We start from the raw sequence: 115,343 nt of genomic DNA, 5'->3' as shown, positions 1-115,343 counted from the left end.
TTGTCGAACACCGGTCCCATAATAAAGAAGGTGAGAAACAGTGCGAGGCCGAGCAGTACCTGGTTTGGCGGCGCTGACGGCGTACCCAGGGCATTTCGCAGCAGGCCAAAAACGATAATGATGCGCGTAAAGCTGGTCATCATCAGCAAAATAGCGGGCAGGAAGGTCAGTGAGGTAATAAAGACCAGCGTCTGAACCGGCAGTGACCAGCTCTGGCCGCCGTTAGCCAGCGGATGGCTCATCAGACCGGGCAGCTGGGCATGGACCTCGGGTGCCAGCAGCAAAAGCAGGGCGGGCAGGATAAAAGAACGTTTCATTGTGGCTTTCCGGGGCGTTTGATCAGCGTCTGTAAAACCTGACGAAAATCTGCCGTCACGGCCGACGGCGCCGGATGTTCCTGCGGCGGTTTCGGCGGTAAAGTATGTAAATGGGTGATCTGCTGCGCCGTCACCCCCAGCACCAGGCGGGCATCTTCCACATCAACAATCACCACGCGTTCGCGCTGACCCATCTTGCAGCTTGCGCTGATGGTCAGATCGTTCAGCCCGCGAACCTGCCCTTTTTGTACAAAACCAAGACGCTTAGCCAGCCAGGCACAGGCCAGAATCAACAGGATAATGCCCGCCAGTACGCTGCTAACCTGCGTCAGCACTGAGCCGGTTGATAACGCAGGCTGACCCACCGGCTGATGCTGAACCTGACCGGCTGAAGGCCGCAGTTCCTGACTCACCGCCGGAGATACCACCTGACCATTCTGCTGGATCGTTGATGGATGCTGTTTCTGATCGGCTGACGGAGGCAGTGCCTGACCAGTCTGTTGACTGGCTGACGGAGGCTGTTCCTGACCAGTCTGTTGACCGGGTGACGGAGGCAGCGCCTGGTCAGATTGCTGACCGGCAGCCGGTGTCGGATCCTGGCGGGTAGGCTGGTTCATTTAGCGACTCAGACGACGCATACGTTCGTTAGGGGTAATGATGTCGGTGATGCGAACGCCATACTTATCGGCTACTACCACCACTTCACCCTGCGCAATCAGGTAACCGTTGATCAGAATATCCAGCGGCTCACCGGCCAGCCCCTCCAGTGCCACGACGGAGCCCTGCGTCAGGCGCAGCAGCTCTTTAATAGTCATTTTGGTACGGCCCAGCTCGACGGTCAGCTTGACGGGGATATCCATAATCAGCTCGATATCCTGCAGGGACCCGGCCACGTCGTTGCCTTCCAGCGATTTGAATACCCCTTCGGTGGTGGCAGCGGCGGTGGTGGCCTGCTCGTTCATGGCGTCAGCCCACAGGTCGTCCGCAGAGATGTCGTCTTCGGACGGCTTATTCGTGTCACTCATCGGGCTGTTCCTCGTTCATCGAATTCAAAATCGGGTTAATCAGATGTTCCACGCGCAGTGCGTACTGCCCGTTAAGGGTCCCGTACTGGCTGGTCAGCACCGGCACGCCATCCACATGGGCGATAATGCGGTCCGGTTTATCAATCGGTAAGACATCGCCGGGCTTCAGGGCCAGCAGGCGCGAAATGCGCATCGAAACGTCGGCAAAGCTGGCCACCAGCTCCAGCTCAGAGTGCTGCACCTGCTTCACCAGCGTTTCCCGCCAGTTGTGATCTTCCTGCCGCGAGTTTTCCAGCGGCGGATTGACCAGCGTCTCGCGCAGCGGTTCAAGCATGCTGAACGGAATACAGATGGTGAACTCACCCACCAGATTGCCAATTTCCACCTGGAATGGCGTGGTAATAACGATGTCGTTGGGTGAGGTGGTGATGTTGGTAAACTTCACCTGCATTTCTGAACGCACGTACTCGACGTCCAGCGGGTAAATCGGTTTCCAGGCATCGCTGTAGCCTTCCAGCGCCAGCTTCAGCATGCGGCGGATCACCCGCTGTTCTGTGGCGGTAAACTCACGACCTTCAACCTTGGTCGGAAAGCGACCGTCGCCGCCGAACAGGTTATCCACGGCGATAAACACCAGGCTGGGCGAAAAGACCACCAGGGCCGTGCCGCGCAGGGGCTTAAGGTGGATCAGGTTCAGGTTCGTCGGTACCGGCAGGTTGCGCGCAAATTCATGATAGGGCTGAATTTTTATCGCACCTACGGTAATGTCCGGGCTGCGCCTGAGCAGGTTAAACAGCGCCATACGATAGGAACGTGCGAATCGCTCATTGATAATCTCCAGTGCCTGGAGACGTTCACGCACCATGCGACGCTGGGTATTCGGATCGTAGGGGCGAATGTCACCTTCGCCCACTTTGCTGACGTTCTCTTCTGCCGCGCTGTCGCTGTCTCCATTGAGTAGCGCGTCAATTTCTGCCTGTGAAAGAATGCTGTCGGCCATACCTCTACCTCAGGATAAAGGCGGTAAACAGAACATCATTCACCACCTGCTGAGGTTGTCCGGGTACCAGCGGAGGCGCCAGTACGGTTTTGATCTGCGCAACCAGTGCCTGTTTGCCCTGTTCACTGCTCAGCGCGGTGGCACTCTGGTTAGAAAGCAGCATCAGCAAACGGCTGCGGACTTCCGGCAGATAATCATTCATACGACGGCGCGTCTCTTCGTCGGGCAGGCGCAGGGTAAAGCCGATGTACAGTACGCGATCGGGATCGTTATCCGGGTTAATCAGGTTAACCGTAAAGGTGTCCATGGCAAAAAAGACCGGCGCGGGTGGCGGCTCGGGTTTGGCGGCCTGAGTCGCATCAGCGGGGGACTTCATCATGCGCCAGACCGTATAGCCCGCCGCGCTGCAAGCAAGCAGCACTGCGACCACAATGATCGGTATCAGCAGCTTACGTTTTCCGCTTTTGGCTTTTTTATCAGTCATAAGAGCTATAACTTCCTGTGATTATTTTCGGGTTGCGGTAACGCTCTGTTCGCTGCCCCATGGTGTTATGAGCAGATTATCCCGCGTCTTGCGTCAAACAATAGGGTGATAAGACGCGGGTTTTGCCTCTAGCTTATGCGTTTGTTCCCATCAGGCGAAAATATCGACCGCGCTGGAACCGGCTGCACGCGCCTGTAGCGCGGCAGGAACGGCAATCGGCGTCACCTCACCGTCGCTGTCACCCGACAGGCTAAAGGTGCTGCCGCCGCTATTATTTCTCTCCTGCTGTTGCTGGCTGCCGGAGCTTTGGCTCTGCTGGAACGCATCGCTGCTCACATTGCTTTGTCCCAGGCTGATGCCGCTTTCTGCCAGCGCAGTGCGCAACTGCGGCATGGCCGCTTCCAGCGCCGCGCGAACCTGGCTATGTCCGGACACCATATTCAACTGTGCCTGGTCGTTATCCAGCTTCAGGCTTATCTGAATACTGCCCAGATCCTGCGGATGCAGATGCAGCTCGGCGGTTTGCTGCCCGTTACGGCTGAACATAATGATTTGCTGCCCCAGAGCCTGCTGCCACTCCTGGCTGCCCAGCTGCGCATTCAGCGCAGGCGTGGACGGTGCCGTCACCAGCGACGTGGTCGTTGGGGTGGCGGCGGAAGAGAGCGCGGCGATGGCATTACTGTTTATCGTCGTGCCGCTGGCAGAACTTGAATTATCTTTTTCCCCCTCCTTACCGGCGTGGCTCAGAACCTGCTGGAAAGCGGCATTGAGGCTGGTATCGGCGGGACTGTTCTGGGTAGCTGTGACTGCGCTCGCCGTGGATGCAGCGACGGTTTTACCTGATTTATCCACGCCCTTATCGGCGTCACCGGTGGTCGTGCCGCTGGCTGCCAGCAGCGAGCCGAGCGTGGCCTGCGTACCTTTACCGCTGGCATCAGCCGACAGCGCCTCGCTACCTTTGGCCGCTGCCGCTGTGGCAGGTTGGTTAACGGCAGGCGGCAGCATGGCAAACAGCGCCTGTAGCGTTTGCATATCGCTGGCATTAAGCGCGGTTGCCGGGTTTTGCGTCTCTTCTTTATCCGTGTCCGTGCTGGTGGCCCCGGTTTTAGCGGTTTGCGGCTGGAGCAGCGCGTTCAGCGTTTCGGGCTTATCCAGTGCAGCCAGCAGGGCATTAAGCTTCGCCTTTGCCGGCGTGGTTGAGTCGGTGGCATCCGTGGCAGCCGTCGTCTGAGCTGAGGTAGCGTTCTGTTTAACCAGCGATTGCAGTTTGCTGCCCAGAACGGCCAGGAAACCCTGCGTGCCTTTCGCCTGGCCGCTCTCTTTTACATCAGTACCGGCGGCCGTGATGTCGCTGTCGGTATCGGTCGCCTGCGTGCCGGAGGCCGTGGCGGTGCTGCTGACTTTGGTCCCGGACGTTACAACTGGCAACGTAATCATTCGCCTTTCCTCAGTGATGCCCGCTGGGCAAATTCATCCATCCGTTTCTGATCGAGACGGTTTTCTTGTAATAATTCTGTCGCCAGCGCGCGCGCATGCAGCGTTTCATAGGCGTGCAGCCGCTGCTGTTTGTCACGCCAGAAACGCAGGGCGTTTTCCACGCGGCTGTTCCAGTGGGTGAGCTGCTGGCGATGCTGGTCAATGGCCTTTTCAAGCGTTTCAATAAACTGGTGATAGTTGCGCCAGCGCAGGCTGGTGATGCCTTCTGACAGGGTGTTATTCAGCGAGCGACGGTACTCATCCTGGTAGTCCATCAGCATCGTCAGCTGTTCGTCGGCCTGCTTCTGCGCGCGACGCATATCACCCAGCTGGATGGCGGCTTTTTCCAACTCCTTCTGTGCCAGCGAGCAGAGCGTCTCTATGGGTGATGCTTGTTTTGCCATACTTCCCCCGTCAGGAACCGACCGATGCGCGGATGCCCGTTAGCCAAAAATGGCCTGCAGATGCAGGCAGGCGTCGTCAAAAGTGCTGCGTTCAAACATGCCCTGTTGCAGGAACAGCTCAAGTTCTGGATAGAGCTTAATGGCTTTATCCAGCGTCGGATCGCTGCCAGCGGCATAGGCGCCCACGCTGACCAGATCGCGGTTGCGCTGATAGCTGGAGAGCAGCTGTTTAAACTGGCGCACGCGAGCATAGTGCGTCTCATCAATCAGGTGAGCCATTACGCGGCTGATCGAGGCTTCAATATCAATGGCCGGATAGTGGCCCGCTTCGGCCAGACGGCGCGACAGGACAATGTGTCCGTCGAGAATGGCGCGCGCCGAATCGGCAATCGGATCCTGCTGATCGTCACCCTCGGTCAGGACGGTATAAAACGCGGTGATGGAGCCGCCGCCGTCGATGCCGTTACCGGCACGTTCAACCAGCGCGGGCAGCTTGGCAAACACCGAAGGCGGATAGCCTTTAGTCGCAGGTGGCTCACCAATAGCCAGGGCGATTTCACGCTGTGCCATGGCATAGCGGGTCAGGGAGTCCATAATCAGCAGCACATGCTTGCCGCGATCGCGGAAATCTTCAGCGATGCGGGTGGCATAGGAGGCTCCCTGCATGCGCAGCAGGGGGGAAACGTCGGCCGGTGCGGCGATCACCACCGAGCGGGCGCGACCTTCGGTGCCAAGAATATTCTCGATAAAGTCTTTTACTTCGCGACCGCGTTCGCCAATCAGGCCAACCACGATCACATCCGCTTTGGTATAGCGCGCCATCATGCCCAGCAGCACGCTTTTACCCACGCCGGAACCCGCGAACAGCCCCATACGCTGGCCGCGCCCGACGGTGAGCAGGGCGTTAATCGCGCGTACGCCGGTATCCAGCACCTCGGTTATCGGCGTACGCTGGAGCGGGTTAAAGGGGGGCGTGATCAGCGGGGCGCGGTAGCCCGTTTCCGGGGCGGGCAGGCCGTCCAGCGGTCGCCCACTGCCGTCCAGCACGCGGCCTAACAGCTCCGGGCCGAGCATCAGCTGCTTACCGCTGTGCTGGGAATCTCCGGCCACGCGGGCATAAACCCGTGCGCCAGGCAAAATACCCTCAACCTCTTCCAGCGGCATCAGAAACAGTCGCTGGCCGTTAAAGCCAACCACTTCGCTCTCGACTTCCGCGACGTGCTGTCCGTCGGTGCGTTCAATCACGCAGGTTGCGCCCAGCGGTAGCTGAAGGCCGGTCGCTTCCAGCACCAGACCGGTGGCGCGCACCAGACGCCCATAGCGACGGACTTCGGGCAGTTTAGTCAGACGCTCTTCAAAAGCGTCAAGGGCCCCCAGCCAGCGTGAAAGACGGGTCGACATCAGAGCTCTCCCGGCGCGGCAAGGCGGCACAGTTCATGCCAGCGGGTAGCAATGCTGGCATCAAGATCGCCATCGTCGGCGCTGAGCTTGCAGCCGCCGGGATGAATGCTGGTATCGGCCATCAGCCGCCAGCCGTGCAGGCTGAGCGTGGCCCCGAGCGTCTGCTCGACGCGCTGCAAATCATCGGGGTGCACGCGCAGGGTTGGCTTGCCGCTAAACAGCGGCTCCTGCTGGATCATGCTCTGGATCTGACGCAGCAGGGCGGTACCGTCAACGTGCGGTGCCTGACCGATGACCTGTCGTGCGGCTTCCAGCGCCAGCTGCATCAGCCTTGCTGCGATCACGCTGTCCAGCGCTTCGAGAGTATGGTGAAATTCGGAGACCAGCTGCTGCATCCGCGCCTGAAGAGGTGCCTGCTGCTGCTGGGCTTCTGCCAGACCCTGCTGGAAACCGGCGTCATAGCCCGTTTTCTGTCCTTCATTAAAGCCTTTCTGGTGACCTTCGGCGTAGCCGACGCCCTGTGCCTCACTGCGCACCTGCGTCTGCAGCTGCTCCAGCGCAAACTGCTGCTGGTCCTGCGGGTCTTCCGTCTGCGGAGCCGGTTCGGGCAGGGGGGCCACCACCGGCTTGTTCAGATCCGCCAGGTCGTTGGGCTGCCAGCGCTGCCAGGCGAGGGACGCGTTATCAGACATACTGTTCCTCGCCGCCGCCAATCACCATCTCGCCGCTTTCGGCCAGACGTCGAACGATAAGCAGAATCGCTTTCTGCTCGTTCTCCACCGCCGACATGCGCATTGGGCCGCGGTTGGACAGGTCGTCGCGCAGGATATCGGCTGCACGCTGGGACATATTGCGCAGGAATTTCTCGCGCAGCGGCTGTTCGGAGCCTTTCAGTGCCACCAGCAGAGACTCGGATTCCACCTCCTGCAACAGGCGCTGGATGCTGCGGTCGTCCACTTCCACCAGATTTTCGAACAGGAACATCTCGTCGATAATTTTTTGCGCCAGCTCGCCGTCGAATTCGCGAACCGCTTCGATAACCGCTTCTTCCTGCTGAGTTTTCATCAGGTTGATAATTTCCGCTGCGGTTCTTACGCCGCCCATCTTCGCCCGCTTGAGGTTCTGACCATCCAGCAGGCCGTTAAGCACTTCGGTAAGCTCGGCCAGCGCGGCAGGCTGTACGCCGCCAAAGGTGGCAATACGCAGCATGACATCGTGACGCAGACGTTCGTCGAACTGAGCAACAATGTCGGCTGCCTGTCCGCGCTTCAGATGCACCAGAATAGTGGCGATGATCTGCGGGTGTTCGTCGCGGATCAGATCGGCTGCGGCCTGCGGCTCCATAAAGTTGAGCGTATCCATGCCGCTGGTGGTATCCCGCGTTTCGAGGATATCTTCCAGCAGGCTTGACGCACGCTCTTCACCCAGCGCCTTAACCAGCACCGAGCGCAGATAATCATTGGAGTTCAGGCTCAGCGCGGCAAACTGCTCCGCGTCCGTCTCAAACTCGCGCAGGACTTCAATAAGCTGCTTGTGTGAAACCTGGCGCATATTGGAAATCGCCATACTCAGATGCTGTACCTCGCGGGTATCGAGGTGTTTAAACACCTCTGCCGCGCGGTCTTCGCCAATCGTCATCATCATGATGGCGCTTTTTTCGGTACCGGTGAGACTCATAGTTCGTCCTTCATCCACTGGCGAATGACCAGAGCCACTACGCGAGGATCGTTTTCTGACATTTCGCGAATTCGCTGGCTCATGACCTCAGCACTCACGCGGTGCTGAGATTTACGTTCCTGATCCATTTCATCTTTAGACAGTTTGACGGAAACGGCTTCGTCTTCACCTTCGTCACGCTTCTGGCTATTAAAGGCCACGGCGTCGGCTGCGGCTTTATCCTGTTCGGCCCGGCGGCGCAGCTGTGGACGAACCAGCTTGCGGTAGAGGATCCAGGCGACAATCAGTACCAGCAACCAGCGTCCGGCTTCCATCATCTGGTCAATAAAGGACTGCTGCTGCCAGAAGGGCAGGTCGCCACCGGTTTCAGCGCTTTCGGTAAACGGTGAGTTCACCACGTTCAGGCTGTCGCCACGCTTGTCCGAATAGCCCATCGCTTCACGCGTCAGGTTTTCAATCTGTTTCAGCTGCGCGTCGGTCAGTGCAATCGGTTTGCCTGCCGCATCGGCCCGGTAGTTCACGACCACCGCAACAGAAAGACGCTGCACTTCACCCACGTTCATTTTGGTGTGAAGAATAGTGCGGTCGACTTCATAGTTGGTGGTGTCGTCACGACGGGTATTTGACGGCGTGCTGCTGGCCGTGCTGGCTGATGTACCCTGTTTTGCCGCGCCGTTATTGGCGGCATTGGCCGCGTTTTGACCGTTCGCACTGTTATTCGGCGTGGTAATGGGGGCCGTATTGGCCGGGGCAGGCTGGTTGGAAAGTGCGCCCGGTACGCCGCCTGGATACTGGCCGCCAATCTGTTCGCTGTCGCTTGACTGCCTTGAGCGAACCGCCTGATTTTTAGCATCGCTGTTGGGCTTAAACTGCTCGTCGGTCTGCTCACGCGAGTTGAAGTCGATCTGCGCGGTGACCTGAGCGTGGACGTTGCCGTTGCCCACAATCGGGTTCAGGATCGCTTCGATACGCTGCTGGAAGCGGTTTTCCACGTCGGTGGCATACTTAAGCTGCGCATCGTTCAGATCGCGCCCGGCATTATCAGACTGGCTCAGCAGATGACCAGCCTGGTCAACCACGGTCACGTTACCCGGCGGCAGGCCAGCAACGCTGCTGGAGACCATATGGGTAATGGCGTTAATCTGCCCCTGGTCCAGCGCCCGGCCCGGCTGAAGCATCAGGGTTACGGAGGCAGTAGGAGATTTCTGCTCGCGCACAAACAGAGAGGGTTTTGGCATTGCCAGATGAACGCGCACATTTTTCACCGGACCCAGCGTTTCGATGGTGCGGGAAAGCTCACCCTCCAGCGCACGCTGATAGTTCACCTGCTCGCTGAACTGGCTGATGCCGAATTTCTCTTTATCCAGCAGCTCAAAGCCGACGGCACCGCCCTTCGGCAGACCCTGTTCGGCCAGTCGCAGGCGCAGCTCATAAACTTTATCGGCAGGAACCATCAGTGCGCCGCCCTTATCATCGAACTGATAGGGGACGTTCATCTGAGTCAGTTGCGTAATGATGGCGCCGCCATCTTCGTCGCTCAGGTTATTGAACAGCACGCGGTAATCAGGCTGTTTGGCCCACAGCACCATGGCGATAACAATGGCGATAGCCGCCGCAGCCGCAATGGCCAGAGGGATACGAGGATTAGCCCGCAGGCGAGCGAAAAGGTCACTCAGCCCCTTTTTCTCAGATTGATCCTGCGTAACAGTGGCATTCATGACTCGTTCCTGCGTGACAGTTGAACGGACTGTATCGTGTAGTGTCGTAACAAAACTGACTCCCGGATGCGCTGGCAAAAATTTTTCTACCTTTAATAGCTGTCATTATTTTCTCTTACGCGAAATTCGATGGCTGGATAAGCTGCGTTTTATGCGCTTATTTAGGGGCTTTGTCTTATTGACACTGTGGTAAGTTTTCACACAGCAAAATCACCGTTGAACATTTACCGGGGCACGAGATGGCAATTCAGGGTATTGAAAGCGTAATGCAGCAGCTGCAAACCGCAGCAATTCAGGCCAGTGGCAAGAGTACCGACGCATCCAGCCATGCGGATTTCGCCGGTGAGCTTAAGGCTGCCCTTAACAAGATCAGCGATACGCAGAATGACGCGCGCACCCAGGCGCAGGATTTCGAAATGGGTAAGCCGGGGATCAATCTGAATGATGTGATGGTCGATCTACAGAAATCGTCGGTTTCCATGCAGATGGGGATTCAGGTGCGTAACAAACTGGTCAGCGCCTACACCGACATCATGAATATGCAGGTGTAGTGAGCTGCTTTTGCGCATACAGAATGCGCATACAGAATTAGTGCGATCCCGGCCTTACTACAGCGTCGGGAGAGCTGACTCCGGCGCTGGAAAGAGGCATACGGAACAGGTTAAGTTCGTCAGACAGGCAAACCGTACGCAGATGGCGATTACAGATAAACCAGATCTCATCGCGGTCATTGGAAAGGATATAGTAGGCGTCTGACGTCTCGGAAGGGTTAAAGCAACCCAGTGCCCGATAGGCCGTATCAGATGAGAAACCACTCTGTAGCGGCAACGGTCGCGGACCGTTTTCCATCTCTTTTACTCTCAGGTAAAGCCCGGACTCTAACCACAGCATAAATCACCTTTTCCATCGCATTGTTTCAGTGAGTATAACCAGCGAAAGAGTGCCACTTAGGAAGCATAGTGATTTTGCAATGGCGATCACAAAGCCGACGGGTTAATGCCCATAAAGCGAAGGGTTTTTGAGTAAAATTTAGCCAGAGGTGGTATGATTAGCATCATTCACCGAAAAGGTCGATCACCATGTCTTACTTCAACCGCGTAATGGCGCAAATAGGCAAAATTAACTCTGATACCACCTGTCCTGTCTGTGGAAAAAAATCCAAACATTCATTATCTAAAGTCTCCAAAGACCAGACGCTTCTTTGCCCACACTGCAAATCGCTGTTTATCGCCCACCACTAAGCCGCAGTGCATAATCTCCACTACACTTACATTTTATCAAACAGATGGAGAGCATGATGTCTGACAAAAATCGCAAAGATGAAGGAGACGTGCATAAAGGTCTGCCGGAAGTGGCGCCGAATGCAGGTAATGCCTATGAGGAAGACGATCACCCGGCCAAAGATAACCCCAACGAGCATGGTGAAGTTCCTCGTACGCGGGACGACAGTGAGGATCATAAAAAGGATCCTTATAAGCAAAGCTAAACCTTCTTTCTCCGCTTTTCAGGCCATTAAACCGTCGCGACCCGGTAAATCTTCGTCCGATGCGTAATAATGGCCTCTATTTTTTTCTGTTCCTGCCGATAACTCTTATGAGTGATTTCAACCCAGCGGATAGCCGGGACGCGTAACCATGCGACACCCTGTGCCTTACCGGCAATACATTGAACTCGCCACTGACGTACGCCAATGAAAATAATATTGAGGGTTTCACGTGGATAATTTTCAGAAAGACATTGATGAGCGCGCCAATCTCGCATTATCCAACAAGTTCGAGCTGCTGCTGTTTCGGCTGGGTTCCGACACGCTGGAGAACAAGTCCGAACTGTATGGCATCAATGTGTTTAAGCTACGTGAAATCGTACCTATGCCGACCATTACCAAAGCTGCCGGCATGAAGTCCCCGCTGCTGGGCATGGCAAACATCCGTGGGCAGCTTATTCCCGTTATCGATCTGCCCGCGGTGGCTGGCTGTACGCCCGCCACCGGGCTTAATCTGCTGCTGGTCACCGAATATGCCCGGAGTACTCAGGCTTTTGCCGTTGAGTCCGTTGAGGATATCGTCCGACTGAACTGGAGTCAGGTTCACACCGCCGAATCGGGCGTAGCCAGCCGGAATATCACCAGTATCGCGATGCTGGATGGCACCCAGCATGAAAAAGCCATGGCGCTGGTACTGGACGTGGAGCAGATCCTTCATGACATCATCCCTTCCGTGCGGGAAGTGAAAGAGGGTGATATCAGCCTGACAAATTTCAAAATGAAGCCCGGTGCGGTCGCGATTGTGGCCGAAGACTCGAAGGTAGCCCGGCTGATGCTGGAACAGGGGCTGAAAGCGATGGGGATCCCGGCGCTAATGTATATCACCGGCAAGGAAGCCTGGGATCAGATAAAGATCATGGCACGCCAGGCGGCGGAAGAGGGGCTGCCGATTAGCGATAAAATCGGGCTGGTGCTGACCGATCTGGAAATGCCTGAAATGGATGGGTTTACCCTGACGCGCAATATTAAAACCGATCAGAATCTGAAGGCTATCCCGGTAGTGATCCACTCATCGCTTTCGGGGAACGCCAACGAAGACCACGTGCATAAGGTGGGGGCAAATGGCTACGTGGCCAAGTTTGAAATTAATCAGCTCTCGGCGGTGATTCACAAAGTGCTGGAGGACGCGGCTGTCTGAAGCGGATCGCGCCAGGAGGCAGATAACCGGGCCACACTGCGCTGACCCGGTTACTGTCGATCACACTAAATCGTCAGGCGTTTGCTGGACAATATATTCCAGCGCGTGACGATAGATATCGAGCTGAATGATATCGGTTTCCTGCTCCAGTTTTTCCAACAGCTTCAGGATGATGGCTTTGTTAGAGACAAAGCCATGACTGGCTGAAAGTTCGGCAATAATCGTGCCGATAACCTCAGATTCACTGCTTAACAAACCGCCAGAAGACTGGAAAATATGCGCCAGCGCTGGCCCGGTAGATGAATTTTGCTGCAAGTGTGAATCTCCAAAAATGGCAGATGCCAGTTAACGCGGCTCGTTAGGATGCACGTAACTGACGGGCCGGATGGTTTTTTTTAAAGTTGTACAACATAAACGCTGCAACAAAGGAACCTCTCCTGTCCATCAGACGCCATACGATGCGGCATGGGTGGGCTGGATGGGATCCCGCGGCAGTAAACTTATATGCAATAACCAAACTTGTACAATTCCACGCTGATCAATTCGTGCTATCACGCAGGAAGTTACTGACTTTTCAGCGCCATAGTGCGACAGTAGCGTCTCTTAAAACAGATAATGAAGGTTCTTATTCCAAATATAAAATTCAAGTGTCCCACATGCCAGGGATGCCAGTTCCGCTTTTCTACCCACAACGTTTCGCCAAAAAATCCCCACGGCGCCAACTGTATTTTTTGCAAATCCTCAATGTCCGTCAGCTACCGGGTTTACGCTGGCTAGCCCTGAGGCGTAACGACGCCGACCTCAATTTGCAGTAGCTTTACAGCGATCCTCTGAGTATGTCAGAGATTAAGCGGATCGCTGACCTCCCATCTTCTCCCATCTTTTCCTAACGCGCCCGAACCGGATGCAGGTCACTTATGCCGGTTCTGAATGCGTTCATCTTTAAGGCTCTCTGTACTGAGTTTAAATTGTCTGATGCTACAGCGACCTGACCCTCTTTCTACTAATACCCCTTGATCGCATCCCATAAACTAAATACTGTATATAAACCCAGTTATTATTACAGGATTTTAGCGCGTGACGACTCCCGCACTGCACTCTGGACACGCTGGCTGCAACCGGAAAGGAGACAGGCAACCTTTCTTGCCAGCCGCTCTTCCTCTCTCTGCAGGGCCAGTTTGGCCGCGCGACGTGATTTATAACGGCTCAGAGATGTTCCCACGGTTTGGGTTTTTTTCCAGATAATGATGGTCATAAATCCCCCAGAAGACAGGTAGTGATAAGGACGGAGGAGACTCTTAAGCGCTCTGCGGAAGAACCGTTTAGCGGCAGTAAAGTATCCCTGTTAAAAACGATAGCTATAGTTATTATTAATATCAATGGTTATCGCGCTAATAATTTTAGTTATTGCATTAAGCGTATGATTTAGTTGGATTTAAAACTTTAATGGCGCTTTTTTTTGCTTTTTTATAGCGAAATTAGTAAAAGCTTTACTAATCTATTCAAATGAATCATTACGCCAAAGCCCCTCTGTAGCTTATGAGTCACATTGGGCAGGTATTTGTGAGGTTAAATGATGATATCTGTGCTGCATAGAGTGGCCGGGGGCCGGTATAAGGAAACTATCCTGCAGGGGCAGGATATCAGTACTTACCGCCTTAAATCACGGATGAGAAAGATTGCGACGCCAATCAGTGCGGATCCTTCAGATAGCTCCACAGCGGGTAGTCTGGGGTCATCAACGGTTAAAAAACCATTAGAGGGGCCTTCAAGATAACGGTAAACGGATACGCGTGAATTGACCTGGGCCATGACCAGGTCTCCAGATTCAGGTGGTACGTCGGTGTCCACGATGACGATACTGCCTGCGGTTGCCTCTGCACAGCCGCTATTTCGGTCAAGAATATAGGCGCGCCAGGTCTTCTTCGCCTTCGCACCATTGGGAGTGGAGACGGCCTCTGACGTCTTTCCCTCGGGGCCCCATACCGCCACGGTAGTGCCACTTTTCACTTTATCAATTGCGGTCAGGCCATTGGCTCCGCGCATCTCCCCCTCGCCGCTCGCCAGCCATTCGACGTTAATATCCAGCGCGCGAGCAATATCGACCAGCTTGCGGGAGCCCTCAGCCTCGCCTTTGGTCAGCCGCCAGATTGTAGGTTGTGATACGCCCGATGCTTTAGCTAACGCACCCTGTGTAATTCCCATCATGGTCATAGCCATGTTAAGCCGGTAGGCAAGTGTATTCGGTTTCATATACCAGAATTTATAGCGATGCGTATTTTTCGTCAAACACGCTTTGCTATTGCGTGTTTTAATACTCTATGCTATAACTTATCTCAGTTGATACTTAAACGGTTTAAAAGGGGAGGCCGGAAGCCGGCTCTCCAGTACGCTGCTCTTTAACAATCAGGCTGCCCAGCCTAATCGCTGGCATACCTTAAAAAGGTAATTTTCGACCCTTACGCTCCTGCGCGTCAGAAAAGGCAAATCAGGTCCATTCTAAATTAGCATTTCCGGCCGCGGAGCACAGGATAATTGTTTGCAAACAGTGCCAAACCCATTTTGCAGGAGGTAACGATGCGAAACATAAAACGGTTACTCGAGATGTGGGGAGGCTGGGCGGCCACCGAAAGCAGCGGCGTGAGTTATCCTCATGTTGCCGCTGGCTTCCGGGGATTGATTACCTCAGTACCACCGGGTCGACCACGCTGTGGCGATCGGGATGGGATGATTCTCGACAGCTGCATCAGCCGCCTTATGATAAACCATTCCGATGAACATATGCTGCTGGTTGCGCACTATCTCTACCGTATTTCACTTCGATCAATTGCCCGACGACGTCGCTGTGCTGATGGCACCATCCGAAAAAATGTCCAAACAGCCGAAGGGTTCGTTGAAGGCGCACTGAGTGCCATGGATGTCGTTCTTGAGTGTGAAAAAATAAATTAAAGAAATTTTTATGCGTACGCATTTTACATTCTAAGGTATTAAAAAGGCATTCTGATTCAGAGATTCCTTTCTGCAAAAAGGAAGGTATTCATTCTGCGATAGCTTATTTCTGTTAATTTATTCTTTTCCATCCCGAAGATAACAAGGGCAGGAAAGGTTATTAACCAGGGCTTTTTTTCGGGGTGTTACCCAGTGCGCAAAACTCTTTTCCGCACCGCTATTATAATAAGCCCCTGCTATTTTAATGCGATTTTCCTTTATCAGCAAGCTGTCCATATAACAATGCCGCAGCAGCGGTTATTTAATTTGGGAGATGAAAGATGAGTAAAATAGTACAAATTTTGGCTTATGAGGAAGGCTATAAGGAGAAGCCTTATATCGACACGGAAGGTTATCCAACGGTGGCAAGCGGAATTGTTATTGGGCCAAAGGATGCACCACTGGCGCATTATCAGTTTAGCGTACCTCACAGCGTGGGAGATATCTGGATGCAGAAACTACTGGATGACAAAATAAGCGACATGAATGCCAGGCCCTCACTGGCTGTTGCATTGCGGCAGTGTAATCCTGCCCGGGCAGATGTGCTTTATTGCATGGCCTACCAGCTGGGGGTGGATGGATTAAGCGCCTTTAAAAACACGCTGGTGTTAATTTCAAACGGAAATTTTGAGGCGGCAGCAGATGGCATGCTGGCCAGCCTGTGGGCCAGGCAAACGCCCGCCCGCGCGAAACGGCTTGCACAGGTAATGCGCAGCGGGGTCTATGATGCATATCAGGGGGTTATATGAAATTTCTTATGTTTTTAGTGGCGGTCATCGTCGTTATAGCCTTACTTCACTGGGTAGTGAGACATGGCAAGGTCGAATTTGTGCTGCATGCCAAACTGCTTTTTAAAACCTGGTCGGTCTGGCTGGCCTCTATCGGATCGGTCGCGGGTGCCTGGGTGCAATCCTTTCCAGACTCGGCGATCAGCGCCTGGAACGGCCTGCCGGAAGACGTGAAGTCCATTCTTCCGCAGCACTACCTGGGGTTTATTGCCTCTTTTATGGTGGCAATGGCGGTGGTATCACAATTTATTCGTCAAAAACCCCTGCTGGTAATGAAAAATGTAATGACAGGAGATAAATCATGAGCAGTTTCCTCGCGTTGTTTAACAGCGGTAGCCATCTTTTGACCGGGGCAGGCGTAGTTATCGTTGCGCTTATTGTCAGCTGGTTTGGTGGTAAGAAAATTGGCAAGGTGCAGGAGAAAGGGCGGGCTGATGTTGCCGCCGCAAAAGTAGAAGCCGATCGCGTGGCAGTGGTCGCGAATAAACAGGCAAAAACAATAGAGGAGGTGAAAGATGTACAGGCAGCTAATAATGCTCTCGCTGATGATGATGCTCGTCGCAAGCTGCACGAGTCGTCCATCAACGGTGACAGCTAGTCCACAAGTTATTATCGACTCTTCATGTACCTATTTTTCTCCCTTACGGACCTATGGAAATGACTGGCAGGTCATGGATATTCGGACGGTAAAAGAAATTAATTTGCATAATGATATCTGGGCGAAGCTATGCAAAGTTAAAAACTAAAATTAATGACTGCGACAGGGAAGAAGTAGCAAATAATAAAGTCTGGCGTAATTAATCATTCCCGTATTTATTCCCTAAATAAACATATCAATGAAGGCGATTCGCAATGGCCAATCGCCCCGGAGGTTATTATGATCGAAGTCAATTCATTTGCCGAACTGCGTACGACTGCACCAACCAAATCGGGCGATCTGGCCGTGTTACGCCGCTATACGGATAAAGACTCGTCTTTTCGCGGCGGCGGTGATTTTGTCGGGTTTACCGGCACCTCTCCACAAGCGGATGATTCAGGGACCTATGCCGTCGGCAGTGGCTTTTACTGGAAACGCGTTATCAGCGACCCGGCGGGTTTAAATATTTTCCATTTTGGCGGGAAGGGCGATGGCGTAACGGATGACAGCGGGCCGTTTAAGTTGATGATGAACTGGGCGCAAAATTTCAACAGCGTAGCGAAAGACCTGGGCGTCCGGTTCCCGTCAGGCAAGTTCCTGATCAACCCCATCGACTATTCTGCAACTGCGATGGCGTTTTTCTATGTGACGGGTGATGATAATCCACACGGCGCATTGCCCAGAACGACCATCATTTCCAATAAATCCACCTCGCCCGTTTTCAAAGTTCAGGCCAGGCGCGTAGCGATTGAAGGGATCTCCTGGGATGGGCAGGCGTCAGCGGATACGACCACCAATAAAGTGGCGATTACGGCAGCAATGTGCAGTAACCAGCAGCCGTTCTTTCAAAACACTATTGTGGCCGGTCAGTCAGTCATTGTCTCACGCTTCCGCGCGCAGAATAACGGCGGTACGGTGATCAAGCTGCTGGATACGCTGGATACCAAGTTTGACCAGATTTACACTCTTAACACTTACGGAAGGGTGTTTGATGTGACCTGGTCAGATACGGCGGCAGGGGCCTGGGACCACTCAACGGCTATCGAACTGACCAACGCCAATTTCCAGACCGGCTACGGCGATGCGACGCTATATATGCCGCGAGTTACCCAGGGTTTGCTTCATAACGTCTGGATTGAGCATACGCGCTTTCCCGGCAACCTCAGCGACGGTAACTGGATTGTGGATGCGCTGAGCATCGAGTCCTGTGACAATGCGCTGAACATGAACAACACCCGTCTGCAGCTTAAACAGCTTAACCTTCAGTCTGGCGGTAACATCACGACCGATACCGACTCCACCCGCTGGCTGTCAGGCTATGAATACGGCTGGCGTCGCGACGAGCACTTCGGCACGATAATGACCGGTTCGATGAAGGCAGGCTGGTACAGCGGCTTTAAGGTCACTAACACCACCGCCACCGATAACTGGTACAAGCTGGGTAAAGTTAACCTGCCGAAGGATAACCAGCAGTGGCTTATCGAGATGATCAGTAAGGTGACGAATGATGTGCTGGTTGCAACGGCCACCAGTCCGGTAACCTCGGTAGCGTCCGGCTTTACCTGGCTGAGTATTTCCCGCTGCTCAACGGCGATTTATGCCGATATCCAGCATAAAGGTTCGCCTGCGGTGCTGGACGTTAAGCTTAACCGAATCGGCCTGACCTATGCCGAAATCTGGGTGAAGCTGAAAGCCGCCAGTGGTGACATGGTATTTAACCTGACCTCAACCGGGCCAACCCGTTTTGAATCAGGGGAGTGTAACCTGTTCGCGCCTGATTTAACGCAGGTCACGGACACCAGTACCATCGGGACTACGTCGCCAAATGCCCGTATGAGCATGCATAACGGTCTGGCGGGCGTCGGGGCTAATGAGAAGGGCGTGCTCACGCTGGCTACCCTTAGCGCAACGGCTCCAACCACCACCACGGCGGCAGGCTATGTCACGGTTAACATTAATGGCACGGATCGCAAAATTGCCTACTTCTAAGTATTTTTTCTCTTCAGGCCGCCTGCGCTGGCGGCCTTTTTTTTGCCGCAAGGTTTGGTTAAAAAAGTGTTAATGAACTTCTCACTTTCATAAGAGTCAGAATTTATGAACGCTTTTTTAACCAGATAAGGATAAATGCATGAGCGATAATCAGGAACGCAAATCACCGACCGAACATTTACGTGACGTGACCTCGCAGCTGAAAGAGATGCGCCACTATGCACAAACCAATACGGAAACGCTGTCAACCCACTGGCTGGCCTTTGATCAGGGCGAATTTAAGCACCCGGAGTTTGCTGCAAGAGTGAACGAACTGCTGACGAAGCAGGGTACGTTACTTGATGAGCTGGATAGCACCATTCAGGACATTGAAATCGAAGCTAACCGCATCGATAACGAAGCCTGAATGGCTTCGATTACAACCCGCCACGGCGGGTTGTGTCATTTCAGAGGGTAAACTCCGGACTCACGCGATTTCGGCCGCTACTTTTAGCAATATAGAGCTGTTCATCGGCCGTTCTGATTGACGCCTCCAGGCTGTCAGAGTCGATAATGTCCAGCGCACTCACACCAATGCTCACCGTAATATTGAGGATTTGCCCGTCGTGAATAATGGTATGTTGCTCAATACTGCGGCGCAGCCGATCGGCCAGGATACTGGCTCGCGGTGGTGAAACGCCTTCAATCAGTACCAGAAATTCCTCACCGCCCATGCGGCTGACAACAGCCGTTGGCGGTAGCGACTGACGGATACACTCAACCGTTTTAACCAGCACGTGATCTCCCGTAGCATGGCCCCAGGTATCGTTGATACTTTTGAAGCGATCAATGTCGATGATGAACGCCGCGCCATAAAAATGGCCCTGCTTATGTTTTCCAGCGGCCAGGGCATTCAACCGTGACGACAGCCCGCTGCGCGTGAGCGCGCCGGTAAGAAAATCGTAGTCAGCCCGTTTAGTCATGCGCGCAACCAGCTTTTTCTGCGTGGTGGTGCTGAGAGCAACAATCAGTGGGCTAATGGTCATCGCCGCGACGCCAAGTCGCGCCGAAGCCAGGCTGTCGATAAGGAAAAAGTCGTCTGCACCCTGAATATTCAGTACATGGCCTGCCACCAGGATGATTTCAGCAATTCCGGTCACCACCGTCAGCACACAGGTAAAGAAGATCGGGTAGCTAATGGCGCACCACATCAGCGCGGGCAGGGGGAACATCAGGCTGCCGCCGCCGCCGACGTAAATCCCCGTGACGGTAGTGATAACCAGGGACAATAGCGGCAACAAAGTACTTTGCTTTATCTCACTTAACAGGGCGCTAAGCTCTCCGCGGCGGGGCAGGGTGATGGCCAGCGGCAGCAGCAGGATAGAGGTTGATACCTGCTCACAAAACCAGGAAATCCAGCCTTTGAGCAGATCGTCATGAAAATAGTGTTGGCTGGCTAACGACCCCACTGCCGCACAGACGCCCGCCCCGAGAATGGAAGCGGGAAATACCCTCATCAACGCCTGCAGACGTCGTGGCCGGGGATGCTGCAGGGAATCTGCAAGCAGCACCGCCTTACCCACGGTGATAAAGGCGAGGTTGGCAATATTCAAAGTCAGCGACATGACGAATGGCGTACCGGAAAACAGATCGGCCAGTACCATGCCACTATAAATAGCAGGTAAGCTGAGTGACGTTTCAATCTTTGGAAAGCGTACCATTATACCCAAAAGAAGGGCGTTACACGGCCAGAAAAGAGAAAGCGCCTGAACGGTGCGGCAATTTATACCCAGCGTGGCTAAACAGAATGAGAAAAAAAATAAGAATATGGCTGAATCGAGTTTATATTTAATTATTGGCATTGTTCTGGCTCAAAGTTCTTACAGGCCCTGGCGCTGCGGGAGGTCGCAATATGACAGGGTTACAGAGCCTGTGCAGACCTCACAACAGGCTTAACGCCGCATTTCTTACGGTAAAACTCTGCCCGGTTAACATACGCGACCCGGTTCTCTAACGCAATAACACCGGACCTATCGCATTAATTATACTTATACGGATGAATATTCTGGTGGAGGTTTTATTACGTCCCCATGCGATTATTAATCATCCTAAAAAGTTTATTATCTCCAGGTCACAGGCTGTAAGCATATATAGCGCAATCAGTTGCCGTTATCGAACGATAATCTGCTGTGACATCTGCTTTGGGAGCATTCTTAGCAGCTGTTTAGGCAGCAAAAAAGCATTTTTCCGGGGTAAATTTAAAAAAAAGGATGGCACTGTTTAGGAGGGATAGCACATCAGCAAGTTGAAGGGGCCGCGTGAGCAGGCCCCGAGCGCTTAAAGTTCGTTCTTAATACAAAATTCTTCCCAGCTCATCCCCAGCGCTTCAGCATGCTGGCGCAGATAGGTTTCGATAGCGGCAGCCGCCACGTCTTTATCTGGCTCTGCCAGCTGGATGGCAAAGAGCATACCATCAAGTTTTTTCTCGCGGGTAAAGGCGGCCCAGGCGCGGTCGGATTGCATCGACTGTAACTGTTCCAGCGACATGCCCAGCGCCTGCGCATCCTCTTCCTGGAGGTTGTCGATTCCCTGCTTTATTTCAGGGTAGGCCTCAAGAAACAGGCTTCTGGCGGTGGTGTAGTACTCTTCAATTGTTTTCATCATTTGTCCTGCACGTAATAATGCGCGTCAGTTTACACCGGGGCGCGGTTTGGTGAAATGCCAGTGGGTGCAGATGTTGCTGCTGCATGCGTGAATGGGCGGTTGAAGCGAATATTGTTATGGCTGAAGGGGACAACGGTATGAAGCTGCTTGCGGTGGTTAATCAGAAATTATAACGTAGCGCCTGGTCGAGGAGTCAGGAACTGAAAATGAAAAAGTGGATTGTAATGACCGCAGCAGCCGTCGCGCTGTCAGGCTGCGCACAGATACCTAATTACCACAATGTGGTTAAAACGCCTCCACCTGCCGATCTGGTGGGAAACTGGCAGACGATGGGGCCGCAAAAAGGTCTGGTTAGTAAAGAGGCGGTGGCAAGCCTGATTGTGACCGCCGCGGGCGATACGCTTGACTGCCGTCAGTGGCAGCGGGTCATTGCCAAACCCGGTAAGGTGACTCGCCTCGATGATCGTTGGGTTAACGTGAATAATGAAGCCCGCGTGATGCCGCTGGAGCGGGAAGGGATGACGCTCCATTATGACAAGCTGGTACTGCAAAAAGTGCAGCAGCCGACGGCAGAGTGTCAGAATGCGCTGGCACACGTGAATGATGCCCCACCACCGAAGCCGAAAGCGACTGTTTCCAGCAGCGGTAAGGCACACCATAAGCCTATGCTGAGAAATCAGAAGTCCTGACGGGCGGGTGAGGGGCATTCCGGCGGACAATTCTCGCATTTGCCGGTGAGTTGTCCGGGCTGCAACATCTGCTGTGTCGGTGGACAATCCCAGCGTTTGCCGGGCGTCCTCGCGCCAGGCTTTGCCTGGTGCCTTTGGCTCCGACGCCAGGCCGGACGGCCCGGTTGCGAGCGGGCATCCCTGCCCGCCGCTCCCTGAGTGCAGCATCCCTGCTGCCCTCGCCTGGCCTTCCGTCTTCGCCGCAGCGCTGCGGAATGCCCGTCACCCGCAGGGATTGTCCACCTCTCAGGCTTTTGAGTGGCTTTTACCCGCAGCCAGCACAATGTTAAAGGAGCAGGCGGGTGGGGCCCGGTGACAGGCAATCCGACACCCTGCCTGATGGCATTCCGACACCCTGCCTGTTGGCAGGCCGGTCATGCAGGCTGTAATACCTGCGATGCCGGTGGACAATCCCAGCGTTCGCCGGGCGTCCTCACGCCACGCTGCGCGTGGTGCCTTTGGCTCCGGGCCGGACGGCCCGGTCGCGAGCGGGCATCCCTGCCCGCCGCTCCCTGAGTGCAGCATCCCTGCTGCCCTCGCCTGGCCTTCCGTCTTCGCCGCAGCGCTGCGGATTGCCCATCAACCGCAGGGATTGTCCACCTCTCAGGCTTTTGAGTTGCTTCAGGTAAAACCCATTTGTCGTTCCGTAATTATCTGAGCGGCTCAGGCTAAGCCCTGTTTGCACGCGGACATTTGAACCCCTTTCAATGGCATTTGTTTTACTGAACTGCATAATTCATTTTGCATTAAACCCGGCGAAACTTTCCTGTACTCCCTGGAACTGCGTATAGCCGCAGCCAGCACAATGTAGATGGATCGGGTGTGTGGTTACCGGTGTCAGGGTTTCCGGCACTCTGCTGGTTGGCTGGTTAGCTGCAATGCCTGCTCTCCCGGTGGATAATCCCAGCGTTTGCCGGGCGTCCTCACGCCACGCTCCGCGTGGTGCCTTTGGCTCCGGCTCCAGGCCGGACGGCCCGGTCGCGAGCGGGCATCCCTGCCCGCCGCTCCCTGAGAGCAGCATCCCTGCTGCCCTCGCCTGGCCCTCCGTCTTCGCCGCAGCGCTGCGGATTGCCCATCAACCGCAGGGATTGTCCACCTCTCAGGCTTTTGAGTTGCTTCAGGTAAAACCCATTTGTCGTTCCGTAATTACCTGAGCGACTTCAGGCTAAGCCCTGTTCACATGCGGACATTTGAACCCCTTTCAATGACACTTGTTTTCCTGAATTGCATAATTCATTTTGCATTAAACCCGGTGAAACTTTCCTGTACTCCCTGGAACTGCTTATAGCCGCAGCCAGCACAATGCAAAAGGATCGGGTGTGTGGTTACCGGTGTCAGGATTTCCGGCACTCTGCTGGTTGGCTGGTTGGCTGGTTGGCTGGTTGGCTGGTTAGCTGCGATGCCTGCTCTCCCGGTGGATAATCCCAGCGTTTGCCGGGCGTCCTCACGCCACGCTCGGCGTGGTGCCTTTGGCTCCGGCTCCAGGCCGGACGGCCCGGTCGCGAGCGGGCATCCCTGCCCGCCGCTCCCTGAGAGCAGCATCCCTGCTGCCCTCGCCTGGCCTTCCGTCTTCGCCGCAGCGCTGCGGATTGCCCATCAACCGCAGGGATTGTCCACCTCTCAGGCTTTTGAGTGGCTTTTACCCGCAACCAGCACAATGCAAAAGGAGCAGGTGGGCGGGTACCGGTGACTGGCAATCCGCAGCGCTGAGGGCAGGGAGGAAGACCCGGATGGGCCAGCAGGCGACGGTAGCTACTCTTTAGCGAAAAGGTTTTCTTATTTGCAGGTTTTTTTCCGCAATAAAATCGGATAAAGAGTTTCCTGAAACCCCGGAACCGTTGTTACCCGCAGTCAGCACAATGCAAAAGGAGCAGACGGGTGGGGCCCGGTGACAGGCATTCCGCAGCGCTGAGTGCAGTAAGGAAGACCCGGATGGGCCAGCAGGGATGCTGGAACAAGGGCATGCCGGGACAGGGATGTCCCGTCATGCCCGGTCCGAAAGGTCGACGAGCGGAGCGAAGGGACCGCGCCACGCGCGGCGCGAGGACCGCCAGGCACCGGGCCCCACCCGTAGGCGACACCCCATGTGCAGCACCGGGCCCCACCCCCAGGCGACACCCCAGGCCTGTACAGCACGGGGCCCCACTCGGAACTTACTCCTGAATCACCCAGACGCTCAGACTACCCGCATTACAGCGGAAAACTGCGCTTCCCCCCTCATCCGCGGTGACCCCCTCTTCGCGGTGCCCCAGAAAATCGTACCAGTGCGTGCCCGCAAAGCCCTCACCCAGTGACAGCGTCTTCTCCCCCTCATCACCGTTGGACATCACCACCACGCAGCCGGGATGATCCTCCGTGCCGCTGCGGGCAAAGGCCACGCAGTTAGGGTGATCGAACCACTCGGTCTGCACGCCGTGCGCGTAAAGCTGACGGGCACGAATCAGCGCTTCTAACTCCGGGATAACCGGCATCTCAATCTTGTAAATCTCACCGTCTGACCCTTCATCTTCATACTGCGCACCAAAAAGGTCAGGATAGAAAACCGCAGGCACACCCTCTTCGCGCAGCAAAATCAGCGCATAGGCCAGCGGTTTAAACCAGGGCTCGACGGGCGCTTCCAGCGACTGAAGCGGTTGGGTATCATGGTTAGCGACAATCGTCACCGCGTGCCACGGATCGTGGGCGACCAGCGTATCGCTGAAAAGCTGGCTGAGATCGAAACCGGCACCCTCGCGTGAGGCGTTGTGAAACTTCATCTGCAGCGGGGCATCAAACAGCATGGTCTTGCCTTCGACCTGGTGTATATAGTGCTGGAGCTTATCCACCTCATGCGACCAGTACTCGGCCACGATAAACATCGGCCGATCCGCCACCTCCTGAATATGATCGATCCACTCCCTGTAAAACCAGGCCGGAATATGTTTTACCGCGTCGAGGCGAAACCCGCTGCACGGCAGCGTCTCCATCATCCAGCGCGCCCAGTATTTTAACTCCTCGGTCACCGCCCGGTTGCGGAAATCGATATTCGCACCCATCAGATAATCAAAATTACCCAGCTCATCATCAACCTGGCTGTTCCAGCCTTCACCGGTATAGTCGTTAACGATTTTATACACGCCGTTCTCATCGGGGTTCTCAATGTGGTCGACGCCGCTAAAGCACTTATAATCCCAGACAAACTTTGAATACTGCCCCGCGCGCGGCGGGAAGGTGAAACGCGTCCACGCCTCAGCCCCGATAACCTCACTGTCGATCTCATCCCGATTATCCGGATTCACCCGGTTAACCTGCACCTGCTCCTTTTCATCCGCGCCCATCTTATGGTTCAGCACGACGTCCATAATCACGCCAACCTGATGGTCACGAAGCGCAGTGACCGCTGCAATAAGCTGATCTTTATCGCCATATTTCGTGGCGCGGGAACCCTTTTGCTCAAACTCACCCAGGTCGAAGAGATCGTAAGTGTCATAGCCTACCGAAAAGCCACCGGACTCGCCTTTTGACGCGGGCGGCAGCCAGACGTCGGTAATGCCGATTTCAGCCAGCCACGGCGCACGGTCGGCGGCCTCTGGCCAGAGCTTACTGCCTGTGGGGTAATACCAGTGAAAGAATTGCAACAGCGTGGGATTGCGCATGTCCTTGCTCCAGTTTCAACAGCGATGAGTCTGAAGTATGGAGCAGGCTGCGGAAAAAGCGCGGGTTACGGCGTAATATTCTGGTGCACGCTGACCCGCTGGCAAGTATGGGGAAAAGTCATAGGCAAATATTATTATTTCAGGTGGATTGATGCGGGAAAAGCACGACTCCAGACAGTTTACCGTACGCTGAATTAACCGACTTCTGACGGGTATTTTGCCCAATCAGATCGGCGAGTTCGCCCATCCGATGCTGAAGCATACGTTTTACTTCGGCTTCGTTGTCCAGAATATGACGCAATACGGGACGCAGCTGATCCAGCGTTTGCGCCGGAATGGCTACATCGCGGGTTGTTTCCGCCAGTTTTTCAACGGTACTGACGTAATTGACCTCCGTATCGATCAGCTCATCCCATTTACCTTCTGAAGCCAGACGCAGCATAGACTGGCTGATCACTAACAGCTGCTGATAAATTCCGAACATGTGCGGGGCGATATTCATTTAGACGGCGTCCTGAACCAGTGCAGGTGAACCTGAAACTTCTTTCCAGGCGTCGGCGATATTGCGCAGCAGCGCTTCAACTTCTTCAATCACACTCACATCATTATCAAGATTCGCCCGCAGCAGACGGTGTACCATATAACGATACAGACCAATCAGATTCTGCGTCAGTTCGTCCGTACTGCTTTCATCCAGCCCCACTTTCAAGCCGTTATCAATGATGTTAATGGCTTTAGACAGGGACTCCCCCTTTTTCACAATGTTGCCATCCTGCAAAAATAGCCGTGCGCGAACCAGGGCGCTTAGCGCCCCGTCGAACAGCAGGGTGATCAGCTGGTCTGAGCTGGCGCTCATGACCGCGCTTTCCACACCAATTTTTGCATAGGCTTTGGTACCGCTTGCGCTATACATTACGACTCCTTACGTCTTAAGAACTGCTTGAAGAACTGCTGGTAGTGAACTGAGAAGTCAGGTATGAGCTGGTGCTGTTTAGCTTGCTCATCATTACGTCCAGCGCGGTAAACTGTGTTTTATAGCGCGCAATCGTATTATCAATGCGGGTGCTTTCAGCATTGTACTGGGTGGTCAGATTGTTCAGCGTCTTACTCACGCCATCCGTTGCCGCCTGTAAGATACCGGTGGTTGATAACCAGCTGGTGAGATTGGTCGCGATACTGGTCGTGATGCCGGTGGTCTTGCCATCGCCGACGATCATCTGCTTCACACCATCCGAATCTTTCGTGAGCGCGGCGGTCAGCGCGGTGCTGTCCAGCTTCAGGTCACCGCTGGTTGGGTCCGTCGTCACGCCAATCTGCGCCAGCGTTTTATAGGTTGATGAGCTGGCGGCGTTAGTCAGCATGCTTTTTAACTGCGACTGGATGGTGCGCAGGGTACTGTCGCCCAGCAGGGCGCCATTGCTGCTGTCCTGAGAGGTGGCCTGCGTCGTGACGGCGGTATATTTGGTCAGGCTGGCAAAGCTATCCTGCAGGCTGTTATAGGCGTTAACCCAGTCGCTGATAGCGCTGGAGGCGCTGGTGGTATCCTGAGTCACCGTCAGCGTCTGATTACCGCTGGTGGTGTCGGTCAGGTTAAGGGTAATCCCTTCCAGCGCATCGCTGATGGTGTTACTGCTGTTTTCAATCGCAACGTTGTTTACCGTCAGTTTGGCATTTTGCGCCGCAACGCTCTGGGTCATATTGCTGCTGGAGGTACCGTCGTAGTTGAGGATCCCCTGTAGCGTACTGTCGCCGCTTACGCTTATCGTCGCAGCATTGTCGGTGCCGGTTGCGTTCGAGGTCATCGACAGGCGATAGCTGCCATCGCCCACTTTAATAATGCTGGCGGTAACGCCCGCATCCGCTTTATTGATTGCATCGCGAATGCCAGTCAGCGAAGAGTTCGCTGCGCTAACGGAGACCGCGACGGCTTTATTGCCGTTCGCCTGCTGGATGGTAATGGTGCTGTCCGAGGTGCCCAGCGCGGTGGTGTTGCTACTCTGCACCGCCGAGGTCAGCGTCTGCGCCGTGGCCAGCTGAGATACGCTAACGGTATATTTACCGGCTACCGCACCTGTCGTGGTGGTGGCGCTAAATGCGCTGGAGGTGCTGGTCGCCTTGGTTGAGGCAAACAGGGCGGCGCTGTTCAGTGCGGTATTCGCAGTCTGAAAAGAGGTCAGTGAACTCTTCAGCGTACCGTAGGCGCTCAGCTTTGCCGTATAGGATGACTGCTGCGTTGAAATCGGCGTCAGTGAGGCCTTTTCAGCGGTTTGCAGACTACTCAGAATGGTGCTCAAATCAAGGCCGGAACCGATACCCAGTGTAGAGATGGTAGCCATAATAATTCCTTTATGTCGTCAACACGGAGAGTGAATAGCGTAGTTATCGGCCAGCTATGGGTAAAGTTTACGACTATTTGCATCGGGTTAATAAAGCGAATAGCGCTAATAGAGAAGGGTATTTCGGAGAGTAGACAGGTCTGGAAAAATAATCTGCCTGGGATAAAAAAAATTCTAAAGGTTAGGGGAGGGCAGACGATAACAACCTTGACGGCGATGAAGCCGGGGGGCAAACAGCCCAACCAACTTAACCCGAAATGATTTAACAGGAAACTTTATCATGGCACAAGTAATCAATACTAACAGCCTCTCGCTGATCACCCAGAACAACATCAACAAGAACCAGTCTGCTCTGTCTACTTCTATTGAGCGTCTGTCTTCTGGTCTGCGTATCAACAGCGCGAAAGATGACGCCGCTGGCCAGGCAATTGCTAACCGTTTCACCTCTAACATTAACGGCCTGACTCAGGCATCACGTAATGCTAACGACGGTATCTCTGCTGCACAGACCACTGAAGGCGCACTGTCAGAAATAAACAACAACTTACAGCGCGTTCGTGAACTGACCGTACAGTCTCAGAACGGCACCAACTCCGATTCCGACCTGTCTTCAATCCAGGACGAAATCAAATCACGTCTGGACGAAATCGACCGCGTATCCGGTCAGACTTCATTCAACGGCGTGAACGTACTGGCGAAAGACGGTACCATGAAAATCCAGGTTGGCTCAAACGATGGCGAAACCATCTCTATTGACCTGCAGAAAATCGACTCCTCTACTCTGGGCCTGAAAGGTTTTGCAGTAGACAAAAATGCCCTGAGCCTGAGCGACGATGTGACTACCGTTGGCGACGCGTCTACCGGTGCGGTTTCTACCGTTGACCTGAGCGCAGTAGCCTCTGGCCTGGGCGTTGCAGCAAGCGGCCTGTCTCTGCACAGCGTGCTGGATGCATCGGGTAAAGCGACCAACAACTACGTGGTTTCTTCCGGCAGCGACAACTACTCTGTTTCTGTAGGTACTGGCGGCGCGGTTAAACTGAACACCACTACCGTTAACTACACCGACTCCACCAACGGCGTGACCGGCGGCGTGATGACCGGTCAGGCAATCAAAGTTGGCGCAGACGCCAGCGGCAATGCAGTTGGCTTCGTTAGCGTGCAGGGCAAAAACTACAGCGTGGCAGCGGCTGACATCGTTAACGGCGGCGACACGGCTACCACCGCGACGACCAGCGCCGTGGGCGATATCTCTTCCAGCGCTAACACCAACGTTTACTCTGGTTCCGCGACTAAGGATCCTCTGGCGCTGCTGGACAAAGCCATCGCGTCTGTTGATAAATTCCGTTCAAGCCTGGGTGCGGTACAGAACCGTCTGGATTCTGCCATCACCAACCTGAACAACACCACCACTAACCTGTCAGAAGCACAGTCTCGTATTCAGGATGCTGACTACGCAACAGAAGTTTCTAACATGTCTAAAGCGCAGATCATTCAGCAGGCAGGTAACTCTGTGTTGGCAAAAGCTAACCAGGTTCCACAGCAGGTTCTGTCTCTGCTGCAGGGCTAATCGCTCTATAAAAATCTCTGATAAGGCCCCGCAACTGCGGGGCTTTTTTTTTGCCTGAAAAAGAGGGGGCTGATATCCGGGAATAGCCCCACTTTGCCCGCCTTCTTGAGCGATTGATTTCTCATCAGCTGACTATGATGGGATAAATCATTTTCCCCTGCGCCCCGAGTGGTCCGGGCAGCCGGGGATCTCGGGAGAATCACCACTCATGACCCAGCCTCTTGTCAGTATTATACTCAGTGCCCAGATCCCTACCTGGTTTGAAGAGGCGCTCAAAAGCGCGCTTAATCAGGACTATCCGCACTGCGAAATTTTGATTGCCGACAGCAGCGGAGATAAATTTATTCCCGCCCTGTTGCAGCCCTGGCTCGAACAGCCAGCTCATCCGATTCGCCACCTGATTTACGATAAAAATCACCCCGGCATTTACGAGGCGGCGATCAAAGAGGCGAAGGGCGACTATCTGAAGTTTCTGACCGATGCCGAACTGCTGGCAACCGACTGCGTCAGCACGCTGGTGTCGGCGATGGAGCAGTTTCCTGACTGTCAGGTCGTGGCCTCTAAGCGCAGGCGCATTGGGCCGGAGTATGAAGAACTCCCCGATCTGATTGCCACCGCGGCATTTCTTAGCGAGAACAGCCTGCTTAATGGCCAGGATTTTTTACGTTACCAAACAACCCTGCACTTTAGCCTGATTGGCGAGCTGACCGCCGCGCTGGTGCGCCGTGAAGATATTCTGGCGATGATGCCCGATGATGCGCCGCTGTTTCAGGTGGGGGAGGAAAAACTCGAGCACGTCGAAGGACTGCTGATTTTTTGCCGCCTGCTGGTGAAGGGAACGCTGGCCTACTTCCCAGCCCCGCTCTGCTCCATTCGCGTCTCTGACATCTATTCGCAGCCGCAGCAGCATGAAGGCTGGCCGATTGTGCAAAAAAACCGCGAAATCGTGTTCGATACGCTGCGCTTTGAGCCGTGGTATGTTGCCGACACTGGCGCGATCAATATGGTACGGGTGGCGCCGATGTCGCAGCCTGACGCCTTTACCCGCATCAATCTCAGCGGCCTGCAATATCAAAACCTTAATCTGAATGCGTTAGGCGGCTGGCTGAGCGAGCGCAGGCTTAAGCCTTTCCAGCAGGCGCTTCTCACCGCTCGTGCGGTGGAACATCCTGAACCTGTCCGCGTAGCGGTGGTGATCACCGTTACCGATGAAAATCGTCAACATTTGCCGCAGACGCTGAACTCGCTGGCGCATCAGAACAGTGCGACTCTTCAGCTTTCGCCGATGCTGGTGGGAGCTACGGATGACAATATCGCCGGGGTGCTTAGCTACCCGGCGACGGCAGAGACCCGGCTGGCCACCATTAATGCCCTGATAGAAGAACATCAGTGCGGCTGGTTCCTCTTTGTTGACGCGGGCAGCGAGTTTCACCCGTCAGGCCTGATTGCGCTCTCCACCAGCCTGCCGGAGGCGGACAGCGTGCTGGCGCTCTACGCCGACGAGTTTTTCTATATTGACGATCTGCCAACCGGCATGGCTTTTCGCCCGGACTTCACGCTCGACCTGCTGCTCAGTTCGCCGAAAATTATGGCGCAGCACTGGCTGTTCCGGCGCGAACTGCTGGTAGCGGCAGAAGGGTTTGACCTCAGCTATCCCGCCTCCGCAGAATTCGATCTGATTATCAAACTGATTGAGTCGCAGGGCCTGAACGTGGTGGGGCATCTGGCCGAACCGCTGCTGACCGCACGGCTAAAAAATCGCGTGATAACCGAAGATGCGGCGATCGTTGAGCGCCATCTGCATAATCGCGGCTATCCTGACGCGCAGATCGCGCTGGACAGCTACTACAACTATCGGCTGCGCTACCAGCATGGCACACAGCCGAAGGTATCCATCGTTATTCTGGTCAACTGGCACCTGCCGTCCCTGATTAGCTGCGTCACCACGCTGCTGGAGAAAACCCGCTATCTGAATTATGAAGTGCTGATCGTGGCAGACAACCAGAGCAGTCCGGAGCGGGATGCGTGGCTGACGCGCATCGGCGAGGTGGATCCACACCGGATACGGGTGGTGAACTATGCCCAGCGCTATCAGCGCGCCGCGATGGTGAATCTGGCGGCGCAAAGCGCACAGGGTGACTATCTGCTATTGATGCACAGCGAGCTGGCGGTCACCGACGGCGAGTGGCTGGATAACCTGCTTAACCACGGACAGCGCCCGGAAGTGGCGGTGGTGGGCGGTAAACAGCTGACCTCGCAGAACAAGATCCGCCACGCCGGGTATATTCTTGGCGTCAATGGCGCGGCGGGCGAGGCCTTTCGCGGTCAGGATGATACCCATCCAAGCTACCTGGGACGTCTGCATCTCGACCAAAACTACAGTGCGGTGTCCGGCGACTTTATGCTGGTGCGCAAAGAGGTTTTTGTCGCGCTCGGCGGCTTTGACGACACCCATCTGCTGTATGATGACGTCGATTTCTGCCTGCGGGCGCGTAGCCAGGGCTACATGACCGTCTGGACGCCTTATGCGCGCATCCTGCGTCCTGCCGCTCGTCAGAACCCGTTCCCTGGCGAAACGGTGCATACATCAGGCAAACTGAAACAGCAGGAAGAGGACAAACTCTTCAGCGGCTGGATGCCGATCATCGCTAACGATCCGGCCTTTAACGCTAACCTGTCGCTGAAAAGCCGCCATTTCGATGTGAACAGCGACAGTTCGCTTAGCTGGAACCCGGTTCAGCGGGAAAAGTTACCGGTCTTTATGGCGCACAATGCCGACTTGTCCGGCTGCGGCTATTATCGCATCACCACGCCGTTTGAAGCGATGCAGAGAGAAGGCTATGCCGAGGGTAAAGCCAGTTATACCCTGCTGAGCATCAGCGAAATGGGCAGGATCAAGCCGGACAGCCTGATCATACAGCGTCGCTACGCGCCTGCTTTCCACCAGTGGATAGATCGTACCCGTAAGCTGACCGACGTCTTTAAGGTATTCGAGCTGGATGACTACATCCTTAACGTGCCGATGAAGCATTATCAGCGCAGCCACTTTAAGCAGGAAATCGCCGCGCAGCTGCGTAAAAGCCTCACCTATTTTGACCGCTTTATCGTTTCCACACCGCCGCTTGCCGAGGCGCTGAGCGATATGCACAGCGATATTCAGGTGGTGTTAAACCGCCTGCCGGTTAACCGCTGGGGTGGGCTGCAAAGCCTGCGTCAGCAGGGGCGCAAGCCGCGCATCGGCTGGGCGGGTGGGGCGAGCCATACCGGCGATCTGGAGATGATCGTTGACGTGGTGAAAGAGTTTGCCGGTGAGGTGGAGTGGGTGTTCTTCGGCATGTGCCCGCCGAAGCTGCGCCCGTGGATTTATGAGTTCCACCATGGGGTCGACCTTAGCCTCTATCCGGCGAAGCTGGCCTCGCTAAATCTGGATCTGGCGCTGGCGCCGGTGGAAGATAACCTGTTTAACAGCTGTAAAAGCAACCTTCGCCTGCTGGAATATGGTGCCTGCGGCATTCCGGTGATTTGCAGCGACGTAGAGTGCTATCGCGGGCATAACCTCCCGGTTACCCGTGTGCGTAACCGCTTTCTTGACTGGCGGGATGCGATTCGGATGCACCTGGACGATGAACAGGCCAGCGCGCGGATGGGTGAGCAGCTGCAAACCCTCGTCCGGCGTGACTGGATGCTGACCGGGGACAACGTCAGGCTCTGGTCCCAGGCCTGGCAGGGGAACTGATAGCGTCAGAAGGGGCGGCACTGTCGCCCCTTTTTTCTCCCGTTTGCTCCTCCTGCACCTGAACCCTACAGAAACGCCCGCCGCTGCCGATAACAGAGCATTGATATCCCCTTTTACGCTTCAGACATGTTGAAAAGGCATGGTGAAGCCTTTTCTCTGGAGTGACCTATGCGCTTCAACGTCGATCTGATCCCCGGGGATCTGCTGAGCTTCGAGGAGATCGCCCGACGCTATGCGATCAGGTTTCCCGACGAGAAGGAGCTGACGGCGCGGGCGCTGCTCAGCCCGTCAACCAGCTACCGCAACTTAGTAATCCGCGCCGTCTTTGCCAATGATGAAACCAACAGCCCGCTGGAAGATTTGCTGTTTATCTCTAACGATAACGAACGCAAAAATTACCTGCGACGGCTGGAGTACTACCTCAAACAGCAGCTGCCCTTTTTCTATTTTCGACGCACCGAACAGGCGAAACAGGCCCACTGCTGGAAGGTGATGGGGGAAAGCCGCGTCTATGCCATGGTCGATCCCGCTTCGGCGGCCGCCCAGAACCTGATTGGCAGCCGGGGATACAAGCTCTCGATGATGCGCCAGGAGGGGGAGGATGAATACTGGCAGCTGTATGACACCCAGGCGCATCCCTGCTTTAGCGTCTCCCGGCGCATTCAGTTTATTGCGGTACTGACCAGCGTACTGATCGGCCCACCCGCAGGGGTGATCGCCGGTACGCAGGTAGGCAGAAAGGTGCGTATGAAAGTGTGGCAGCGCGCCAGCCAGGCCGAGTTTAGCGCCGCCGTACAGGCACGCTACGGCGCCTGTGTAATAACCGGCACGCGGCTGCTCAGCAGCGCCAGCTACCCCTGGGTCGAGCCGTGCCATATCATCATGCGTGATAACGAAGACGGCCTGCTTCAGGACAATGGCGTCGATAATGGCCTCTATTTGCGCAGCGATCTCCAGCGGCTTTTTACCAGTCGTCTGCTAACCATAGACGCCGCGAGCGGCATCGTTCATCTGCGCCGCGCCGCCATGGGCGAAACCGACCTGAGTACCGCCTACCATGACATTGACGGCAGAGTGTGCGCACTGTGGCACCTGGTACCCGAGGCCACGCGCGACAAACTTCGTCTGCCTGCCTGACTTCCTGAATGGCGGTTGCGCAACGCGCCGCTTTCTTAAACAAAATTGAAATAAACCGCCTTTATTAGCGCTATTCCACCAATCAATCTTCCCTACAGAAACAGATAATCGTGCCGATAACTTAACTAACGCAGGGTAGTCAGAGTGAACGATCTCTATACCGCCGATGGGGTGATGGACAAAAACTCGCTGTGGCAGCGTTACGTACCGCTGGTACGTCACGAAGCGCTGCGTCTGCAGGTCAGATTACCTGCCAGCGTTGAACTGGATGACCTGCTACAGGCAGGGGGAATAGGGCTGCTTAACGCCGTGGAGCGCTACGACGCGCTACAGGGAACGGCCTTCACCACCTACGCCGTACAGCGCATCCGTGGGGCCATGCTTGACGAACTGCGCAGCCGCGACTGGGCACCGCGCAGCGTGCGACGTAACGCACGTGACGTTGCGGGCGCTATGCACCGCGTTGAACAGTCACTTGGCCGCTCGGCAACCGAGCAGGAAGTTGCGGCACAGCTGGACGTGTCGTTAGAGGATTACCGGCAGATCCTGCTGGATACCAATAACAGCCAGCTGTTCTCCTACGACGAATTTCGGGAAGAACACGGCGACAGCGCCGAGCTGGTGACGGAAGGCCATGAAGAGGCTAATCCGCTTCACCAGCTGCTGGAAGGGAACCTTCGCGAACGCGTCATTGAAGCGATCGAGGCGTTGCCCGACCGCGAAAAAATGGTGCTGACGCTTTACTACCAGGAAGAGCTGAATCTGAAAGAGATTGGCGCAGTGCTTGAGGTCGGGGAGTCCCGGGTCAGTCAGCTGCACAGTCAGGCGATAAAACGCCTGCGCGCCCGGTTAGCGGGAGCGCGCTGACGGAGTCAGCTTTGCACTCTCAACACCAACCGGGGACTCAAAATGAGATCCAGTACAAAAATGAGGCCGCTGAGCCGTTATTTGAAAGACTACAAACACAGCCAGAGTAACTGTTCGCACTGTGGCAAGGTGCTGGATCGTATGGCGCTGGTGTTTCGCGGTCAGATAATAAACAAGGAGGCTATAGCCCGGATGGATCAGCTGATCGACGATCAGGTGTGGCTGAAACTGCAAAATGAACTGACGGCGCTGTGCCGCTTTTGCAGTGATATTTATTGCAATACGCATCCAAATTATTTCGACATCATGGCATTCAAACAGTATCTGTTTGAGCAGACCGAGATGAGTCATAGCACGATCCGTGAATACGTTGTGCGCCTGCGTCGCCTTGACGATATGCTGTCGGCGCGCAATTTCCCTGCTGAAAAGCTCAGCGGGAACAGCTGGCACGAATGCCTGGAAAATGACCTTCCTGACGCCGGGAACAATAATTACCGCATCGCCCTGCGCAAATATGACCAATTTTTAGGCTGGCAGCGTAATTAGGTTCGCGCTGAACGCCTCTTTTACGTTACCTTTTGGCTCTCTTCTGTAAAACTGTAAGGATAACCGTTTGCGCTTTCCACGGAGGCTGCGTTGTCCTTACATCTTTTATCTTCCTTTCCTAAATTAGAGCTGCTGGGTGCGCCCACGCCGCTTGAGTATCTTCCCCGTCTCTCCGACCACCTTGGCCGCGATATCTTCATTAAACGTGACGATGTCACGCCTGTTGCGCTGGGCGGCAATAAGCTGAGAAAGCTGGAGTATCTGGCCGCTGACGCGCTGCGGCAGGGCGCAGATGTTCTGTTAACCGCCGGGGCCATCCAGTCTAACCACGTCCGTCAGACGGCCGCCGTTGCCGCTAAGCTGGGGCTGAAATGCGTCGCGCTGCTGGAAAATCCGATCGATACCGCGTCAGAGAATTATCTGAGCAACGGCAACCGTCTGCTGCTGGAGCTGATGGAGACCGAGGTGATCATGGTCGATGCGCTACATGACCCGGATGCCCAGCTTGCGGAGCAGGCCACCCGGCTGGAGGCACAGGGCTTTCGTCCCTATGTGGTGCCGGTGGGCGGCTCGAACGCGCTGGGTGCGCTGGGCTACGTTGAATGCGCACAGGAGCTGGCACACCAGTCGGAAGGCGTGGTTGATTTTGCCGCAGTGGTGGTGGCTTCCGGTAGCGCAGGTACCCATGCGGGGCTGGCGGTGGGGCTGGAGCTGCTGCTGCCGGAAACCGAACTGATTGGGGTCACCGTCTCACGCCGGGCAGCGGAGCAGCGGCCAAAAGTTGAGGCGATCCGCCAGCAGCTCTCCGCTTCGCTGGCGCTGACCTCCTCAGCGCCGGTTACCCTGTGGGATGACTATTTCGCGCCGCAGTACGGTATGCCAAACGAAGAAGGGCTGGAGGCCATCAGGCTGCTGGCACGGCTTGAGGGCATCTTCCTTGACCCGGTTTATACCGGTAAAGCGATGGCCGGTCTGATAGATGGTATCAGCCAGCAGCGCTTCACGCGTGAAGGCCCCATCGCCTTTATTCATACCGGCGGTGCGCCTGCGTTATTTGCTTATCACCATATGGTCTAAGCTGTATCGGGTAATTTATCGCTGCCATCTGGTATAAACGCGCCGGGCTGGGTAAATTTTGCCGGTTAGCCCGGGTTGCAGGCAGCGAGATTGACAATAAGCGGGAAGCCGGGCGGCTTCCCTGAACTAATAATAGCGTGGAGTGACTATGAATTTTTCTCTGGTGCGTCGCCGGGTGGTAATGGGTGTGATGTCTCTGGCGCTGGTGGCGGGCTTCTCTACGGCCAGCTATGCGGCACAAGAAAATCTGCTGGCCAAAGTGAAGGAGCGTGGATCCCTGCTGGTGGGCCTGGAAGGGACGTATCCCCCGTTCAGCTTCCAGGATGAAAATGGCAAGCTGGCGGGCTTTGAAGTCGATTTTGCTACTGCCCTGGCGCAGCATCTGGGCGTGAAGGCCAGCCTGAAGCCGACCAAATGGGATGGGATGCTTGCCGCGCTCGACTCTAAACGCATCGACGTGGTAATCAATCAGGTGACGCTCTCACCCGATCGTGAGAAGAAGTATGACTTTTCCACCCCCTATACCATTTCTGGTATTCAGGCGCTGACCAAAAAAGCCAACGCGGACAGCATCAAACGTCCTGAAGATCTGAGCGGCAAAAAGGTCGGCGTGGGCCTGGGTTCAAACTATGAGCAGTGGCTGCGTCAGAACGTGAAGGGCGTGGATATTCGCACCTATGATGATGACCCGACTAAATATCAGGATCTGCGCGTTGGCCGCATTGACGCTATCCTGGTTGATCGCCTTGCCGCGCTGGATCTGGTGAAGAAAACTGGTAACACCCTGGCCGCAGCGGGTCCGGCTTTCTCCCGTCAGGAATCGGGTGTGGCACTGCGCAAAGGCAACACCGATCTGCGTGACGCTATCAATAAAGCCATTGCGGACATGCAGAAGGACGGCACGATGGGTAAACTCTCTGATAAATGGTTTGGCGTGGACGTAACTAAATAATGCAGGAAAGTATTCAACTGGTGCTGGATTCAGCACCTTTTTTATTGAAGGGGGCGGTATTCACCCTTCAGCTCAGCATCGGTGGCATGTTCTTTGGGCTGGTGCTGGGTTTTGTGCTGGCGATGATGCGCCTGTCGCATTTCTGGCCGCTGTCATGGTTGTCGCGTTTTTACGTGTCGATTTTTCGCGGTACGCCGCTTATCGCTCAGCTGTTTCTGATCTACTACGGCCTGCCGCAGTTTGGCATTGAGCTGGATCCCATTCCCTCGGCGATGATTGGCCTGTCGCTGAACACCGCCGCCTACGCGTCAGAATCCCTGCGGGGGGCCATTGCTGCAATTGAGCGCGGGCAGTGGGAAGCCGCCGCCAGTATTGGCATGACCCGCTGGCAGACCATGCGCCGGGTGATCCTGCCGCAGGCAGCCAGAACCGCTCTGCCGCCGCTGGGCAACAGCTTTATCAGCCTGGTCAAAGATACCTCGCTGGCCGCGACCATTCAGGTTCCTGAGCTGTTCCGTCAGGCGCAGCTGATTACCTCACGCACGCTGGAAGTGTTTACGATGTACCTGGCCGCCTCGCTGATCTACTGGGTGATGGCAACGCTGCTCTCGCTGTTACAGAGTAAGCTGGAAGACCACGTTAATCGTCAGGATCGGGAGTCAAAATGAGCGCCATTGAAGTCAGCAAGCTGGTTAAACAGTTTAATGGTCAGACCGTACTACACGGCATCGATCTTGAGGTTAAATCGGGCGAAGTCGTTGCGATTATTGGTCCAAGCGGATCGGGTAAAACCACGCTGCTGCGCAGCATTAACCTGCTTGAGGAGCCGAATAGCGGCACCATCAAGGTCGGCAATATTCAGATCGACTCTTCCCTGGGAATGCACCGCCAGAAAGAGCAGATCCGCCGCCTGCGTCAGCAGGTCGGCTTTGTTTTCCAGAGCTTCAATCTGTTTCCCCACCGTTCGGTGCTGGAGAATATTATTGAAGGGCCGGTCATCGTTAAGCGTGAGGCCAAAGCACAGGCGATAGCACGCGCCCGGCAGCTGTTGGAGAAAGTGGGGCTGCAGGGAAAAGAGATGAGCTATCCGCGCAGCCTGTCGGGCGGTCAGCAGCAGCGCGTGGCGATTGCGCGTGCGCTGGCGATGCAGCCGGAAGTGATACTGTTCGATGAACCGACCTCTGCGCTAGACCCTGAGCTGGTAGGGGAGGTGCTCAGTACCATTCGTGCGCTGGCACAGGAAAAGCGCACGATGGTTATCGTCACGCACGAGATGAGCTTTGCCCGCGACGTGGCGGACCGGGCAATCTTTATGGATCAGGGGCGAATTGTCGAACAGGGCCCGGCTCGCGATCTGTTCACTGCGCCGCAGCAGCCGCGTACCCGCCAGTTCCTGGAAAAATTCCTTAATGCCTAAAGGCGCGGCATTCTGAATCAGACCATCGCTTTACCTGATATACGGGTGAAGGGGCGTCAGTTTATGACGCCCCTTCACCCGCCAGATGATAGCTCTCCTCGGTTGAGATATCTTTTCCTTCGGATTTTGTTTCCACTGCTCCCTGGTAATTTCAACCAATATGGCTTATGCCCTTGAGGGTACTTATATGCACAACGGCTTCCTGCAGAGAAACCGTTCCGCCATTACTTTTGCACTCGCTTAAAAATGATAGTGTTGATGCGCTGGCTACGTTTATTGCCAGGCAATAAGGGATCATAATAATTATTTTTTCATCTAAAATCTTGTCCATTTAATAGTTAAAATCCAATTTACTCAAGAGTTTTCATTTTAGGAAAACAATCATAAAAGACCTGCCGAGGTAGAAGGTATTCTTAATTATCAGGTTAAAATCCTTGCGGCACCGGTCTTTTTGTGTGCTTTAAGGTTATTTTAGGGTTTAAATTAAACGTTGTCTTTATACACCTCATTAGTCTCTCCTCCTGTCATGACGAAACTCAATTACTGTAATTTATCCTGATAATTAAATCAGCATAAAATAATCGTTCACCCTGACCTTCATATCATCCAACCCGACCCCATTATTGCGATCTTCCATCGTAGTATTGTTACACCCGCTCAAACAGAGTGACATCGCAAGGGACTATCACAGATGTCGGTAAACATTTCATGTGCTACAGCAAAATGGCTCTCCCCATGCTCAATTTAAACCATTGATGCCAGCGTCGGGTCAGAGTGATATATACAACCGTCTCAATATAATGCAGGGGAGTTATTCGTCTGGCTAAATGGACTTAAATAAGCCTTCTATTGAATTTTTTAACTACACCTCCTTAAATAAATGGGTGATAATTTTTGCTAAAAATCTGTTTTTTAATGTCAGAACAATCACCTTTTTATTATTAACTATCCTGTTTTCTTTGTTTCGCTTCATTTCTAAAGTTAGGAAATCATCAAGTTTTGATATTTTCTTCCTGACTTTATAGCTTAGCTGGTTTAGATTGTTATTGATAATGACCTGACTGCGGTCTTTCCAGATATACTCAATAATTTCTTCCGTTTGAAATGGATTGCTTTTACGCCTGTTGATAAGAAATAACATAAATGAAAACTCCATTCTCGTAAATTTTACCAGCTTTCTCTTATAAAGTATTGAGTGATTAAACACGTCCAGAATCATCAACACGCCATGCCTCCTTTTTTATCCTGTAGCAGATAATACTTAAATAAAATTAAACCGACAATACTAATTATTTTTTATGTGATTTGAATAGTAATATTGAAATGTTTGCATATTATTAATTGTTGTTTAATGTACCAAATGGGGGGATTCATTTAAAGAACAGATGGATTCATTTATTTTCAATTAGTCCTTTTTTAACACGACCGGCTAATAAGTGTCGGATTTATATAACTATTCATCAAAAATAAATAAACCAATTCCGACGGTCAACAACGGCAGGGCGGTAATATCAATATCATTGCCTGCTGGAAATATAATTGATTATGGCAGGTAGGGTAATCGCGTACAGACCAGTCAGGCAGATTTAAGGCCGTGTAGGAAAAGGAAGGGATTGCTGATAACACATTGAACATCACGACGGTGTCGGGGAGATGCCCGACACCGCCATGATGCGGTTAGCCGATGGTCATCAGGCTGGCGTTACCACCCGCCGCGGCCGTATTGACGCTGAGTGAACGCTCCAGCAGCAGGCGTTCCAGCAGCAGGTTGGTTTCGCCGCGCGCGAAGCCCTGTACCGACACAATCGCACCTTCGCGTTCAGCCACCGTTCTACACACTTCGCGCAGCCTGTCGGCATCGCCATGGAATATAACCGCGTCAAAGCTACTGTTTTTTTCCAACGGCTGCGTCGCGAAATCTATCCGTGCCTGCACCGCCTCCGGTAGCGTTTTAAACAGGCTGCGGAGCAGCTCATCTTCCGGCCACAGTACCCGGCTGCCCGTTGCCGTAACGGCCGCCAGCTGCGTCAGCGCATCCTCCTGCGTATCCGCCAGGCATAAAACATGCTCACGCGGCAGCAGGGCAAAGGTGTTGCGCTCTCCCGTAGGACCCGGCAGCAGTCGAACCGTTCCTCCCTGGCTCAGTTCGGCATAGCGGGCGCAAAGACTCGCCAGTTCAGGTTTATCCTGCGCCCACGCGGTCAGCGCCTGATGCGCAGCCAGCAGGGAGGGGCGCAGCGCCGCATCGACCGGGTGCTCACCGTCATGACGATCCAGCGTGACGCGCAGCGCGCCATCAGGGCGGTGCGACAGCAGCCGGTACAAATACAGCGGGCCACCCGCCTTTGGACCGGTGCCGGAAAGGCCTTCACCGCCAAAAGGCTGCACGCCGACGACCGCGCCAACCATATTGCGGTTGACATAAAGATTGCCGACGCGGGCGCTGTTGGTCACCTGATGAATGGTTTCGTCTATACGGGTATGCACGCCCAGCGTCAGACCGTAGCCTGACTGGTTAATTTGCGCGATTATCTGTGGAAGCTGGCTGCGGGTATAGCGCACCACATGCAGTACAGGACCAAAGATTTCTTTGTCCAGATCGGCGACGCTATCCAGCTCGATAAGCGTTGGCTGAATGAAGGTGCCACTCTGCCACTCTTTAACATCCTGCTGATTTTGCACTGCCGCCTGGTAAACCTTCATCCCCTTGCTGCGCATTGCCTGAATATGACGCTCGATATTCTCTTTCGCTTCGGCATCTATGACCGGGCCAATATCGGTAGAGAGGCGTTCCGGATTGCCCATGCGACATTCGGCCATCGCACCGCGCAGCATTTGCAACTGGTGGTCGGCCACGTCCTCCTGAACGCACAGCAGACGCAGGGCCGAACAGCGCTGCCCTGCGCTATCAAAGGCGGAGGCCACAATATCAACCACTACCTGTTCGGTCAGCGCTGAGGAGTCGACAATCATCGCGTTCATCCCGCCCGTTTCGGCAATCAGCGGTGTTGGACGCCCCTGCGGATCGAGACGGCCTGCCAGATTACGCTGTAGCAGGGTCGCTACCGCCGTCGAGCCGGTAAACATTACGCCGCGCACGCGGTCATCCCCGGTAAGCTGCGCGCCGACGGTTTCGCCCTTGCCAGGCAGCAGCTGGAGCGCGCCGACCGGTACACCGGCCTCGTGCAGCAGGGCTACCGCTTCGGCGGCAATCAGAGGCGTCTGTTCGGCAGGCTTTGCCAGTACGCTGTTGCCTGCCGCCAGCGCGGCAGCGATCTGTCCGGTGAAGATGGCCAGCGGGAAATTCCACGGGCTGATGCAGACGACCGGACCGAGGGGGCGGTGCGTTTCATTATCGAAATCATCCCGCACCTGTCCGGCATAGTAATAGAGGAAATCGACGGCTTCGCGCACCTCGGCAATGGCGTTGCTGAAGGTTTTACCCGCCTCGCGCACCAGTATGCCAATCAGCCGCTGTAGCTGCCCGTCCATCAGCATGGCCGCCCGCGACAGGATGGCCGCACGCTCCTGCGGTGGGGTGGCGAACCAGATCGGCCCCGCACTGACGGCGGCGTCCAGCGCAATAGAGACATCGGCTTCGCTGGCGTATTGCACATAGCCGACGATATCGCCCGGCTCGGCCGGATTAAGGACCGGCAGGGGTTCACCCGGCTGTCGCTCACCGTCAATCACCGGCACCGCGTGCCAGGGCTCCATGGCGCTGTTAAGCAGCGCGCTCGACAGCGAGGCCAGACGGTGTTCGTTGGCCAGGTCCAGCCCGGAAGAGTTCACGCGCGCGCTGCCGTAGAGATCGCGCGGCAAAGGAATTTTAGGATGGGGCAGGCCCACGCCGCCTTCGCTGCGCGCCAGCTTTTCCACCTCTTCGACCGGGTCGGCCACCAGATCGTCAATCGGTAGCGTCTTGTCGGCGATGCGGTTGACAAAAGAGGTATTCGCGCCGTTTTCCAGCAGTCGGCGCACCAGGTAGGCCAGCAGGGTTTCATGCGTGCCAACCGGTGCATAGATGCGGCAGGGGCGGTTGAGCTTACCGTCGGACACTTTGCCCACCACCTGTTCGTACAGGGGTTCACCCATGCCGTGCAGGCACTGGAACTCATACTGGCCGGGATAGTAGTTGTTACCCGCCAGCTGATAAATAGCCGCCAGCGTGTGGGCGTTATGGGTGGCAAACTGCGGATAGATCAGGTTCGGTACGGCCAGCAGCTTTCGGGCACAGGCCAGATAGGAGATGTCGGTGTAAATTTTGCGGGTGTAGACCGGATAGCCCTCCAGGCCCTCCATCTGCGCGCGCTTTATTTCGCTATCCCAGTATGCACCCTTCACCAGACGAACCATCAGACGGCGGCGGCTGCGCTGAGCCAGATCGCAAAGCGCGTCGATGACGAACGGGCAGCGCTTCTGGTAGGCCTGAATCACAAAGCCAATGCCGTTCCATCCCTCCAGCTCTGGTTCGAAACAGAGCTTTTCCAGCAGATCCAGCGACAGCTCCAGCCGGTCCGCCTCTTCGGCATCAATATTGATGCCAATATCGTAGGAGCGTGCGAGCAGCGTCAGGGATTTCAGGATCGGGTAAAGTTCGCTCATCACGCGCTCGTACTGGGCGCGACTGTAGCGAGGGTGCAGGGCGGAAAGCTTAATTGAAATCCCGGGGCCTTCATAAATGCCGCGACCGTTGGAGGCTTTGCCAATGGCCTGAATCGCCTGCTGATAGGAGAGGAGATAGGCTTTCGCATCCTGCGCCGTCAGGGCGGCTTCACCGAGCATGTCGTATGAGTAGCGGAAGCCTTTCTCCTCCAGCTTGCGGGCATTTGCCAGGGCTTCAGCGATGGTTTCCCCGGTCACAAACTGTTCGCCCATCAGGCGCATCGCCATATCCACGCCTTTGCGGATCAGCGGTTCGCCGCTTTTACCGATAATGCGATTAAGCGAACGGGAGAGACTGGCTTCGTTATGGGTGGACACCAGGCGCCCGGTAAACAGCAGACCCCAGGTGGCCGCGTTGACGAACAGCGAGGGGCTACGGCCCAGATGCGAGTGCCAGTTACCGTTGCTGATTTTGTCGCGGATAAGGGCATCGCGGGTCGGCTTGTCCGGTATGCGCAGCAGCGCCTCGGCCAGACACATCAGGGCCACCCCCTCCTGAGAGGAGAGAGAGAACTCCTGCAGCAGGCTTTGCACCATCCCGGCGCGTCCGGTTGCACCTTTCTGGTGCCGAAGCTTATCAGCAAGCTGGTAAGCGAGCTGATGGGTTTGCTGCGCCAGGGGAGCAGGCAGGCGCGCCTGTTCCAGCATCATCGCCACGGATTCATTTTCAGGGCGCCGCCAGGCGGCGGTGATCGCGGCACGGGTCACGGACTGCGGAAGAATATGCTCGGCAAACTCAAGGAACGGCTGATGCTGCTCATCTTCTGAGCGCTCATCCCCCTCGTGCGTCAGCAGCTGAGAAGGGATTTCAGGCAGGGCTGCGCCATTTTCCAACTGCTCAAGATAATTAAAAATCGCCTGCTTAATAAGCCAGTGTGGGGTGCGATCAATCTGACCCGCAGCCAGCCTGATGCGCTCGCGCGTGGCTTCATCCAACTTCACGCCCATGGTAGTTGTGCCCATGCCTCTAGCTCCTTGAAATGATAAATGACGACGATATTGAGCAATATCACTTAAGTTGCAACTTTGTGCAACCTTGTTAAATACGCCTCTGTTTGAGCGATGAAAGCGCTGTTTTGAAAAGCGGCATGGATATTGCTGCAAGTATCGCGCCAGAACGGTGGTTACAGGTAGTATCTGGATATTTAAGGTCTTTTTTAAGGTGCAACTTGCCGGGTTGTGATCCGGTGCAACCTTTCATTGTTGAGTCTGTGACATGGGGTGAAGTTACTGTAACTGATGTGTTAAATCGTTTGTGCGCTTACACCCTTTACGGCAGGATACCTGCGCTGGGTTGACAGGAGGGGGCTGCTACGTTCCGGTGGCACCGCCAGTGCAACCTTGAGCACTGCGCATTTAAAATAATAAATGGAGAATTTCAATGACAGCAAGTACACCAATGATGGTGACCTTTTGCGTATATATCTTTGGCATGGTGTTAATTGGTTTTATCGCCTGGCGGTCAACTAAAAACTTTGACGATTACATTCTTGGCGGTCGAAGTTTGGGCAGCGTGGTTACGGCGCTCTCTGCCGGAGCATCCGATATGAGCGGCTGGCTGCTGATGGGGTTGCCGGGTGCCATTTTCCTTTCTGGCATCTCCGAAAGCTGGATTGCCATCGGTCTGACGCTGGGGGCCTGGCTGAACTGGAAAATTGTTGCAGGACGTCTGCGGGTCCAGACAGAACATCATGATAACGCGCTGACGCTACCTGACTACTTCACCAGCCGGTTCGAAGATAAGAGTAAGCTGCTGCGGGTGATTTCAGCGTTGATTATTCTGGTATTCTTCACCATTTATTGCGCGTCGGGCATTGTGGCTGGGGCGCGCCTGTTTGAAAGCACTTTTGGCATGAGTTACGAAACCGCGCTATGGGCGGGGGCGGCGGCCACTATTATCTATACCTTTGTCGGTGGGTTCCTGGCAGTAAGCTGGACCGATACGGTGCAGGCCAGCCTGATGATTTTTGCGCTGATCCTGACGCCGGTGATCGTTATCTCCGCCGTTGGCGGGCTGGGTGATGCGCTGACGGTTATCCGGGCTCAGAGCGCTGAGAATATGGATATGCTGAAAAACCTGAATTTTGTAGCGGTAATTTCGCTGCTAGGCTGGGGGCTGGGCTATTTCGGCCAGCCGCATATTCTGGCGCGTTTTATGGCGGCCGATTCTCACCGCTCCATTCGCAGCGCCCGTCGTATTGGTATGGCATGGATGGTGCTCTGTCTTGCAGGGGCGGTAGCGGTAGGATTCTTTGGTATTGCTTACTTCCATAATCATCCTGAACAGGCAGCGGGCGTAGCGGATAACGGCGAGCGAATTTTCATCGAGCTGGCGAGGATCCTGTTTAACCCCTGGATTGCCGGTATTTTACTTTCCGCTATTCTGGCGGCGGTGATGTCCACGCTCAGCTGTCAGCTGCTGGTGTGTTCCAGCGCGTTAACCGAAGATTTATACAAGAGCTTTTTGCGCAAGGGTGCGACCCAGCGTGAGCTGGTGTGGGTAGGGCGGATGATGGTGCTGCTGGTGGCGGTGGTGGCGATTGCGCTGGCATCCAACCCACAGAACCGCGTGCTGGGTCTGGTGAGCTACGCCTGGGCGGGCTTCGGTGCGGCGTTTGGTCCGGTGGTGCTGCTTTCACTGGTCTGGAAGCGGATGAACCGTAACGGCGCGTTGGCGGGAATGATTATCGGTGCGGCCACGGTTCTTATCTGGAAGCAGTACGGGTGGTTGGGTCTGTATGAGATCATCCCGGGCTTCCTGTTTAGCACTATTGCTATCGTGCTGTTTAGCCTGTTGGGGCCAGAGCCGTCGGCGGCGGCACAGCAGCGTTTCGAGCAGGCTGAGGCGGAGTTTAGCGCCGACTAAGTGAGGGGGCGTAGTGCGCTAAGTGCCTGGTGCCGTCGCCAATCGCCAATGGGGGCCCGGCTGGCTAAAGTCTGGTGCCGTCGCCTACGGGTGGTGCCCGGCTGGCTAAACGTTTGGTGCCGTCGCCAATCGCCAATGGGGGCCCGGCTGGCTAAAGTCTGGTGCCGTCGCCTACGGGTGGTGCCCGGCTGGCTAAACGTTTGGTGCCGTCGCCAACGGATGGTGCCCGGTGCCAGGCGGTCCTCACGCCGCGCGTGGCGCGGTTCCTTCGCTCCGCTCGTCGACTTTCCGGACCGGGCATGACGGGACATCCCTGTCCCGGCATGCCCTTGTGCCAGCATCCCTGCTGGCCCATCCGGGTCTTCCTCTCTACGCTCAGCGCTGCGGATTGCCTGTCACCGGGCCCCACCCGTCTGCTCTTTTTGCTTTGTGCTGGCTGTAGGTAAGGGCGCTTTCCGGGGTTACAGGCGATTCTTTGGCAGGTTTAAAGCAAAGAGAACTCTGCAAATAAGACAACCTCCGTGCCAAAGCCTCAGGGCCGTAGCCTGGGGTTTGCGCACGGTGCGCTAAAGGCTCAGTGCTGTCGCCTGCGGGTTGTGCCTGATGCTGTATGGCCCTGGATGCCATATGTGGATGGAGCCTGATACGGCAAAGATCCGGGGTGTCGCCAGCGGATGGTGCCCGGCTGGCTAAAGGCCTGTTGCATTCGCCAATCGCCAATGGGGGCCCGGCTGGCTAAACGTTTGGTGCCGTCGCCAACGGATGGTGCCCGGTGCCAGGCGGTCCTCACGCCGCGCGTTGCGCGGTTCCTTTGCTCCGCTCGTCGACTTTCCGGACCGGGTATGACGGGACATCCCTGTCCCGGCATGCCCTTGTGCCAGCCTCCCTGCTGGCCCATCCGGGTCTCCCTCTCTCCACTCAGCGCTGCGGATTGCCTGTCACCGGGCCCCACCCGTCTGCTCTTTTTGCATTGTGCTGGCTGCGGTTAAGGGTGGTTTCGGGCGTTACAGTCGATTCTTTTGCAGGTTTAAAGCAAAGAGAACTCTGCAAATAAGATAACCTCCGTGCCAAAGCTTCAGGGCCGTAGCCTGGGGGTTGCGCACGGTGCGCTAAAGGCTCAGTGCTGTCGCCTGCGGGTTGTGCCTGATGCTGTATGGCCCTGGATGCCATATGTGGATGGAGCCTGATACGGCAAAGATCCGGGGTGTCGCCAGCGGATGGGGCCCGGCTGGCTAAAGGCCTGTTGCATTCGCCAATCGCCAATGGGGGCCCGGCTGGCTAAAGTCTGGTGCTGTCGCCAACGGATGGGGCCCGGTGCCTGGCGGTCCTCACGCCGCGCGTGGCGCGGTGCCTTCGCTTCGCTCGTCGACCTTTCGGACCGGGCATGACGTGACATCCCTGTCCCGGCATGCCCTTGTGCCAGCATCCCTGCTGGCCCATCCGGGTCTTCCTCTCTACGCTCAGCGCTGCGGATTGCCTGTCACCGGGCCCCACCCGTCTGCTCTTTTTGCTTTGTACTGGCTGTGGGTAAGGGCGGTTTCGGGCGTTACAGGCGATTCTTTGGCAGGTTTAAAGCAAAGAGAACTCTGCAAATAAGATAACCTCCGTGCCAAAGCTTCAGGGCCGTAGCCTGGGGGTTGCGCACGGTGCGCTAAAGGCTCAGTGCTGTCGCCTGCGGGTTGTGCCTGATGCTGTATGGCCCTGGATGCCATATGTGGATGGAGCCTGATACGGCAAAGATCCGGGGTGTCGCCAGCGGATGGGGCCCGGCTGGCTAAAGGCCTGTTGCATTCGCCAATCGCCAATGGGGGCCCGGCTGGCTAAACGTTTGGTGCCGTCGCCAACGGATGGTGCCCGGTGCCAGGCGGTCCTCACGCCGCGCGTGGCGCGGTTCCTTCGCTCCGCTCGTCGACTTTCCGGACCGGGTATGACGGGACATCCCTGTCCCGGCATGCCCTTGTGCCAGCCTCCCTGCTGGCCCATCCGGGTCTCCCTCTCTCCACTCAGCGCTGCGGATTGCCTGTCACCGGGCCCCACCCGTCTGCTCTTTTTGCATTGTGCTGGCTGCGGTTAAGGGTGGTTTCGGGCGTTACAGTCGATTCTTTTGCAGGTTTAAAGCAAAGAGAACTCTGCAAATAAGATAACCTCCGTGCCAAAGCTTCAGGGCCGTAGCCTGGGGGTTGCGCACGGTGCGCTAAAGGCTCAGTGCTGTCGCCTGCGGGTTGTGTCTGATGCTGTAATGGCCCTGAATGCCATATGTGGATGGAGCCTGATACGGCAAAGGTCCGGGGTGTCGCCAGCGGATGGTGCCGGGCTGGCTAAAGTCTGGTGCCGTCGCCAACGGGTGGTGCCCGGTGCCAGGCGGTCCTCGCGCCGCGCGTGGCGCGGTTCCTTCGCTTCGCTCGTCGACTTTCCGGACCGGGCATGACGTGACATCCCTGTCCCGGCATGCCCTTGTGCCAGCATCCCTGCTGGCCCATCCGGGTCTTCCTCTCTACGCTCAGCGCTGCGGATTGCCTGTCACCGGGCCCCACCCGCCTGCTCTTTTTGCATTGTGCTGGCTGCGGTTAAGGGCGGTGTCGGAGATTCCCGGAAACTCTTCGTCAGGTATGAATGCGTACAGGAAATATGCAATGACCAAAATAGTTGGGATATGAAGAAAATCAGAAGACTGAGAGTGCACAGTTTATTGTGACTGGTTTTTTCGTGGTGCAGATAAATGACCTAAATAGCGGCACCAAAAACTAAATCGAAAAGTGAGCTGAATCCTGCCCGAGAGCAAACCTTAACGGGGATAGGCTCAGAAATCTGCGGACAGATAAACGGTTTTACCGGAGCAGCTCAGCAGCCCGCGGACAGATAAACGGTTTTACTGGAAGCAGCTCAGCAGCCCGCGGACAGATAAACGGTTTTACTGGAAGCAGCTCAGCAGCCCGCGGACAGATAAACGGTTTTACTGGAAGCAGCTTAGCAGTCCGCGGACAGATAAACGGTTTACTCAAAGCGGCCCAGAAGCCTGAGAGGTGGATAATCCCTGCGGGTGACGGGCATTCCGCAGCGCTGCGGCGAAGACGGAAGGCCAGGCGAGGGCAGCAGGGATGCTGCACTCAGGGAGCGGCGGGCAGGGATGCCCGCTCGCGACCGGGCCGTCCGGCCTGGAGCCGGAGCCAAAGGCACCAGGCAAAGCCTGGCGCGAGGACGCCCGGCACCCGCAGGGATTATCCACCGGCACAGCAAATAGTGCAGCCCGGCACCCGCAGGGATTATCCACCGGCACAGCAAATAGTGCAGCCCGGCACCCGCAGGGATTATCCACCGGCACAGTAAATAGTGCAGCCCGGCACCCGCAGGGATTGTCCACCGGCACAGCAAATAGTGCAGCCCGGCAGCCGCTGGGATTAGCCACCGACACAGCAGATAGTGCAGCCCGGCACCCGCTGGGACTATCCACCGGCTCGTCAGGCATCGTACCCCGACAACAACTATCCGAAAAATTCACTGACTGCCATAAGAGATATCACCCACTGGTACTCAATGCTTCCAGGCAAAACGTGAAAATAGCCGGACGGCCTCTTGTTTTTTCTTGCACGATAATGATAATCGGTATCGTTTCGATTTACGTTTCTTTACTGGAACTGAATTTATTTTTCGCACCTGAGGGCGTTTGCATGTTTGTACCCTTTCTGATCATGTTACGTGAAGGACTTGAAGCCGCGCTCATTGTCAGCCTTATCGCCAGCTACCTGAAGCGTACTCAAAGAAGTCAATGGTTTGGTGCCATGTGGGCCGGGGTGTTTGTTGCCGCTGCGCTCTGCCTGGGCGTAGGCTACTTTATCAACGAAACCACCGGTGAATTCCCGCAAAAACAGCAGGAAATGTTTGAAGGCATCGTGGCGGTCATCGCCGTCTTCGTCCTCACATGGATGGTATTCTGGATGCGTAAAGTCTCCCGCAATGTAAAAGCCGAACTGGAACAGGCGGTGGATAACGCGCTGCAAAAAGGAAACAGCAGCGGCTGGGCACTGATATTTATGGTCTTCCTCGCAGTCGCCCGCGAAGGCCTGGAATCGGTCTTCTTCCTGCTGGCAGCTTTCCAGCAGGATGTCGGCATCGCTCCGCCGCTGGGGGCCATGCTGGGCCTGGCGACCGCCGTTGTGCTGGGAATGCTCATCTACTGGGGCGGAGTACGCCTCAACCTGGGCGCTTTCTTCAAATGGACCAGCCTGTTTATTCTGTTCGTGGCCGCCGGGCTGGCGGCAGGAGCTATTCGCGCTTTCCATGAAGCGGGCCTGTGGGATCATTTCCAGGATATTGCATTCAACATGAGCAACCAGCTTTCTACCAGCAGCCTCATCGGTACGCTGCTTGAAGGCGTCTTTGGCTATCAGGAATCTCCCAGCGTCAGTGAAGTGGCGGTCTGGTGGATTTATCTCCTGCCTGCGCTGCTGCTGTTCTTTATGCCAGTGCGTACGCAGGCCGAAACATTACGTACAGCCCGATAGATTTTTTTTCTGGCCCGTATCACGGGCACCTTCACTTTTTACAGGGATTGACTATGACACTCCGTATTCGCCAACATGCGCTGAGCGCTGCGCTCCTTAGCCTGATCTCTGCGTCCAGTGCGACGATGGCCGCAGATATTCCTCAGGTTCACATCACCGTTAACGACAAACAGTGCGATCCGATGACCGTCACCGTTAACGCTGGTAAGACCCAGTTCATTATTCAGAACCACAGCCAGAAAGGACTGGAGTGGGAGATCCTCAAAGGGGTAATGGTGGTCGAAGAGCGCGAGAACATCGCACCTGGCTTTACGCAAAAGCTCACCGCCAACCTTGAAGCAGGTGAATATGATATGACCTGCGGCCTGCTGAGCAATGCCAAAGGCAAGCTGATTGTGAAGGGCAGTAAGCCCTCGGACGGTAAGCCGGATGTGATGCAGCTTGTCGGGCCGATTGCCTCTTATAAAGCCTATGTCACCCGTGAGATCGCCGAGCTGGTGACCGGCACTAAAGCGTTTACCGATGCGGTAAAAGCTGGAGATGTGGCGAAAGCGAAGGCGCTCTATGCGCCAACCCGTCGCCACTATGAGCGCATCGAACCCATTGCAGAGCTGTTCTCCGATCTGGATGGCAGAATTGACGCCCGCGAAGACGATTACGAGAAAAAAGCAGCAGACCCTAAATTTACCGGCTTCCACCGTCTGGAGAAGGCGCTTTTCGGCGACAACAGCACCAAAGGCATGGATACCTATGCTGACCAGCTCTATAACGATACGCTAGACCTTCAAAAACGCGTGGATGAACTGGCTTTCCCACCGAGCAAAGTGGTGGGCGGTGCGGCGGGTCTGATTGAAGAAGTGGCATCCAGCAAAATCTCCGGTGAAGAAGATCGCTACAGCCGCACCGACCTGTGGGACTTCCAGGCGAACGTCGATGGCGCTCAGAAAATCGTTAACCTCCTGCGACCTGCGCTGGAAAAAGCCGATCCGGCTCTGCTGACAAAGGTTGATGCTAACTTCAGCAAAGTGGATGCGATACTCGTTAAGTACCGCACCAAAGATGGCTATGAGAGTTACGATAAGCTCACCACCGCTGACCGTAACGCCATGAAAGGCCCCATCACCACGCTGGCGGAAGACCTGTCGAAGCTGCGTGGTACGCTGGGTCTGGATTAATCCGCAATGGCAAGCAAACCTGTTGACGACGCGGCGCTGCCGTCGCGTCGTCGTTTACTGAAAGGAATGGGGCTGCTCGGCGGCGCGTTTGCGGTGGGGGGCGGCTGCCCGGTACAGGGCGCTTCCGGGGAAAAATCATTTTCGCCGGGCGCGCTGTCGCCCAATGTCCGGCTGGAGGCGCAGCCTTTTTTCGGTCCGCATCAGGCAGGCGTGGTTACCCCCCAGCAGGCGTCGATGATGCTGGTCGCCTTTGACGTACTGGCAGGCGACAGGGACGATCTGACTCGCCTGTTCAGGCTGCTGACGGACCGCATCGCTTTCTTAACGCAGGGAGGTGAGGCACCCCAGGTGACCAATCCACGTCTGCCGCCGCTGGATTCGGGTATTCTCGGCGATCGCATCTATCCGGATAACCTGACTATCACCGTATCGGTTGGGCATTCGCTGTTTGATGAGCGCTATGGCCTGCAGGCGCATAAGCCGCTTAAGCTCCAGCCGATGACGCGTTTTCCAAACGACGCGCTTGATGCCAGTTTGTGTCATGGTGATCTGCTGCTGCAAATCTGTGCGAATACCAATGACACGGTTATTCATGCGCTGCGGGATATTATCAAACACTCACCGGATCTGCTCAGCGTTCGCTGGCGTCGGGAAGGCTTTATCTCCGATCATGCTGCGCGTAGCAGGGGGAAAGAGACGCCAGTCAACCTGCTTGGCTTTAAAGATGGCACCGCCAACCCGGATACGGCAGATTCAGGTCTGATGGATTCTGTGGTGTGGGTGACAAAAGAGCAGGGCGAGCCAGCGTGGGCAGTGGGCGGCAGCTATCAGGTTGCCCGCATTATCCCCTTTCACGTTGAGTTCTGGGATCGCACCCCGCTGCGCGAGCAGGAGACGATTTTTGGCCGGGTTAAGCACAGTGGCGCGCCGCTCGGCATGCAGCATGAGCGCGACGTGCCGGATTATGCCAGCGATCCGGAGGGGAATATCACCCCGCTGGATGCGCATATTCGTCTTGCCAATCCCCGCACGCCTGCCACGCAAAGCAGCCTGATGCTGCGACGGGGTTACAGCTATTCGCTGGGCGTTTCGCTGGCCGGTCAGCTGGAGATGGGGCTGCTGTTCGTCTGCTATCAACACGATCTGGAGAAAGGCTTTCTCACCGTACAGAACCGGCTTAACGGCGAAGCGCTGGAGGAATATATTAAGCCCGCGGGCGGGGGATACTTCTTTGTTCTGCCGGGCGTGGAGGACCGCCAGCACTACCTGGGGCAGGGATTACTGAGCACCTGACGCCTTTGCCACCTGCCAGCGTATCCGGCGGGTGGTCTCTTTTCCTCACAATGATAATGATTGTTGCATTAGTTGTTAAAAAAGATGTTGAATCCGTCCGTGATCTGTTGCACCTTAATTAAGCGGTACACAAGGGTGTTGTCTGAATCATCACGGAGATCGCGAATGGTAAAGTCCTGTCACCGATACAAGCGTCACAGCCATACCGTTATCGCTTTCCCCTGCGAAGGTGGTTCAACCTCAACGATCTATCCTCTTCTCATTCACGCATCAAAGGCCAACGTGCCGTCTTCGCTCCACAACGATGTCCGGCTTAGCGCATGCTCTGCTTTGCATCATATCCAGCGGCCTTTCAAGGCTTACAAGGAAGCCACTAAAACCTCTAAAGCGTTCACGTAATCGCATCTGACATTCTGATGCGGGAGATGAAACCAACTGTAAGGTGCCACTATGGGAAGACAGAAAGCAGTGATCAAAGCGCGCCGTGAAGCTAAACGCGTACTGCGTAGCGATTCGCGCAGTCACCGTCAGCGCGAGGAAGAGTCGGTCACCTCGCTGGTGCAAATGGGTGGGCTGGACGCAATTGGCATGGCGCGAGATACCCGCGACCATTCGCCGATTGAAGCCCGAAATGAGGCTCAGGCGCACTATCTTAAAGCCATAGAAAGCAAGCAGCTGATCTTCGCCACCGGCGAAGCGGGCTGCGGTAAAACCTGGATAAGCGCCGCCAAAGCGGCAGAGGCCCTGATCCACAAGGATGTAGACAGGATTATCGTTACGCGACCGGTGTTGCAGGCAGATGAAGATTTGGGTTTCCTGCCGGGTGACATTGCTGAGAAATTCGCCCCTTACTTCCGGCCCGTCTATGACGTTCTGGTTAAACGTCTCGGTTCTTCCTTTATGCAGTATTGCCTGCGGCCCGAAATCGGCAAGGTGGAGATAGCCCCCTTTGCCTATATGCGCGGACGCACCTTTGAAAATGCCGTGGTGATCCTCGATGAGGCGCAGAACGTCACCGCCGCCCAAATGAAAATGTTCCTGACGCGCCTCGGGGAAAACGTGACCGTCATCGTCAACGGCGATATTACCCAGTGTGATTTGCCGTCCCATGTGCAGTCTGGCCTGAGCGATGCGCTGTCCCGCTTTGTGGAGGACGAGATGATTGGCGTGATACGTTTTGGTAAAGAGGATTGCGTGCGCTCGCAGCTGTGCCAGCGTACGCTGGTGGCCTACGGCTAAACGGCTATAAGCAGACAACAAAAAAGCCTGAGCTTTCGCTCAGGCTTTCTCATTTAATGTGGCGGTGAGAGAGGGGTTCGAACCCTCGATACGTTGCCGTATACACACTTTCCAGGCGTGCTCCTTCAGCCACTCGGACACCTCACCGTATTTTTTTACTGCCTTGCCCCAGAGGGCAACGGGGCGCTACTATAGGGAGTCACGCCCCGCCGGTCAAGAAGAATTTTTCCCTTTTATTCTATCTGCTTAAGCCGCAGGCGCGCTATCCGCCAGGCGCCTGTTTACCAACCGGAAATTATTTTAAGCGCTGCTGCGGCAACTGACTGTACGGCGTGATTTATCCCGCCCGGAAGTCGGCAGCGGTTATCTGGCAGGCAACAAAAAAGCCTGAGCTTTCGCTCAGGCTTTCTCATTTAATATGGCGGTGAGAGAGGGGTTCGAACCCTCGATACGTTGCCGTATACACACTTTCCAGGCGTGCTCCTTCAGCCACTCGGACACCTCACCGTATTTTTGCTGGCACACTGTGCCTGGGCGCTAATGTAGGTAAAAGCCGGGGCAGGGTCAACTCCCTTTGTGAAATTTCCCGTTCGTTTAGTCAGTTTTACAGCATGTTGCTGCTTAAACAGGCAAATAGCCGGATAAATCATGAAAAGTCCGCATCCATAAAGGTAATTATGCGGCGCTCTGTGCATAATGATGCACTTTTCTGCATCAGATAATCATGAGGGCTGTTGTGAATACCGCTGCTAAATATACTGATACCGCCGCCATTCGTGGCACCGGGGCGCTGTTCTTTATTCAGATCTTCGCCACCCTCGGCTTTGCCGTGCTCTATTCGACCCTGGTGCTCTACGCCACCAAACGTCTGGGATTTAGCGAAGGGCAGGCCAACGCCATGATGGGCGTTTTTGGCGCTTTCAACTACGGGCTGCACCTGTTCGGGGGCTATCTTGGCGGACGCTTCCTCAGCAACCGTATTCTCTTTGTGCTGGGTATGCTGCTTCAGGTTATCGGCTGTTGGGTGCTCGCCGGGCAAACCGCAGAAGGGCTGTACTGGGGGCTGGCGATGTTTCTTACCGGCAGCGGCCTGAACGTTACCTGCATTAATATGATGCTTACCCAGCGTTTTAAACCTGAGGATAACCGCCGCGAGACCGCTTTTCTCTGGAACTATGCCGGGATGAATCTCGGCTTCTTTCTGGGCTTTACCGGCGCAGGTTACTTCCAGCTGAGCGAGCATTATCATTCGCTGTTCCTGTTCGCCACCCTCGGCAATATGGTCGCCATCGTCATTTCGCTGCTGTGCTGGAAAATATTGGCGGATATTGACACGCCGCTGCTGCACGTCAGTAAAAGCCAGTTCAGGCTGCGGATGGTGGGAGGAGCGGTCATCCTGGCGGTGCTGGTGCCACTGGTGCGGCTGATGCTAACCCACGCCAGCTTTACCGGCTCTTTTGTCATCGGGCTGGGGGTAATTATTTTCCTGCTGCTGGCTTTTACCACTCTGCGCCACAGGCCGCGCGAGGAGCAGCGTAAAATGACGGCCTGGCTGATTCTGGCGCTGGGTTCGCTGGTATTCTGGACGCTGTATCAGCTGGCCCCCATGGGACTGATGCTGTTTACCGAGCACAATATCAACCTGAACGTTTACGGCATAAAGATTGCTCCTCAGTGGGTACAAAACATCAATACGCTGGTGATTGTTATCGGCGGGCCGCTGCTGGCGCTGGGCTTCCGCAATCTGCGCGAGCGCGGCTGGCGCATTGACATCCCCCTGCAGTTTGCCTCATCGCTGTTCTTTATTGGTTTGGGGATGCTGGTACTGCCGCTGGGGATCCTGCTGGCGGGCGGTGATGGCCAGGTGGCGTTTAAATGGATTGTCATCAGCTACGTACTGCAAAGCATCGGTGAACTGCTGCTTTCACCGATCGGCTACGCAATGATCGGCAAGCTGGCTCCGGCCCGCTATCAGGGAATTATGATGGGCTGCTGGATGATGGTTACCGGCGTGGCATCGGTGCTGGCGGGATACGTGTCAGGTCTGATGCCCGAAAACAGCGGCAGCACGCCGCTCCTGACTAATCCGGGCTACAGCCATATTTTCAGCCTGCTCGGCTGGGGGAGTGCGGTGGTCGGGCTGATCCTGCTGATGCTTATGCCGCTGTTGCGCAGGCTGATTGAGCCTGCTGTCGCACGCTGATAAACCCTGGGATGCCTGGCGTATCCCGGGATTGTTGCTTGCCATCCGCGCGTTTTTACCCGAGCCTGATAAAAAAAGAGGAGATCATACGTGGACGTCATTTTTTATCACCCATCCTTTCGCGCCGATAAATGGATTGCGGGCCTGCAGCAGCGCCTGCCGCAGGCGCGTATTCGCCAGTGGACACCCGGCGACGATGCGCCCGCCGACTATGCGCTGGTTCGTCAGCCGCCGGTAGAGATGCTAACGGGGCGCACGACGTTAAAAGGCGTATTTGCACTGGGCGCAGGCGTTGATGATATTCTCGCGCAGCTGCGACAGTATCCCGCTATGCTGCCCGCCGGGGTGCCGCTGTTCCGGCTGGAAGATACCGGCATGGCCCGTCAGATGCAGGAATACGCGGTGTATCACGTGCTGGGCTGGTTCCGCCGCTTTACGGAGTATCAGCAGCAAAAAACGCAAAGCCTGTGGCAGCCGCTACCAAACTATTCCCGCAGCGACTTCGGCGTCGGCATTCTGGGGGCGGGCGTACTGGGCGGCAGCGTGTCGGAGAGCCTCCTGGCCTGGGGCTTCCCGGTGCGCTGCTGGAGCCGTTCACCGAAGGATTTGCCCGGGGTCAGCAGTTTTTACGGTGACGATCAGCTGGACGCGTTCTTGCACGGCTGTCAGGTGCTGATCAATCTGCTGCCCAATACGCCGCAGACCACGGGTATACTGAACCGGAAGCTGATGCAGCAGTTAAAACCCCAGGCGTTTATTCTTAATCTGGCGCGAGGCGCGCATCTGGTCGAGGATGATTTGCTGGCCGCTATCGGGGCGGGTGAGGTAAAGGCCGCCGCGCTGGATGTCTTTGCGCGTGAACCGCTGGATACACAGCACCCTTTCTGGGCGCATCCGGCCATTGCCATTACGCCTCATAATGCCGCTGTAACGTTACCTGACGATGCGATGGACTATATTGCACAGGCCATCCGCCTGCGCGAGGCGGGGCAGATGCCGTCAGGCCGCGTCGACCTGTCGCGCGGCTACTAAATGCGTCCGTACGTGACCCTGTCACATTTTACTTATGATGAGACTTACTATGAATGAATTTTCAATCCTCTGTCGCCTGCTGGGTTCGCTGTATAACCGTCAGCCTCAGGATCCCCTGCTGGTTCCGCTGTTCACGCTCCTGCGTGAAGGCAAGCTGCAACAGCACTGGCCGCTGGAGCAGGACGAGTTGCTGCTGCGCCTGCAACAGAACAGCGATCCCCAGGCGCTGGCAACGGACTACAATGCGCTGTTTGTGGGCAGTGATTGCAGCGTACCGCCCTATGGTTCGCACTGGGAAAACGGACCGGTTGAGTCTGAGGTCCGGCGCTTTCTCCAAAGCCGCGGCATGCCGCTAAGCGATGCGCCTGCCGACCATATTGGCGCGCTGCTGCTGGCCTCCTCCTGGCTGGAGGACCAGTCGGAAGCGGATGAGTTTGCGGCGCAGATCACCCTGTTTGATGACTACCTGCTGCCGTGGTGCGGTCAGTTCCTCGGCAAGGTTGAAGCCCATGCCACAACGGCATTTTACCGCACCCTGGCAGCGATCACCCGCGAAGCGCTACAGGCAATGCGCGACGAACTGGAAGAAGATAACGAAAGCTGAGGTGGGGAAAGGCTGAAATCGGGCGAGGGTCCTGGCCTTTGCATCAGCCCTGACAGGGGGCCGTTTGGGGAACAGACAGCGAGGCAAAAGCTGGCCGGTGATCCTAACTGGAAGTATTAGACCAGCATGGTGCCGACGACCCCAGCGGCGAGGCGGGTCGTGACCAGATCAGCGGCGTGCCGGGCAGCCAGACCGGGGCGTTCAGGCGATAGCCAATTCCCCGGGCGGCGATCTCAGTTTCGGCATTCAGATCGCCCGCTACGTCAGCGCCCAGGCCTGCGGGCCGATCAGCGACGGGGTAGGGGCGTTGGGTCAGTAGCAGAGCGGTTCTGGCCAGCGAGAGGCGGGCGGTAAAACCGATATTATGCCGCCGTCGTTGCCGCAAGCCTTTCAGCACGGAGGCTGCCATCATGTAGCCCGTGGCGTGGTCCAGCGCCTGAACCGGCAGGGGGGAGGGCGGCGTGCTTACGTCTCCTCCCCGCCCATAGTCGGCGATACCGCAGCCCATCTGGACCAGGCTGTCAAATCCCCTGCGGTTGCGCCACGGGCCACTCCAGCCCCAGGCGTTCAGGCTGACGTCGATAAGTCCTGGCGACAGCCTTTGCAATGCATCGGTGTCATAGCCAAGCCGGGGTAGCGCATCGGCACGAAAACCGTGAACCAGCACGTCCGCCTGCGCTAACAGGGTCTCAAAAGCTTTCCGACCCTCTTTCAATTTCAGATTCAGACGCGCACAGCGTTTACCGAGGGTAATCTCCTCCTCCAGGGAAGCCTCTTCCCAGCCAGGCGGATCCAGGCGCAGAATCTCAGCCCCCAGCCCAGCGAGAAAGCGCGTGGCGACCGGCCCGGCAATAATCCGCGTCAGGTCAAGCACTCTGATGCCCAGCAGCGGGCGGCTGACAGGACAGCGCCAGGCGGGCGGTGCGGCTTCGGGCTGCATTCGCTGGGCGATAAGCGGCTCCTGCGCGACGTGCTCTCCCTGAGGATGCCGCAACCAGTCGGCAAGGCTGCGCATTTCAGCAGCACAGCCGCCGGCTGATATTACCGCCTCTTCCAGGGTATTTTTCATCCAGCCATGTACCGTTTTCGCCAGCGCTTCGCGGCTGTCGTGAACCCCCAGCACCTGTTCCATTGCCGCCCGATGGTGAGGCGCGTTGGTATGCAGACGGATCCAGCCGTCCCGGGTCGCGTAGTCGCCGGCAAAGGGATCCCACAGGCTGGCGACGGTGCGATTAATGGGAAAGTATGAGCGCTGGAACCAGCGTGACGCGAGGCGGGTATTTACCTCAAGCGGGCAAGCGTTACCACAGAGATCGGCGGCAGCCTGCATCGCCAGGGCCAGGCTGCTGGCGGCCAGCTCCGTGACCGGCCAGGCCGATTGCAGCCGTTCCCCGGCGGTAAACGCCACGGCAGGCGGCGAGGCGTCATTGCTATGCAAGCCCTGCCAGAGCGATAGCCACAGGGACGTCATCAGGCGGTTATCCATAGTATTCCTTCTTTCTTGCGCTATTTATAGAGGTATAAATGCTTCGAGATGTGCTGCAACCCGCAGCGCCTTATGCCATTTTCTGCATTAGCTCTCACTATAAGTCATGTGACAAGCTCTCGGCAGCTTGCCATGATAAGGTTCTGAATCCTGAGATTTGCGTCAGGTGTGCGTCAGAGATCACCAAAAGGAACCCTTAACCTTATGTCTTCTTCGCTTCCCTTAGCAATTATTCAGCTCGAAACGCCGCCCGAGCGCGTCAGTGCGCAGGTGGGCGAGCAGCAGCACTGGTTTGTGGACGCACTGAGTTTGCAGCCACAGGACTACATTGTCATTCGTCCCGACCTGGGGGATGAGCTTCCTGCGCCGTCATCCGTTGCGGCGGCGATACTGAGTGGCTCCTGGGCGATGGTGACCGATCATGCGGAGTGGAGCGAGCGCACCGCCGCCTGGATCCGCAGCGCGGTTGAGCAGGATCTGCCCCTGCTGGGCGTCTGTTACGGGCATCAGCTTATGGCTTATGCCCTCGGCGGCCAGGTCGGGGACAACCCGCGCGGCTGGGAGAGAGGGCTTCAGCAGCTCACCACGGTTGACGGCGATCGCCACGATCCGCTGCTCGGCGCGCTGCCGACGCATTTTTCTGCCTGGCTTTCCCATCGTCAGTCGGTACTACAGCCGCCGCCGGGGGCGCAGGTTCTGGCCGTCTCTGCGCTGGATGACTGCCAGATCATCCGCTACAGCCCGCAGGCGATATCGGTACAGTTCCATCCGGAATTTACCGGCAGTATTATGACTGCCTGCATGGAAAACGCGCAGCGCGAGCGCGAGGTGAGCAGCCTGATGTCACACCAGGCGGAACCCACCTGGGCCCGTCAGCTACTGCTGAACTTCTGGCCCCGCCATCGTCAGAACAGCCTGTTTGCCTGAGGGCTAACTGAAAGGGGCGCTATCTGCGCCCTTTATTCATTTCTCCTTTTGTCTGTGCGGTACTTCACACTTAGTTGCAGATTTTGCCAATTCTTATACCCGATCACAGTTTCATCCGTGACGCTCTGCCATTCTCTCGCTTAGCAATAATGTTAATAGTAAGTTACCTGCATGTTAACTAAGGCGGGGCGTACGACCCCATGGGAGAATAAGATGCGTTATGCATATCCGGGCCATAAAGATTCGCTGATCGTTCTTAAGTCGCACTACGGCAACTATATTAACGGTGAGTTTGTCCCGCCGATAAACGGCGAATATTTTTCTAATAGCTCGCCGGTCAACGGCTCCCCGGTGGGGCAGTTTCCCCGGTCCGACCGCCAGGATGTGGACAAGGCACTGGATGCAGCGCACGCCGCCGCTGAGGCCTGGGGCAAAACCTCGGTGCAGACGCGCTCGCTGACGCTGCTGAGAATTGCCGATCGGCTGGAGGAAAACCTGGAGTATCTCGCCGTGAATGAAACCTGGGATAACGGCAAGCCGGTGCGTGAAACGCTGGCCGCCGATATGCCGCTGGCGGTGGACCATTTCCGTTACTTTGCGGGCTGTATTCGCGCGCAGGAAGGGGGCGCGGCAGAGATTGATGAGTTCACTGCCGCCTATCATTTTCATGAGCCCCTCGGCGTGGTAGCGCAGATTATTCCATGGAACTTTCCGCTGCTGATGGCTGCCTGGAAGCTGGCTCCGGCGCTGGCGGCGGGTAACTGCGTGATCCTTAAACCTGCCGAGCAAACGCCGCTCTCCATTTCGTTGTTTGTTGAGTTGATCGGCGATCTGCTGCCTAAAGGCGTGCTGAATATGGTGCACGGCTTTGGGCGCGAGGCGGGCGAAGAGCTGGCGAGCAGCTCCCGCATCGCAAAAGTCGCCTTTACCGGCTCTACCGCCATTGGCGGTCATATTCTTGAGCTGGCGGCGAAGAACCTGATCCCGTCAACCGTCGAGCTGGGAGGGAAGTCACCGAACATTTTCTTTGAAGACATTATGCAGGCCGAACCGGGCTTTATTGAAAAAGCGGCGGAAGGGGTGGTGCTGGGCTTCCTGAATCAGGGCGAGATCTGTACCTGTCCGTCGCGCGCGCTGGTGCAGGAGTCGATCTATGTGCCCTTTATGGAAGCCGTGATGAAGCGCATCAAAACGATTAAACGTGGCGATCCGATGGACACCGAGACGATGGTTGGCGCGCAGGCGTCGCAGCAGCAGTTCGACAAGATCCTATCCTATCTCGATCTCGCCCATAAAGAGGGCGCAGAGCTGCTGACGGGCGGCGGCGTGGAGAAGCTGGAAGGAGAGCTGTCAGGCGGCTACTACATTCAGCCGACGCTGCTGAAGGGGAATAACAGTATGCGCATTTTTCAGGAAGAGATCTTCGGGCCGGTGGTGGCGGTTACTACCTTTAAAGATGAGGCCGAAGCCCTGGCTATCGCCAATGACTCCATTTACGGCCTGGGCGCAGGCGTCTGGACGCGGGATATCAACCGGGCTTATCGCATGGGCCGCGCCATCAAAGCCGGACGCGTGTGGACCAACTGCTATCATCTATATCCCGCTCATGCGGCCTTTGGTGGCTACAAAAAATCGGGCATCGGACGGGAAAACCATAAAATGATGCTCGATCACTATCAGCAAACCAAAAACCTGCTAATCAGTTACAGCACCGAGCCGCTGGGCTTTTTCTGATTTCGCTTACGCCTCCTCACGGGCCAGTAGCGTTGCAATCTGGCCCTCGGGTACTGCCTGCGAAAAAAGATATCCCTGAAGCTGATTACAGCCTGCTTCGGCCAGCGCCGCCATCTGGCTGCTGGTCTCTACCCCCTCTGCGGTAACCACCAGTCCCATCGCCTGGCCCAGCCTGACGACCGACTCAACGATCGCCATGGAGTTTTCCGTCACCCCCAGCGCCTGAGTAAACGAACGGTCGATTTTGATCTTATCGACTGAAAAATGGCTCAGGTAATTAAGGCTGGAATAACCGGTGCCAAAATCGTCCAGCGCAATATGGAATCCGACTTCACGCAGACGGCTCATAATCTTCTTCGCGCCCTTACTATCTTCTATCAGCACCCCTTCGGTAATTTCCAGTTCGATGCGTGAAGGCAGGGTATTCTCCTGCTTTACAATCGCTTCAAAATGTTCGACGAACCCCGGCGAGCGAAATTGCAGGGGAGAGACATTAACCGCAATGACCAGATCGGGCCATGCCAGTGACACGCGGCAGGCCTCACGCAGCACCCACTCTCCGAGCTGAATAATGAGCCCCATCTCCTCCGCCAGCGGAATAAACTCGCCGGGAGGAATGGCGCCCAGCACCGGATGATTCCAGCGTATGAGTGCCTCCAGTCCAACGACTTTCTGACCAGAGATATCCATCTGCGGCTGGTAGTAAACCGCCAGGTTCTGCTTATGCAGCAGCGCCTGACGCAGATCGGTCGCCACCTGCAGGCGCGTTTTAATGGATTCATCCATCGAGGGATCAAAGAACTGATACTGGCCCCGCCCCTGACTTTTCGCCTGATAGAGCGCGATGTCCGCTTTGCGTACGATCTCGGCGCGGTCGGTGGGCTCTCCGCTGGCCAGCATGACGCCGATACTGACGCCAATCCAGGTTTCACATCCCAGCAGGATGAAAGGGCGGGAGAGATCCGCCACTATTTGCTCACACAGCCTCTCTACTTCCGCAGAGGTCGCCACGGCCGACAGGATAACCACAAATTCATCGCCGCCGAGGCGACCCACGGTATCCTTTTCGCCCACCCGCTGCGTGAGCCGATGCGCCACCTCAATAATTAAGTCGTCGCCCGCATGATGACCGTAAGTGTCGTTGACCAGTTTAAAGCGATCGAGATCCAGCAGCAGCAGCGCCACCTTGTCGCCGTCAGGATCTCGCATCCGCCTGCCGAGCGTCTGGGCAAGACGCTCTTCAACCAGCGCACGGTTGGGCAGGCCGGTCAGCACGTCATGAAAGGCCAGATGCTGCGCCTGGGCTTCGCTGGCGCTGAGCTGGAGCAGCGACTGAGAGAGCCGGAGTGAGGAGAGCCAAATGCGGCGGATCATCATCGTGCAAATAAGGGTAATAATCAGCAGCACGGCTACGACCAGCGGGGCGATGATGCCCAGCATCCGGGTCCCTGGCCTGTCTGCCTGCCATGCCAGGTAACCCAGCGGATGGCCAGCCGGGCTTATCAGCGGGTAGTTAGCCGTAAGATGGCGGAGAGGGGCCTTATCAGCATAGTAAAGCCCCTGAAGCTGGCTGCGCTGTGACAGGGCGTCGAGAAAAGCGCCGTCCAGATAGCGGATGCTGACCAGCACAAAGCCACGAGGCTGGGCGGGGTCGCCATCAATGGTTCCCACCGCGAGCGCAGCAGGGCGGTTATCAATCAGCGCGAATCCCACGCTTTCACGGCGTGTTTTCAGGCTGGCTACGGCGTGGCTGAGACCGGTAAGTGCAGCCGCTACGGCTGGCGTGACAGGTGTCGCGCCGCACGCTGCGGCCATTTTCCCACTGGTAAACCGGCTGGCCATCAGAACGCAGGATATAAACCCGCTGATGACCAAACATGCCTGAAAGCCATGCGCCCACGTTCTGATCCAGCCAGGCCTGGTCAGGTGGAGTATGCTGCACATGGCGCGCCAGCGGCTGCCACAGCGCAAGGCTGCGATGCTGGATAATCATCTCACTCAGGCTCTGAGAAAGAGACGTTTGAATAATATGGTGCTGGCGCGCCGCGGCCTCGGCATTGCTTTTTGACGTGGCCCAGTAGACGGCATAGCCCGCGCCGAGAGAGGTAATCAGCAGCACCAGCACCAGGGGCGTGAGGATCTCACGAAGGAAGTGCGCGCGAAAACTGTCTGATATTTTCATCTGTTTACCCGCGCGATTTCTCTTTTTCTGCGGCCTCTGCGGCAGCTTTAGCCGCTGCGTCAACCTTAGCCTGCCGCCAGTTGACCAGCGGCGTCACGGAAATGCCGTGTACCACTACGCTGGCCACAATCAGTGTAAAGGCCATATTGGCCATGCGGTTCGCCTCATCGCCCCCCAGGCCGTGGGTGTAAGCCCATGCAATGTAGTTGATACTGCCAATGCCGCGAATGCCCAGCCATCCCAGTATCAGCCTCTGCTTACGCGGCGCGCCCATCCCGATGGTGGCCACCCACACCGACAGAGGGCGAATCACCACAAACAGCAGCAGCCCCATCAGCAGGCCCACTGGATCCCAGTGATGAGCCAGGGTGACGCCCAGTACGATAATAATCCCTGCGGCAAACAGTCTTTCAATCATATCGCCAAAGGAGAGGGCATCGCCCACTACCAGGCCCACGGAGCTGGCAGCGTTGGACTCGCCTGACTCGTGACGAATATGTGGGTTAACCATCAGCTCAGCGGGGGGGCGGTTATCGCTGTCCTGGAACGTATCCGCTGGCTGCCGACGGGTCACGCGCATTTCAGCGCGTCGCAGACCGACACCGGCGGCAAAGGCGGCGAGAAAGCCTGAGGCATCAAGTGACTGTGCCGCAGCGTAGCTGAGCGCAATCAGCGCCAGTGCCAGGAAGTCATTAGGCGCAACGTCCTGGTGGGTATAACGTAAATGCGTCGCATACTGACCGACGAAGCGTCCCAGCAGAAAGCCAATAGCGATGCCGCCGACGATAGCCCATAAAACATCGATCAGCGCCCAGTGGCTGAACATCGCCAGCGTCAGATCGCCCTGGGTGGTTATCAGCAGCATTGCCAGCATCAGCAGCGGCAGTGCGCTTCCGTCGTTCATGCCCGCTTCGCTGGAGAGCGACACGCGCAGATTATCATCATCCCGGGCATCGTTAACCGCGATCAGGCTGGCCAGCACCGGGTCCGTAGGCGCAACAATTGCGCCAAAGGCCAGCGACAGCGGCCAGGAGAGCCCAGTCAGAAAATGCGCGGCCAGCGTCACGCCGCCTACCGTCAGCAGCATGCCTGGAAACGCCAGACGCATACCGATGCGCCAGCCCTGACTCCGTAAAGGCAGACGCAGCTTCAGCCCGGTGATAAACAGCGAGGCGGCCATGGCGATCTCTGTCAGGTTTTTGGCAAGATCAGCATGCGCGGCGACATCCACCTGGAGCAGATTAAGCACCCAGGGGCCGCAGATCACCCCGGCGATGAGGTAAAGTGCAAAGGTGGTGATAGGGCCGCGGTTAATCCACCCGGAAGCCAGCGACATTAACAGTAATAAACCACCGGTTGCGGCAGTCCAACCCAGAAATTCCATCATTACTCCTCTATTGCGGCAAAATCACTGCGATAAGTATGGACGAAAATGCGGAGAGCGGCACAATATCTGCTTGAATTAACATATTTTTTTCAGTCTTTGTAACAGATTGCAGACCTTAGACCCGGTGAGACGTGTGAAAAGTGAAAAAAAACCCTCGGCAAGATGCCGGAAAAGGCGCGGGATAGAGGCATTGCCACAGATAACCTTGACGATAATTCTGTTAAATGCATCACATTAAGAATAAATGCCGATAATAAAATATAACCCGATGATTAATTGGCCATTTAATTATTTTTTCATCGCGAAGGTAATGTATTTTATTTAATAACCCTCGCATTGTCTTTTTATCACCTACTATTATCTACGTTACCGAGATTATTATTCCATGCTGGTCAGAATTAATAATAATTCCTGGCCTTAATTTATTATTCCGGAGCCGATTATGTCTATTACTACTTTAGAAGAACTTTTTATACATGACCTGTCAGATATTTATAGTGCAGAAAAACAGATAACCCGAGCCCTGCCGAAAATGGCGCGCGCCGCCACCAGTGAAACGCTAGTTGCGGCCTTTAATAAACACCTTGAAGAAACCCGCGGCCAAATAGAGCGCATTCAGCAGCTGGTGGACGTCACCGAAGGGGTGAAAATCAAACGTATGACCTGCCATGCGCTGGAAGGGCTGGCAGAAGAAGCCCAGGAACTGATCGACACCGTCGAGAAGGGAGAGGTTTTAGATGCCGGGCTGATTGGTGCGGCACAGAAGGTGGAGCATTATGAAATTGCCACCTACGGCACGCTGCACGCCATGGCGTTAAAGCTCGGCTATAAGGACGCGGCTAAGCTGCTGGCAGAGACGCTGGCGGAAGAAAAAAGTACCGATGAAAAACTGACCCAGATCGCTCAGGCTGCGGCATAACACCCACAGGATAAAGGCCAGGCGTTTGGCGTCTGGCCTTTACTCATACCCTGTGTCTCTTCCCGCAGCATCGCCCCGACGGGGCGTTATACGCCCCTCACCTTTACCCGGCCACAGTGACCTTTCGTTTATCCCGCAAGAATAACTTTAACCTGATGCTCCTCGCCCCTGACGCTCAGTGGGATTATCGTCTCCTCCAGCTTTACGCCATCCATCCAGAGTTCATAATCCGCCGTACCGCGTATGACCTCAATATGGTAACGGCTGGTGCCTTCACGCCAGGTGAGCGTCAGCGCCGGCCATGCCAAAGGCATATGCGGGCGAATCGTTAAGCCTTCGCCCCGGCGTTTAATGCCCAGCAGGGCTTCGATCAGCAGGCGGCTGGTCCAGCCCGCCGAGCCGGTATACCAGCTCCAGCCTCCGCGTCCGATATGCGGCTCAACGGAGTAAACATCCGCAGCCATCACATAGGGTTCGACCTTATAACGCTGCGTGGCTTCCGGCGTCAGGCTGTGGTTTATCGGGTTTATCAGCGCAAACAGCTGCCAGGCTCGCTCGCTGTCACCCATTTCCGCAAAGGCCATAATTGCCCAGATGGCACCGTGGGTATACTGGCCGCCGTTTTCCCTCACCCCCGGCAGATAGCCGCGAATATAGCCCGGATCGGGGCCATTCCCGTCGAAAGGCGGCGTAAGCAGCTTGATCAGCCCGTTGTCATCATCAACCAGTTTATCGTCAAGCGACTTCATCGCCACCGCCGTGCGCTGGGCATCGCCTGCACCCGAGAGCACCGCCCAGCTCTGCGCGATAGCGTCAATCTGACACTCTTTACTGAGGTGTGAACCCAGTGGTTCCCCGCTGTCGAAAAAGCCGCGCAGGTACCACTCACCATCCCAGCTGTGCGCCTGGAGATTCTTTTGCAGCTTGTCCGCCTGGTCACGGCAGAGCGTAAGGGTGTCATTATCACCCAGCGTTTCCGCCAGTGCCGCATAGCGCCGCAGTACCGTATAAAGGAAGAAACCCAGCCAGACGCTCTCACCGCGTCCGGCAATCCCAACCTGGCTCATGCCATCATTCCAGTCCCCGGAGCCCATCAGCGGTAAGCCATGTTCACCGAAAACCAGGCCGCGTTTGATAGCGCGAATACCGTGCAGCCAGACTGACTCTTTCAGGGTACTGACAGCCGACTGTTCATAGAGGGACTCCTCGTTGGGTTCCAGCTGACGCGCCTCCAGATATCCCGCCTGTTCCTCAACGAGAGTTTTGTCTCCCGTTGTTTCAACGTAGTGGCTGATCGCCAGCGGAAGCCACAGGAAATCATCTGAGCAGCGGGTGCGTACGCCGTGGCCGGTTGGAGGATGCCACCAGTGTTGCACATCGCCTTCGGTGAATTGCCGGCTGGCACAGAGCAGGATCTGTTCACGCAGCCGCTCGGGCAGAGCATTGCTCAGCGCCAGACAATCCTGTAGCTGATCGCGGAAACCCCAGGCACCGCCGGACTGATAGTAGCCGCTGCGTGCCAGAATACGGCTGGCCAGGGTTTGATAAAGCAGCCAGCCATTTGCCAGCAGGTTGACGCCCGCATCGGGCGTGTAGAGCTGGATCTTGTCCAGTATGTGGTGCCAGTAGTCGTGGACCCCCGCCAGCTCCTCTCTGACCTTCGCCTCATTCAGCCAGACCTCAATCAGCCTTTCCGCCTGTGGTCGATCTTCCCCCACGCCGAGGATAAAAATAAAGGTGCGCTGATCGCCATCGATAATGGTCGTCGCCGACTGAACGGCACCGCAGGGGTCTAATCCCACGCCGGTCCTGTCAGAAAGCCGCTGCATGCCCAGCGCCGCGGGCTTGCTGAGTGACCCGTTGCGGCCAATAAATTCACGGCGATCGCCGGTCACCGAGCAGTGAACGCCGGTTAACGCGATAAACGCCGTTCGCCCGGCATCGGTATCGCGATAGTGATTGGTCGCCAGGATACCGCAGCCATTCACCACCCTGGCCGGTGAGGTTGCCACATGCAGCGCCGTCTTACTGCGATGCTCGCCCAGCGTCCACTCCACGTAGCCCGTCACCGAGAGCCTGCGGGTATGGCCTGAATGATTAGAGAGGGTTAACACGGCCAGTTTTACCGGGGCATCTCTTGCCACCAGCACCCGCAGTTCGCTGGCGATACCGCTGTACTGATGGCTGAACTGACTGTAGCCAAAACCGTGATGGGTTACGTAGTCGCAGTCGGTTCTGGCGGGTAAGGCCGTGGGCGACCAGAATTCGCCGCTCTCCTCATCCCGCAGATAAAGGGCTTCACCCGAGCTGTCGCTGACCGGATCGTTTTCCCACGGCGTGATGCGGTATTCATGCGCGTTGCCAAACCAGCTGTAGGCCTGACCGCTTTCGGAAATAACGCTGCCAAAATCCTTGTTGGCAAGAATATTGGACCAGGGAGCAGGGGTGCTTTGCCCCGCTTTCAGCACGATGCAATACTCCCGGCCGTCCTGGCTAAAGCCGCCGAGGCCGTTAAAAAAGTGCAGTTGAGAAATGTCGAACGCCAGCGCATTAGCCGGGTAATCAGGCCGGGGCAGGCGCGGGACCAGGGGAATAAGCTGTAGCGTTTGCGGCGGCATCTGTATCGGCTGGGTCAGCTGATCTGCCAGGCTGCCGCGACTGTCGTCAAGAACCAGACTGGCGGCGCTGAACAGCAGCGTCAGATCTTCGCTGCTTAACAGCTCGGTTTTGCGCACGTACAGGCCGCCCGGTTTATCCGTCAGGGCGGCGGACGGGCCGGACGCGATCAGGCTGGTTACCAGTGTAAACAGGCTTTGCTGATAACCTCCACGCGTCTGTACGAGGATAACCAGATCCACCTCCAGCCCTTTCAGCTGCCAGTAATGATGCGCCTGGATAAGCGTTTTCAGCATGCCGAGGTTATCTTCACTCCCGATGGCCAGTACGGCTATCGGCAGGTCGCCAGAAATCGCATTGCCCCACAGCCCCGACTGTCCGCGTCGGTTGCGACTCAGCACCTCCCGGTCTGCCCGCATCTCCGTGATCGGGAAAATAACCGCAGAGGCAAGCTGGTTAAACAGCATTGCGTCGCCTTCGCTGGCATTCAGCTGCCGCAGCACCACCTGACTGTGGGACCATGCCATTTCAAATACCCGATCGGCGATGGTGCGATCGCGATATTTTTCCATCAGCGCCAGGCTGCTATCACGGCTGCTGCTTACGCCATACAGCACGTCGACCACCACCGGGACGCCAGGTTTCAGGCGGATACGCTGGCGGATTGCCATAATCGGGTCCAGTACCGCCCCGGCACCGTTCCCCAGCGGCCCAGGCCGGGTCAGCGCCAGCGGTGTGGTAGGGGTGCGACCACGGCCAATAAAGGCGGCGCGATCCGTCTCGAAGGAGGTTTCCCGGCCAACCGAACCGTTAATCGCCACCAGGTGGAACAGCCAGGGGGTCTGTTCTGCGGCTTCACGTGGTCGACGATGGCAGAGTATGCCCTCCAGCGCCGGAAGCAGGGTGGTTTCCACAAACAGGTTGCTGAAGGTGGGATGCGCCAGTTCGCTGCTGGCCGGTGCCAGGACCACCTCGGCGTAGGTGGTAAGCTCAATCGTTCTGGGGCGACGACCACGATGCGTTAGCGTGATTCGTCGCAGTTCAACATCGTCTTCCAGCGAGACGACAATATGGCTGTGGATGCTAAGTGAGCCGGTGGTGACGCGGAATTCCGCCCCCGCATCGGTAAACAGGGCATGGTATTGCGCGCCTTTGTTACCCGTCGGTTGCCAGGTGTTGCTCCAGACTTCACCGCTCTGGGGATCGCTCAGATAGCAGAAGGTGCCCCGATTATCCTTTGTGCCATCCGCCCGCCAGCGGGTCAGGGCCAGATTATTCCAGCGGCTGTAACCACCGCCAGCGAGGGTAACCATCAAGTGGTACTGGCCATTCCCCAGCAGCTGGACCTCCGGTAAGGCCGTATTGACGTCACTGAACTCACGCTGTTCCAACGCAGGCTGCTGAAGCGTGCCCTCATTTGACTCAAATTTACGGCGGCGAGTGAAAAGCTCGACCGTGGTTGGCACGCGTTCCTGTAGCAGCAGGCGCGCTGATGCGAAATCGGGATTTGCGGCAAAGCGTTTTACCATCGGCGCATCCAGTAGCAGATTCGACAGCGCCAGAAAGCCCATACCCTGGTGGTGGGCCATCCATGACTCAATGATCACCTGTGACTGCCCCTGCGGCAGGCGTGAAGCGGTAAAATCGAGCGCCTCGTAAAATCCGTAGACGCCATGTGCGCCCAGCTTTTCCAGACTCTGGAGGTTTTTAATCGCCGCCTGAGCTTGCACCGGCAGCGCCAGCAGCGTGGCGTAAGGCGCGATGACCATATCCTGGCTCAGGCCGCGCTTCAGCCCCAGCCCCGGCACGCCAAAGGCGTGATACTGATAATTATGCTGATTGTCAAAGGCATACCAGGCCGATTCGGAAATCCCCCAGGGAATATGGTGCGCCTTACCCCAGGCAATTTGCTGCGTCACCGCCGTCTGGCACATGCGGGAAAGCAGGGTATCCGGCCAGAGCGGCATCACCAGCTGTGGCATCAGGTACTCAAACATTGACCCGCTCCACGACATCAGCACCGGATCGCCATTGATTTCGGTATAGAGGCGGCCCAGTGCGAACCAGCTCTTCAGCGGCAGCTGATTGGTGGCGATGGTGACATAGTTGGTCAGGCGAATTTCAGACGGCAGCAGATCGTAGTGCCCGCTATCCAGTTTGCTGGCCTCGCAGTCGTAGCCGACGCTCAGCAGGTTAGTAGTCGCGTTATACAGGAAGCGAAAATCCATGGTGGCATGATCTTCCAGCCGCAGTTCCAGCTCGTGAATCATAGCCAGCCTTTTCTGCGCAACCAGCCTGGCGGTATGCAGTGCGTCATCCCCCCCTGGGGCAACCTGTTCGTGCTGTTCCACCAGCCACAGCAGTGAGGGGAAGGGAGTAACCGGCTCGCGCGGGTCGCGCCATCCTGCCATCAGCTGCCACTCTTCACAGACCGCTTCAAGCTGCTTATGGAGGTTTTGCAGCCAGCTACCCGTCAGGGCGGGCATATCGTTCAGCAGCGCAGCGGCAAGCTCGCGCATGATAATCAGCTCGGGCAGGACCTTATCCGGGGGCTGACGGTGGGCTATTTGTAAACGCTGACGCAGCGGCTTAAGGGCGGCGGGCATTTTCCCCCCCACCTCATGTTGCAGCAATCTTAGTGTGTCATCCACGCCGGCCAGCACGCTGGGCATATCCAGAATGGGCGCGTTACGCCAGGCCGCTATCCCGGTTTTTAGAGTCAGCAAATGACCGGCCAGATTACCGCTGTCGACGCTGGAGACGTAGCGCGGATGGAGCGGCTGTAGCGTATGGGTGTCGTACCAGTTATAGAGATGGCCCCGATAGTGCTCGAGTTTATCCAGCGTATCCAGCGTCTGGGTAATGCGCAGCAGCACCTCCTGCTGGGTCAGGTAGCCAAAATCCCGTGCGGTCATCGTGGCCAGCAGCGAGAGCCCGATATTGGTGGGTGAGGTGCGATGCGCCACGCGGCGCTGGGGGATCTCCTGAACGTTGTCCGGCGGCAGCCAGTTCTCCTCTGCGGTAACAAAGGTGTCAAAAAAGGCCCAGTTTTCTCGGGCAATCTGCCGTAAATAGTTTCGCTGTGGCTGGCTGAGCGGCTGTTTCGCCACGGTTCTCGGGCGGCTCAGCCACGCCAGCACGGCAGGCGTCGCAACCCAGCACAGGCAGAGTAAGAGCGCGATAGCCATCATGGGAGGCGGTGATAAACCGCTAATCAGCAGCAGGAGAATACCGGCGAGTGGATTGATCCACATGACGCGATAAAAGGCGATCACAGACGGCGCTGAGCGGTTTCTTCCGGCGTCAGAGCCGACCCACTCATGTAAATAGCGGTGACTGACGCCGAGACGCCAGAGCGTGATGGCAATCGCCCGCAGCGAGTAGAGACTCTGATGCGGCATCGTAGCGATCTGCATCGCCGTGGTCAGCAGCTGGCTACGGGTTCCGCGCAGCACGGCGCGAATATGCTGAGACAGCGAATTACGCCGATTTTTCTTCAGCAGGCCGATGACCAGCGCGGCAACGGTTGGCAGCAGCATGGCAACGGGCAGACAGGCCAACCATAACAGCGCATCAGGGGCCGGCGACAGGGCATAGAACAGCGTAATCAGCAGGCTGGGTGCTACCAGGCTCCGACGTAAATTGTCCAGCAGTTTCCAGCGGGAGAGGTGGCTGAGGGGGTTATCACCCCGGCTGCCGTCAGCCCGTCTCACTTTTAGCCGCAGCCAGTTAAGCAACTGCCAGTCGCCACGCGTCCAGCGATAGCGGCGCGCCACGTCCGCCAGGTAATTGTTAGGGTACTGCTCATAAAGTACGGCATCGCTCAGCAGGCCGGAACGCGCGTAGCATCCCTCCAGCAGATCGTGGCTGAGCACGAGGTTTTCCGGGCAGCTGTTGTGGGTCGCCAGCATAAACATATCCACATCGTAGATGCCCTTGCCGACAAAGGATCCTTCTCCGAACAGGTCCTGATAGATATCCGAAGAGATGGCCGAGTAGGGATCGATGCCCGGCTCGCCGCTGCACAGCGCAGCGTAGCGGCCTTGGCCGCCCGTTGGGATCTCCTCCGCCAGGCGCGGCTGAAGGATGGCGTAGCCCTCCGTGACCCGCTGGCGATGCGCGTCCCAGACAGGCAGGTTCAGGGGATGCGCCATCGCCGCGATCATCTGATGCGCCATCTCCCTGGGGAGCAGGGTATCGCTGTCCAGGGTAATAATGTATTTCACCGCCGCCAGCACTGACTGACTGGCCCCGACGATGGTTGAAAACGGCGTATCCTGCCCGCGCAGCCAGCGATGCAGGGCATAGAGTTTACCGCGCTTGCGTTCATAGCCCATCCAGACGCCCTGTGCCGGGTTCCATACTATTTCGCGGTGCAGCAGCGTAAATACCCTGTCATGCGCACCGTCGCGCGGATGAAGCCGGTTCAGCGCGCCAATTTTGTTAGCCGCATAGGCCAGCAGCGCCGGGTGTTCTGGCGCCTGCTGGACCGCGCTGTCGTGAAAGTCCGTCAGCAGCGCATAGTAAAGGTTAGGCTGGGCATTCCCCAGGTAGCAGATGTGCAGATGGTTTACCAGCGCATCAATATGCTGTTCACTGCCCAGCTGGCAGGGGATCACCACCAGCGTCTGACACGTAGCCGGAATACCGGCGGAAAAATCCATGCGCGGCAGCGGCTCAGGCTTGCGGCTACGGGTCAGGGTTTCGCTCAGCATCGCGACGGTGAACTGGCTAACCACTACGATGACCGGTAACGTCAGCAGTAGCAGCGACCACCCCATTCCCTGGCGATAGCCGTGAAAAAGAAGTTCGGTGCTAAAGGCCATGACCAGCAGGCTCATGCTCCCCAGCCACCACAGCAGCGGCGTCTGATTGAGCTGACTGCGCAGCAGCGAAAGGGGATGAAAATGCGCGTTCAGCACGCTGTCCAGCTCTGCCCGGCCCCTGCCGACCAGATAATAGCCCACGTGCCGCCTGACGCTCTCTGCCGGAGCCACGCCCGCCAGCACTACTACCTTACGGGCAACGGCCTCTTCGCTAAAGGCACTGTGGCGCGCCAGAACTTCAATATGATGGCGATAGTTATCCCGGGTATCAAAATGCATCTGCGCGTAAATGTCGGCCGGATCCTGGCGCAGGCACTGCTCCACCAGGCTTACCGATTCGGCGAAATCGGCCCAGTTAATTTCATTGAGCTGGCGCAGCCCGCTGATGCTGTTGCTGACGGAGAGCTGATTGCTGCTCAGCTGCTGATTAAAGCGATTGACCAGCTCGGCGGAGGTTAGCCCGGCTTCGGCGATGCGTTTTTCCACCCACAGCAGCGGCAGCGCCAGGCGGGAGCCGTGACCCTGTAGGCCTCTGATCATCTCCGCAATAAATGCGCTGCTCTCCGGCGGCTGGCTTTGCACCATCTCCGCCATTACCACGATAAGGTTGGCCGGTTCGTTCTCCTCGCACTCCAGCATGCGCCTGACCCACTCCTCAGCAAGTGCGCGCTGCTGGTGGGCGTGAGCGACGTCGATCGCCACCCGGTGCAGATTTTCAATCAGCGCCAGGCGCAGCATGCCCGGCAGCGCCCAAAGTTCGCCCAGCGTAAGCGGGCTTACCGTCTGATAGGCGGTGATAAACCGCGCCAGGAGACTGAGATCCCAGTGGGCGTCACTGTGTACGATCGCCTCGGTCGCAATATCGTAGATGCGCGGGCCGTAGTGTGGCAGGGCGATTTGCGGCAGGCCCTTACCAAAATTAAACGGTAACAGCTGGCGCACCAGCCTGATTTGCTCCTCAATCAGGTAGAAGTTATCCAGCAGCCACTCACCCGCCGGTGCCCGGCTGCTTTTGTCTCCCTGGCTGATAACCTCACAGCTTTCGGCCAGGCTCACTTCGTTATCATTCAATCTTTTCAGCAGGTAGTAGGGTTGCTTTTGCTGCGTCAGGCGATGGGAACGGGCCAGTTTCTCGCCGTAGCGCACCATCTGTTCTGCTGAGTAAAGCTCCGGCTTAACGCTGGCGTAGTCGTTTTTTTCAGGCATCGGGACGCGTTGCCCGATCGCTTTGCCGCTAAATGGGTTTCTCACGCATCAATTCCTTATACGTACGCACCGGGCTTAAGTAAGGGCAGGATGGCACGCGTGATAACAGACAAGTCTGGAAGAGTAGGGCAGGTCGGATACTTCACCGATGAGGGTCAGGGCGAAGATCAGGGGTGAAGGGCCTGGTCACCTGAGCATAGCAGTCTCATCCGGTGGACGGGCGCTTTATCCGTGAAAGTGCGAGGCCGCGCACTAAGTTACACATTCTGTGCCGTCCGGGGTGGGAAGAAGGCCACAAACATTGTCAGGGGGCACGCGGAGGTATACTGTTAGCAGACTCATTTTTTCGTCACCGCCTGCCGTTCGGGCTGGTGATTAGCCGCTAAACCGAGGTTGTTTTGTCCAGTATCTCTCTCAGCCAGCGTCCACGACGTCTGCGTCAGTCCCCCTCTCTTCGTTCACTTTTCCAGGAAACATCGCTCAGCATCAACGATCTGGCGCTGCCGATTTTCGTTGAAGAGGGCGTTGATGACTACAAAGCGATCCAGGCCATGCCTGGCGTGATGCGTATTCCGGAAAAACGTCTGGCCTTCGAGATTGAGCGTATCGCCAAAGCCGGGATTCGTTCGGTGATGACCTTTGGTATCTCACATCATACCGATGAGACGGGCAGCGATAGCTGGCAGGAGAATGGCCTGGTGTCGCGTATGTCGCGCATCTGTAAGGATGCGGTGCCGGAAATGATCGTGATGTCCGATACCTGCTTCTGCGAGTACACCACCCATGGTCACTGCGGCGTGCTGCACGATCGCGGGGTGGATAACGACGCCACGCTGGTGAATCTTGGCAGGCAGGCGGTTGCCGCTGCGCGCGCCGGGGCTGACTTTATTGCGCCTTCGGCGGCGATGGATGGTCAGGTTGCGGCGATTCGTCAGGCGCTGGATGAGGCCGGGTTTACCGATACGGCGATCATGTCCTACTCCACCAAGTTTGCTTCTTCATTCTACGGCCCGTTCCGTGAGGCGGCAGGCACCTCGCTGAAGGGCGATCGTAAAACCTATCAGATGAATCCCATGAACCGCCGCGAAGCGATTCGCGAATCCCTGCTCGATCAGGCTCAGGGGGCGGATGCGCTGATGGTTAAGCCAGCAGGCGCCTATCTGGATATCATTCGCGACGTGCGGGAGCGCACCGAACTGCCGCTGGCGGCCTATCAGGTCAGCGGGGAGTACGCGATGATTAAGTTTGCCGCGCAGGCCGGGGCAATCAGCGAGCGCGATGTGGTGCTGGAAAGCCTGGGCGCAATTAAGCGCGCCGGTGCCGACCTGATTTTCAGCTACTTCGCGCTGGATCTGGCTGAAAAAAACCTGCTGTAATCACCGGGCGACGCTCAAACTCTGCCATCGGACCGGTGGCAGAATGCGATGCTCAGGTGGGACGGGAGGTAAGCGCGCCGTCGATACCCTGTCAGCCTCAGGCTGACAGGGTTTTTTTATGCCGAACCGGCGGTGATTTACTTCACGATTTCCGAAATCCACTGTTGCGGGGTGAGGTTGGTAAAGTTCGCAACGTCCCCGACGATCTCGTCAATATGGTCGGCCATGCCCTTTTGCAGATCCTCAACGGAGTGACAGATCAGATGGCAGGCCGCGATATAAGGCGCCGGTTCGCCTTCGGTCGTGCCAACGATTTTATCTATCGACCAGGAAACCAGGTAGTGTCCCATTCTCTTCTCGACCAGCGGCAGATGCACATCGCGGTAATAGTCATAGTCAAACCGGGCATTTTCAGTGTTGGGATACATCACGCTACATTTAATCAAAACGTTACTCCTGACAGGGAAACCGTCGCACCTTCGCGGGCGCGTCTTCGAGCCAGATGAGTATAGTCAATCAGGACGCAGAGTAATTAGCGTTACGGGGCAGGCCCTCTGCCCATGCGCTTCGATGGCTGCGTATTCGATCTCTGTGCGCCAGATCGCTGAAAAACAACGGCTAAAGATGGTCTAATCCCAAACGATGAATAACGGAAAGGGCATTCACCCGCGGTGAATGCCCTGATTGAGGGACTAATATGAAAAAAAGAGTGCTTCGCCTGAGCCTGCTCGCTGCCTGCTCCCTGCCTTTTTCTGCCGCTTTTTGCGCCCCCCAGCTTACGGATACCGCCTCCATACCGGCCGTGATTGCCGCTATGACGCTGGCGGAAAAAGCCGCGCTGGTCACCGGCACCGGCATGAACAACTCTGCGAAGGTGGCGGGCGCGGCAGGTTCCACCCTGGCTATTCCTCGTCTGGGCATCCCATCCATCGTCTTTGCCGATGGGCCGGTTGGGGTCAGGCTCGGGGCCGGGCCGACCGGTGGCGCAAAGCGCTTTGCAACCGGCTTTCCGGTGTCCATCGCGATGGCCGCCAGCTGGGATCCGGCGCTTATTCAGCGCGTGGGCGGTGCAATAGGCCGGGAAGCGCGGGAGAGGGGCGTGGACTTGATGCTTGGCCCGGCGATCAATATTCAGCGTAACCCGCGTAATGGACGCAATTTTGAATACTTCTCTGAGGATCCGCTGCTGAACGCGCGCATCGCCGCCAGCTATATTCGTGGGCTGCAGGCGCAGGGCGTGGGGGCGGTAGTAAAGCACTTCGCGGCGAATAATCAGGAAACCCGTCGGCAGACCCTTAACCAGATCGTCTCCGAACGTGCGCTGCGTGAAATCTACTTTCCCGGCTTTGAATATGCGATCCGCGAGGCTCAGCCCTGGGCCATCATGAGTTCTTATCCGGCGATTAACGGCACCGCCGCTTCGCAGAATACCTGGCTGTTAACGCAGGTCCTGCGCGACCAGTGGCGATTTAACGGCATGGTGATGTCCGACTGGTACGGCGTGACCGATCCGGTGAGCGCGCTGCTGGCGGGCAACGATTTGAATATGCCGGGTGGGAAGTCGCAAAAGGACACGCCGTTTGTTCCCCGCAATACCGACCCGCAGGAGGTGGTGCTCACGGCGCTGAAGTCCGGTGCACTGACGGAAAAACAGATTGATACTAACCTGACCCGTATTCTGCAAACGGTGGTGAAAACCCAGGCGTTCAAGCAGGCCACGCCGCCGGAGGAGGCTGCCCCGGCTGATCCTGCGGCGCTGGCGCGGGAGGTGGCCGCGGACTCTATGGTACTGCTGAAAAACAGTGACCATACGCTGCCGGTCAGGCGCGGTCAGCGCATTGCCGCGTTCGGCGAGAACGTTCACCGTTTTTTTGACACCGGTGGCGGCAGCGCCGAGGTCAATATTGACCCGCAGCAGCGGGTTAGCCTGCAGGAGGGGATGCGTAATGCGGGCGTGACCTTTATTGATACCCTGGATAAGCAACGGCTGGATGAAGGTAGCCTGGACAAAACCCTGCGCCGCGCGGTGGAAAAAAGCGATATTGCGCTGATTGCCATTGGCCGCAGCTCAACGGAGGGGGCCGACAGCTACACGATGGCGGTGCATCCGGATGAGCTGGCGATGATCGCGAAAGTGTCCGCTGCCTTTCACCAGCAGAATAAAAAGGTCGTGGTGCTGTTAAATATCGGTTCGCCGATTGAAATCGCCTCCTGGCAGCCCCAGGTCGACGCTATCCTGCTGGCCTGGCAGCCCGGCCAGCAGGGCGGCAACGCCGTGGCAGATATTCTGACCGGTAAAGTCAGCCCTTCCGGCAAACTCCCGCTGACCTTCCCGGTGCGCAATGCCGATACGCCCAGCTTTGGCAATTTTCCCGGCAACAGTAAGACGGTCATTTTTGGCGAGGGCATCTATGTCGGCTATCGCTACTACGACACTAAAGGCATTGCGCCGGCGTATCCTTTTGGCCACGGCCTTTCCTACGCGAAAATCGAATATGGGCCGCTCACGCCGTCCTCCCCGATCTTTGACATTGATAAGCAGCAAAGCGTGACCATCAGCCTGACGCTGCGCAATGCCTCGGACAGAACCGCCAAAGAGGTGGTGCAGCTGTACGTGGGGGATAACGTCGCGCGTCTTGACCGCCCGGTGCAGGAGCTGAAGGCCTTTGAAAAGGTAACGCTGAAGGGATGGGAGTCTAAAACCGTTACCCTGCAACTGGATAAGCGCGCCTTCTCGTACTACGACGAAGACCGACAGGACTGGGTGCTGGAAGGCCCTTTTACGCTGCGAATAGGGCGCTCATCGCGGGATATCGTGGCCGAGGTGCCGCTGCGGGTCACTTCGGCCACGCCTGCCTACTCGCTTGATACGCCGTGGATAGCGATACAGACCTGGGAGGAGGCCGCCCGGGTGGTGGCAGCGGTTATCGGTGATGAGGCGACCAATGCCTGGATAACCGGTTCGCCAACGCTGGGGGAGAAGCTCGATCAGGCCTTTCAGCAGCAGCCGACACTGGCCGACAGCCCGTCGAAGCAGCAGGCTGTCAAACAGTCTGTTTTGCAGCAGATCAACGCGCTGTAGCACCGCGCGGGCAGGCTGCGGGACATCGACGCTGCGTCTCCGGCAGCCTGCCTGGCCGTGAGTGATGAATGTGATTCACTTTGCAACGGGCAGGTCGGCATAACGGGTGGTCCAGGCGGGGGACAGCATCTCCCGCTTCATTGCCCAGCTTTTCTGCGTTCCCTGCCCGGCAAACCAGATTTTGCCTTTCCCCGACTGATTCAGCCGGTCGATCACGCCCATCAGCGCCTCGCTGTTAGCCTGGGGTTGCCTGTCGTCAAACAGATTGAGCTGTGCCACGCCCTCGCTAAAAAAGTCACTCAACATCACGCCAGCCTTCATATAGCGATGACCGTCCCGCCATATTCTGTCCAGCGCCTCCGTGGCCGTACGAATAATGTCGCGCGTGTCATTCGAGGGGGTCAGCAGGGTGCCGGAAGCCTGGTTACCGTAGAAAATTTCGCCCTCCGCGTGGGGGCTGGTGCGGACAAAAACGCTGATAAAGCGGCAGTACTGCTCCTCCTGACGAAGCTTTTCGGCCGCGCGTTCGGCATAGGTGCAGATAGCCTGGTGCATATCGCTATAGTGGGTGATGCGATGACCAAAGGAGCGGCTGCAAATAATCTGCTGTTTGGTGGCGGGCATCGCCTCCATACTGAGGCAGGGTTCTCCCCGCAGCTCGCGTGAGGTACGTTCCAGCACCACATTAAAATGCTTCCTGATGACCCACAGCGCGCTGTCAGCCAAATCACGCGCGGTGTGGATACCCATCTGATGGAGTGACTTACTGATGCGCCGCCCCACACCCCATACTGCTTCCACCGGCACCAGCGCCAGCAGCTTACGCTGGCGATCGACGTCTGAGAGATCGACAACACCACCCGTTTTGCGCCAGGTTTTCGCCGCGTGGTTGGCGAGCTTGGCCAGCGTTTTGGTTTGCGCAATCCCCACGCCAACGGTCAGGCCCGTGTTCTTTAAGATCTGACTGCGCATCTGGTGACCAAAGTCGGCCAGTGACATGCAGTGGCTGACGCCGGAGAGATCGATAAAGGCTTCATCAATCGAGTAAATTTCCACGGAAGGGGCCATATCGGCGAGCGTGGTCATCACCCGGTTGCTGAGATCGGCATAGAGCGCGTAGTTGGAGCTGAAAACGTGTACCTGCTGGCGGCGCAGCTCGTCTTTCAGTTTAAAGTAGGGTGCCCCCATCTTTATCCCCAGCGCTTTTGCCTCGGCCGATCGGGAAATGATGCATCCATCGTTATTGGATACCACCACGACCGGCTTGCCCTGCAGATCGGGGCGAAAAACGGTTTCGCACGAGGTATAAAAGCTGTTCACATCCACCAGGGCAAACATGGTTACTTATGCGCTTTCAGGGTAAAGGTCACCACGCCGAAGATCTCCAGCTCCTCTTCGCTGTGAAATACAATCGGCGTGTAGAGGCTGTTATGCGGCATGAGTTGCAGAAAGGGGCGGGTACGCAGCTCTTTGACGGTAAATTCGCCATCAACCGCCGCGACCACAATGTCGCCGTGTTCGGCGGTCAGTGAGCGGTCGACAATCAGAAGGTCGCCATCGCCAATGCCCGCGCCGCGCATGGAGTCGCCGCTGACTTTAACAAAATAGGTGGCGCTGGGATGTTTAATCGCCAGCTTGTTGAGATCGAGCCGGTCTTCAACATAGTCCTGGGCCGGGCTGGGAAAGCCGCAGGGTACGCGCTCAGTAAAGAGCGGTAGAAGCAGGGTGCTGCTAATGTCTCCGGGCGAAATGAACTGCATGATGGTGTTTCCGGGTTAACTGTATTTATATACAGTATCTGTAAAAGCGCGCCACAATCAAGACGCTTTCCGGAAGATTTATGAAAGCGCTTGAACAGGCAGGGAATTTAGCCTGGCGTAAATTACCCCCAGGGTGAACCGGCAGTGGATAATCGATAACGCTGACGGATAAGTGATAAACCGATAACGAGGCTAATGAAGTGATGCTTAACAATCTGAGGTTTCAGGCAGGGGATGTATTATGTGGATAGCTGACGTGAGCGGCGGGTTTTTCTCACCCCGCACCGCCAACAGAGTTTAATTCTGCTTAACCAGGAAAAACAAAGTAATATATTTATGACTTTACTTATAGATTATGTCGGAAAACGTGCTCTTCATTATCATTAATCTTTTAATAAAGGACGGGAAAGACGTCACTCATGGAATAATATGCTTATTTTTCTGGAGTAATCTGCCATATAGTTTGATGGTTTATTGTCATGCTCAAGCGGTACTGGTTTTTTACCGCTTTCTGTAACATAAGATACCCTGTTGCAGGTGGTTCATCTGGGTAGCGTAATTCAATTTACTAAAAAGGATGGCAGTTTATGGAAAGAGTGCTGGTTGGATATTATATTGGGAGCAATGTTCAGCTTGAAATAGCCCAGAGAAGGTTAAGTAATTTTGACTCAAAAAGCAGGAAGATACGCTGTTATATTCTGAGGGAAACGATGATGAGGCTATTCCTCTTTTTGTTGGAAAATGCCAATGGGAAAATTGTGACGAACGAGCAGATTATGTATAACGTCTGGGATCTGCACGGCCTCAAATCATCCAGCCAGCGGCTATGGCAGGTTATGCAGGCGCTGAAGCTGCGGCTGGCCACGCTGGGCGTTGAGCACGACTTTATCATGCGCGTTGAGACGTTTGAAGTTAAGGGCCACTGTTTGAAGCGCGAGATGATTAAGCCCTTCTATTTTTATATTGAAAAGAAAGCGTCTGACGGATATTTACCCTGAGAAAAAACGATGAGAATCTGTATATATTCTGAGGATGCCTATTTTACGCTGGGTCTGGCTGTCCATCTTTCTTTGATGGGGTATGAACCCTACGTGCCGGATCCTGAGGAAGAAAGTATTGCGCAGCCAAACGAAAAAGATCGTCCCCGTGCAATAATCATTGATTCCAATAAGCGTGAGAAAATGGAGAGAATTCTACAGAGTTATTCCGCCAGGAAAACCTGCGCGGTATTTATCGACGCTTATCAGGAAAGTATAAAACATAGCACCCGTTTCAGTATGTTGGTTTCCAGGAAGTTAAGCGGAGAGGCGATGGCTAAGGAAATAATCAGGCATCTTAATCGCAGCGTACCGCCCATTTGCCCGCTATCCCTGCCTGAACGTATTATCACCTGCCTGCTGCTTCACGGTGAAACGCCCGGAGATATCGGCAGGACGCTGAATATCTCCGTGAAAACCATCTCACACTACAAATTAAACGCGATAAAAAAGGCGGGGATAAAAAGAATTAACAATAAGTCGTTGTTATGCTTGGGTGAATATCTTGATAAGGTCATTTTGCTTAACGATTTTTACGGGGTATCGCCCGGGATCCCCCCCGAAAAGTAAAGGGGGACAGGCCTTTCAATAGCAAGCCCGAAGCGTAAATTTTTAGTAAATGCGCACCAACATCATTTTACGCGGTGAAGGTTTTTCGGACGATGCCGATATCTGTACTGAATGGGGGAGCAGGCAGAGGGCGCGATGATAAGTCGAATCGGGATAGAAGCATTACGCATCGGGATGTACGTGCACAAACTGGAAGTCTTCTGGCTGAAACACCCGCTGGTACGCAACGATATGCTGCTTACCACCGAACAGCAAATTCAGATTATTGTTGAGAACGGCATTAAAGAAGTCTGGATCGATCTGGATAAAGGCCGTGCGCCTGACGTCGCGCCATCGACAGAGGCCGTTATCGATCAGGCAGCACCCGTTAAGGCCAGTATGCACAGCGAAGTGGCGCAGGCGCAGGCTATCTGTCTGATGGCCAGAGGGCAGATAATGGATATGTTCAGTAATGCCCGGATGGGGAAAACCATCAGGACCGACAGCACGCTGCCGCTGGTGGATGAAATCGGCGGATCGATCAGCCGCCATCCGGCCGCTCTCCTGAGCGTGGTACGGTTGAAGACGCACGATGACTATACCTATCTGCATTCGGTGGCAGTGTGTGCGCTGATGGTTTCGCTGGCGCGTCAGCTGCAGCTGGATGAACGACAGGTGCGTCAGGCGGGCACGGCCGGACTGCTGCACGACGTCGGTAAAGCCGGCATTCCGCTGGAGATCCTCAATAAGCCGGGCAAGCTGACCGACGACGAATTTGAGCTGATGAAGCTACATCCGGCGATCGGAGAGTCGCTGCTGCGAAAAAGCAACGGTGACACTGAGGTGCTGGACGTCGCCCTGCATCATCATGAGAGGATCAACGGCGAAGGCTACCCCCATGGTCTGAAAGGTGAGGGGATCTCTCTGCTGGCCCGCATGGCCGCCGTCTGCGACGTCTATGATGCGGTTACCTCGGACCGCCCCTATAAGGCAGGCTGGAACCCGGCGGCGGCGATGCACCAGATGGCGAGTTGGGAAGGCCACTTTGACCGCCAGATATTTCACGCTTTTGTTAAGGCGGTGGGGATCTATCCCCCTGGCTCGGTGGTCAGGCTGGCGTCCGGGCGCATTGCGGTGATCGCCGAGCCGGGAGAGAAATCGCTGCTGCAACCTAAGGTCTGCGTATTCTTTTCGCTGATCACCCGCCAGCCGATAAAGCCGGAAATCGTCGATCTGGGCAGCCGCTACTGCTGGGACAGCATAGCCGGACTGGAAGAGTCTGCCACCTGGAGCGGTATTAACCTTAACGCATTGTGGATGGTGCCGCTGGCCTCCTGACGTAATAAATAAAGGCGGCCAGTTTGCCCACTCACTTTTTCACGCCCCTGCCTTCACCGCTTTTGTCCCGACGGCATCTTTTTCGCGTAACTTCCTGCGGTTTTCCCTTAATTTCCTGCGGCGCTTAATACCCTTTGTTATGCCCATTTATACCTGCACATTACCTGCGCTTTCTCCCCGACCGCTTCCCGGCATAATTCGCCTTTATCCTATGTCTTTATTACGCTTTTTTTGACAGTCTGAAGATCAGAAAAGGGCTTATAAGCGCCAGTCGGTCTGGCAGAGACGGGATCAGTGACTATACTGAAAACTAACGATGTTGCGCATAGTGCAGCGGGAACGGGCATGTTGCACCCAGGGTGCAGCCAGATGACAGAAAGAAAATGTTTAAGAAAGAGGATGAAATTTAAACGGACGCCTTTCTCCCCCGCCTTACTCTGGCGACCGCGACTTTCCCGTCAGGTCTGCCTCCCGCATTGCAGCCCCGCTTTAATGACCCACGTGACCGGACGAGAAAAGCCCGTCACGGCGCCAGCGTCGAACAGGCCTGACGCCATGGGCCAGGGCCAGACGCAACATCACAACTATTTTAAGCAGGAGGAGTCGTGTGAACACCCAGAATGATGAGGTACCGCCCCTGAATAAAGAGGGCCGCTATGCTTTCTTTTTCGACGTTGACGGTACGCTTGCCGCCATTCAGCCCCGCCCGGATGACGCGTTTATTCCCCAATCCGTAATTGCCAGCCTGAAACGTCTTTCCGCATCCTGTGAAGGGGCCGTTGCGCTGGTTTCAGGCCGCCCCATTAGCGAGCTGGATGCGCTGGCCGCGCCGCTCCATTTTCCCCTTGCTGGCGTCCACGGCGCTGAACGCCGCGATGCCCGCGACAACGTTGAGCGTCTGTCGCTGCCGCAGGAGGTTGCCAGCGACCTGGCAACGCGGCTGAACGATGCCATAGCCGATATGCCGGGGACGCACCTTGAAGCGAAAGGGATGGCCTTCGCGCTGCACTATCGTGGCGCGGAGCACTATCAGCAGGGAATCATGGCCCTGGCGCAGGCAATGACCGAACGTTTCCCCATGCTGGCGCTACAGCCTGGTAAATGCGTGGTGGAGTTAAAACCAAAGGGCGTGAATAAGGGCGCCGCGGTTGCCGCCTTTATGCAGCAACCGCCGTTTGCCGGGCGAACGCCCGTATTTTTAGGTGACGATCTGACCGATGAGGCAGGATTTGAAGCGGTCAATGTCAGGGATGGCATCGCAATAAAAGTGGGTGAGGGCGACACGCAGGCAGGCTATCGGCTGCCGGACGTGAATGCCGTTTATCACTGGCTTGAAAACATACAATTACAATTAGATTAAGACGAAACAACGTCGGTAAGGAGTTAAGGTTATGAGTCGCTTAGTAGTCGTATCTAACCGCATTGCTGTACCTGATGGTTCCAAAACCAGCGCGGGCGGTTTGACCGTCGGCATTATGGATGCCCTGAAAACCACCGGTGGACTGTGGTTTGGCTGGAACGGTAACATCAATGAGATCGGTGAAGATGACGAGGAAATGGAGCTGTTCGAGCAGGACAGCGTGACCTACGCCTCTTTTGGACTGAATCAGAACGATTACGATCTCTATTATTTGCAGTTCTCGAACGCCGTTATCTGGCCCGCCTTCCACTACCGTCTCGATTTAGTGAATTTCCAGCGTGAAGCCTGGGACGGATACTGTAGCGTCAATACCCTGCTGGCAAAGCGCCTGCTGCCGCTGCTACAGCCTGATGATGTATTGTGGATCCATGATTATCATCTGCTGCCGTTTGCCGCCGCGTTACGCAAGCTGGGCGTGACCAACCGTATTGGCTTTTTCCTGCATATTCCTTTCCCAACCCCCGAAATCTTCAACGCCCTGCCGCCACATAACGAGCTGCTGGAGATGATGAGCGAATACGATCTGCTGGGTTTCCAGACCGAGAGCGATCGCATGGCCTTTGTAGAGTGCCTGTCGCTGATGACGCAGGTAGAGAGCGACGGCAAACAGCATCGGGCATTGGGCCGTAGCTTTGCCACTGAGGTTTATCCTATCGGCATTGAGCCAGACAGTATTAAAGAGATGGCGGAAGGCCCGCTCCCGCCGAAAATGGCCGCAATGAAGCGGGATCTGGGGGATGCGAAGAATATTATTGCCTGCGAACGTCTGGATTATTCAAAAGGGCTGCCGGAGCGTTTTCTCGCTTATGAGGCGCTGCTGGAACACTATCCCGAGCACCGGGGCCAGATCCGCTATTCACAGATTGCGCCAACGTCGCGCGGTGACGTACAGGCCTATCAGGATATCCGTCACCAGCTGGAGACCGAAGCAGGGCGCATCAACGGCCATTACGGCACCCTGGGGTGGACGCCGCTCTATTACCTCAATCAGCACTTCGACCGTCGCCTGCTGATGAAAATATTCCGTCTGACCGACATCGGCCTGGTCACGCCGCTGCGTGACGGGATGAACCTGGTGGCGAAAGAGTATGTTGCCGCGCAGGACCCTGAAGATCCGGGCGTACTGGTGCTGTCGCGCTTCGCCGGCGCAGCCAATGAGCTGACATCGGCGTTAATCGTCAATCCTTACGATCGTGATGAGGTGGCCGCCGCGCTCAACCAGGCGCTGACGATGCCGCTGGAGGAACGTATCACCCGCTATAACGATATGATGGCCGTGCTGCGCAAAAACGACATCACCCACTGGCGTAAAACCTATCTGAAGGATTTGCAGGCCGTTCCTGCCCGTCCGGCCGCCGGGAAGAAGGATACGCAGACCGCGACCTCCCACACCTAGCATAAGCCGTGCCACTTCTTTTAAAGGGCGATCGCAGATCGCCCTTTTTTTACGCCTGTCCGGCAAAATACACGTACATAAAGTGTGCAATAAGGACCATTTATTAGAAAAAAAGCAAAAAAAAACCGTTTTTACTAAAGAAATCCTCACCGCCGCCGATACTTAACCCGTATCCTGAAAAAAGCCTCCAAACATTCACCTTTCTAATGTAACCATCAGTTACATCTATTTTCGTACCCCAAACACAAGCCTGGCGCGGCTTACAAAAGACTTTCACTTCATAAAAAGAACCTGCGTAAGATCACACTTCTGCACTGCAACTCATACTGAACAGTCACTCTGAGTGATTAATCTAACATCATGTCAACAGGGTTAAATTAAGCATTAAACTCTGCAAAATAATCAACACCCAGCACTTTATTCTAATCATGATCTGCATCACGCCTTTTCGCCGATTTATACGCGTAAAGAGAGTCATTTTCATTTGAAAATGATCATTAAATGTTAAATTTTAACAAAAAGGGTAGAAAATGGTTACTTAGTGCACTAATGAAAAGCGCTACTAAAGGGTCTCGGGCAAGAAATTTCCGATAAAGTGTGATCTACGTCACACTTTATCTAAAATTTGAGGTGGCTCACATTGTATGTCGAAATAAGAGCGGATAGAGTTGCCTTGTTTTCGGAATTGTCTTAAAAGATGTGTGAAACAGACAAGGGATTGCGCCAGGGAAGAGAGCGAAAACGACGGAGCAGCAACTGGCAAAATGAGTAATGACTACTTTCTGTTTAGCAGCCTTTAGTGCGGCTAACAGCTTCGCAAACGTTTGGCTTCTGCCACTAGTTTTTTGCCATTTTTAGATTTACCAAGCAGCAAACAAGGTAGCGGCATAACCCGCAAACGTTTAAGTCGTGTTAGTCAGGATGGAAAAAAAATGGGTACATCAGAATTACTCAAACATATTTACGATATTAATCTGTCATATTTATTACTTGCTCAGCGCCTTATAAATCAGGAAAAAGCTTCTGCAATGTTTCGTCTTGGTATTGATGAGGCGATGGCTGATACGCTCGCGCAATTAACGCTGCCAGAGATGGTAAAACTTGCCGAAACTAATCAGCTGATCTGTCAATTCCGTTTTAACGATGACAATACGATTAAACGCTTAACGCAGGCGTCTCGCGTGGATGATTTACAGCAAATCCATACCGGCATTTTGTTATCCAGTCGTTTATTACGCAGTGTGACGACCAAAGAAGAAGCAACGCCGAAAAAGAGAGCGAGCTAATGAGCGAAAAAAGTATTGTACAGGAAGCGCGCGATATTCAGCTGGCGATGGAACTCATTTCGCTGGGTGCGCGCCTGCAAATGTTAGAAAGTGAAACACAGCTTAGCCGCGGTCGATTAATAAAGCTTTATAAAGAGCTGCGTGGCAGCCCGCCGCCAAAAGGCATGCTGCCGTTCTCTACCGACTGGTTTATGACCTGGGAACAGAACATCCACTCTTCCATGTTCTGTAACGCCTGGCAGTTTTTACTCAAAAGCGGGCAGAGCCAGGGCGTAGACGCGGTGATTAAAGCCTACCGTCTCTATCTCGAACAGTGTCCGCAACAGGACGAAGGCCCGCTGTTGGCGCTGACCCGCGCCTGGACCCTGGTCCGGTTTGTTGAGAGCGGCATGCTCGAACTGTCTGACTGCAAATGCTGCGGCGGTAGCTTTATTAACCATGCGCACCAGCCCGTTGGCAGCTTCGTTTGCAGCCTGTGCCAGCCGCCGTCCCGTGCGGTAAAAAGACGTAAACTTATCGCAGAACCTGCCGATAACATTTCACAACTGCTGGATGAACAGATTAAACAAGCCGTTTAATCGGGCTCGACAGGTGGAATGAATCCAGCAGCGGTTAATAACCGCTGCTTTTTTTTTGCCCCGTGCCGCGATAACGCGTCTTTACACGCTGATTCATCTTTCACCCACGCGTCGGCAGACGTAAGGATTTATTGTGTTAATTATTTTAGGGTACATTCTGGTACTGGGGTCAGTGTTGGGTGGCTTCGCGATGGTCGGCGGCCACCTCGGCGCGCTTTATCAGCCTTCTGAACTGTTAATTATCGGTGGGGCAGGGATTGGCGCGTTTATCGTAGGGAATAACGGTAAAGCGATAAAAGCGACCCTCAAGGCCATGCCCTTATTAATGCGCGGGTCAAAATATAATAAAGCTGTTTATATGGATTTGATGGCGCTGCTTTATCGCCTGATGGCGAAATCCCGCCAGCAGGGGATGCTTTCGCTTGAACGCGATATTGAAAACCCTCAGGAAAGTGAAATTTTTTCTAATTACCCACGCATTCTTGCCGATAAAAGATTAGTGGACTTTATTACCGACTATTTGCGCCTGATGGTCAGCGGCAATATGAATGCCTTTGAAATTGAAGCGCTGATGGACGAAGAGATAGAAACCTACGAAAGCGAGTGCGAAGTGCCCGCAATGGCCTTTCAGACCGTGGGTGATTCACTGCCCGCGTTTGGCATCGTGGCGGCGGTAATGGGCGTGGTGCATACGCTGGCTTCAGCGGATCGCCCGGCGGCAGAGCTGGGTGCCCTGATAGCCCACGCGATGGTCGGAACCTTCCTCGGCATTTTGCTGGCCTACGGATTTATCTCTCCGCTGGCGGGCGTACTGCGGCAAAAGTGCGCGGAAACCACCAAGATGATGCAGTGCATCAAGGTCACGATGCTCTCCAGCCTGAACGGTTATGCACCGCAGATTGCCGTTGAATTTGGTCGTAAAACGCTCTACTCCACCGATCGCCCGTCGTTCACCGAGCTGGAGGAGCACGTTCGTAACGCGAAATCACCAGCGAAACAGACATCCGACGAGGACGCATGAAGCATAACAATCACCCCATTGTGCTGGTTAAGCGCAAAAAGCATAAGAAACATGAGGGCGGACACGGCTCATGGAAGATTGCTTACGCTGACTTTATGACCGCAATGATGGCCTTTTTTATGGTGATGTGGCTAATTTCGATCTCCAACCCTCAGGAATTGGTGAAAATTGCCGATTACTTTAAAACGCCCCTGAAGGTGGCGCTGACCGGCGGCGCGCGCAGCAGCGACAGCGAGAGTCCCATCCCGGGTGGGGGCGATGACCCCACTCAGAAACAGGGTGAGGTGCATAAGGTGGTCGATATGGATGCGCAAAAACGCAAGCTGGAAGAGATCCGTCTTAACCGCCTGCGCGAGAGGCTGGATCAGCTGATTGAGGCCGATCCTAAGCTGCGCACGCTGCGTCCCCATTTGATTATTAATTTGGTTGAAGAGGGGCTGCGTATCCAGATTATCGACAGTGAAAACCGTCCGATGTTTAAAACCGGCAGTGCGGAAGTTGAGCCTTATATGCGCGACATATTACGCGGGATAGCGCCGGTCCTGAACGACCTGCCAAACAGGATCAGCCTGGCGGGGCATACGGATGATTTTCAGTATGCGGGCGGTGACCGGGGCTACAGCAACTGGGAACTGTCGGCCGATCGCGCTAATGCCTCGCGACGTGAGCTGATTATTGGCGGTCTGGCCAGCGGGAAGATGATTCGCGTCATCGGCATGGCCGACACCATGAAGTTAAAGAACCGCGGCGCGGATGATGCGGTAAATCGTCGAATCAGTCTGGTGGTGTTGAACCACGACACCGAAGTGCAGATTGAGAAAGAAAATGCGGAAAGTGACGCGGTGCAGGTCAGCGACAGCGATCCAGCCAGTTTAAAACAGTTAGCGGCACCGGCCTCTCCTATGGCCGCCGGCCAAAAACCCGACCCTCAACCCTCACCGGCTGAGCCTGCGGGTAGCAACGTAACCCACGCGGCGTTAGCCCCGGCGGTACCTGCGCCAGCGGCCCAGACCGATCGCGACTCACAGCAGAGGTGATACCGTGAGCATGGATATCAGCGATTTTTACCAGACATTTTTTGATGAGGCCGATGAGTTACTGGCCGATATGGAACAACACCTGCTGGTGCTGGATCCGCAGGAACCCGATTCGGAGCAGCTTAACGCTATCTTCCGGGCGGCGCACTCGATTAAAGGCGGGGCGGGAACCTTTGGGTTCACCGTACTGCAGGAAACGACGCACATTCTGGAAAACATTCTCGACGGTGCGCGGCGCGGCGAAATGCAGCTGAGCACCGATATCATCAACCTGTTTTTGGAAACTAAAGATATTATGCAGGAACAGTTGGATGCCTATAAAACCGCCACGGAACCCAATGCCGCGACGTTTGAATACATTTGTCAGGCGCTGCGTCAGCTGGCGCTGGAAGCAAAGGGTGAAGTGATCCCAGCGCCGAAAACGCTCGCCGTCACGGCGGCTGAGCCTGCGGTTAGCGCCGCGGGTCAGCGTCTGGTACTGAGTAACCTGAAGCCGGGTGAAGTGCCGCTGATGCTGGAAGAGCTAAGCAATCTGTGCACCGTCTCAGACGTAGTTAAAGGCGAAAACTCGCTGGAAGCCACTCTGGATGCGACGGTCGATCCGGATGATATCCGGGCCGTACTCTGCTTCGTTATTGAAGAGTCACAGATCAACTTTATCGACGCGGCCGCCGCCGGGCCAACTGCGACACCGGCCATTGCCGTCGTCGTGGAGCAGGTGGAAGCTAAGCCGGAAGTGGCTCCGCCTGTGGTCAGCGAGGCAGCGCCCGCCCTCAAGCCTGAAAGCGTGAAAAAGCCCGGTGCCGCCAAGGCCAGCGAATCGACCAGCATCCGCGTTGCGGTTGAAAAAGTTGATCAACTGATTAACCTGGTCGGCGAACTGGTGATCACCCAGTCGATGCTGGCGCAGCGCTCGGGCGAACTGGACCCGGTTGCGCACGGCGATCTGTTGAACAGCATGGGGCAGCTGGAACGTAACGCCCGCGATCTGCAGGAATCGGTAATGTCGATCCGCATGATGCCGATGGAATACGTTTTCAGCCGCTTCCCGCGTCTGGTACGCGATCTGGCCAGCAAGCTCGGAAAAGAAGTGGAGCTGATCCTTCAGGGAAGCTCAACCGAACTGGATAAAAGCCTGATTGAACGCATTATCGATCCCCTGACCCATCTGGTGCGTAACAGCCTGGATCACGGGATTGAGTCGCCGGACAAACGCCTGGCAGCGGGCAAAAATCCCGTCGGTAAACTGACGCTCTCCGCTGAGCATCAGGGCGGCAATATCTGTATCGAAGTGAACGACGATGGTGCCGGTCTGAATCGCGAACGTATTCTGGCTAAAGCGCTCTCATCGGGCCTGCCGGTCAGTGAGGCGATGAGTGATGAAGAGGTCGGCATGCTGATTTTTGCGCCGGGCTTCTCAACCGCTGAACAGGTGACTGACGTCTCCGGACGCGGCGTCGGCATGGACGTGGTGAAACGTAATATCCAGGAGATGGGTGGACACGTTGAAATCGCCTCTAAGCAGGGTAAAGGCACCACCATTCGCATTCTGCTGCCGTTAACCCTGGCCATTCTCGACGGCATGTCCGTTCGCGTGGCAAACGAAGTCTTTATTCTGCCGCTTAACGCGGTGATGGAATCACTTCAGCCGCTGGCGGACGACCTGCATCCGCTGGCCGGTGGCGAACGCGTACTGGAAGTGCGTGGTGAATACCTGCCGATGGTTGAGCTGTGGAACGTGTTTGAAGTGCAGGGCGCGAAAACCGAAGCGACGCAGGGCATCGTGGTTATCCTGCAAAGCGCCGGAAAACGCTATGCGCTGCTGGTCGATCAGCTTATTGGTCAGCACCAGGTGGTAGTCAAAAACCTCGAAAGCAACTATCGCAAAGTGCCCGGGATCTCGGCGGCGACCATCCTCGGTGATGGCAGCGTGGCGCTGATTGTCGACGTTTCGGCACTGCAGTCTCTCAACCGTGAAAAGCGCGTGGCGGGAGCCGCAGCCTGACGTTAACCTATTAAGGGTAGAATTATGACTGGAATGGCAACTGTTACTAAAATCGCTGGCGAAACCGTCGGTCAGGAGTTCCTGGTATTTACGCTGGGTGACGAAGAGTACGGTATTGATATTTTGAAGGTGCAGGAGATCCGCGGTTACGATCAGGTTACCCGCATCGCCAATACCCCGACCTTTATTAAAGGCGTGACCAACCTGCGAGGCGTTATCGTCCCGATCATCGACCTGCGCGTGAAATTTGCGCAGCCGGATGTGGAATACAATGATAATACCGTCGTGATTGTGCTGAACCTGGAGCACCGCGTGGTGGGCATCGTTGTGGATGGCGTTTCCGACGTACTGTCGCTGACGCAGGACCAGATCCGCCCTTCACCAGAGTTCGCGGTTACCATGTCAACCGAGTACCTGACCGGGCTGGGTGCGCTGGGTGACCGTATGCTGATCCTCGTCGATATCGAGAAGCTGCTCAGCAGCGACGAGATGGCGCTGGTGGATAACCTGCGCAGCGCGTAAGCGTTTCCCTCAGGGTGAAAAGGGCCGGCAGACTTTCTGTCGGCCTTTTTTGTATTTTGAACGGCTCTCCCGCGTGATGCTGCCAGGTTTGTCTTAGATAGCAACATATTATTCCGATTATCCCCTACTGCGCTGGATAAAGATCCACCAGCCCGTGCCGATAAATTCTCTGTTGTCCCATTTTAAAAACACCAAGGGTATCTATGTTTAAACGAATGAAAGTCGTGACCAGCCTGCTGCTGGTTCTGCTGGTATTTGGCGCTCTGCAACTGCTGGCCGGTGGGCTATTTATTAAGGCGCTGAACAGCGATAAAACGAATTTTGCGGTGGCGCAAAATGCCAGCGAAAATGTGTCGGCATTTACCGACGCCTGGGTGGCGCTTAACCAGGCGCGTATTGCCCTCAACCGCGGCATGCTGCGTCTGCAGGGTAATGCATTAGCACAGAGCAGCATCTCATCGCTGAGTGTGATTAGCGATCAAGGCAAGCAGCTGCTGGCCAGTGCGGATAAATCCTGGGCGCTTTATCAGTCGCTTCCCTCCACCAGGGGCATGGATCCACAAATTGTGGCCAGCCTCGAGCAGAACTATGTCCTCTATTCCAAAGCGCTGGCCAGCATGCTGCAGCTGATGGACAACCAGCAGCTGAGCGAGATGTTCAAAATGAACATTGAAGAGAAGCAGCAGGCGATGCAGGCGGCCTATACCCACTGGCGGGATGCGCAGAACGTGCTGATGATGCAGGGCGTAGCGGACAACCAGTCGGCCTACACCTCAATGCTCTGGATGATTGCCGCGGTAATGCTGCTGGTTATCGCGCTGATCGTGCTGTGCTGGTTTGGTCTTAAGCGCGTACTGATTAAGCCGCTAAACAGCAATATTGCGCATATCAGCCAGATCGCCAGCGGGGATTTAACCCACGATATTCAGGTTGAAGGGCGTAATGAAATGGCTCAGCTGGCCGCCAGCCTGAAAGAGATGCAGCAGGCGCTGGTGCGTACCGTAAGTGACGTTCGCGACGGTTCGGACGCCATCCTGACCGGGGCCAGCGAAATTGCCGCCGGGAACAACGACCTCTCAGCCCGTACGGAACAGCAGGCGGCCTCCCTTGAGGAGACGGCGGCCAGTATGGAGCAGCTGACGGCCACGGTGAAACAGAACGCTGAGAACGCGCGTCAGGCCTCAAAGCTGGCGCTGACCGCTTCTGAAACGGCGATAAAAGGCGGCAAGGTGGTGGATGGCGTGGTGAAAACCATGAGTGATATCGCGGGCAGCTCGAAAAAAATCGCCGATATCACCAGCGTGATTGACGGTATCGCCTTCCAGACCAATATCCTGGCGCTAAACGCGGCGGTAGAGGCCGCCCGTGCGGGTGAGCAGGGCCGTGGATTTGCGGTGGTGGCGGGGGAAGTGCGTAATCTGGCGCAGCGCAGCGCGCAGGCCGCGAAAGAGATCAAAGGGCTGATCGAAGATTCCGTCTCGCGGGTAGACAGCGGCACCGTGCTGGTAGGCACCGCCGGTGAAACCATGAACGATATCGTCAATGCGGTCACCCGGGTTACCGATATTATGGGCGAAATCGCGTCGGCATCTGATGAGCAGAGCCGTGGAATCGATCAGGTAGGCACCGCCGTCACCGAGATGGATCGGGTGACTCAGCAGAACGCCTCGCTGGTGGAAGAGTCCGCCACGGCCGCCGCCGCGCTTGAAGAGCAGGCCAGCCGCCTGACGCAGGCCGTGTCGGTGTTCCGTATGCATCGGGCGCAGGCGATCAAGGCCGCGCCATCGGCGGTAATCACTCCGCAGCGTCAGCTGACCGCCGGGAAAGTCGCCGCGCCAGTCGCAACGGAGGGTAACTGGGAAACGTTCTGATGCGTCGTCTCCGTCAATAATCGACATGCGCCGGCCCACGGCGCATTTCTGCCAATCATAAGTTTATCCTTTGAGCAATCAGTCAAATCCTTAATAAAGATCCCCGCTCCGCTGCCGATAACATTTCCAATTGGCCCCCTGTTCAGAGGTAGTTATGTTTAAGCGAGTGAAAGTCGTTACCGGCCTGGTGAGTGTGCTGGTGTTGTTTGCTGTTCTTCAGTTGGGTACCGGTGGCCTGTTCTTCCAGACCGTCAAAAATGACCGGGATAACTTTGCCTTTAGCCAGCGGCTGCGCGCCTCTCAGCAGGCGATGGGCAATGCCTGGGTCTCGCTGGTGCAGGCACGTAACACACTCAACCGTTCGGGTATTCGTCATCTTCAGGATGCAGGGAAAACCGGCGGGGGCAGCAGCGTCAACGATCTGATGGCGCTGGCGCAGCAGGAGCTGGATAACGCGGATAAATCACTGGCGATATTTAATGCCGCGCTCACTGAACAGGGAAAAAAAGCGGACAACGTGAAGGTGATGCTGGCGGATTATAAGCAGCTTCATGACGCGCTGGATGCCCTGATTGTGATGATGAACACCGGCAGGTTCGATGACTTTGTTGCCCAGCCGACGCAGAGCTATCAGGACAGCTTTCAGAAATCCTATCTGAGCTGGCTGGACACCAATGACCAGCTGACCGCGGGCGTGGTTGAAACCAGTCAGCACTCCTACCAGCAGACTATCTGGGTACTGGCGCTGGTGCTGATTATCTCGCTGGCGGTGATTATTCTGGCCTGGAGCGGCATCAGCAACATGCTGCTGCGGCCGCTGAGGACCAACATTGACCATATCCGACACATTGCCCGCGGCGATCTGACCCAGACCGTTGAGTTTGATGGACGCAATGAAATGTCCGAGCTGGCCAAAAGCCTGCATGAGATGCAGCAGTCGCTGGTGCAGACCGTCAGCGAAGTGCGGGATGGATCCGACGCGATTTATACCGGCGCCAGCGAAATTTCCAGCGGCAATAATGACCTCTCCTCGCGTACCGAGCAGCAGGCCGCCTCGCTGGAACAGACCGCAGCCAGCATGGAACAGCTCACCGCTACCGTGAAGCAGAACGCCGAAAACGCGCGCCAGGCTTCCAAACTGGCGCTCAGCGCCTCCGGTACCGCTGAGAAGGGTGGCAAGGTGGTGGATAGCGTGGTCAAAACCATGCACGACATCGCGGGCAGCTCGAAGAAGATCGCTGATATCACCAGCGTGATTGACGGCATCGCCTTCCAGACCAATATCCTGGCGCTGAACGCCGCGGTTGAGGCGGCCCGTGCGGGTGAGCAGGGCAGAGGCTTTGCCGTGGTCGCCGGTGAAGTACGCAGCCTGGCACAGCGCAGCGCCCAGGCGGCAAAAGAGATTAAAGGACTGATCGAAGACTCAGTCACCCGTGTGGATACCGGCTCGGTGCTGGTAGAAAGCGCTGGTGAGACGATGGCGGAAATTGTCAGCGCGGTCACCCGCGTCACCGACATCATGGGTGAAATTGCCTCCGCCTCCGATGAGCAGAGTCGCGGCATTGACCAGGTGGGTACGGCCGTGACCGAGATGGACCGGGTCACGCAGCAGAACGCCTCGCTGGTTGAAGAGTCTGCGGCAGCCTCGGCCGCGCTGGAAGAGCAGGCGGCCAGGCTGAACCAGGCCGTCGCGGTCTTCCGCATTCGTAAAGAAAATGCCATTCAGGCCGTTAACGTCAGCAGAACAACGCATAGCGACGCGCCTGCCCCGCAGGTAACGTCACGCAAAGCGCTGGCTGCACCGGTATCCAACGATAACTGGGAAACCTTTTAACGTGACCTTAGCCGCCCGCGATGGGCGGCAACACCAGGAGACTTCAATGTTTGCCCGCATTCGCATCTCAACCACCATCATATTTTTACTGGGCCTGTTCTGCGTGATGCAGATCGTTAGCAGCGGGTTATCGTTTAACTCTTTTCGCCTGGACGCGAAAAATTTGCATGACGTCGAGGTCAGCGGTAACCAGCGTGACGCGCTGGGGCAGGCCTGGGCTGATTTACTCAGCGCACGCCTGACGCTAAGCCGCGCCGGGACGCGTGCGGCACTGAGTATGCCGCGCGATCAGGTAACAAGTTTAATGGCAAAGGCTCAGGAAGATCTGAATGCTGCCGATAACGCTTATAAGACCTTTGAAGCCATCCCGGCACTGACGCCAGAAGGCAGCGTCCTGAAGAAGGAGATGAAGGGAGTTTATGACGGATACTCCCAGGAGCTGGCGCGGCTGATTGCTTATTTACAGAACTACCAGCTACAGGACTTCCTGAACTCTCCCACGCAGGGCACGCAGGACAAGTTTCAGGCGCAGTACAACCGCTGGATGCTGCATATCGACAAGCTTCGCATTCATGCCAGCCAGGCGAGCAAGGGATTCTACACGCAGTCGATGGCGATATTTTTCTCGACCGTACTGCTGTCGCTGCTGGTGACGCTGGCCGGTGTGACCTGGGTGAAAAAAGCCGTTATCGGCCCGCTGGCGCATATGCGCGGTCACTTTGAGCGCATCGCCTCCGGTAACCTCGGTGGCCGCATTGTGGCGGAAGGACGCAATGAGCTTAGCCAGCTGTTTATCAGCCTGCAGACCATGCAGCAGGCGCTGGCTGAAACGGTCGCTAACGTGCGGGACGGCAGCCATGCCATGCAGACGGGCATCCGTGAAATTGCCTCAGGTAACAACGATCTTTCCGCGCGGACCGAGCAGCAGGCGGCCTCGCTGACGGAAACGGCGGCCAGCATGGAGCAGCTGACGGCGACGGTAACCGGCAATGCAGACAATGCGCGGCAGGCGTCGCTGCTGACCAAAGAAGCCTCTTCGACGGCGCTTAAAGGAGGTTCGCTGACCCGCGATGTGGTGACCACCATGAGTGAAATCGCCCTCAGTTCAAAGAAAATTGGCGATATCACCAGCGTGATTGACGGCATCGCCTTCCAGACCAACATTCTGGCGCTGAACGCAGCGGTAGAGGCGGCGAGGGCGGGTGAACAGGGCAGGGGGTTTGCGGTGGTCGCGGGCGAGGTTCGCAGCCTGGCCCAGCGCAGCGCGCAGGCGGCAAAAGAGATTAAAGGGCTGATCGAAGCGTCGGTTAGCCGGGTCGATCAGGGCTCAACGCTGGTGGCCTCCGCGGGCGAAACCATGGAGGAGATCGTTCAGTCGGTCACCCGCGTGAACGATATTATGGCTGAGATAGCCTCTGCGTCTGACGAGCAGCGCCGGGGAATAGAACAGGTCGCGCTGGCCGTCGGCCAGATGGATCAGGTGACACAACAGAATGCCGCGCTGGTTGAGGAAGCGGCAGCCGCCACGGCAGCACTTGAAGCACAGGCTGATAATCTGACCGACACGGTGAGCCGATTCTCACTGGATGCCGCAGGATAAGCCCGAACAGGTAGCAACGCAGGCTTACAGGGAAAACAAGACGTTTATAACCCCCTTAATCTGCAAATTGCAGGGTGGATCAGGATGAAAAAATCGACGTTGTTAGCGCCAACGGAAAACGCGACGCTGCTGGCCCAGATGGTGCAGCGCCTGCCGTTATCCGATACGCACTTTAAGCGTATCAGCCAGCTGATTTACCAGCGGGCAGGCATTGTACTCGCCGATCACAAACGGGAGATGGTTTACAACCGCCTGGTTCGCCGACTGCGGATGTTAGGCATCGACGATTTTGGTCGTTACCTTGCGCTGCTGGAGAGTGACTCCAACAGCCCGGAGTGGCAGGCGTTTATTAACGCGCTGACCACTAATCTGACGGCGTTTTTCCGTGAGGCGCACCATTTTCCTATCCTGGCTGAACACGCCAAACGGCGCAGCGGTTCCTTCAACGTCTGGTGCGCGGCGGCCTCAACGGGTGAGGAGCCTTACTCGATTGCGCTGACGCTGGCGGAAACGCTGGGCAGCGGGCCGGGTAAGTTCCAGATCCATGCGACGGATATCGACACCCAGGTGCTGGAGAAGGCGCTGGCCGGCGTCTACCGTCAGGAAGAGCTGCGCACGCTGTCACAGCAGCAGATGCAGAAGTTCTTTTTTCGCGGCACCGGCCCCCATTCGGGGATGGTTCGGGTGAGGCCAGAACTGGCCAATATGGTCACCTTTGCGCAGCTGAATCTGCTGGCGAATGAGTGGGCGGTTCCGGGGCCGTTTGATGCGATTTTTTGCCGCAATGTCATGATCTACTTCGACAAAGAGACGCAGGAGAAGATTTTGCGACGCTTTGTCCCGATGTTGAAGCCCGGCGGGATCCTGTTTGCCGGACATTCAGAGAACTTCAGCCAGATCAGTAAAGAGTTTTATCTGCGCGGCCAGACGGTCTACGGACTGACTAAGGAAAGATAATGGGCAAAATCAGAGTGTTATGCGTTGACGACTCCGCACTGATGCGGCAGCTGATGACGGAGATTATCAACAGCCATCCTGACATGGAGATGGTGGCTTCGGCACCGGATCCGCTGGTGGCGCGGGATTTGATTAAGCAGTTCAACCCCGACGTGCTGACGCTGGATGTGGAAATGCCGCGCATGGATGGACTGGATTTTCTGGAAAAGCTGATGCGCCTGCGACCGATGCCGGTCGTGATGGTCTCCTCCCTGACCGGCAAAGGCTCAGAGATTACCCTGCGCGCGCTGGAGCTGGGGGCGGTAGATTTTGTGACTAAACCCTCGCTGGGTATTCGCGAAGGGATGCTGGCCTACAGCCAGATGATTGCCGATAAGGTCCGTGCGGCCTCACGGGCCAGGCTGCAAATGCGCAGCCCGCAGAGCGCCCCGATCATGCTGAAAGCCGGACCGCTGCTGAGCAGCGAGAAGCTGATTGCTATCGGAGCCTCTACCGGCGGCACCGAGGCCATTCGGCATGTGCTTCAGCCGCTGCCGGCGACCAGCCCGGCGCTGCTGATTACTCAGCATATGCCGCCAGGCTTTACCCGCTCTTTTGCCGAGCGGCTGAACAAGCTCTGCCAGATAACGGTAAAAGAGGCAGAGGACGGCGAGCGCATTCTGCCGGGCCACGCCTATATCGCGCCGGGCGCCATGCATCTGGAGCTGGCGCGCAGCGGAGCTAACTATCAGGTCAAGCTTAACGAAGGTCCTCCGGTCAACCGGCACCGACCTTCGGTGGACGTCCTGTTTAAATCAGTGGCGCAGTATGCCGGTCGGAACGCCGTCGGCGTGATCCTGACCGGAATGGGCAATGACGGTGCGGCAGGTTTGCTGGCAATGAATCAGGCAGGCGCCTGGACCATCGCTCAGAACGAAGCGAGCTGCGTGGTATTTGGTATGCCTCGCGAGGCAATTGGCCTCGGGGGCGCCAGTGAGGTGGTGGATCTTCACCAAATCAGCCAGCACATGCTGGCAAAAATTAGCGCCGGACAGGCATTACGTATATAACGCAGCGCCCGTCCCGCGGGGCTACAAAAAACAGGAGTAGGTATGGCAGATAAGAATATGCGGTTTCTGGTGGTCGACGACTTTAACACGATGCGTCGAATCGTCCGTAACCTGTTAAAAGAACTGGGCTTCAACAACGTTGAAGAAGCCGAGGATGGCGTTGACGCGCTCACCAAGCTGCGCGCGGGCGGGTTTGATTTTGTGGTTTCCGACTGGAACATGCCGAATATGGACGGCCTGGAACTGCTGAAAACGATTCGTGCCGACGCCACGCTGGGCAAGCTGCCCGTGCTAATGGTGACGGCTGAAGCCAAGAAAGAGAACATCATTGCGGCTGCGCAGGCTGGTGCCAGCGGCTACGTCGTTAAACCTTTTACCGCGGCCACGCTTGAAGAGAAGTTAGGTAAGATCTTCGAAAAGCTGGGTATGTAAGGAGCCGAGATGACCACTTTACCGACACCAAATGTTGATGCGGCCTCGGCCCACGACATCATCTCCCGAATTGGATCGCTGACGCGGATGCTGCGCGACAGTCTGCGTGAGCTGGGACTGGATCAGGCGATTGCCGAAGCGGCAGAAGCCATTCCGGATGCCCGCGATCGCCTGGATTACGTAGTACAAATGACCGCTCAGGCGGCAGAACGTGCTCTGAACTGCGTGGAGGCATCACAGCCGCGTCAGAACCTGATGGAGAAAGAAGCGAAGGCGCTGAAAGGCCGCTGGGATGAATGGTTTGAACATCCTGTAGACCTGGCAGATGCCCGCTCTCTGGTTACGGATACGCGTGGTTATCTTGAATCCGTACCGGAACACACCGCCTTCACCAACGCCCAGCTGATGGAAATCATGATGGCGCAGGATTTCCAGGATCTGACCGGTCAGGTGATCAAGCGCATGATGGACGTTATCCAGGAGATTGAGCGCCAGCTGCTGGCCGTGCTGCTGGAGAATATTCCTGAGCAGCCGGGTCGGGCGAAAAAGGATGCCGACAGCCTGCTAAATGGTCCACAAATCAATGGAACAGCACCGGGTGTGGTGGCGAACCAGGACCAGGTGGATGACCTGCTCGACAGCCTCGGCTTCTAAAACCGACGATCACGGTCACTAAACTGACGGCCACGGCGTCTGGCATGCGTCGTGGCGTTGGCTAGATTGACGGCCACGGCGTCTGGCATGCGTCGTGGCGGTGGCTAGATTGACGGCCACGGCGTCTGAAACGCGTCGTGGCGGTGGCGCTATCAGGGGAGCAGAGGATGAATCTCGGCGTGGATGTTTATTATCCCGCTGAGACAAACCTCTGCGTCTTTGGCCCGCTGTTTTTCCCTTCCCGTTTACCATCCGTGAAATAACCCCCTTTTTACGCGTTTACTCGCGCCATTATTCCTGCGGCAGTTTGGCATGCTACCCCCTGAAATTCCGTACTAAAGGTGAGCTGCCGTGGCCCAGGACAGCGATGAAGAGAAGACCGAATCCGCTACCCCCCACCGAATAGAAAAAGCGCGTGAGGAGGGGCAAATCCCCCGTTCGCGCGAGCTGACCTCGGTGCTGATGCTGGTTGCAGGCTTAAGTATCCTGTGGATTGGCGGCGAAAGCATGGGCCGCAAGCTGGGGGCGATACTGACGGACGGGCTGAGCTTCAATCACTCGGTTGTGAGTGATACCAGCCAGATGCTGCACCAGATTGGCGACTTGATTACCCAGGCGGTAATGGCCCTGCTGCCTATGATGGCCGGGCTGGTACTGGTGGCCATCGCCGCGCCGATGCTGCTGGGCGGGGTAGTGATCAGTGGCAAAGCGATCAAGGTCGACTTTGGCAAAATGAACCCGATTAAGGGGCTGGCCAAATTATTCTCCGCACAGTCGGCGGCTGAACTGCTCAAGGCCGTGCTGAAAGCCATCCTGGTAGGCTGTGTCACCTGGGGGTATCTGCGCCTTCACTGGCCGGACATGCTGCGCTTAATCAGCGAGGCACCCTTTACCGCGCTGGCCAGCGCGCTGAATATGATAGCGATGTGCAGCCTGCTGGTGGTGCTGGGGCTGTCACCGATGGTGGGATTTGACGTGTTCTGGCAGCTCTACAGCTATTTTAAAGGGCTGCGGATGACCCGCCAGGATATTCGCGACGAGTACAAACAGCAGGAGGGGGATCCGCACGTTAAAGGGCGTATCCGCCAGCAGATGCGGGCCGCCGCACGGCGCAGGATGATGGCTGACGTGCCGAAGGCCGACGTTATCGTGACTAACCCGACGCACTACTCCGTCGCCCTGCAGTATGACGAACGCAAAATGAGCGCGCCGAAAGTGGTCGCTAAAGGGGCCGGCGATATTGCGCTGCGCATCCGTGAGCTGGGTAAAGAGCATCGCATTCCGGTACTGGAAGCGCCGCCGCTGGCGCGTGCGCTGTACCGGCACAGTGAAATTGGCCAGCATATTCCGGGAACGTTATATGCCGCCGTGGCAGAAGTCCTGGCCTGGGTCTGGCAGCTCCGTCGCTGGAAGCTGGAAGGCGGCCTGGCTCCGAAAAAACCTGACAATCTACCGGTGCCGGAAGCGCTGGACTTTGACACAAGAGAAAACGACTGATGGCGAATCTGGCCGCACTATTACGGTTACCGAATTTTAAAGATACCCAGTGGCAGGTGATGGCCGGGCCGGTATTGATACTGATGATCCTGTCGATGATGGTGCTGCCGCTGCCGCCCTTTATCCTCGATCTACTCTTTACCTTTAATATTGCGCTGTCAATCATGGTGCTGCTGGTGGCAATGTTCACCCAGCGCACGCTTGAATTCGCCGCTTTCCCCACCATTTTGCTCTTCTCCACGCTGCTGCGGCTGGCGCTGAACGTCGCCTCCACCCGTATTATCCTGATGCAGGGCCACACCGGCGCCGGGGCGGCGGGGCACGTGGTGGAGGCCTTCGGTCACTTTCTGGTGGGCGGTAACTTTGCCATCGGCATCGTGGTGTTTATTATTCTGGTGATCATCAACTTTATGGTTATCACCAAGGGTGCAGGGCGCATTGCCGAGGTTGGCGCGCGCTTTGTACTGGACGGGATGCCGGGCAAACAGATGGCCATCGATGCCGACCTGAATGCCGGACTGGTGGGTGAGGATGAGGCGAAAAAACGCCGCGCCGAAGTGACCCAGGAAGCGGACTTCTACGGCTCGATGGACGGGGCGAGTAAGTTTGTGCGCGGCGATGCCATCGCCGGTATTATGATCATGGTGATTAACGTGGTTGGCGGCCTGCTGGTGGGGGTTATCCAGCACGGTATGGACGTCGGTCACGCGGCGGAGAGCTATACGCTGCTGACCATTGGTGACGGCCTGGTGGCGCAGATCCCGGCGCTGGTGATTTCGACCGCCGCGGGTGTGATCGTGACCCGCGTTAGCACCGATCAGGACGTTGGCGAGCAGATGGTAAGCCAGCTGTTTAAAAACCCGCGGGTGATGATGCTGAGTGCCGGCGTGCTGGGTCTGCTGGGACTGGTTCCCGGTATGCCTAACTTTGTCTTTCTGCTGTTTACCGCCGGCCTGCTGGGTCTGGCCTGGTACATACGCGGCAAAGAGATCAAACCCAAAGCTGAGCCGCAGTTGCAAAGCAAAACCAACGTTGAGACGGCGGCCAACGTCGAGGCCTCATGGACCGACGTGCAGCTTGAAGATTCGCTGGGAATGGAGGTCGGCTACCGGCTGATCCCGATGGTTGACCATTTACAGGATGGTGAACTGCTGGGCCGCATTCGCAGCATCCGTAAGAAATTCGCTCAGGAGATGGGCTTCCTGCCGCCGGTGGTGCATATTCGCGATAATATGGATCTGCCCCCGGCCCGCTACCGTATTCTGATGAAGGGCGTGGAAATTGGCAGCGGCGATGCCTACCCGGGGCGCTGGATGGCAATTAACCCCGGTACCGCAGCCGGAACGCTGCCGGGTGAAGCCACCGTTGACCCGGCCTTTGGCCTGGCGGCGATTTGGATCGACAGTGCGTTGAAAGAGCAGGCGCAGATCCAGGGCTATACGGTGGTCGAGGCCAGCACCGTGGTGGCCACGCACCTTAACCACCTGATAGGACAGTACGCCAGCGAGCTGTTTGGTCGTCAGGAGGCGCAGCAGCTACTGGATCGCGTGACTCAGGAGATGCCGAAGCTGACCGAGGATCTGATCCCGGGCGTTATCACGCTGACAACCCTGCATAAGGTACTGCAAAATCTGCTGTCCGAGCGCGTCTCGATCCGTGATATGCGCACCATTATCGAAACCCTGGCGGAACACGCGGCAATACAGACCGATCCGCACGAGCTGACCTCGGTGGTGCGCGTGGCGCTGGGCAGGGCAATTACCCAGCAGTGGTTCCCTGGCACCGGCGAAGTTCAGGTGATTGGTCTGGACAGTACGCTTGAACGCCTGCTGTTGCAGGCGCTACAGGGCGGCGGCGGGCTGGAGCCTGGTCTGGCGGACCGACTGCTGGCGCAGGCGCAGGGCGCGCTGGCGCATCAGGAATCACTGGGCGCACCGCCGGTACTGCTGGTGAACCACCCGCTACGGGCGCTGCTTGCCCGCTTCCTGCGCCGTAATCTGCCGCAGCTGATGGTTATTTCTAACCTGGAGCTAACTGAAAACCGCCAGATGCGCATGACCTCAACCATTGGAGGCCACTGATGAAACTGACAGATGCGCATGACCCCAGCCATCGGAGGCCACTGATGAAACCGACGAAGACCCGTGCCACTGCCCCCTGGCGGGCAGTAATGAAACAGGCATTGTGGGGGCTGCTGCTTCTGCCGTGCATCACGCAGGCGGCGGGCGCCTGGCAGGCGAGCAGCGCCGGACCCGGCATGATCAATCGCGGTATGCAGGCGGCCTCGCCTGCATTAACGTCGCCGGAGCCGGTTAGCGGAGTGATGACCGAGGTCGAGTGGCGCTATGTGCTCACCGGCCCGGCGCCGGGCGATCTGCGGGTGCATCTTTGTGCGGAGAGCCGCTGCGTCGCCATTGACGGCGCAAGCGGCACCACGAAGGGGCTGACCAACGTCAGCGCGTCAGAAAGCCTGCATTTTGTTTACGGCGTAGTGGGAAAGGGCAGGATGAATCAGCCCCTGCGGGTACTGAGTAATGAAGTGATGGTGAACTACCGTTAAGTTTTAATACGCGACATAACAGGCAGATTACGCGAGTAATAAACCACATTTATACTTGGCTAACGCACAGGGATCGTAATTTTCAAGCCATACTCACTACAGTAATATTGTGACGGTTTGCAGTTACGTCCCGCCCGCTTGCGGATAGCTTCCCTGGCAACAGTCCCTTTCTCCTGCCGGATTTGGTCCTGCGTTATCAATGTTACCCTTCACCTGTAGGCATCCAGGCCGAATTTCTGGCACCCAGGCTTCTCATTATCTCTTTATACTGTTATTGCAATGACAGACCCAAATAAGCGCGCTGTTTAATCCCCTTATTCTCATACCCTAATACCTTCATCTATTCATCTATTCATCTATTCATCTAATTATTCTTAACTCAGCCTGGAGGCTGCCCATGCGGTACCCGGACAATGCTTTATATCACAATACCCCGGAGGTCACAGTAATGGACAATCGGGGACGGGTGGTACGTACATTGCGCTACCACCGTCACCAGGACTCACTCACAGTGACCGATGAGCGTATCACCCGCCACCATTTCAATGCGCGTGGACACCTTATGCACAGTATCGATCCACGTTTGTTTGATCTGCAGCAGGGGGACATCAGGGTCAGGCCTAATTTCAGCTATCTGTCCCTCCTAACGGGTGATGCTCTGCGCACCGACAGCGTGGATGCGGGTATCACCCTCAATCTAAACGACATTGCTGGTCGCCCGGTTCTGAGTATCTCGGCCTCTGGCAGCACCCGAACCTTCCAGTATGAAGAGGACAACCTGCCCGGTCGCCTTCTCAGCATTAGTGAGAAGGCTACGGGAGAGGCCGCCCGTATCACGGAGCGATTTATCTGGGCCAGCAACGTATCAGCTGGGAAAGATATGAATCTGATGGGTCAGTGCGTGTCTCACTACGACCCCGCGGGACTCAGTCAGATCGATAGTCTCGCACTAACAGGTATCCCGCTTTCGGTGAGCCGTCGGGTATTAAGGGAGGGGGTCGATGCTGACTGGCAGGACAGGGACGAGGTGGCCTGGCAGGACCTGCTGGTTCCGGAGGTCTACATTACGCGGAGTAGGGCCGATACCACCGGGGCAACATTGATGACCACAGATGCGACCGGTAACCAGCAGCGTATGGCGTATGATATTGCCGGACAGCTGCATGAAAGCTGGCTGACGCTGCGGGGAGGAAGTGAACAGATTATCGTGGCTTCCCTGACCTGGTCGGCTGCGGGCCAGAAATTGCGGGAAGTTCACGGCAACGGTGTGGTGACCACCTACACTTACGAGAGGGAAAGCCAGCGATTGACCGGCATTAAAACCGAACGTCCGGTCGGGCATGCCAGCGGTGCCAGCCTGCTACAGGACCTGCGCTATACCTATGATCCGGTGGGCAACGTGGTACAGGTAACCAATGATGCAGAAGCGACCCGGTTCTGGCGCAATCAGAAGGTCGTGCCGCAAAATAACTATCTTTATGACAGTTTGTATCAGTTGGTTGAGGCGACCGGACGTGAAATAGCCGCTATTAGCCAGCAGTATCGTCAGATCCCTGCTCCGTTTATCCCGCTCCCCTCCGATGACAATATTTATACCCAATACACGCGTTACTGGCGCTATGACCGGGGTGATAATCTCTGTCAAATCCGCCATAGCGCGCCCGCGACAGGCAACAGTTTTACCACCGACATTACGGTATCTTCCCAGAGTAATCGCGCGGTGCTCAGTTCCCTGAGCAGAGATATCAATCAGGTTGACGATTTTTTTGACGCTGGCGGACATCAGTTACAGCTGCTGTTGGGTCAAGACCTGCACTGGAATATGCGTGGGGAGTTGCAACGGGTCACGGCAGTAATGCGTGAGGAGACCACTTTCGATCATGAGCGATACCGTTACGGTAGTGACGGGATGCGTATCAGCAAGATCAGCACCAGGATGAATGGCAGCAGCAGCCAGACGCAGCACACACTGTATTTGCCGGGACTGGAACTCCGCGCCACTTATCAGGGGGACAGGCTAAAAGAAGACCTGCATACGGTGAGGGTGGGGGACGCCGGACGTGCTCAGGTGCGCGTGCTCTACTGGGCCATTGGCTTACCGTCGGATATTGATAACTATCAGCTACGTTACAGCTATGACAATCTGATTGGCAGCAGCGGGCTGGAAGTGGATAGCGAGGGTAAGCTTATCAGCATTGAAGAGTATTACCCCTTTGGTGGAACAGCGGCGTGGGCGGCCCGGAGTCAGGTGGAGGCCGGCTATAAAACCCGGCGATACTCGGGCAAAGAGCGGGATGCGACGGGACTATATTATTACGGTTACCGTTATTACCAGAGTTGGGTGGGTAGATGGCTGAGTGCTGACCCGGCAGGAACAATTGATGGGCAGAACCTGTTCTGTATGGTCAGGAACAATCCAGTCAGATTAAAGGATGTAGCAGGGTTAAGTCCTGATGATCCCTGGGAGAAAGAAAACGCTGATGAGCTAAAAACACTTTATGCACCCGCCAAAGTTGATTTGCCATTCAATATCAAAGAGAAGGTGGCGACAGCGCGCGCAGAGAATAAGCCCAGGCATAATATTCTCTATATCAGTGCTAAACCCGATCCATACTCCTCTTTTCCTGGCTCAGAAGCCTATGCAACCCACGAATTTTCGAAGAAAAAAATGAGTTATTTGATGCATAAGGGACACGATGTAAAGGGGGCATATGTCTCGGGGGTTAAAGAATTTACTGATACATGGAACAGTATAGGGAAAAAAACGCTAAAAAATATTGATAAAGTCATTATCGACTATCATGGAGCAATCAGCCCCAAAAGAGGGCATCAAAGTGTTATTATTCTTTCTCAGAACCCTGTGGAACTTCTTGATAAAGCGGCTATAGATGCGTTGGAAAGTCATACGACGGTTAAAGCCGTTTCTTTATACGCCTGCTACAGCGGTTTTGTCGAAAATTACAACCCGACAGTTGGACTTCTGGGGAAACTGACGGATCCTGAAGCATACGCGACAGGTTTTGATGCTCAGGGTGACAATGATATGGGCCTGTTAAAAACGACGCGTCATCCTGATGCAGGCGATCAATTCAGGGGGGCGTTGGCTGCATTAAATATCAGTCGTCAACAGTATGGACGGGTTAAGTATACAAAATCATCCGAAGCTGAAGTGAAGATTGAACATGGAAGGGGGAATTTGGAATTTCCAATTTCAAAATATATGAAGTCATCAGGGGGCTGATCTAATGGGGGCCTGTAACCTGACTACATAATCGTCTTTCAACAGGAAAACGGCAGGGCGCGTATCGCCGCACCCTGACCGTTGGGGGAATGCTACATTCTCTCTACCGTATCGATACCCAGCGTATCCAGACCTAACTTAAGCGTTTTCGCCGTCAGCAGCGCCAGCTTCAGGCGGCTCTGCTTCGTCGCTTCATCATCAGCGGTCAGAATCGGGCAGTGCTCGTAAAATCCTGAGAACAGCCCGGCCAGATCATACAGATAGGCGCACATCACGTGCGGCGTACCGTCTCGGGCCACCTGAGTAATAGTTTCGTCAAACTGCAACAGGCGAACGGCCAGGGCAGACTCACGCTCTTCACGAATAACCGTCTGACCGGTTATCTCGCTTTCCCCGATGCCGGCCTTGCGGAATACCGACAGCACCCGGCTGTAGGCATACTGCATATAGGGCGCGGTATTGCCCTCAAAGGCGAGCATATTATCCCAGTCAAAAATATAGTCGGTGGTACGGCTTTTCGATAAGTCGGCATACTTAATGGCTCCGATACCGACGCTGTTTGCCAGTGCGCGAAGCTGTTCGGCAGGCATATCCGGATTCTTTTCACTGACCAGACGGGTGGCACGCTCAACGGCTTCGTCCAGCAGGTCGGAAAGCTTAATGGTGCCGCCCGCACGGGTTTTGAAGGGCTTGCCGTCTTTGCCCAGCATCATACCGAACGCATGATGTTCCAGCGGCACCGACTCAGGCACGTAGCCTGCCTTACGCACAATGGTCCATGCCTGCATCAGATGCTGGTGCTGACGGGAGTCAATATAGTAAATAACGCGGTCGGCCTTCAGCGTTTCGTAGCGATATTTAGCGCAGGCAATATCGGTGGTGGTGTAAAGATAGCCCCCGTCTTTTTTCTGGATAATAACGCCCATCGGGTCGCCATCTTTATTTTTATACTCATCCAGGAAGACCACGGTGGCGCCTTCACTTTCAACGGCCAGACCTTTTGCTTTCAGATCGGCAACGATGCCGGGCAGCATATCGTTATAAAGGCTCTCACCCATCACATCGTTGCGCGTCAGGGTGACGTTCATCCGATCGTAAATGGACTGATTCTGCGTCATGGTGATGTCGACCAGCTTTTTCCACATCGTGCGACAGTATTCGTCACCGCCCTGAAGCTTCACCACATAGCCACGAGCACGTTCGGCGAAGGCGGGATCTTCATCATAAGTGCGTTTGGCCTCGCGGTAGAAGCCTTCAAGGTCGGCCAGTGCCATTTCGCCGTGCTGCTCATTCTGCTGTTTTTCCAGGAAGGCAATCAGCATGCCAAACTGCGTTCCCCAGTCACCAACGTGATTAGCACGAATAACCTTATGCCCCAGGAAGGAGAGCGTACGCGCCGCCGCGTCACCAATAATGGTGGAACGTACGTGACCCACATGCATCTCTTTTGCCACGTTAGGCGCGGAATAGTCGATAACGATGGTCTGTGGCTCAACCGGCGTTACGCCCAGGCGGGGAGCGGCAATGGCGCTATCGATCTGCGTTGACAGCCAGGCAGAATCGAGAAAAAGGTTAATAAAGCCAGGGCCGGCAATCTCAACTTTGCTGGCGATGCCCGCCAGATCGAGATGTTTAATGACGTCTTCTGCCAGCTGTCGGGGCACCTTGCCCATCTTTTTTGCCACGGCCATGATGCCGTTGGCCTGGTAAGCACCGAACTGTGCTCTGGCGGATTGACGCACCTGTGGCTCGCAGTCGCCTGGAGCACCTGCGGCGATCATCGCCTGACTGACTTTTTCTGAGAGAAGAGCCTGAATATTCACCGAATTACCCTAATTATGCTGATATGACCCGCGCGCCGGGGCGCAAAAAAATAAGGGGGGAAGTATACTGCATTTCGGAGGGAGTTATCCATGAAGCTGGTCGCAAATGACGGCAAACCCGGGCATTTTTACCGATGTGAGCAGTGGAGCTGCCACTGCGATGAGAGGGGGACAGTATGGGCTGTCCCCCCTCGGGAAATCGCTATGGACGACGACGGTGGGTGCGGTGCGGGCTGGAAATAGTGTTTTTATTATTCCGTACCTTCCAGTGGCGTACCAGCGCAAATCCCATCATCGCAATCAGCACGATGACAAGTAGCAACATAAGCATAGGGTTATTCCTTGAGTGAGAGTCACGATCAATCTGTCTCAAATAAGAATAGCCTGGAAGATGCCGCTCAGGAATTAAGAAAAGTCGCATTTTTGTAAATTAACTAAATGAAAACATATAGTTAAGTATAACTATCTAAAACAAAAACTGGTACTGAACCAGCATAAGCTGGGTATAATTGAGTGAAGAATGGCTTATATATCATCTTCTCAGCATGAAATTGGATAAATAAAGAGTTTAACTGGTCCGATACGGGCGCTGGCGTTGAAAAAAATCAGTAATTTAACTTAAGTATCGAAGGGGGAGCCATTGACAGGCCCAATTGCAGAAGAGTTAACCGACCTTATCAATGATCTGCCGCGTTTCTTGACTTCGCTGGATGAATTTTCAGAAAGTCTGGGTTTAAGACTGGCCGATCTTGAAATTGATCATATTGCCGTGCGCTGTAACCAGATTACGACGGCGGAACGGTGGAAAAAAGGTTTTTTACAGCACGGCACGCTATTTTCAGAAAAAAATATTAATGGTCGCCCCGTTGCCCTTTTTGAACTGACGGAAGGGCTGACGGTGGGCCCCTGGGCGATCACCCTGATCGAGCTTCCCTGGCCCGGCAATCGGCTCTACCGACATGAAGGCTGGGAGCATATTGAGGTCGTATTGCGTGGTAAAGAAAGCGAGCTGGGCAACCGCGCGCTGGCGCTGTTATCTGATACCGGACTGGTGCAGCCCGGGGTGACAATAAAAAATAGCGCACCGGCGGGGGAAGGTGAACGGCTGCCCAATCCCACTCTTGCCGTGTCGAATGGCAGTATCACCATCAAGTTCCATCCCTGGAGCCTGAAGGAAATAGTGGAAAGCGAAGGGGCGTAAGCCCTAGCGATTCATTAGACTGACCGCGTTTTTCATGCGTTTCAGGGCTTCGTTAATCATATCCCGCGGGCAGCCGAAGTTGAAACGAACAAAGGCATCATCACCAAAATCGCGCCCCGGCGAGAATCCCAGCCCGTGACGCTCGAAGAAGAGCGCGGGGCTGGCCACATTTAACTGACTGGCATCGATCCACGCCAGATAGGTGGCTTCCGGCGCAGACAGCGTCAGACCCGACATGGCGTTAATCTCTGCCGTTAGCAGATCGCGCGTTCCACGCAAATAGGCCAGCTGCTTATCAAGCCAGGGCTGTCCATCGCGCCAGGCGGCGGTGGCGGCTACGTAGGCAAGAATATCCACGGGCGGTACGACGCCTTTTCGCTGCTGCATGAAGCGCCTGCGCAGTTCAGGATTAGGAATGATCGCCAGCGATGCGCCCAGACCGGCAATATTGAAGGTTTTCGAGGGAGACATTAGCGTAACCGAGCGCTGCGCGGCGTCTTCACTGAGGCTGGCAAAAGGGATGTGCTTCAGACCCGGCTCCAGAATGAGATCGCAGTGGATCTCATCCGAGCAGACAATCAGATCGTGGCGCTGAGCGAAGCGCAGCTGGCTCTCCAGCTCTTCACGTCGGTAAACGGTGCCGCCCGGATTCTGAGGATTACAGAGCATCAGTAATTTTTCGTTGCCGGTCATCTGCATTTCAAGCGCCAGCAAGTCCATTACCCAGCGCTGATTTTCCAGACGCAGCTGCGCATTGAGCTGCGTACGGTTTGCCAGTTTTGCCGCTGAGCGAAAAGGCGGGTAAACAGGCGTCGGCGCGATGGTCCCCTGATGGGACTCGGTAAAGGCGCGGACCGAAAGATTAAGGCCACTGATCACTCCTGGCAGGAAAACCAGCCAGTCCGACTCTATTTTCCACTGGTAGCGTTCTGCCATGCGGGCAATAACCAAATCAATCAGTTCAGGCGGCGTAATGCCGTACCCGAAGATGCCGTGTTCAACACGCTGTTTCAACGCGTTAATCACACATTCTGGCGATCGGAAATCCGTATCGGCCACCCACAGGGGAAGGATGTCCTGGTTCCCGTATTTGTGCCATTTTTCACTATCGCTGTGACGGCGATCGATCCGTTCATTAAAACTGGATGTCATGTCAGTGATTCCCGTTAATATAATTACTAATGTCTTAAGGCAGATTAAACATCAGCTGTGATTTTCACAACCTGACGGCGGTCATTAACAGGAGGATGGGATGTGTAAACTGGAAGTATGCTGCTACGGAGTCGATTGCGCACTGGCGGCCGAAAAAGCCGGAGCCGATCGTATCGAACTTTGCTCTGCCCCGGCTGAGGGAGGACTTACGCCTTCTGCCGGTAGTCTGATGCAGGCTCGAGAGAGGCTGACCATCCCGGTCCACCCGATAGTACGACCACGTGGCGGAGACTTCTGCTATTCCGCTGGCGAATTTGAGGAAATCAAATCTGATATCGATTTTATTCGGGAACGGGGTTTTCCAGGGCTGGTGGTCGGCGTACTGGACGTGGACGGTCATATTGATCTTGTGCGCATGAAGCAGGTAATGGCGCTCTGTAATGGCATGGCGGTGACCTTCCATCGTGCGTTCGATCTCTGCCACAGCCCATTGACTGCGCTGCAACAGCTGACCGATCTTGGCGTAGCGCGCATTCTGACGTCGGGGCAGCAGCAAAGCGCCGAAAGTGGTTTACCCTTATTAAGGGAACTAACGCGCACTACCCGCGGTCCAATCATCATGGCGGGTGCTGGGGTGCGTCTCAGCAACCTGCAAAAGTTTATTGATGCCGGGCTCAGCGAGCTACACAGCTCGGCCAGCCAGCGAATTTCATCATCAATGCGCTATCGCAAAGCGGGTGTTTCAATGAGTTCGGTGGCAGAGACCGACGAATTCAGCCGAACCTGCGTGGACAGTGATATGGTTGAAGCCATGAAGGGCGCGATGTTACACAGTTCATCTGTTAACGTCGCCTGAAACGATTTTGCCGCGCAGCACGCCAGTTCAGCGACGTGATGTTTGCAAGTACCAGGCCCCATCATTTTGGTGGGGCTTTTTTTATCTGGCGAGAGTTGCGCCGAGGATAATCCCATTATAC

Annotated in this window: 95 protein-coding genes and 2 tRNA genes (1 of these 97 only partly in view); 61 read left to right on the top strand and 36 right to left on the bottom strand. The window is 55.9% G+C overall.

The window, feature by feature from the left end:
• The 11 genes from fliP to fliF all read right to left on the bottom strand — a co-directional run.
• Positions 1 to 317, bottom strand: the start of a protein-coding gene (gene fliP / locus AAGR22_RS13125) for a flagellar type III secretion system pore protein FliP (RefSeq protein WP_345827932.1). The gene continues 418 nt to the left of window position 1, outside the view; only the first 317 of its 735 coding nucleotides appear in the window; the start codon lies at positions 315 to 317; its stop codon lies beyond the left edge, outside the window.
• Positions 314 to 718 (bottom strand): flagellar biosynthetic protein FliO, encoded by a 405-nt coding sequence (fliO, locus tag AAGR22_RS13120; protein ID WP_067702179.1) that lies wholly within the window; start codon positions 716 to 718, stop codon positions 314 to 316. Before fliO ends, fliP begins: the two co-directional genes overlap by 4 nt.
• 216 nt (positions 719 to 934) lie before the next feature.
• Positions 935 to 1,342 carry a flagellar motor switch protein FliN gene (fliN, locus tag AAGR22_RS13115; RefSeq protein ID WP_067700834.1) on the bottom strand — a complete coding sequence of 136 codons (408 nt, stop codon included), beginning with the start codon at positions 1,340 to 1,342 and terminating at the stop codon, positions 935 to 937.
• Positions 1,335 to 2,342 carry a flagellar motor switch protein FliM gene (gene fliM, locus AAGR22_RS13110; RefSeq protein ID WP_067700837.1) on the bottom strand — a complete coding sequence of 336 codons (1,008 nt, stop codon included), beginning with the start codon at positions 2,340 to 2,342 and terminating at the stop codon, positions 1,335 to 1,337. Before fliM ends, fliN begins: the two co-directional genes overlap by 8 nt.
• Positions 2,343 to 2,346: 4 nt before the next feature.
• Positions 2,347 to 2,826 carry a flagellar basal body-associated protein FliL gene (fliL, locus tag AAGR22_RS13105; protein WP_067700839.1) on the bottom strand — a complete coding sequence of 160 codons (480 nt, stop codon included), beginning with the start codon at positions 2,824 to 2,826 and terminating at the stop codon, positions 2,347 to 2,349.
• Between the two features lie 150 nt (positions 2,827 to 2,976).
• Positions 2,977 to 4,263: a flagellar hook-length control protein FliK gene (locus tag AAGR22_RS13100; RefSeq protein WP_345827929.1), complete on the bottom strand. Its 1,287-nt coding sequence runs from the start codon at positions 4,261 to 4,263 to the stop codon at positions 2,977 to 2,979.
• On the bottom strand, positions 4,260 to 4,706 hold the full coding sequence (gene fliJ / locus AAGR22_RS13095) for a flagellar export protein FliJ (protein ID WP_067700845.1): 447 nt from the start codon (positions 4,704 to 4,706) through the stop codon (positions 4,260 to 4,262). Before fliJ ends, AAGR22_RS13100 begins: the two co-directional genes overlap by 4 nt.
• A gap of 39 nt (positions 4,707 to 4,745) precedes the next feature.
• Entirely contained in the window at positions 4,746 to 6,107 is a 1,362-nt protein-coding gene (gene fliI / locus AAGR22_RS13090) for a flagellar protein export ATPase FliI (protein WP_067700848.1), read from the bottom strand.
• On the bottom strand, positions 6,107 to 6,799 hold the full coding sequence (gene fliH, locus AAGR22_RS13085) for a flagellar assembly protein FliH (RefSeq protein ID WP_067700851.1): 693 nt from the start codon (positions 6,797 to 6,799) through the stop codon (positions 6,107 to 6,109). The genes fliI and fliH overlap by 1 nt, the downstream gene beginning before the upstream one ends.
• Complete coding sequence (gene fliG / locus AAGR22_RS13080; protein ID WP_067700854.1) at positions 6,792 to 7,784, bottom strand: flagellar motor switch protein FliG; 993 nt, start codon at positions 7,782 to 7,784, stop codon at positions 6,792 to 6,794. The genes fliH and fliG overlap by 8 nt, the downstream gene beginning before the upstream one ends.
• Complete coding sequence (gene fliF / locus AAGR22_RS13075) at positions 7,781 to 9,502, bottom strand: flagellar basal-body MS-ring/collar protein FliF (RefSeq protein ID WP_067700857.1); 1,722 nt, start codon at positions 9,500 to 9,502, stop codon at positions 7,781 to 7,783. Before fliF ends, fliG begins: the two co-directional genes overlap by 4 nt.
• Before the next feature lie 239 nt (positions 9,503 to 9,741).
• Here fliF and fliE point away from each other — a divergent pair, with 239 nt between their 5' ends.
• Positions 9,742 to 10,053: a flagellar hook-basal body complex protein FliE gene (gene fliE, locus AAGR22_RS13070; protein ID WP_067700860.1), complete on the top strand. Its 312-nt coding sequence runs from the start codon at positions 9,742 to 9,744 to the stop codon at positions 10,051 to 10,053.
• Between the two features lie 37 nt (positions 10,054 to 10,090).
• Here the strand turns inward: fliE and AAGR22_RS13065 are convergent, their stop codons facing one another.
• Positions 10,091 to 10,393 carry a hypothetical protein gene (locus AAGR22_RS13065; protein ID WP_345827923.1) on the bottom strand — a complete coding sequence of 101 codons (303 nt, stop codon included), beginning with the start codon at positions 10,391 to 10,393 and terminating at the stop codon, positions 10,091 to 10,093.
• Positions 10,394 to 10,581: 188 nt separating this feature from the next.
• Here AAGR22_RS13065 and AAGR22_RS13060 point away from each other — a divergent pair, with 188 nt between their 5' ends.
• From AAGR22_RS13060 to AAGR22_RS13050, 3 genes are all read left to right on the top strand, one after another.
• On the top strand, positions 10,582 to 10,743 hold the full coding sequence (locus AAGR22_RS13060; RefSeq protein WP_255362061.1) for a transposase: 162 nt from the start codon (positions 10,582 to 10,584) through the stop codon (positions 10,741 to 10,743).
• Positions 10,744 to 10,787: 44 nt separating this feature from the next.
• On the top strand, positions 10,788 to 10,988 hold the full coding sequence (locus AAGR22_RS13055; protein ID WP_067700863.1) for a hypothetical protein: 201 nt from the start codon (positions 10,788 to 10,790) through the stop codon (positions 10,986 to 10,988).
• A 229-nt stretch (positions 10,989 to 11,217) separates the two neighbouring features.
• Positions 11,218 to 12,183: a chemotaxis protein gene (locus AAGR22_RS13050; RefSeq protein WP_067700866.1), complete on the top strand. Its 966-nt coding sequence runs from the start codon at positions 11,218 to 11,220 to the stop codon at positions 12,181 to 12,183.
• Positions 12,184 to 12,243: 60 nt separating this feature from the next.
• On the opposite strand, the gene AAGR22_RS13045 is transcribed toward AAGR22_RS13050, so the two are convergent.
• The 3 genes from AAGR22_RS13045 to AAGR22_RS13035 form a co-directional block, all read right to left on the bottom strand.
• Complete coding sequence (locus AAGR22_RS13045; protein WP_067700869.1) at positions 12,244 to 12,498, bottom strand: biofilm/acid-resistance regulator YmgB/AriR; 255 nt, start codon at positions 12,496 to 12,498, stop codon at positions 12,244 to 12,246.
• Positions 12,499 to 13,243: 745 nt separating this feature from the next.
• Complete coding sequence (locus AAGR22_RS13040) at positions 13,244 to 13,438, bottom strand: hypothetical protein (RefSeq protein ID WP_067700872.1); 195 nt, start codon at positions 13,436 to 13,438, stop codon at positions 13,244 to 13,246.
• Between the two features lie 395 nt (positions 13,439 to 13,833).
• Entirely contained in the window at positions 13,834 to 14,391 is a 558-nt protein-coding gene (locus AAGR22_RS13035; RefSeq protein ID WP_345827921.1) for a LexA family transcriptional regulator, read from the bottom strand.
• 369 nt (positions 14,392 to 14,760) lie between these two features.
• On the opposite strand from AAGR22_RS13035, the gene AAGR22_RS13030 reads away from it, so the two are divergent.
• From AAGR22_RS13030 to AAGR22_RS13005, 6 genes are all read left to right on the top strand, one after another.
• Positions 14,761 to 15,132: an antiterminator Q family protein gene (locus tag AAGR22_RS13030; RefSeq protein WP_067700875.1), complete on the top strand. Its 372-nt coding sequence runs from the start codon at positions 14,761 to 14,763 to the stop codon at positions 15,130 to 15,132.
• Positions 15,133 to 15,452: 320 nt separating this feature from the next.
• On the top strand, positions 15,453 to 15,920 hold the full coding sequence (locus AAGR22_RS13025) for a lysozyme (protein ID WP_067700878.1): 468 nt from the start codon (positions 15,453 to 15,455) through the stop codon (positions 15,918 to 15,920).
• The gene (locus tag AAGR22_RS13020) at positions 15,917 to 16,264 is read left to right on the top strand and encodes a hypothetical protein (RefSeq protein ID WP_345827920.1); all 348 of its coding nucleotides are present in this window, start codon (positions 15,917 to 15,919) and stop codon (positions 16,262 to 16,264) included. The genes AAGR22_RS13025 and AAGR22_RS13020 overlap by 4 nt, the downstream gene beginning before the upstream one ends.
• Positions 16,261 to 16,557: a hypothetical protein gene (locus tag AAGR22_RS13015; RefSeq protein WP_067700883.1), complete on the top strand. Its 297-nt coding sequence runs from the start codon at positions 16,261 to 16,263 to the stop codon at positions 16,555 to 16,557. The genes AAGR22_RS13020 and AAGR22_RS13015 overlap by 4 nt, the downstream gene beginning before the upstream one ends.
• 279 nt (positions 16,558 to 16,836) lie before the next feature.
• Positions 16,837 to 18,585, top strand: a complete 1,749-nt coding sequence (locus AAGR22_RS13010) for an amylovoran biosynthesis protein AmsF (RefSeq protein WP_345827919.1) — start codon at positions 16,837 to 16,839, stop codon at positions 18,583 to 18,585.
• A 139-nt stretch (positions 18,586 to 18,724) separates the two neighbouring features.
• On the top strand, positions 18,725 to 18,991 hold the full coding sequence (locus tag AAGR22_RS13005) for a hypothetical protein (RefSeq protein ID WP_067700889.1): 267 nt from the start codon (positions 18,725 to 18,727) through the stop codon (positions 18,989 to 18,991).
• Positions 18,992 to 19,031: 40 nt separating this feature from the next.
• Here AAGR22_RS13005 and AAGR22_RS13000 read toward each other — a convergent pair whose 3' ends face one another.
• Both AAGR22_RS13000 and AAGR22_RS12995 read right to left on the bottom strand, forming a co-directional pair.
• Positions 19,032 to 20,285, bottom strand: coding sequence for a GGDEF domain-containing protein (locus tag AAGR22_RS13000; RefSeq protein WP_231877549.1), 1,254 nt, complete (start codon positions 20,283 to 20,285; stop codon positions 19,032 to 19,034).
• A 616-nt stretch (positions 20,286 to 20,901) separates the two neighbouring features.
• Positions 20,902 to 21,225: a DUF6388 family protein gene (locus AAGR22_RS12995; protein ID WP_345831596.1), complete on the bottom strand. Its 324-nt coding sequence runs from the start codon at positions 21,223 to 21,225 to the stop codon at positions 20,902 to 20,904.
• A gap of 209 nt (positions 21,226 to 21,434) precedes the next feature.
• Between AAGR22_RS12995 and yedD the strand changes: the two genes are divergently transcribed.
• The 5 genes from yedD to AAGR22_RS12970 all read left to right on the top strand — a co-directional run bounded on the left by yedD (position 21,435) and on the right by AAGR22_RS12970 (position 23,646).
• Positions 21,435 to 21,917 carry a lipoprotein YedD gene (gene yedD, locus AAGR22_RS12990; RefSeq protein WP_067700898.1) on the top strand — a complete coding sequence of 161 codons (483 nt, stop codon included), beginning with the start codon at positions 21,435 to 21,437 and terminating at the stop codon, positions 21,915 to 21,917.
• Between the two features lie 79 nt (positions 21,918 to 21,996).
• Positions 21,997 to 22,272, top strand: coding sequence for a hypothetical protein (locus AAGR22_RS12985; RefSeq protein ID WP_345827918.1), 276 nt, complete (start codon positions 21,997 to 21,999; stop codon positions 22,270 to 22,272).
• 60 nt (positions 22,273 to 22,332) lie between these two features.
• Positions 22,333 to 22,614, top strand: a complete 282-nt coding sequence (locus tag AAGR22_RS12980; RefSeq protein ID WP_345827917.1) for a hypothetical protein — start codon at positions 22,333 to 22,335, stop codon at positions 22,612 to 22,614.
• 166 nt (positions 22,615 to 22,780) lie between these two features.
• On the top strand, positions 22,781 to 23,110 hold the full coding sequence (locus AAGR22_RS12975) for a hypothetical protein (RefSeq protein ID WP_345827916.1): 330 nt from the start codon (positions 22,781 to 22,783) through the stop codon (positions 23,108 to 23,110).
• Between the two features lie 167 nt (positions 23,111 to 23,277).
• Positions 23,278 to 23,646, top strand: coding sequence for a hypothetical protein (locus tag AAGR22_RS12970; RefSeq protein WP_345827914.1), 369 nt, complete (start codon positions 23,278 to 23,280; stop codon positions 23,644 to 23,646).
• A gap of 463 nt (positions 23,647 to 24,109) precedes the next feature.
• Here AAGR22_RS12970 and amyA read toward each other — a convergent pair whose 3' ends face one another.
• The 4 genes from amyA to fliD form a co-directional block, all read right to left on the bottom strand.
• Complete coding sequence (gene amyA, locus AAGR22_RS12965; RefSeq protein ID WP_345827912.1) at positions 24,110 to 25,591, bottom strand: alpha-amylase; 1,482 nt, start codon at positions 25,589 to 25,591, stop codon at positions 24,110 to 24,112.
• Positions 25,592 to 25,730: 139 nt separating this feature from the next.
• Complete coding sequence (gene fliT / locus AAGR22_RS12960; protein WP_067700904.1) at positions 25,731 to 26,093, bottom strand: flagella biosynthesis regulatory protein FliT; 363 nt, start codon at positions 26,091 to 26,093, stop codon at positions 25,731 to 25,733.
• A complete protein-coding gene (gene fliS, locus AAGR22_RS12955) occupies positions 26,094 to 26,504 on the bottom strand; it encodes a flagellar export chaperone FliS (protein ID WP_345827909.1) in 411 nt (136 codons plus the stop codon).
• Between the two features lie 16 nt (positions 26,505 to 26,520).
• Positions 26,521 to 27,927, bottom strand: a complete 1,407-nt coding sequence (gene fliD, locus AAGR22_RS12950) for a flagellar filament capping protein FliD (RefSeq protein WP_345827908.1) — start codon at positions 27,925 to 27,927, stop codon at positions 26,521 to 26,523.
• A gap of 280 nt (positions 27,928 to 28,207) precedes the next feature.
• Between fliD and AAGR22_RS12945 the strand changes: the two genes are divergently transcribed.
• The 9 genes from AAGR22_RS12945 (at position 28,208) to tcyN (ending at position 39,226) form a co-directional block, all read left to right on the top strand.
• Entirely contained in the window at positions 28,208 to 29,494 is a 1,287-nt protein-coding gene (locus tag AAGR22_RS12945; protein WP_345827907.1) for a FliC/FljB family flagellin, read from the top strand.
• Between the two features lie 208 nt (positions 29,495 to 29,702).
• On the top strand, positions 29,703 to 33,230 hold the full coding sequence (locus AAGR22_RS12940) for a glycosyltransferase (protein ID WP_345827905.1): 3,528 nt from the start codon (positions 29,703 to 29,705) through the stop codon (positions 33,228 to 33,230).
• 168 nt (positions 33,231 to 33,398) lie between these two features.
• Positions 33,399 to 34,367, top strand: a complete 969-nt coding sequence (locus AAGR22_RS12935; RefSeq protein ID WP_345827903.1) for an HNH endonuclease signature motif containing protein — start codon at positions 33,399 to 33,401, stop codon at positions 34,365 to 34,367.
• A gap of 144 nt (positions 34,368 to 34,511) precedes the next feature.
• A complete protein-coding gene (locus AAGR22_RS12930) occupies positions 34,512 to 35,234 on the top strand; it encodes an RNA polymerase sigma factor FliA (protein WP_067700954.1) in 723 nt (240 codons plus the stop codon).
• Between the two features lie 42 nt (positions 35,235 to 35,276).
• On the top strand, positions 35,277 to 35,780 hold the full coding sequence (fliZ, locus tag AAGR22_RS12925) for a flagella biosynthesis regulatory protein FliZ (RefSeq protein WP_067700957.1): 504 nt from the start codon (positions 35,277 to 35,279) through the stop codon (positions 35,778 to 35,780).
• 90 nt (positions 35,781 to 35,870) lie between these two features.
• The gene (locus AAGR22_RS12920) at positions 35,871 to 36,857 is read left to right on the top strand and encodes a D-cysteine desulfhydrase (protein ID WP_345827902.1); all 987 of its coding nucleotides are present in this window, start codon (positions 35,871 to 35,873) and stop codon (positions 36,855 to 36,857) included.
• 148 nt (positions 36,858 to 37,005) lie between these two features.
• The gene (gene tcyJ, locus AAGR22_RS12915) at positions 37,006 to 37,809 is read left to right on the top strand and encodes a cystine ABC transporter substrate-binding protein (protein WP_345827900.1); all 804 of its coding nucleotides are present in this window, start codon (positions 37,006 to 37,008) and stop codon (positions 37,807 to 37,809) included.
• Positions 37,809 to 38,477, top strand: coding sequence for a cystine ABC transporter permease (gene tcyL, locus AAGR22_RS12910; RefSeq protein WP_067700965.1), 669 nt, complete (start codon positions 37,809 to 37,811; stop codon positions 38,475 to 38,477). Before tcyJ ends, tcyL begins: the two co-directional genes overlap by 1 nt.
• Entirely contained in the window at positions 38,474 to 39,226 is a 753-nt protein-coding gene (gene tcyN, locus AAGR22_RS12905) for an L-cystine ABC transporter ATP-binding protein TcyN (protein ID WP_345827898.1), read from the top strand. The genes tcyL and tcyN overlap by 4 nt, the downstream gene beginning before the upstream one ends.
• An 862-nt stretch (positions 39,227 to 40,088) precedes the next feature.
• Here the strand turns inward: tcyN and AAGR22_RS12900 are convergent.
• Together AAGR22_RS12900 and putA are read right to left on the bottom strand one after the other, a co-directional pair.
• Positions 40,089 to 40,451 (bottom strand): hypothetical protein, encoded by a 363-nt coding sequence (locus tag AAGR22_RS12900; RefSeq protein WP_345827897.1) that lies wholly within the window; start codon positions 40,449 to 40,451, stop codon positions 40,089 to 40,091.
• Positions 40,452 to 40,903: 452 nt separating this feature from the next.
• Entirely contained in the window at positions 40,904 to 44,854 is a 3,951-nt protein-coding gene (gene putA / locus AAGR22_RS12895; protein WP_345827896.1) for a trifunctional transcriptional regulator/proline dehydrogenase/L-glutamate gamma-semialdehyde dehydrogenase, read from the bottom strand.
• Between the two features lie 418 nt (positions 44,855 to 45,272).
• Between putA and putP the strand changes: the two genes are divergently transcribed.
• The 5 genes from putP (at position 45,273) to phoH (ending at position 54,966) form a co-directional block, all read left to right on the top strand.
• Positions 45,273 to 46,757: a sodium/proline symporter PutP gene (putP, locus tag AAGR22_RS12890; RefSeq protein WP_345827895.1), complete on the top strand. Its 1,485-nt coding sequence runs from the start codon at positions 45,273 to 45,275 to the stop codon at positions 46,755 to 46,757.
• 3,668 nt (positions 46,758 to 50,425) lie between these two features.
• A complete protein-coding gene (efeU, locus tag AAGR22_RS12885; protein WP_345827893.1) occupies positions 50,426 to 51,259 on the top strand; it encodes an iron uptake transporter permease EfeU in 834 nt (277 codons plus the stop codon).
• Positions 51,260 to 51,312: 53 nt separating this feature from the next.
• Positions 51,313 to 52,434, top strand: a complete 1,122-nt coding sequence (efeO, locus tag AAGR22_RS12880; protein ID WP_345827891.1) for an iron uptake system protein EfeO — start codon at positions 51,313 to 51,315, stop codon at positions 52,432 to 52,434.
• Between the two features lie 6 nt (positions 52,435 to 52,440).
• Positions 52,441 to 53,727: an iron uptake transporter deferrochelatase/peroxidase subunit gene (gene efeB / locus AAGR22_RS12875; RefSeq protein ID WP_345827889.1), complete on the top strand. Its 1,287-nt coding sequence runs from the start codon at positions 52,441 to 52,443 to the stop codon at positions 53,725 to 53,727.
• Between the two features lie 450 nt (positions 53,728 to 54,177).
• The gene (gene phoH / locus AAGR22_RS12870; protein WP_345827887.1) at positions 54,178 to 54,966 is read left to right on the top strand and encodes a phosphate starvation-inducible protein PhoH; all 789 of its coding nucleotides are present in this window, start codon (positions 54,178 to 54,180) and stop codon (positions 54,964 to 54,966) included.
• Positions 54,967 to 55,025: 59 nt separating this feature from the next.
• On the opposite strand, the gene AAGR22_RS12865 is transcribed toward phoH, so the two are convergent.
• Positions 55,026 to 55,113: transfer RNA gene (locus AAGR22_RS12865), tRNA-Ser, on the bottom strand.
• Positions 55,114 to 55,385: 272 nt separating this feature from the next.
• Positions 55,386 to 55,473, bottom strand: a tRNA-Ser gene (locus AAGR22_RS12860).
• 229 nt (positions 55,474 to 55,702) lie between these two features.
• On the opposite strand from AAGR22_RS12860, the gene AAGR22_RS12855 reads away from it, so the two are divergent.
• The 3 genes from AAGR22_RS12855 (at position 55,703) to AAGR22_RS12845 (ending at position 58,805) form a co-directional block, all read left to right on the top strand.
• The gene (locus tag AAGR22_RS12855) at positions 55,703 to 57,169 is read left to right on the top strand and encodes an oligopeptide:H+ symporter (protein WP_345827886.1); all 1,467 of its coding nucleotides are present in this window, start codon (positions 55,703 to 55,705) and stop codon (positions 57,167 to 57,169) included.
• A 90-nt stretch (positions 57,170 to 57,259) separates the two neighbouring features.
• Entirely contained in the window at positions 57,260 to 58,201 is a 942-nt protein-coding gene (ghrA, locus tag AAGR22_RS12850) for a glyoxylate/hydroxypyruvate reductase GhrA (protein ID WP_345827884.1), read from the top strand.
• Between the two features lie 49 nt (positions 58,202 to 58,250).
• Positions 58,251 to 58,805, top strand: coding sequence for a molecular chaperone (locus AAGR22_RS12845; protein WP_345827882.1), 555 nt, complete (start codon positions 58,251 to 58,253; stop codon positions 58,803 to 58,805).
• A 103-nt stretch (positions 58,806 to 58,908) separates the two neighbouring features.
• Here the strand turns inward: AAGR22_RS12845 and AAGR22_RS12840 are convergent, their stop codons facing one another.
• A complete protein-coding gene (locus AAGR22_RS12840) occupies positions 58,909 to 60,291 on the bottom strand; it encodes a CoA transferase (protein WP_345827881.1) in 1,383 nt (460 codons plus the stop codon).
• Between the two features lie 204 nt (positions 60,292 to 60,495).
• Between AAGR22_RS12840 and AAGR22_RS12835 the strand changes: the two genes are divergently transcribed.
• The gene (locus AAGR22_RS12835) at positions 60,496 to 61,218 is read left to right on the top strand and encodes a glutamine amidotransferase (RefSeq protein ID WP_067701001.1); all 723 of its coding nucleotides are present in this window, start codon (positions 60,496 to 60,498) and stop codon (positions 61,216 to 61,218) included.
• Between the two features lie 213 nt (positions 61,219 to 61,431).
• Positions 61,432 to 62,952 carry an aldehyde dehydrogenase family protein gene (locus AAGR22_RS12830; RefSeq protein WP_345827880.1) on the top strand — a complete coding sequence of 507 codons (1,521 nt, stop codon included), beginning with the start codon at positions 61,432 to 61,434 and terminating at the stop codon, positions 62,950 to 62,952.
• 6 nt (positions 62,953 to 62,958) lie between these two features.
• On the opposite strand, the gene AAGR22_RS12825 is transcribed toward AAGR22_RS12830, so the two are convergent.
• From AAGR22_RS12825 to AAGR22_RS12815, 3 genes are read right to left on the bottom strand one after another with little or no spacing between them, the layout of a single operon-like run.
• Entirely contained in the window at positions 62,959 to 64,767 is a 1,809-nt protein-coding gene (locus AAGR22_RS12825) for an EAL domain-containing protein (protein WP_345827878.1), read from the bottom strand.
• Entirely contained in the window at positions 64,670 to 65,134 is a 465-nt protein-coding gene (locus tag AAGR22_RS12820; RefSeq protein ID WP_345827876.1) for a CHASE4 domain-containing protein, read from the bottom strand. The genes AAGR22_RS12825 and AAGR22_RS12820 overlap by 98 nt, the downstream gene beginning before the upstream one ends.
• Positions 65,135 to 65,138: 4 nt before the next feature.
• On the bottom strand, positions 65,139 to 66,518 hold the full coding sequence (locus AAGR22_RS12815; RefSeq protein ID WP_067701010.1) for a sodium:proton antiporter: 1,380 nt from the start codon (positions 66,516 to 66,518) through the stop codon (positions 65,139 to 65,141).
• Positions 66,519 to 66,963: 445 nt separating this feature from the next.
• Between AAGR22_RS12815 and AAGR22_RS12810 the strand changes: the two genes are divergently transcribed.
• Positions 66,964 to 67,440, top strand: coding sequence for a ferritin-like domain-containing protein (locus tag AAGR22_RS12810; protein WP_067701013.1), 477 nt, complete (start codon positions 66,964 to 66,966; stop codon positions 67,438 to 67,440).
• A gap of 128 nt (positions 67,441 to 67,568) precedes the next feature.
• Here AAGR22_RS12810 and AAGR22_RS12805 read toward each other — a convergent pair whose 3' ends face one another.
• Positions 67,569 to 76,088 (bottom strand): glucoamylase family protein, encoded by an 8,520-nt coding sequence (locus AAGR22_RS12805; RefSeq protein WP_345831595.1) that lies wholly within the window; start codon positions 76,086 to 76,088, stop codon positions 67,569 to 67,571.
• Positions 76,089 to 76,486: 398 nt separating this feature from the next.
• Between AAGR22_RS12805 and hemB the strand changes: the two genes are divergently transcribed.
• Positions 76,487 to 77,464, top strand: coding sequence for a porphobilinogen synthase (hemB, locus tag AAGR22_RS12800; RefSeq protein WP_345827873.1), 978 nt, complete (start codon positions 76,487 to 76,489; stop codon positions 77,462 to 77,464).
• A 137-nt stretch (positions 77,465 to 77,601) separates the two neighbouring features.
• Here the strand turns inward: hemB and AAGR22_RS12795 are convergent, their stop codons facing one another.
• A complete protein-coding gene (locus tag AAGR22_RS12795) occupies positions 77,602 to 77,910 on the bottom strand; it encodes an EthD family reductase (protein ID WP_345827871.1) in 309 nt (102 codons plus the stop codon).
• Positions 77,911 to 78,278: 368 nt separating this feature from the next.
• On the opposite strand from AAGR22_RS12795, the gene AAGR22_RS12790 reads away from it, so the two are divergent.
• A complete protein-coding gene (locus AAGR22_RS12790) occupies positions 78,279 to 80,546 on the top strand; it encodes a glycoside hydrolase family 3 C-terminal domain-containing protein (protein WP_345831594.1) in 2,268 nt (755 codons plus the stop codon).
• Between the two features lie 75 nt (positions 80,547 to 80,621).
• Here AAGR22_RS12790 and umuC read toward each other — a convergent pair whose 3' ends face one another.
• Both umuC and umuD read right to left on the bottom strand, forming a co-directional pair.
• Positions 80,622 to 81,884, bottom strand: coding sequence for a translesion error-prone DNA polymerase V subunit UmuC (gene umuC, locus AAGR22_RS12785; RefSeq protein WP_345827870.1), 1,263 nt, complete (start codon positions 81,882 to 81,884; stop codon positions 80,622 to 80,624).
• Between the two features lie 2 nt (positions 81,885 to 81,886).
• The gene (gene umuD / locus AAGR22_RS12780) at positions 81,887 to 82,306 is read right to left on the bottom strand and encodes a translesion error-prone DNA polymerase V autoproteolytic subunit (RefSeq protein WP_067701025.1); all 420 of its coding nucleotides are present in this window, start codon (positions 82,304 to 82,306) and stop codon (positions 81,887 to 81,889) included.
• Between the two features lie 710 nt (positions 82,307 to 83,016).
• Between umuD and AAGR22_RS12775 the strand changes: the two genes are divergently transcribed.
• The 22 genes from AAGR22_RS12775 (at position 83,017) to AAGR22_RS12670 (ending at position 110,190) form a co-directional block, all read left to right on the top strand.
• On the top strand, positions 83,017 to 83,304 hold the full coding sequence (locus tag AAGR22_RS12775) for a hypothetical protein (RefSeq protein WP_082804065.1): 288 nt from the start codon (positions 83,017 to 83,019) through the stop codon (positions 83,302 to 83,304).
• 9 nt (positions 83,305 to 83,313) lie between these two features.
• Positions 83,314 to 83,913: a hypothetical protein gene (locus AAGR22_RS12770; protein WP_345827867.1), complete on the top strand. Its 600-nt coding sequence runs from the start codon at positions 83,314 to 83,316 to the stop codon at positions 83,911 to 83,913.
• Between the two features lie 135 nt (positions 83,914 to 84,048).
• A complete protein-coding gene (locus tag AAGR22_RS12765) occupies positions 84,049 to 85,230 on the top strand; it encodes an HD-GYP domain-containing protein (RefSeq protein ID WP_345827865.1) in 1,182 nt (393 codons plus the stop codon).
• Between the two features lie 607 nt (positions 85,231 to 85,837).
• A complete protein-coding gene (otsB, locus tag AAGR22_RS12760; RefSeq protein WP_345827863.1) occupies positions 85,838 to 86,590 on the top strand; it encodes a trehalose-phosphatase in 753 nt (250 codons plus the stop codon).
• Between the two features lie 31 nt (positions 86,591 to 86,621).
• On the top strand, positions 86,622 to 88,046 hold the full coding sequence (otsA, locus tag AAGR22_RS12755) for an alpha,alpha-trehalose-phosphate synthase (protein ID WP_067701040.1): 1,425 nt from the start codon (positions 86,622 to 86,624) through the stop codon (positions 88,044 to 88,046).
• 932 nt (positions 88,047 to 88,978) lie between these two features.
• Positions 88,979 to 89,332, top strand: a complete 354-nt coding sequence (gene flhD / locus AAGR22_RS12750; RefSeq protein ID WP_067701043.1) for a flagellar transcriptional regulator FlhD — start codon at positions 88,979 to 88,981, stop codon at positions 89,330 to 89,332.
• Positions 89,332 to 89,910 carry a flagellar transcriptional regulator FlhC gene (flhC, locus tag AAGR22_RS12745; protein WP_067701046.1) on the top strand — a complete coding sequence of 193 codons (579 nt, stop codon included), beginning with the start codon at positions 89,332 to 89,334 and terminating at the stop codon, positions 89,908 to 89,910. Before flhD ends, flhC begins: the two co-directional genes overlap by 1 nt.
• Positions 89,911 to 90,043: 133 nt before the next feature.
• Positions 90,044 to 90,931, top strand: a complete 888-nt coding sequence (motA, locus tag AAGR22_RS12740; protein WP_067701049.1) for a flagellar motor stator protein MotA — start codon at positions 90,044 to 90,046, stop codon at positions 90,929 to 90,931.
• Positions 90,928 to 91,968, top strand: coding sequence for a flagellar motor protein MotB (gene motB, locus AAGR22_RS12735; protein ID WP_067701052.1), 1,041 nt, complete (start codon positions 90,928 to 90,930; stop codon positions 91,966 to 91,968). Before motA ends, motB begins: the two co-directional genes overlap by 4 nt.
• 10 nt (positions 91,969 to 91,978) lie before the next feature.
• A complete protein-coding gene (gene cheA / locus AAGR22_RS12730; RefSeq protein WP_345831593.1) occupies positions 91,979 to 93,973 on the top strand; it encodes a chemotaxis protein CheA in 1,995 nt (664 codons plus the stop codon).
• A 24-nt stretch (positions 93,974 to 93,997) separates the two neighbouring features.
• Positions 93,998 to 94,495 (top strand): chemotaxis protein CheW, encoded by a 498-nt coding sequence (cheW, locus tag AAGR22_RS12725; RefSeq protein ID WP_067701057.1) that lies wholly within the window; start codon positions 93,998 to 94,000, stop codon positions 94,493 to 94,495.
• A 203-nt stretch (positions 94,496 to 94,698) separates the two neighbouring features.
• Positions 94,699 to 96,366, top strand: coding sequence for a methyl-accepting chemotaxis protein (locus tag AAGR22_RS12720; protein ID WP_345827857.1), 1,668 nt, complete (start codon positions 94,699 to 94,701; stop codon positions 96,364 to 96,366).
• A 154-nt stretch (positions 96,367 to 96,520) separates the two neighbouring features.
• On the top strand, positions 96,521 to 98,200 hold the full coding sequence (locus AAGR22_RS12715; protein WP_345827855.1) for a methyl-accepting chemotaxis protein: 1,680 nt from the start codon (positions 96,521 to 96,523) through the stop codon (positions 98,198 to 98,200).
• Positions 98,201 to 98,246: 46 nt separating this feature from the next.
• The gene (locus AAGR22_RS12710; protein WP_067701066.1) at positions 98,247 to 99,800 is read left to right on the top strand and encodes a methyl-accepting chemotaxis protein; all 1,554 of its coding nucleotides are present in this window, start codon (positions 98,247 to 98,249) and stop codon (positions 99,798 to 99,800) included.
• 84 nt (positions 99,801 to 99,884) lie between these two features.
• Positions 99,885 to 100,757, top strand: coding sequence for a protein-glutamate O-methyltransferase CheR (gene cheR, locus AAGR22_RS12705; RefSeq protein WP_345827853.1), 873 nt, complete (start codon positions 99,885 to 99,887; stop codon positions 100,755 to 100,757).
• The gene (locus tag AAGR22_RS12700; RefSeq protein ID WP_345827852.1) at positions 100,757 to 101,806 is read left to right on the top strand and encodes a chemotaxis response regulator protein-glutamate methylesterase; all 1,050 of its coding nucleotides are present in this window, start codon (positions 100,757 to 100,759) and stop codon (positions 101,804 to 101,806) included. The genes cheR and AAGR22_RS12700 overlap by 1 nt, the downstream gene beginning before the upstream one ends.
• 42 nt (positions 101,807 to 101,848) lie before the next feature.
• Positions 101,849 to 102,238, top strand: coding sequence for a chemotaxis response regulator CheY (gene cheY / locus AAGR22_RS12695; RefSeq protein WP_067701075.1), 390 nt, complete (start codon positions 101,849 to 101,851; stop codon positions 102,236 to 102,238).
• Between the two features lie 9 nt (positions 102,239 to 102,247).
• Positions 102,248 to 102,892: a protein phosphatase CheZ gene (gene cheZ, locus AAGR22_RS12690; RefSeq protein ID WP_067701079.1), complete on the top strand. Its 645-nt coding sequence runs from the start codon at positions 102,248 to 102,250 to the stop codon at positions 102,890 to 102,892.
• Between the two features lie 351 nt (positions 102,893 to 103,243).
• Positions 103,244 to 104,389, top strand: a complete 1,146-nt coding sequence (gene flhB / locus AAGR22_RS12685; protein WP_067701081.1) for a flagellar biosynthesis protein FlhB — start codon at positions 103,244 to 103,246, stop codon at positions 104,387 to 104,389.
• A complete protein-coding gene (gene flhA, locus AAGR22_RS12680; RefSeq protein ID WP_067701084.1) occupies positions 104,389 to 106,470 on the top strand; it encodes a flagellar biosynthesis protein FlhA in 2,082 nt (693 codons plus the stop codon). The genes flhB and flhA overlap by 1 nt, the downstream gene beginning before the upstream one ends.
• 89 nt (positions 106,471 to 106,559) lie before the next feature.
• Entirely contained in the window at positions 106,560 to 106,949 is a 390-nt protein-coding gene (locus tag AAGR22_RS12675; protein WP_345831592.1) for a flagellar protein FlhE, read from the top strand.
• 397 nt (positions 106,950 to 107,346) lie between these two features.
• Positions 107,347 to 110,190, top strand: coding sequence for an RHS repeat domain-containing protein (locus AAGR22_RS12670; RefSeq protein WP_345827846.1), 2,844 nt, complete (start codon positions 107,347 to 107,349; stop codon positions 110,188 to 110,190).
• 92 nt (positions 110,191 to 110,282) lie between these two features.
• On the opposite strand, the gene argS is transcribed toward AAGR22_RS12670, so the two are convergent.
• Both argS and AAGR22_RS12660 read right to left on the bottom strand, forming a co-directional pair.
• A complete protein-coding gene (gene argS, locus AAGR22_RS12665) occupies positions 110,283 to 112,013 on the bottom strand; it encodes an arginine--tRNA ligase (protein ID WP_067701093.1) in 1,731 nt (576 codons plus the stop codon).
• A 202-nt stretch (positions 112,014 to 112,215) separates the two neighbouring features.
• Positions 112,216 to 112,344, bottom strand: coding sequence for a hypothetical protein (locus AAGR22_RS12660; RefSeq protein ID WP_255362062.1), 129 nt, complete (start codon positions 112,342 to 112,344; stop codon positions 112,216 to 112,218).
• A 309-nt stretch (positions 112,345 to 112,653) separates the two neighbouring features.
• Here AAGR22_RS12660 and AAGR22_RS12655 point away from each other — a divergent pair, with 309 nt between their 5' ends.
• Entirely contained in the window at positions 112,654 to 113,214 is a 561-nt protein-coding gene (locus AAGR22_RS12655; RefSeq protein WP_067701096.1) for a VOC family protein, read from the top strand.
• Positions 113,215 to 113,217: 3 nt separating this feature from the next.
• On the opposite strand, the gene AAGR22_RS12650 is transcribed toward AAGR22_RS12655, so the two are convergent.
• Positions 113,218 to 114,366: a PatB family C-S lyase gene (locus AAGR22_RS12650; RefSeq protein WP_345827841.1), complete on the bottom strand. Its 1,149-nt coding sequence runs from the start codon at positions 114,364 to 114,366 to the stop codon at positions 113,218 to 113,220.
• 100 nt (positions 114,367 to 114,466) lie between these two features.
• On the opposite strand from AAGR22_RS12650, the gene cutC reads away from it, so the two are divergent.
• Complete coding sequence (gene cutC, locus AAGR22_RS12645) at positions 114,467 to 115,222, top strand: copper homeostasis protein CutC (RefSeq protein WP_345827839.1); 756 nt, start codon at positions 114,467 to 114,469, stop codon at positions 115,220 to 115,222.
• The last annotated feature ends 121 nt before the right edge of the window (positions 115,223 to 115,343 follow it).

Source organism: Erwinia sp. HDF1-3R, from assembly GCF_039621855.1.
Taxonomy (GTDB): domain Bacteria; phylum Pseudomonadota; class Gammaproteobacteria; order Enterobacterales; family Enterobacteriaceae; genus Erwinia.
Note: the sequence above shows the minus strand (reverse complement) of the source record. Positions and strands in the feature narration are given on the sequence as shown.

Excerpts from the sequence above, each read along its gene's own strand:
- AAGR22_RS12835 (WP_067701001.1), top strand. The coding sequence starts at position 60,496 with ATGTCTTCTTCGCTTCCCTTAGCAATTATTCAGCTCGAAACGCCGCCC.
- fliL (WP_067700839.1), bottom strand. The coding sequence starts at position 2,826 with ATGACTGATAAAAAAGCCAAAAGCGGAAAACGTAAGCTGCTGATACCG.
- tcyJ (WP_345827900.1), top strand. The coding sequence starts at position 37,006 with ATGAATTTTTCTCTGGTGCGTCGCCGGGTGGTAATGGGTGTGATGTCT.
- putA (WP_345827896.1), bottom strand. The coding sequence starts at position 44,854 with ATGGGCACAACTACCATGGGCGTGAAGTTGGATGAAGCCACGCGCGAG.
- fliS (WP_345827909.1), bottom strand. The coding sequence starts at position 26,504 with ATGTATAGCGCAAGCGGTACCAAAGCCTATGCAAAAATTGGTGTGGAA.
- AAGR22_RS12935 (WP_345827903.1), top strand. The coding sequence starts at position 33,399 with ATGCGCTTCAACGTCGATCTGATCCCCGGGGATCTGCTGAGCTTCGAG.
- AAGR22_RS13000 (WP_231877549.1), bottom strand. The coding sequence starts at position 20,285 with ATGGTACGCTTTCCAAAGATTGAAACGTCACTCAGCTTACCTGCTATT.
- phoH (WP_345827887.1), top strand. The coding sequence starts at position 54,178 with ATGGGAAGACAGAAAGCAGTGATCAAAGCGCGCCGTGAAGCTAAACGC.
- umuC (WP_345827870.1), bottom strand. The coding sequence starts at position 81,884 with ATGTTTGCCCTGGTGGATGTGAACAGCTTTTATACCTCGTGCGAAACC.
- cheA (WP_345831593.1), top strand. The coding sequence starts at position 91,979 with ATGGATATCAGCGATTTTTACCAGACATTTTTTGATGAGGCCGATGAG.
- AAGR22_RS12995 (WP_345831596.1), bottom strand. The coding sequence starts at position 21,225 with ATGAAAACAATTGAAGAGTACTACACCACCGCCAGAAGCCTGTTTCTT.
- fliF (WP_067700857.1), bottom strand. The coding sequence starts at position 9,502 with ATGAATGCCACTGTTACGCAGGATCAATCTGAGAAAAAGGGGCTGAGT.
- tcyN (WP_345827898.1), top strand. The coding sequence starts at position 38,474 with ATGAGCGCCATTGAAGTCAGCAAGCTGGTTAAACAGTTTAATGGTCAG.
- AAGR22_RS12840 (WP_345827881.1), bottom strand. The coding sequence starts at position 60,291 with ATGGATAACCGCCTGATGACGTCCCTGTGGCTATCGCTCTGGCAGGGC.
- cheY (WP_067701075.1), top strand. The coding sequence starts at position 101,849 with ATGGCAGATAAGAATATGCGGTTTCTGGTGGTCGACGACTTTAACACG.
- AAGR22_RS12790 (WP_345831594.1), top strand. The coding sequence starts at position 78,279 with ATGACGCTGGCGGAAAAAGCCGCGCTGGTCACCGGCACCGGCATGAAC.
- AAGR22_RS12830 (WP_345827880.1), top strand. The coding sequence starts at position 61,432 with ATGCGTTATGCATATCCGGGCCATAAAGATTCGCTGATCGTTCTTAAG.
- AAGR22_RS13020 (WP_345827920.1), top strand. The coding sequence starts at position 15,917 with ATGAAATTTCTTATGTTTTTAGTGGCGGTCATCGTCGTTATAGCCTTA.
- umuD (WP_067701025.1), bottom strand. The coding sequence starts at position 82,306 with ATGCAGTTCATTTCGCCCGGAGACATTAGCAGCACCCTGCTTCTACCG.
- fliH (WP_067700851.1), bottom strand. The coding sequence starts at position 6,799 with ATGTCTGATAACGCGTCCCTCGCCTGGCAGCGCTGGCAGCCCAACGAC.
- AAGR22_RS13005 (WP_067700889.1), top strand. The coding sequence starts at position 18,725 with ATGAGCGATAATCAGGAACGCAAATCACCGACCGAACATTTACGTGAC.
- fliI (WP_067700848.1), bottom strand. The coding sequence starts at position 6,107 with ATGTCGACCCGTCTTTCACGCTGGCTGGGGGCCCTTGACGCTTTTGAA.
- AAGR22_RS12720 (WP_345827857.1), top strand. The coding sequence starts at position 94,699 with ATGTTTAAACGAATGAAAGTCGTGACCAGCCTGCTGCTGGTTCTGCTG.
- fliN (WP_067700834.1), bottom strand. The coding sequence starts at position 1,342 with ATGAGTGACACGAATAAGCCGTCCGAAGACGACATCTCTGCGGACGAC.
- AAGR22_RS12715 (WP_345827855.1), top strand. The coding sequence starts at position 96,521 with ATGTTTAAGCGAGTGAAAGTCGTTACCGGCCTGGTGAGTGTGCTGGTG.
- AAGR22_RS12845 (WP_345827882.1), top strand. The coding sequence starts at position 58,251 with ATGAATGAATTTTCAATCCTCTGTCGCCTGCTGGGTTCGCTGTATAAC.
- AAGR22_RS12940 (WP_345827905.1), top strand. The coding sequence starts at position 29,703 with ATGACCCAGCCTCTTGTCAGTATTATACTCAGTGCCCAGATCCCTACC.
- motB (WP_067701052.1), top strand. The coding sequence starts at position 90,928 with ATGAAGCATAACAATCACCCCATTGTGCTGGTTAAGCGCAAAAAGCAT.
- cheW (WP_067701057.1), top strand. The coding sequence starts at position 93,998 with ATGACTGGAATGGCAACTGTTACTAAAATCGCTGGCGAAACCGTCGGT.
- AAGR22_RS12670 (WP_345827846.1), top strand. The coding sequence starts at position 107,347 with ATGCGGTACCCGGACAATGCTTTATATCACAATACCCCGGAGGTCACA.
- cutC (WP_345827839.1), top strand. The coding sequence starts at position 114,467 with ATGTGTAAACTGGAAGTATGCTGCTACGGAGTCGATTGCGCACTGGCG.
- AAGR22_RS13015 (WP_067700883.1), top strand. The coding sequence starts at position 16,261 with ATGAGCAGTTTCCTCGCGTTGTTTAACAGCGGTAGCCATCTTTTGACC.
- AAGR22_RS12775 (WP_082804065.1), top strand. The coding sequence starts at position 83,017 with ATGATGAGGCTATTCCTCTTTTTGTTGGAAAATGCCAATGGGAAAATT.
- AAGR22_RS12815 (WP_067701010.1), bottom strand. The coding sequence starts at position 66,518 with ATGGAATTTCTGGGTTGGACTGCCGCAACCGGTGGTTTATTACTGTTA.
- cheR (WP_345827853.1), top strand. The coding sequence starts at position 99,885 with ATGAAAAAATCGACGTTGTTAGCGCCAACGGAAAACGCGACGCTGCTG.
- AAGR22_RS13040 (WP_067700872.1), bottom strand. The coding sequence starts at position 13,438 with ATGACCATCATTATCTGGAAAAAAACCCAAACCGTGGGAACATCTCTG.
- AAGR22_RS12660 (WP_255362062.1), bottom strand. The coding sequence starts at position 112,344 with ATGCTTATGTTGCTACTTGTCATCGTGCTGATTGCGATGATGGGATTT.
- AAGR22_RS12765 (WP_345827865.1), top strand. The coding sequence starts at position 84,049 with ATGATAAGTCGAATCGGGATAGAAGCATTACGCATCGGGATGTACGTG.
- AAGR22_RS12710 (WP_067701066.1), top strand. The coding sequence starts at position 98,247 with ATGTTTGCCCGCATTCGCATCTCAACCACCATCATATTTTTACTGGGC.
- AAGR22_RS13065 (WP_345827923.1), bottom strand. The coding sequence starts at position 10,393 with ATGCTGTGGTTAGAGTCCGGGCTTTACCTGAGAGTAAAAGAGATGGAA.
- yedD (WP_067700898.1), top strand. The coding sequence starts at position 21,435 with ATGAAAAAGTGGATTGTAATGACCGCAGCAGCCGTCGCGCTGTCAGGC.
- flhA (WP_067701084.1), top strand. The coding sequence starts at position 104,389 with ATGGCGAATCTGGCCGCACTATTACGGTTACCGAATTTTAAAGATACC.
- efeU (WP_345827893.1), top strand. The coding sequence starts at position 50,426 with ATGTTTGTACCCTTTCTGATCATGTTACGTGAAGGACTTGAAGCCGCG.
- AAGR22_RS13100 (WP_345827929.1), bottom strand. The coding sequence starts at position 4,263 with ATGATTACGTTGCCAGTTGTAACGTCCGGGACCAAAGTCAGCAGCACC.
- efeB (WP_345827889.1), top strand. The coding sequence starts at position 52,441 with ATGGCAAGCAAACCTGTTGACGACGCGGCGCTGCCGTCGCGTCGTCGT.
- putP (WP_345827895.1), top strand. The coding sequence starts at position 45,273 with ATGACAGCAAGTACACCAATGATGGTGACCTTTTGCGTATATATCTTT.
- otsA (WP_067701040.1), top strand. The coding sequence starts at position 86,622 with ATGAGTCGCTTAGTAGTCGTATCTAACCGCATTGCTGTACCTGATGGT.
- fliJ (WP_067700845.1), bottom strand. The coding sequence starts at position 4,706 with ATGGCAAAACAAGCATCACCCATAGAGACGCTCTGCTCGCTGGCACAG.
- fliE (WP_067700860.1), top strand. The coding sequence starts at position 9,742 with ATGGCAATTCAGGGTATTGAAAGCGTAATGCAGCAGCTGCAAACCGCA.
- amyA (WP_345827912.1), bottom strand. The coding sequence starts at position 25,591 with ATGCGCAATCCCACGCTGTTGCAATTCTTTCACTGGTATTACCCCACA.
- fliG (WP_067700854.1), bottom strand. The coding sequence starts at position 7,784 with ATGAGTCTCACCGGTACCGAAAAAAGCGCCATCATGATGATGACGATT.
- fliM (WP_067700837.1), bottom strand. The coding sequence starts at position 2,342 with ATGGCCGACAGCATTCTTTCACAGGCAGAAATTGACGCGCTACTCAAT.
- flhC (WP_067701046.1), top strand. The coding sequence starts at position 89,332 with ATGAGCGAAAAAAGTATTGTACAGGAAGCGCGCGATATTCAGCTGGCG.
- efeO (WP_345827891.1), top strand. The coding sequence starts at position 51,313 with ATGACACTCCGTATTCGCCAACATGCGCTGAGCGCTGCGCTCCTTAGC.
- AAGR22_RS12770 (WP_345827867.1), top strand. The coding sequence starts at position 83,314 with ATGAGAATCTGTATATATTCTGAGGATGCCTATTTTACGCTGGGTCTG.
- AAGR22_RS13025 (WP_067700878.1), top strand. The coding sequence starts at position 15,453 with ATGAGTAAAATAGTACAAATTTTGGCTTATGAGGAAGGCTATAAGGAG.
- AAGR22_RS12810 (WP_067701013.1), top strand. The coding sequence starts at position 66,964 with ATGTCTATTACTACTTTAGAAGAACTTTTTATACATGACCTGTCAGAT.
- AAGR22_RS12675 (WP_345831592.1), top strand. The coding sequence starts at position 106,560 with ATGAAACAGGCATTGTGGGGGCTGCTGCTTCTGCCGTGCATCACGCAG.
- AAGR22_RS13010 (WP_345827919.1), top strand. The coding sequence starts at position 16,837 with ATGATCGAAGTCAATTCATTTGCCGAACTGCGTACGACTGCACCAACC.
- AAGR22_RS13030 (WP_067700875.1), top strand. The coding sequence starts at position 14,761 with ATGCGAAACATAAAACGGTTACTCGAGATGTGGGGAGGCTGGGCGGCC.
- AAGR22_RS12820 (WP_345827876.1), bottom strand. The coding sequence starts at position 65,134 with ATGAAAATATCAGACAGTTTTCGCGCGCACTTCCTTCGTGAGATCCTC.
- cheZ (WP_067701079.1), top strand. The coding sequence starts at position 102,248 with ATGACCACTTTACCGACACCAAATGTTGATGCGGCCTCGGCCCACGAC.
- flhD (WP_067701043.1), top strand. The coding sequence starts at position 88,979 with ATGGGTACATCAGAATTACTCAAACATATTTACGATATTAATCTGTCA.
- fliZ (WP_067700957.1), top strand. The coding sequence starts at position 35,277 with ATGAGATCCAGTACAAAAATGAGGCCGCTGAGCCGTTATTTGAAAGAC.
- AAGR22_RS12700 (WP_345827852.1), top strand. The coding sequence starts at position 100,757 with ATGGGCAAAATCAGAGTGTTATGCGTTGACGACTCCGCACTGATGCGG.
- fliD (WP_345827908.1), bottom strand. The coding sequence starts at position 27,927 with ATGGCTACCATCTCTACACTGGGTATCGGTTCCGGCCTTGATTTGAGC.
- tcyL (WP_067700965.1), top strand. The coding sequence starts at position 37,809 with ATGCAGGAAAGTATTCAACTGGTGCTGGATTCAGCACCTTTTTTATTG.
- fliT (WP_067700904.1), bottom strand. The coding sequence starts at position 26,093 with ATGAATATCGCCCCGCACATGTTCGGAATTTATCAGCAGCTGTTAGTG.
- AAGR22_RS13035 (WP_345827921.1), bottom strand. The coding sequence starts at position 14,391 with ATGATGGGAATTACACAGGGTGCGTTAGCTAAAGCATCGGGCGTATCA.
- AAGR22_RS12980 (WP_345827917.1), top strand. The coding sequence starts at position 22,333 with ATGCAGGCTGTAATACCTGCGATGCCGGTGGACAATCCCAGCGTTCGC.
- AAGR22_RS12805 (WP_345831595.1), bottom strand. The coding sequence starts at position 76,088 with ATGCCTGAAAAAAACGACTACGCCAGCGTTAAGCCGGAGCTTTACTCA.
- AAGR22_RS12650 (WP_345827841.1), bottom strand. The coding sequence starts at position 114,366 with ATGACATCCAGTTTTAATGAACGGATCGATCGCCGTCACAGCGATAGT.
- AAGR22_RS13060 (WP_255362061.1), top strand. The coding sequence starts at position 10,582 with ATGTCTTACTTCAACCGCGTAATGGCGCAAATAGGCAAAATTAACTCT.
- AAGR22_RS13055 (WP_067700863.1), top strand. The coding sequence starts at position 10,788 with ATGGAGAGCATGATGTCTGACAAAAATCGCAAAGATGAAGGAGACGTG.
- AAGR22_RS12945 (WP_345827907.1), top strand. The coding sequence starts at position 28,208 with ATGGCACAAGTAATCAATACTAACAGCCTCTCGCTGATCACCCAGAAC.
- AAGR22_RS12825 (WP_345827878.1), bottom strand. The coding sequence starts at position 64,767 with ATGGCCGCAGCGTGCGGCGCGACACCTGTCACGCCAGCCGTAGCGGCT.